Consider the following 87,621-nt stretch of genomic DNA (forward strand, 5'->3'; position numbering starts at 1 on the left):
CGCTCAAACGCCCCCCCCCCCCGGGGCCGCGTTTGCCGACCGGGGGGGGGGGGGGGGGGGGGGGGGGGGGCCCCCCCCCGGCCCCCCCCCACCCCCGCAGCCCCCGCCGCGCGGCGCAGCGGACCGACCGGTCGACGAAGCAGGGAAAGGCGCTCGACATTCGTGGACTAACTCTGATACAGTTCTCTCATTGGAGGCCGGGCGGATCGCCCCCGACTCCGCCGAACCGAAACGAGGACGCCATGGACAACCCCGCAGAGCCTGACGCCGCCTTCGAGCCGGACGTCGACCTGGACGAACTCGGCACCACGCAACTGCACGCCGTCATGGTGGAAGCCGTGCGGACCCTGCCCGAGGACCACCCGGTCACCCAGGTGTGGCAGCGCCTGGACGACATCCTCACGGCGGGCGGCATCGAGTGCCTTCCCGACGCCTGGGACAACCTCCCCTTCTGCCAGCACGCCACCCAGGAGGAGGCCGATCGCTGCTGCCTGGCGCTGCCCGACCCGGCGGCGCACTGATGCGCGGGGCCGTCGGCGCGAACCGGCGCCGGCGGCCCCGGACGGCAACTGCGGCGGCGGTCGCGCCTGGCAGCGCGGTCTCCGCCGATCCCTTCGGACCATCCGGCGGCACCACGGCCTGTCGGGCCTGCGGTGCCGCCCGCACGGGAGGACCATCCGCATGACGAACCAACTCGCCCTGTTCGAGGCGCCGGCGCCGGTGGCGGCCGGGCGCCCGTGCCTGGGCGCGGCGCTCCCGCAGGCCAAGCGGGCGCCCCGGACCCGCCTGGCCCGGATCGGGGAGGCCCTGGAATGGGCCTCCCGGCTGATCGCCGAACACGGGCTCTCGCCGGACAGCTGCGCCGAACCGCCGCCCGCGCCCACCGGCACCGGTGCCCGCTCCCGGCTGCCGGAACACGGGGCCCTGCACCCGGTGGGGGCGATCTTCCTGGCCGCGCACGCGGCCGAGACGCCCCGGCGGCCGGTGGAGGACCCGGTGCGGGCGGGTGCTGTGGCGGACCGGGTATGGGCGCGCTGCGACGAGGCGCTGCGCTTCCTGGCCGACCGCCTTGACCCGGCGCTGGGCCGCGGGGCGGTCGAGCGGATCGCCGGGTGGGTGGCGCAGCCGGGGGTCGGGCTGCGGGAGGTGCTGGCGGAGCTGGCGCGGGCGGCGCGCAAGGCCCGGCCGCTGCCGAAGGTGCCGGTCGGGTACGTCGAGTTCAACCCGGCGCGCCACGGGCCGGAGGGGTACGACTGGATCGTGGTCGCGTCGAGCGGGGGCAAGGACTCGCAGGCGATGCTGGACGAGGTGGTGCGCAGCACCGACGCGGCCGGGGTGCCGCGCGACCGGATCGTGGTGGTGCACAACGACCTGGACGTGACCGACTCCGGGGAGAGCATCGAGTGGCCGGGCACGATGGAGCTGGCCAGGGAGCAGGCCGAGCACTACGGGCTGCGGTTCGTGACGCTGCGCCGGCCGCAGGGCGGGCTGTGGCGGCAGTTGCTCCAGCGGCGCATGTGGCCGTCGAGTTCGGCCAGGTGGTGCACAAGTGATCAGAAGTCGGCGCAGGCCCTGAAGCTGCTGACCGCGCTGGTGAAGGAGTCGCGGCGGGCGGGGGTGCGGGGCCGGCCGGTGCGCATCCTGTACTGCCTGGGGCTGCGGGCGCAGGAGTCGGCGGGCCGGGCCGGGAAGGCGCCGATCGCGGTCGACCGCTCCGCCTCCAACGGGCAGCGGACCGTGGTGCGGTGGCACCCGATCCACGACTGGAGCGAGCGGCAGGTGTGGGAGCGGATCGCCGAGACCGGGGTCCGGTACCACTGGGCCTACGACGCGGGCATGGAGCGCCTGTCCTGCTCGCTGTGCGTGCTGTCGAGCGGGAAGGACCTGGTGTGCGCGGCGCGGCTACGCCGGCCGCTGGCGGTCGAGTACGCCGGGGCGGAGGCGGAGATCGGGCACCGCTTCCAGGACAAGCGGTCGATGGCCGACGTCCTGGCGGAGGCCGACCGGCTGAACGCGGCCGAGGGCGAGCTGCACTGGGAGCGCGGGGACGCGCTACGCCGCCATGTCGGGGAGGCAGCAGCCGCCGCGTACCTAGCCCTGGCCGCGTAAATCACCCCACGAAATGAGCAAGGTGTGATATAGTTCTCTTGTTGGCGGGCGGAGGGGGCGGCTCCCCCTCCGCCCGCCGACACCCCTTCGAACCAGCAGCGGCCCCAGCCGCAGAACGGAGCCCCCGTGAACCAGCCCACCCCTAAGAGCCCTGCCGACGCACCGGCCGGGTCCCAGGATGCCGAGACGGCGGAGGTCGCCGCGCTTCGCGCCCTGGCCGCTTGGGGCATCACCGCCTACACCGACGACGAGAGCATGATCGGCGGCTCCAGGAACTCATGGGTGGTGGTCGACTACGACCAGACCCGCCCGGACTCACCGTGCGAGCCGGACGGCCCTTACGCCGTGCTCTACCTCTACAGCGACGCCGACGGGGAGGAGATCACCGTCGAACGGGCTCCGCGCCCCGGCGACGCTTGGCACGCGCACAGGGGAGACGGAACCGGCGCCGAGTACGACCTGCTGGCGCGCCCCGCCGACCGACTCGGCGAGTGCATCGACGCCATCGCCGAGTGGATCACTGCGCCGCCAATCGTGACTCAAGCATGATGCAGTTCTCTCATTGAGAGGCTGGGGTGACTCCCGCCCGCGCCCATTCGAACCAGCAGCAGCCCAGACCACAGAACGGAGCCCCCGTGAACCAGCCCACCCCCGCCGACGCCTCCACTTACCCGAACGTCACCCCTCCGAGGAAGATCAACGGTTGCGACGTCATCGCCGTCGTCGACGGGGCCAGCATCATCGAGCACCCGCGAGGGTTCATGGTGTACCGCGTCGTCCGGATCGGAACCCGCGCAACCCACGAGGGCGCCGCCGCGCTGGCGCGGAAGACGAAGCCGGCGGCGGAGCAGGCGACCACCGGCACCGAGACCGCGGCATGGTGCCAGCACCGCGAGCACGCGCTCGTCACCTACAACCCCGAGCTGGACATGTCGCTCTGCCGCTGCGGCGAGCGCCAGGAGTCCGGCGAGCAGCCGATGGACTGGGGGGCGAAGCGGGAGATCTTCCATTCCTGCCAGCAGGACGGGCCGTGCCGCTGCTACCTGCCGTGAGACCGGGGCGGCGGCACCGCCGCCCCGCAACACCTCCTCCAGACTTTCGTCGACGAAACCAGCCGAGGCGGCACCGCGGCTCCGCACCATCCCCCTTCGAACCCACCGGCGGCCGAGCAGCCCCGGAGAGGAGCACCCATGTCCGGATTCCCGCGCGCCCGGATCGCGGAACTCGTCGCCCTGCTGGGCGCACCGTGGCGACTGGACAACTGCCCGTACAAGCGGGACGACGAGTGGCAGTTCGTGACGGACGGTCGCGGCCGGGGCTTCTGGCTGCGCATCGACCGCCGCCAGCTGGACCGGGAGCCGGCGAATCCTCACGGCTACCGGGTGACCGTCCGGGGTCGGTACCCGAAGATCCCGGGCCACTTCTTCAGCGACAAGGGTCGCCCCGAGATCGGGTTCGACCTGTCACGCCCGCTGGGAACGCTGGCCAAGGACATGCGGCGGCGGTTCCTGCCTCAGTTCGAGGCGGCCTACTCCCGGGCCGTGGACGAGCTCCACGCCCGGACCTCCGCCGCAGAGAAGCGCGCGGCGGTGGCCAGGGCGCTGCTGGACCGCTTCCCGCAGCGGGGCTGGGAGGGGGAGGTGCGCGCCGGGGTGCACCGGGTGTGCGTCGACCTGGAGCCGCACCCGGGGGCGAGCGCCGAGCTGGAGATCAGGCAGGCCGGCGAACTGGTGGACGTCCAGCTGCGCAACGTCGACCCGAGGGATCTCGACGTGCTGTGGGCGCTGTTCGAGCACCGGCAGGCCGAGCGGATCGCGGCGGCGTACGGCACGCCCGCCTCCGTGGACCTGACCACGCTCGACACCGTGGCTTCCGCATGATATAGTTCTCTTGTTGGCAGGCGGTGGGGGTGGCTCCCCACCGCCGGGCCGACACCCCTTCGAACCAGTCCGATCCGAGGAGCTGACCATGCCGCGCAGCACCGCCCCCGCCGCCGAACCTCAGACCACCCCCGCCGAGAAGGCGTCCGAGCCGCCCCGGCCGACGTACGCGGTGCTGAACGCGGTGATCTCCGACGGCCGGGGCGGGGAGGAGGTGCTGCGCCTGGCGATGCCGTCCGAGCCGTTCGGCACCGCCGCCTGGCAGATGTGGACGGTCGGCCTGTACCTCGCCCGCCTGCACCGCCACCAGGTCCAGCCCAGCGCGGCGACTCTGCACGCCCACCTGACGTCCGGCGTGGTGCCGTTCCCCACGCCGACGATCGGGTTCCCGTACGGGCCGCTGCACGACTCCCGCCCGACCCTGATCCTCGACCTGGAGCTCGGCCCGCTGGACGCCAGCGGCTGGCCGAAGACCTCCCTGGTCGTGGTCGAGCAGGACACCAAGCCCTACGGCGGCTTCACCCGCCCCCGACGCTTCCGCACCCTGCGGGCCACCGTGAAGGCCGTCCGGGAGGAACTCGACGACGAGTGCTCGCGCCTGGCCGGACAGAAGGAGCAGCGGGAGCTGTTCGCGTTGGCGGTCAAGCTCTGCGAGCAGGCCGGCACGATCCAGCAGCGGGCGCTGGAGAGCGCGTCCCCGCTGCTCGGTGGGGCCGTCCGGGAGGGCATGCAGGCCGAAGGGGAGGAGCGGGAGCGGCTGCTGCTGGAGCTGGAGGAGTTCTGCGGTCAGGACGCGCCACTGCCCGACGACGCGGCCTCGGAATCCCCGGTGCAGACCGTCACCGGGCACCTTGAGCGGGCTTCGGAGGCGCTGGCGGACGGTACCGCCCGGCTGTACATCCGGCTGGCCGGGGCTTGTGGCACGGCATCCTGGCGCGCGGACCGGCCCTCCGTGGTGATCTGCACCGCCCGGGGCGCGGCGGCGCGGGCGGTGCTGGCACTGAAGCCCGAGGCGGCCGTGGTCGTGGTCGGCCGGGCAAGCACGGCCGTCTACCAGCACGCGGGGGACATCCGGCGCCGGACCGACACCTTCGAGGTGCTCCACATCGGCGTGGACCTCGCGGCCGAGGCTCCCGCGGCGGCCTGACGACCACCGCTCCACCCGGCCGGTGCGGCACCCGCCCGCACCGGCCCCTCTCCGCACCCCCGGGCGGCGTCCGGCCCGGCCGTTCGGCGCGCCTTCGACGCCCCCGCGAACCCGCCCCCTCCCGAAGGAGGACGCCATGAGCCCGTCCGCCCCCGCCATTGCCGACCGCACCACGTTCTTCCTCGGCGCCCCGCCTTCTTGGGCCAAGGACTCCCCGGTCCCGCTGATGCTCTCGGTGAACGCCCTGGCCAGGTACCGCAGCCGGGGCGAGCGGTTCCCGTCGGCCCGGTGCCTGTGGGCGCTGGACAGCGCCGGGTTCTCGCAGATCGGCGAGCACGGGGAGTTCCTGCTGGACCCCGACGAGTACGGCGGCATGGTCTACCGGCTGATGGACGACTTCGGCGCCCCGCCGGTGTTCGCGTCGGTGCAGGACTGGATGACCGAGCCGCAGATCCTCGCGCGCAGCGGGTTCGGGCTGCGCCGGCACCAGGAGTTCACGGTCGACTCGTACCTGTACCTCACGGAGCAGTTCGACCGGGCCCCGTGGATTCCCATCCTGCAGGGCCAAAGCGTGGAGGACTACGTCGAGCACTGCCGGATGTACGAGCGGGCCGGGGTCGACCTGGCCCAGGCGTTCCGGGTCGGGGTGGGATCGGTCTGCCGCCGCCAGGGCACCCGGGCCACCGGCCACATCCTGGCCACCCTGGCCGGCCGCGGGTACGCCCTTCACGGCTTCGGCATCAAATCGGATGGTTTGGACCGTTACGGTCACCACCTCGCCAGCGCGGACAGCTATGCCTGGTCATTCGGGGCGCGGCGGCGCAACATCCGGCTGGCCGGCTGCACGCACCGGGGCGTCGACTGCCGCAACTGCCGGACCTACGCCATGGCGTGGCGCAGCGAGGTGGTCGACAAGCTGAGGACTCCGAAGCAGTTGACCCTGGCCGTGTGACGGCACCACCAGGGCGGAGCGGAATTGCGCTCGCATTCATGGCTTAGACATGATATAGTTCTCTAGTTGGCCAAGGGTGGCACCACCTCCGCCCGACCCCTTCGACCGATCCGACCCACCCCCGGAGAAGCCGTGAAGACAAGACCGATCACCTGCGATTCCTACGCCTACACCCGCCGGCGGGGCGCTTGCGGCTCGCTCGCCGTCAGGCTGCTCACCGTCACGTTCGAGGAGCGCCGCACCCAGCGGCTTCGCCCGTGCGACCGCCACGCCGACGGCGCGTACGAGGACTTGGCGGACCGCCTGTTCGCCTACCTGCGCCACACCGGCGTGACCGAGAGCAAGATCCACCAGAAGACCGAGGCCGTACCGCCCGCAACGGGGGCGGCCGACGCCGCACACAAGAGCCACCGACCCGGAACGGGAGCACCGTGAACACCACCGACACCGCCGACCTCGACGGCCGCGACACCGAGTACCTCGCCGCCTTCTGCTCCGGCGCCCTGATGGAGGCCGTGTGGTGGGAAGCGCGGCCCACCCCCGGCGACCTGGACACCACCCCGGGCCGGGAGTGGGAGGACGTCGAAGTCCTCGACCTCACCCTGGAGAGCCTGCCCGCCGAGCAGGGCCGGCAGCTGCTCGCCGCCGCCGTCCGGTTCGTCGACGCCCACCCCGAACTCGCCGCCTTCGACCTCGACCCCGTGGACGTCGGCAGCGCATGGTGGATGGCCCACCGCGGACCTGACGGCATGCCCGGGCTCGACTTCCGGACCTTCAAGGCCGCCATCCCCCCGGAACTCCGGGACCGCATGAACGACCACGCCCGGCAGGACCCCTGCCAGTTCGGCTCCGTGGAGCTGGACGAGGCCACCGGCAAGGTGCGCTTCACCTGATCAACACGCTTGCGTGCGTGAATGAGAGCTGATATAGTTCTCTCATTGGGCGGATGGCTCCGCCCGAACCCTTCGAACCGCTACGACCTCCACAGGAGCACTGACCATGTCCGACCAGACCGTCGAGGCCACCCGCGCCTTCATCGCCACCGCCACCGCCGAGCAGGTGGAGCTCATCGCGGCGGCGCTCCGCTCGCGGCGCCTCACCCTGCGCCCCGCCCCCGCCGACGCGGCGGCCACTCGAACGTCGTCCCTGGTGCAGATCGCCCGCCCCGGCGACCGGGTGAAGATCGACCGGATCCGGCCGCAGTACCTCAAGGGCCTGACCGGCACGGTGATCCACGTCCGCGTGAGCCGCGTGAACATCGAGCTCGACGCCGAGTCCACCCGGAAGCTGGCCGCCACGAAGCAGACGCGCTTCGAGATCCCGGCGGGGGCGACCTCCTACGTGATCGAGGGCGTCCACCCGAGCTCCTACGACATCCTCTGACGGCGCATCGGGAGGCCCGGCCGGATTCCCCGCCCGGGCCCCCTCGCGGGGCGGCGGCCCACGCCGCCGCCCCGGCACCCCGCCGGACCCACCGAGAGGAAGCGCTACGCCATGACCATCTCACCGCCGCCCAACCCGCACGACGAGCCAGCCCGCCACCTCTACGCCCGGCGCCGGCTCTACGAGCTGGACCCCAGCCCCGCCACCCAGACCGATCTCGCCGACGCCCTGGCCTTCGACGCCGCGTACGTGGTGCGCTCCGCCTGGAGCGACGCCCGCCAGATCGACGTCGTCCTGCGCGACGGCAGCCGGTTCGGCCCGCAGCCCGCCTTCGCCGAGCTCCGCTCCCAGAGCGCTGTGCTGGTCGCCCCGACCCAGCTCCGCTACCTGTGGCCGGAGGACGGGCGGGCGCTCGCGGACGCCCTGCAGTCGCTGTACGCCGCCGTCGAGCTGGCCGGCCGCAACGAAGGCGACCCGGAGTCGTGGGCCGCCCGGTTCGCCGCCGCCAGCACGGCACCGGCCGCCGCCGACAGGCCGTGGAACATCGCCGGGGTGGCCGACCACCCGGGCCGGTACACCCTGACGCTCCCCCCGCCGCAACGCCCCGCTGCGCCCAGCCAGACATCCGGGGGCACGTCGTGAACACCCTCACCAGGGACCTCCCCTGGCGCGGCGCCCGAGCGATCATTTCGGTGCCGCCCGCCGCCGAGCAGCTGGACCGGATCACCGCCTGGTCGACGGTCCACGTGGAGTACCGCATCCCCCTGGTGCTGGAGTTCTCGCACGAGCGGTCGCCGACGGGCGGCGCCTGGCCCCTGGCGTGGGCCCGGAGTCGGGATGGCGCCCGGGCCGACAGTGCCTCGGCCCGCAAGGCGCTCCAGGTGCTGCCGCCACTGATCGCGGACGCGCTCGCCAACCCCGAGCTTGAGGACGACCTGACGCGGATGCGGGAGGAGTCGCTGCGCATCCAGGCCGGCCACGCCTACGGGCGGGTGATGCAGGCCAGGCGGGAGAGCACCGAGGCGGCCCGGAAGCTACGCAAGGCCGACGCGGAATACCGCGCATTCGGCCGGACGGAGCTGGAGGGCATCGAACTGCACCGCTCGGCCGAAGCACGCCTGCGGGCGGTATGGGGCCGTTGACCGGCGGCCCCAGGACGGCAAACCCGCTTCCATTCGGGCATGAAGCCTGATATAGTTCTCTTGTTGGCAGGCGGTGGGGGTGGCTCCCCGCCGCCGGGCCGACACCCCTTCGAACCTTCCGACAGGAGACACAGCCCATGACGCTCAAGGTGTTCGACGAGTTCGCCGGCGCTGGCGGTACGAGCCAAGGCGTGCACGCCGTCCCCGGGACGGAGCTGATCCTCGCGGCCAACCACAACCCGCAGGCGGTCGCCACACACGCGGCGAACTTCCCGCACGTGGAGCACTTCGTCGAGGACATCGCCCGCACCGACATCACCAAGTTCCCCTCCGCCGACGTCTTCTGCTCCTCCCCCAGCTGCCCGCCGTGGGCCGACGCCCGCGGCCAGCGCCGGGACTTCGACAAGTCGACCCAGGGCGTGCTGTTCGGGGAGAAGGAGCCGGACCCCATGATCAAGCGGGCCCGGGCTCTGATGGAGGAGGTCCCCCGGTACCTGCGGGCGATGAACCTGCGCGGCACCCCGGTCCTGGTCGGCATGGTCGAGAACGTGATCGAGGTCCGCAAGTGGGCCGAGTGGGACCGCTGGATCAGGGAGATCAAGGCGGAGGGCTACGAGGTGAAGGTGATCGCCTTCAACTCCTCGCACGCCCGGCCGGTGCGCTGCCTGCCCGCTCCGCAGTCCCGCGATCGGGCTTACGTGGCCTACTGGCACAAGAAGCTCGGCCGCCGGCCCGACTGGGACAAGTGGCTGCGCCCCCGCGCTTACTGCCGCGCCTGCGACAAGATGGTCGACGCTCTGCAGGTCTTCAAGAAGCCCGGCGACGACATGGGCAGCTACGGCCGCCACGGCCAGTACTACTACCGCTGCCCCAGCTCGGCCTGCCGTCACAGCATCGTCGAGCCGGAGGTCCTGGGCGCCGACAGCATCATCGACTGGAGCACCCCCGGCACCCGGGTCGGTGACCGCTCCGAGCCCCTGGCCGACGCGACCCTGGCCCGCATCCTGGCCGGGCTGCGCAAGTACCGGCCCCAGCCGGTCGCCGAGGCCGAGGACGCGCTGCTCGCCGCTCCGACCGGCCCCGCGCAGCCGGAGCTGGGCTGGGAGCCGTTCATCGTGCCGCTGCGCGGCGGGGGCGACAAGGGGCGCTTCCGGCCGGTGACGGTGCCGCTGACCACGGTGACCGCGAGCGGCAACCACCATGGCCTGGTCACCGCACCGAACGAGCAGATCCAGCGGCTGCTGGTGCCGTACTACACCAACGGCCGGGCCCGGCCCGTCACCGACCCGGTGGGCACCATCACCACCAAGGACCGGTGGTCGCTGATCACCCACCAGCTCCTGGACGGCTGCGAGATCGACCTCGACGACGTCCTGTTCAGGATGCTGACGCCCCGGGAGATCGGCCGGGCCATGGCGTTCGGCCACGACTACGTCGTGCTGGGCTCCGCCAAGGACCAGGTCCGCCAGTACGGCAACGCGGTCACCCCGCCCGTCGCCGAGCTCATCATCTCGGCCCTGGTCGAAGCCGTCACCGGCGAGCCGCTCCGGCGCGACCTCGCGCTCGCGGCCTGACCCGCACCGCCCCGGCCGGGGGCGAAGGCTGCAACCAGCCCTTCGCCCCCGGGCCCACCGGCCTGCGGCGCCGATCCCCGCAGCACCGACCACCCACTTCCGCCGGGGGCGGCCCGCACCGCCGCCCCCGGCCCAGCCCGACAGAACGGAGCACCATGACCCAGCAAGCCCCCGAGGCGGCCGATCTGACCGCCGCCGTCGCCCTGCTCCACTCCCGACTCTCCGGCATGCAGGCCGCGGAGGGATACCTCAACGGCGGCGACACCGCAGGCATCGTCGACGAGTGGTTCACCGAGATCGGGATGCCCCTGCCCGACGTCCCCGAGGACGGCGGGGACAACGACGACCAGGAGGAGCGGTGACCCGGCGCCGGGCCGCCGCCCGGCGAAAGGCGGCGCCCGGCCCACCCCCGGCCACCGAGCGGGCGGTCGCCGATGTCCTGGCCGCCAAGGGATGGCAGCCGGCACCGGCGCCCGAGGACTGCGGCCCGGACGACGAAGGCGACTTCGCGCTGCGCGAAGAGCCGGCAACCGAGGAGCGCCCGTACGACAGCGTCGTGCTGTGGTGCCTCACCGACAACTTCGTCAGCACCCTGGCCGCGATGATCGGGGTGCTGGAGGAGTCCGGCTACACCGCCGAGGACGCCCCGGACGTCGACAGCGTCCGCGTCCGGCCCGCCACCGCCAGTGAGACGAGCGAACGCGAGGCGCTGGCCCGCGAGCGGCTCGCCCCGCTGGCCGCGCTGCTGCTCCCCGAGCCGTCCGCCGGCCCCGACACCCTGTTCTGAGCCGCACCACACCCGTGCCGTGCCGACGGCTGGCCCCGTCGGCACGGTCCCCCTTCGAACCGAGATCCCACCAAGGAGACAAAGTCATGCGCCTGACAACTCAGTTCCGCGCCGCCGAGGAACTCGCCGCCGCCACCGCCAGCCACCTGCCCACCCGGGCAGGCAGGTCCTGGCACCCGGCGCCGGGCGCCGAGCTGGACGGCCTGGCCGCGGCAGGGCTGACCGACGGCACCCGCACCCTGCTGCTCACCACCAGCCCCTGCGGCACGGTCAAGATGGCGGCCTGGCCCGCCGGCTGCGCCCCGCTGAAGGCCGCCGCCGTCCCCGGCCGCCGCGTCCACCCGCGCCATCTCGCCGCAGCCGCGGCCCGCCACCACCTGCCCGCCGCCGACCGGGCGACCCTCGCCGCCGGACCGGGCACCGACGGCTTCGCCCGCCGGCGGGAGCTCCGGTACGAGCTGTGCTCCAGCCCCCTCGCCCCCGAGCGCCGCGCCGTCACCGACACCGAGGCCGGCGACTTCAAGGTCTGCTGGAACCTGGACGGCACCCGGATCACCGCGGCCCCCTCCGGCGACCACGCCGTCGTCGTCCGGGCCGAGCGCCTCCGACTCCCCTACGCCGAGCGCCTGCTGCGCCTGGCCCTGGACGGCCGGTCCGCCGACGACCCCACCGCCGGAGTCTGCGGGGCAGCCGCCCGGCGCCTGGCCGCGGCCTGGCCGCTGCTCCCCACCAACACCCAGGCCGCGGGCACCACCCGGCTCACCTCCCGCACCGGCCTGCCGCACGCGCCGCACGCGGAGATCACGCTCGCCCCGGGCCTGGGCGGCGCCGACAGCGCACGAGTCGACCTGCGCCTGCGCGGCGGCACCGACCTTGCCCTGCTCGCGCTGGCCGCGCTGCGCTGAACACCCCGGGGCGGCGGCCAGCCGGCGCCACCGCCCCGCACCCCCCGCACCAGCGGAACAGCTGGAATCCATGCAGGTCAGGAGGCAAATCCCGCACCCATCATGCCCATGAGCTGATATACTTCTCTAGTTGGTCCGGTTGGCGCCGGACCTCCCCCTTCGAACCGGCCGGGCACCTCGGCGGCAGCCGCCGCCCGGAGTCCCCTCACCATGTGGAGCGCCGATGTCCATCAGTCAGCTCACGCTGTTCGCCCCCGAGAACGCCTTCCCCGAACCTGCGCCCTGCGACACGACCGTCCTGTGCTGGGGGCTCGGCGCGGACTCCACCGCGATCCTGGTCCGCATGCTGGAGGACCCGGTGGCCTTCGGGCTCCGCCCCGACCTCTCGGACTTGATCGTGATCAACGCCGTCACGGGAATGGAGTGGTCCGACAGTGTCGAGCTGGCCGAGCGGTACATCCTCCCGCTGCTGCGCGCCAAGCGCGTCCGGCTGGTCCAGATCGCCCGCGGCGGCCACTCGATCGCCAAGGACGGCATCGAGATCCTGACCGACACCCGCACCCCGACCACGATCCGCACGAGCGGGGAGTGGAGCCTGCTGCTCGACCTGCAGCTGTCCGGCACCATCCCGATGCGCGGGGGCGCCAGGCTGTGCTCCGTGCACAGCAAGGGAGAGCCGCTGGACCTGTGGTTCGAGCTGTACCTCACCGGTAGCTACCGCCACATCATCGGTTTCGAGGCCGGCGAGACCGGGCGGGCCCGCGTCGACACGTCCTACGGCAAGACCGGCCGCAACCCCTGGTATCCGTTGATCAACTGGGGTTGGGATCGACCGAAGCTGCTGTCCTACCTGCGGGAACGCTTCGGTGTGACATGGCCCAAGAGCTACTGCTGGGCCTGTCCGTACCCGACGTCCGCCGGATCGCTGCCGGACCACATGGCCCGCGCCGCACTCTTCCCCGAGCAGATCGTGGAGGCCGCGCTGCTGGAGTACACCGCCCAGGCCCTGAACCCCCTTTTCACGCTCTACGCCAACTCCTCGCTGCGCCAGCAGCTTCACCTGGCCGGCAACACCCGGGCGCTCGACCTCCTGGCCGCCCGCCTGGACGCCGAGCCGTGGAGCGTCTATGAGGTGCGGCGCGTGCTCACCCCGGGCCGCTCCGCATGGTGCCGGAGCTGGCACGGGCCGCGCTGCGCGGCCTGCCTCGCCTACGAGCTGCAGCACGGCGAGCCGCGCCCGCGGTGCAAGGCGTGCCGCGGCCTGCCCAAGCAGTCGTGCACCCGGCGGGTTCCCGGCTGCTACGACCCGCAGCGCAAGGGGACGGTGTGGCGCTCGGTCCGCCGGGTCGGGATGCTCCCCCGGCACCTGGCGAAGGCCTCGCTCGACCGCTTCGCCTCCGTCCCAGGCCGGGAGCTGGCGCACACCGCGAGCGTCGTCGACGGCTACGCCTTCGGTTTCGACCGGGTGGTCACCCTTCAGCGAGGTGAGCACTTCCCCGCGGTCGAGCAGCAGTTCGTCACCGCCCCGGCCAGCGTGCCCAGCAAGGCACGCGATGGCTTCGAGACGGCGTGGAGGTCGGCGCGGGCCGCTGCGCCGTCGGCCCCCGCGCCGGGTGCGGCGCTGCTGCCGGTCGCCTGAAGCGGCGTCGGGCCGGACGGCTCCTCCAGCCGTCCGGCCCGACGCCGTTCGTCAGCTCTCACCCAGGTCGGCGGCCACCGCCTGCTGCACGAGGCTCCCGGTCAGCGTGGCCACGGTCGCGGTGCCGCGCTTGCTCGCGGTGGTCTCCGGCGGGAGGGCGCGCACCACCACGACGTGCACGCGCACGTCGGCGATCTCGAAGTAGGGCGGCCAGAAGCCGGCAGGGCCGTCGCCGTCGACCTTCAGGACGCGGTCGGTGAGGTTGAAGACGACCAGGTAGCCGGTGTGCTTGCCGTGGTCGACCGCGTATTCGTAGACCTGGCGGACGCCCTTCGCGAGGTACTTCAGGTCGTTCTTGAACAGCTTGCCGTCCAGGACGATCGGGTCCCAGGTGTCGAGCTCGCCGACCAGGTCCGGTTCCCCCGAGGCGGAGCGGACCTTCGCGTAGGTGACGTACTCGCCGTCCAGGAACAGGAACTTCTGCAGGTGGTCGTTGTAGAGCTCCTCGCCGGTGGTGGTGCGGGTCAGGTACTCGACATGGAGTGCGTCCCGCTCGAAGGTCTCGGTGACGTAGAGGTAGCGGCGCAGAGCGTGGGTCACGCTGCTGCGGCGCTGCAGCTGCTCCAGGAGCCAGACGAACAGGGGGGTGAAGGCGTCGTTGGCCATCTGCCGGATCCAGGTGTCGATGTCTCCGCCCGTGCGGCCGAAGATGTCGACGGCCTTGTTCTCGGCCTCGTCGGCGCGCAGGCTGCTCAGCAGCTCCCAGCCGAGCAGCGCCCGGCCCTCTTCCGTGGCCGTCGGCCAGACGACGCCGAGTTCGTCCTCGCACTCCCGGAGCCACTGGTCCACCGGCGGCGGTTCCTCGATCCGGCGGGCTTCGTCGAGGATGCCGACCAGGGCCGGCTGCTTGCGAATCCAGGCTGCCGCGTACTGCACCTCCTGGCCGAAGTTCTGGCGCCTGGCCTGGGTGACCAGGTTGTGACGCTGGATGAGGCCGTTCTGGAGGTTCTCGTTGAGGCGCATCGCGTTGTCCTTCCACCGACTTCGACCCGACGAGAATGGCAGAAGTCCGAGCCGTTCGATCACGGCAGGTCAGAGCCCTGACGGGAGGCGCGAAGGGGGTGGCGGGCGCGGTTCCGGCGACGGTGTGCAGAAACAACGAGTACCGATCATGGTTTTAGTGCGATACCGTTGTCTTGTTGCCACCTGATCGGGCCGGCCCCACCCGCTACTTCACCGAGGACTTCGACATGATCCCCGCCAACCGCACCACCGCCGACACCCCCCGGGCCGCATCCCTCATGGGCGTCAGCACGGGTACCTTCACCAACACCCGCCGCTGGGAGAAGCTCCGCGCCCAGCCGATCAGCCGGCCCGGCGCCAAGACCCGCTTCTGGGACGAGGAGCAGCTGCTCGCCGCGGTCGAGGAGCGCGAGATCCCGCTGATCACGCCGGCGAACCCCGACGAGGTGTACAACCTGGCAGTCGAGGACGAGTCGGTACTGGAGCTGCTGCGCGACTTCCTCACCGGCTACCTCACCGGCTCGGGCAGCTCGGCCCCGGTGGCCGACGGCGCCCGGATCGCGCCGGCCGCGGACACGGGCTTCGACCGGGTCGAGGTGTTCAGCGTCTTCGCCGCCGACGAGGTGCCCGAAGCCGCGGAGGACGCGGTCGTCGACGTGAACGTCAAGCTGGTCGCGTACAACGAGAAGGGCGCCTGGCCGTTGAACGCCCAGCTGCGCCTGGAGTTCACCGGCGGCCGTTGGGTCGTCGCCGCCCTGGCGCGCGAGGACGAGGACGACCTGTTCGACCTCGAGGAGGCCTACCTCCTGGTGCCGGAGGACCGCCGGCCCACCATCTCGACCTGGCGGACCTACGCCACCTCCACCAACCGGAAGAGCGCGAGGCTCACCTCCATCCCGGAGGCCGACACGGTGGTCCACGGCGTGAAGCACTGGAAGCGCTCGACCATCACCAATTGGGACCAGCACGAGCGGTTCCTCCTCGGAGAGGCAAAGGCCGGAGGCCGGCCCGTGGGTGTCGTCGAGACCGCGCCCCGCCCCCGAACCGCGCCCCGGCACGTGCTGGCGGCCGAGCGCCGGGCCAAGGTGCAGAAGATGTTGGCCGAGGACCCGAATGTGTCGCCCGCAGCGGTCGGTGAGGCGCTCGGCGTCAGTGCCGAGCGGGGCCGGCAGCTGCTCAACGAGGTCAAGGGCGGCTCGGGCCAGTGATTCCTTGATGCCCCGTCAAGGGTGGGCATCAAGGAATCCGCCGTCGCCGACAGGCCGTCAAGGCACCGCCGACTACGCCTTGACGTGCGACGTTATCGAATCGTGCCCTACGCCCGTACCTCCATCAAGGGGTGCGTCAAGGAGTCCGGGGTTGTCTGTGCCGACCGCACACGCGCCTGAGATTCGAGAAGGGGCCCGGCGTGATCGCCACCACCGAGAGCCACAACGGACACAACTTCGACCGGCAGGCTCTGGCCCTGCTCTTCCAGCACCGCCTGGTCACATCGGAGCAGCTGCGGGAGTTGCTCGGCCCGTTCAAGAACCCGAACTGGGCCAACAAGCGCCTGGCCGGCCTGCACAGGAAGGGCCTGACCGACTACGTCACCAAGCCGGTCTTCGGGGGCGGCCGACTGCGGACCTGGTTCCTGACCGATGCCGGCCGGGAGGTTGCGGGCGAGTTCAAGGAGCTGAGGAACATGAGCAGTCCGCCGCCGAAGCTCGACGCGGACCGGGCGCTGCTCAACTCCGACCACACGCTGGACGTCGTCAGGACGCACGTGGAGTTCGTCCGGGACGCCCGTCGCCGCGGCGACGAGTACGGACCGCGCGACTGGGTGCCGGAGATCTACCACCGGCTCTCCGAGGCACGGCGGGACGCCCTGATGCCGGATGCCGTGATGCGCTACACCGCCACCACGGTCGAGGGCCGGGTGCACCTGCGCGCGTTCGTCGAGCTGGACCGGTGCACGGAGGTGAGCGAGCAGCTGACCTCGAAGCTCACCGCCTACGCCCGCTTCTACGAGCTCACCCCGATCCCGCTGCGCCTGCGCGGCACTACCGAGGCCCAGGGCGCCCCGCCGGCCTGGCAGGACTTCTACCCTCTCTTCCCCCGGCTGCTGTTCGTCCTGACCAACGGCTCGGAGACCACGATGCGCAACCGGATCGAGGACCTGCAGCTGGCCGCCGGGGACAACGCCCGGGTGGTCAACCTGCTGCGCAACGTCCCGGCCGGGGCGGCGACGCTCCGGGACATCGAGGAGCACGGTCCGTCGGCGCCCGTGTGGAGCCCGCTGGCCGACGCCGAGCGCCCCCGGTGCGGTTGGGCCGACCTGTAACGACTGCCGAAGGAGGCTTGTATGCCACGGTTCACCAGCATCGGCTACGCCACCGCGGCATTGTCCGACGGCGGTATCCGGTACTACCTCGTCCACGGAGAGTGCGCCGACGTCGTCTTCGTGACCCCGGGCGAGGCCGACAGCGTTCAGCTCTTCGGCTCCCCGTGGCCGATCCGCCGGACCGAGTTCACCACCATCACCGTACGTCCGGGCGAAGCCGGACCGACCGAAGGAGACCCCGATGCTCGCGCTGCAGATTGACCCGGCCGGTCCGGTTGTCGAGATCGAGCTGCCCGACGATCCGGCTCTGCGCCAGCGGGTCCTGGCCACCCGCCTCGGCGGGAGCCCGGATCGGGGTGTCTACCACCGGCAGGCGCTGATGTGGCTGCACGGCAACGCGATCGGCGAGGGCCTGCCGCCGAACGTGGTGGCCACCGCGCTGGCCAGCGCTTGGCGCGGGATGGACATCGGGGCCAGCTACTTCCTCCACGGCCGGGTCATCGTCACCGGCGCCGTGGACGGCCACGCCGACTGGCTGGAGGAGGACCTGGCCGGCCAGGTCCGGGAGGTGGACCAGGTGGTCGCCGAATGTGCGCGGGCCTGGGCCACCACGCCCCCGGCGTCCAACGAGGCGGCCTGGGCGGAGATCGTCCGCGCCGTTCTGGCGCCCCAGCCGCTCTGACTGCGGACCAGGCCGGAACCGGCGGCCGGTAGAAACGGAACGACAGAGGCCTGGGTGGACTCCCCAATTGGGGAGTCCACCCAGTTGGGCTGGCGGTCTCAGCGGGGCGGCTCGGCCAGCCCGGTGGTCGAGGGATCGAGGTGGGACGGTTCTTCGCTGGCGAAAAGGGCCGCGCGCAGCCACTGGGCCGAGGTGAGCGTGCCGTTCACCTTCGGCCAGTGGGCCCAGTGGACGGGTGAGCTGCGCGACTCGCATGCGGGTTCGGGGTCGGGGACGTCGAGGGGGTGCCCGTCCCGCAGGAGCTCGGCCAGCGGGTGGAGGGGGACCCAATCCGCTTCCTGGTCGGGCGGTATGAGCCAGACGGTCTGTGCGACGCGGGTGTCGTGGAGCACCGGCCCGATCCGGTGGGCGCTCGGTCCGTGGAGCGCGGACTCGAGCAGGGGGAGCCCAATTCCGGAGGGCAGGGAGATCGCGTTCCAGCGCACGCCGGTGGGCATCGGGACCAGGTGGTCCGGTTCGGCCAGCCACCGAAGGAAAGTACGGTCTCGCCGCGGCGTGCCTAGGACGCTGGCCAGCCAGATACCGGGTGGCATGGCGGCGGCCTGGGCGTGGTCGGGGTGCCGGCGCGGGCGGGGAAGGTCCACCGGGCTACCGCCGGGCGGGGGTGGTGAGCACGGTGTACTTGTCGACCGTCTCGAAGGACTGCACGGGGATGACGACGGTGGTCCCCTGCGCGTTCAGGTGCAGTATCCGTCCTCCGCCTGGCCGCCAGAGCATGTTGGTGACCTCGCACGGCCAGCCGTCGACGCTGATCCAGGACCCGATGGTGACTTCCTGCTGGCCGACGGGGCGGGGGGTGAGCAGGGTCCGGCCGTCGGAGAGTCGGAAGCCACTGGGCAGCTTCTCGGCGACGTTGGCCATGGTGGGTCTGGGCGGGGCCATCACGATTCCGTTCGGTTCGGTTCGGCGCGAGCGACGGGGAGCGGGCACTGCGCCCAGACGGCCTTGCCGACGGGCAGGGGGTGCCAGCCCCAGCGGTCTTGGGTGATGCTGTGGACGAGGCCGAGTCCGAGTCCGCCTTCCTCCTGGCCGGGCTCGGTGGTGTCGAGCATCGGTCCGTCCGGGCTGGGGTCGGTGACGACGATCAGGACGTCGTCACCGTCCAGCATCAGCAGCAGGCCCATGTCCACCGGCTGGCCGGGGGGCGTGGCGTGCTTGAGGACGTTGGTGACCATCTCGGTGACCACCACGGCGACGTCGGCGAGGGCGCGCGGGTCGGCCGGCCGCCCCTGGGAGGCCCGGGCCTTGCGGCAGTAGTCGACGGTGCGCCTGCGCAGCTGGGGGACGTGCTCGTGGGACAGCTTCTCCACCTGGTGCTTCCAGGGGGCGGGGGCGCAGTCGGTCTGTTCCTTGAGCGGGGCGGGCGACGTCACGGCGCCTCCTTGTGGTGCGGCCACCCGGCGAAGGCGGCGAAGTGGTCGGCTGTGGCGGGCGGCCGGGGGGAACGTGGCGGGCGGGGGGCCAGCTCCGCGGGGGCTTCCGCGAACAGGGCGCGGAAGGAGTGGTGGAGGGCAGTGGCCAGGGTTCCGGCGTAGGTGAGATCGCCGCTTCCGTCGGGCGCGTGGTGCCAGCGGGACTTGCGGGCGTCGCTGCCGGGGGCGGGGCACGGCAGGACCGTGTCGTTGTCGGCGGTCAGGTGCGCGGTCAGCGTCGTGCCCCAGGGCCACGGTCCGCGGGGGGTGTCGAAGACTCCGGACAGGAGGCGCTCCCAGCTGACCGTCAGGCGCGGCACCCAGAAGAGGATGTTGGTCTCGGTGAGCAGGGTGGGGCCGGGCGCGGCGTTGGCGGCGCCGAGCGCCTGGAGGGCTCCGTCGCCGAGGCGGATGTCGGTGCTGATGACGTGCCAGGAGCTGCCCGGCGCGATGCGCAAGGGTGCCAGGCGGTGCGGGAGGCGCCAGGCGGCCAGGCAGGCGGCCGGGTCGGCGCTGGTGCGGGCCAGCCAGTCCCGGCCCTTGGCCTCCGAGGCGGGGGTGGCGGGCAGTATCGGGAGGGGGTCGGCTTCGTGGTGGGAGCGGTCGGCCGGTGCGCGCGGCGCGGTGGGCGGTTCCAACAGAGCGGTGATGTCGTTCATCGGGCTCCAGCCACGTCGTGTGGGCTGCCGGGAGGGCAGGTCGGCGCAGGCGGACATCGCCTAAAGCGATCATCCGGTCACCTTGAGCTAGCACCCTCCACTGTGCTCGCTAATTAGCGAGTCGTCAATATCGCGATTCGCTAATTAGCGCCCTATGGTTGGCTCACAGGCCGCCCAGCGGCAGAATGTGACTCACCGTCACCCTGAATGTCGTCACTGCCGGTTGACACGTCACACTGATCGGGCACCGCGACCAGGAGGAGCAGCAGAGACCGTGGCCACCACCAGCAGCGAGCAGGACTACCGGCGGATGCGCGTCGGCGGAATCCTCCGCCGACTTCGCGAGCAGAGCGGCATGACCCTGGACGTCGCCTCCGCAGCGGCCGGCATCAAGATCGACCGCCTCAGCCGCCTGGAACGGGGAGCGGTGAGGATCGACGTCCCCGTAGTCCGGGCACTGCTCGACGTGTACGGCGTTGACGACCGCAAGGCCCGCGCGGCGCTGGAGGAGACCGTCCGCAGCCTGACCGCGCCGACCTGGTGGCAGTCCTACACCCGGTCGCTGCACATCGCCCTGAAGAATCTGCTGGGGCTGGAGGAGACCGCCGGCTCCGTGTGGACGTGGCAGCCGCTGCTGATCCCCGGGCGCCTCCAGGCCGAGGAGTACTCGCGGGCCCTTCTTCACGCCGGGATCGGTATCGTCCACGACGGCCTCGAGCAGGCCGAGACGCTGGTGCAGGTCCGCCAGGAGCGCCAGCGCCGGGTCACCACCCCGCTGACCGCGGTGATCGGGGAGGCCGCGCTGCGCACTCCGATTGGGGGCGCCGAGGTGATGCGCACGCAGATCCGGCACCTGCTCGCCCAGGACCCCCACCTTGTCACCCTGCTCGTCCTGCCGTCGGAGCGCGGTGCGCACGTCGGTCTCGACAGCGCCTTCTCCGTACTCGACTTCCCGGACGGGGCCCGGGTGGCCACCGTCGAGACGCTCGCCACGACCCTCTACCTGGACGACGAGGCGTCCTTGGACACCTACGCCAAGGCGATGGTCCAAATCACCGATCTCGCGCTCGACCCGAGCACGTCGCGGAAGTTCCTCGAACAGCTCGTACACGCTGCCTGAACCGCCCGGCTCCACTTCGAAAGGACCGCCATGTCCAGCACCACCCCTCGTCAGGTTCCGGACGAGTGGACCAAGAGCTCCTACAGCGGCCAGACCGGAGACTGCGTCCGCTGGCGTCGGGCGCGCACCAAGCCCGGCCACGTCGAGGTCGGTGACTGGAAGGACCCCGACGGGCCGACGCTGACGCTGCCCGGAGAGCAGTGGCAGGCCTTCGTGGACTTCGCGAAGACATTCGAGGTGTAGCCGCGGCAGCAAGAGACGGACAACAGGGCGGGGCCGAGTCGATGCGACCCGGCCCCGCCTTCCGTTTCCCACGACGCGCCTTGAGCCCGGCGGCGTCCGGGGGCCGGTGGCGGTACGCGCCGAAGGCCTCCCGCGGCCAGCCGTGGGCATGAGCATCCGTCATCTCCTTGCTGCGCATGTACCCGCCCAGACAACCGCCCCTCGGAAGGCCGAGTCGAGGTCAGATCACCGGACACATCGGGACCGGCGGCGGAATACTGGTGCGCTGTCGAAGCGGCATCAGAGGAACAGGGAGGTTCGGTGACCGGGGCCCAAGCGGAGGTGGGCAACCCCGCGTTCGTCGCGGCCAGGATCGCGCTCGAGCTCAAGACCCAGCAGGACTTCGTCGACGCCTTCGAGGCCCACGCCCGGGAGAAGGGCATCCGGGTCGGCATCTCGATCCGGCAGGTGCGGCGGTGGGAGTCGCCGACGCCCGGCTGGCCGAACCGGGACGCCCGCAAAGTCCTGGAGTCGATGTTCGACTCCCCACTGGAGGACCTCGGCTTCGTCCCCCTTGGCCGCCCGCCGGGGCGCCGGCCCGACACGAGCAGAAGCGTGACGCCCTCCCTCTACTGCCCGCCCGACATCGGCCTCGTACCTCCGGACCGGCCGGACCGCCTGCTGCCGCACCTTCGAGCCGCGCTGGACGACGCGGGCCGCACCGACAGCGTCCTCGGCCCCCGCGTGGCTCTCCCCCAGGCCCTGGCCATCGTCGGCTCCGTCGAGCGAGCCGCCCGCGAGGCTTCCGGGAGTGCGCGCCGGGACCTCCTGGTGCTGGGCGCCCGGGCGGCCGAGTTCACTGCCTGGCTGCACCGCGACTCCGGAGCCGGCCCGGTGCCCACCGCGTACTGGCACGACCGGGCGATCGAGCTGGCCACCATGGCCGGCGAAGGGCCGCTCCACGGCTACGTCCTGCTGCGCAAAGCCCAGGCCGCCGACGGCGACCCCGCCCGGATGCGGGATCTCGCCCACGCCGCCCACGCCGGGCCGTGGTCCCTGCCGCCGCGGCCCCGGGCGGAGGCTCTCCAGCACGAGGCCCGCGCGCTGGCCCTCACCGGAGTTCGGGGAAAGGCGATCGACCGGCTCCTCGACCAGGCCCTCGAAGCCGTCGAAGCGGCACCTCCGCCCACCGGCCCGGCCACCTGCACCGGTCCCTTGGGCGAGGGCTACACCCTGGAACGGCTGATGGTGCAGAGCGCGCTCTGCTACCGGGAGGCCGAACAACCGGCCCGCTCCGTCGACCTGTTCCGCCGCCACCTGGCCACCGGCCGGTTCGCCCCTCGGGACCGTGCCTTCTTCACCGCCGCCATGTCCGGCGCCCTGGCGGCCACCGGCGAGCCGGACCAAGCTGCAGACGCCGCACTGGCCGCGCTCGGAATCGCCTCCGGTGCGGGCTTCGGACAGGCCCTCGCCGAACTGCAGCGCACCAAGGCCGCGCTCACCCCCCACGCCCGGCGCCCGACCGTACGCCAGCTGCTCCACGCTCTGCGCGAAGCCCAGCTCCCGGCTCCGGCTCGCACGTAGCGGTGCTCAATGGATCCATCAGCTCCTGCAGACGCAAAACTGCTGTCAGCGCCCAGGGAGGCGCTCTGACCAACCCCCAGCAGGGAACCCCCCAAGGCCAGCCGTTCGGAGTAGCACGGCGTGACGTGAGCACGCGCGTCGCGTTTGCACCCCGTCCAGCCACTGAGCCGAAAGGGTGCCCCATGCGCCGCTCCGCCGTTGCCCTGCTCACAGCAGCCCTGCTCGCAGCCACGCCCACCGCGACCGCGGCCCCCCGCGGCCAGATCCAGGAGCAGCAGATCTCCCTCTCCGCCAGCGCCCCGGACGGCTCGGTGCACGGCATCGCCCGGCTGTACGTCCAGAAGGAGCGCAGCGGCTACCGCGTGAAGGGCTACGTCGAGGCGATCTCGGGCTGCGTCGAACTCAAGGCGGTCAACATGCACTTGGGCTCGTACCTGGGCGGGGACCAGATCACGAAGACGTGCAAGCCCGACGTCGAGGAACCAGTCAATGCCTGGACCGGCCACACCGACATCGTGCTGTCGGCGATCGTGGACGGTGGCCCGGACTGGGACTCCTCGATCGTGACCCTCACCGGGAAGTGAGCGCAGTGCCCCCGGGCACTTCCAAGGGATGCCTGCGGAGGGAGTGAGTTGGGCAGCCGCCGAAGCCACCACAAGACGGTCGGGCGGCGGGCTGCCGGCCCTGGTTGTCGAGGTGGCCGCGGGCGGTCAGGCGTCGGGGTCGACTTCGGGGTGCGTGAACCGCACGGGCTTGCCCAGCGACCGGGCGTAGGCGATTTCGGCTCGGGTGCTGTCTCCGATGTAGTCGCCGACCACGAGCACCTCGTCAGCGAGCCGGATCTTCGCTCGGTGGAGATCGTCGAGTCGAACCTTCAGCGCCTCGGCCTCGACAGGATCGGACCACGGTTCGTGCGGCGACTTCATGTCACAGCCAGGCTTGACGACGATCTTTCCGGCTTTGGTCTCCCGCAGATCGGCCTCGGTCATCTCGGTCATGAAGCGGGTGGAGCCGCAGATCACGACGATACGCGGGAGGCTCAACAGCTTCTTCGCGTCGGCGAGCTTCTCCTCGGGGGTGAGCAGTTGCGGGTCTGACACTGGTTCCTCCCGTTGGTGTGGTCCAAGGGGTGCCTGCGGAGACGAGAACGAGGCGTCCCGCAGATCGGGCCGTCCGGTCACGGCGCAGTGAGGAATGCCCTGACCTTCTCGATCACCTCCCCCTGCCACGCCTGCGTCTGCGGGTCGAGGTACTGCGGGTCGTCATGGACCGCGAAGCCGTGCTGCGCGCCGTCCAGCTCGATCAACTCGGCGCCCCCACCGAACGCGGAGAGGTAGTGGCGGGAGGACTCCACCGGCACGAACGTGTCCTTGGTACCGTGCACCAGCAATGTGGGGGCGAGGATGTGCGGGAGGATCGCCGCCGGGTCGAGGTAGTGGACTTCGTTGAGGAGGGCCCGGCCGAGCCCGAAGGGGCTGCGCTCGGTGAAGCCCCGGCCCTCGAGCTCCCAGGCGGAGCCCTCGTCCAGGTAGTCGGCGTCGTCGATGTACGGCCGGCTGGTGATGTAGCGCTGCCGGTAGTCCAGCCTCGGGTTGAGCAGGACCAGCTTGTCCACCGTCGCCGGGTAGTTGGCGGCGACCAGGGCGGCGGCCCCGCCGGAGAAGGACGCGGCGATGACATGGACCGGCCGGTCCACCGGTGACCCGGATTCGACGCGCAGGTGGTCGGCGGCAGCGCGGATGTCGTTGGCGACGCCCGCCATGGTGATGTCCTGCTCGCGGCCGTCGCTGCTGCCGTGGGCCCGCAAGTCGAAGCGCAGGCTCTCGACCCGGGAGGCAGCCAGGGCGGCGGCGAGCCGGGTGAAGAAGCTGCCTTCCTCGCGGGTGACGCCCGCCCCGTGGACCAGGACCGCCAGTGCCTGGGGGCGTTCGGCGGTGGCGACGGTGCCGCTCAGCCGCGTGCCATCGAAGGACCGGAACTCCGTATCGCGATCAGCCATGCACTGATGGTAGCCACGGCTGGGCAAGCGGATGCCCGCCTCGGAGAGATGCGGTCTCTCCGGGGCGGGCCGCAGGGTGGCAAGCGCTGGTAGCGGGCGTTCGCGGCGCGCGGCCGGCCCGGTTCGCACTCACCCGGCGAGGGACTGGCGGAGGCTCTCCAGGCAGTCCGGGCACATCGTCGGTTCCGGCGCGGTGCCGGTTCCCGGCCTGCCGCACGGTCCGCCGCCCAGGCCGTCCGGGCCGGGCGCCTGGCAGCGCCAAGTGGTCGGGGCGGGCTGCGGTGCGGTGCGGCGCTGGCGAGCGGGCCGGACGACCTGGTCGAGGGCGGCAGTCTCCTTCTCCAAGTGCTCCTGGGCGCGGCGGGCCTGGCGCTCGGCTGCTCGCAGCCCGCAAGCGCGGCACTCCTCACCGGAGCCGAGGAGCAGCCCGCGTTCGCAGTCCGGCCGCTCGCACTCGCGGCTGGAGAGGATCGTGGCGAGGTATCCGACCGGCCCTCGGATCTCCCCGGCCTGGATCCTCTCGGGAACCCCGGCCCGCCACCAGCCGGCGTTGATCCGGGCAAGGGCGTGTTCGGGGGTGCGGCCCGCAGAGAGCAGGTCCCGGACGGCCCGGCGCAGCGGCGGGACCTTGATGGCCGGGTGCTTGCTGACGCCGAGGGCGTCGACCATCGCGAAGACTTCCTCTTCCCGGGGGACGGGCTTGGAGGCGGTGGTGCGGATCGTCTTGGTGCGGGGCTTGGTGGTCTTGGTCGCGGCTGTGCCGCTGCTCGGGTTCGGCTGGGGGCGCGAGCGTGCGCCGCGGGCCGCGCGCGGCAAACCACCTGTACCTGCCCTACGGGCGTCCGGAAGGGGCTCGCTGCGACTGTTCTCACTACTGCTCTTAATGATGTCCGCGTGGTGTCCCCACCCAAGTCCGTCTGGTGACGCCACCCCTGTCCGCGTGGTGTCCCCACCCATGTCCGCCTGGTGACGCCACCCCCCGGTGAAGGCGGCGAGCTCGCGGTCGTCGCGGGCAGCGGCACGGGCCCGCCAGAGCCGGGCGTCGAGGAGGAAGTAGGAGGAGGCGACGCGACCGCCGCCCTCCTGTGCGGGGAGGAAGTTGTCCTGCATGACGAGGAGTCCGTCGGCCCGCATCTGGGCCAGGACGTCGGTGACGGCGGTCCGGGAAAGGCCGGTGCAGGCCATCAGCTCCTTCACGGTGGGCGGCCGGTCGGTGATCGCACGGTTGTGGATGTTCACGAAGGTGGCGATCGCGGCGTAGACGGACTTGTAGTTCGGCGAACGCTCGCCGGTGCGGGCGATGCGGGCGTCGAGCCGGACGTAGTCGATGCCCGGTGCGCGCTGGACGCGGGGCACCGGCCGGCCGTCGGGGCCGAGAACGGGAGTGGACGTCGGAGCGGCGGCCCGCTGCAGGAGTTGCTGGGCCCAGCGCTCGCGGTCGAGGAGCTGGTACAGGTTGGCGTCGGCCACTGCCTCGTTGCCGGGAGCGGTCTGGGGGTGGACTGCCAGGATCTGGCGGTCCACCAGGTCGGCGGTGGCCCGGTCGAGGGTCTTGACCGAGCGGCCCATGCAGGCGGCGACGGTCTTGCGGTACGGGAGGAGGGCGTAGCGGGCTTCCGCGGACCAGGCCGCCACGGACTCGGTAGTGAGGGTGATGCGTTCTTCGATCCCGGCGAAGGAGGACAGTGCCATGTACGCCGCCTTGGTGGTGGGCGCGCAGTCGCCGTCCCGGGCGAGACGGGCGTCGAACTCGATCCAGTCGAGGCCCTCGCAGACGAGGCAGCCGTCCGGGCCGGTGGAGAGCCCGGTGAAGAAGGTGGTCACCGGGTCACCGCCTGCTGGCCGCGGGCGGAGGTGTAGACGCTGTCACGGTCGGGGTCCCAGGCGCCCCGGTGGGCTTGAGGGAAGAGGAAGTAGCCGTACGGGTCGTCGATCGGCTGGGCGTCGTCGGCCGGCTGCCCGGACCGGATGTCGGTGAGAGCGGCATGGACAGTGCGGGCGACGAGCAGCCACGCCTCCTGGGTGAACGGGTGGGCAGGGCCGAACTCGATGGTGGCGTCATCGGCGAGGAAGCCCGCCCAGGTCCGGGCGATCGCGGTGCGGCCCTCGGCGAGGGCGACGCTGACGGCCGCGTAGTCCTGCCGGTACCAGCGCGGTGGTACCGGCGGCTCGGAGGGCTTCGGCGGGAGCGGCGCCGGTGTGGCAGGTCCCGGGGTCGGTGTGGCGAGGCGGAGCGGGCCGGTGGCCGCGGTTCGGCGGCGGTGCAGCGCGCGGATCACTCGGGTGGCGAGGAGCAGCGGCCAGGAGACGGTCAGCGCCACCGCGGCGGCGACGGCCGCCAGGACGGCGGCGGGTCCCGCGGGGCGCCAGGTGCCGCCGATTCCGGTGAGCGCGATGTAGAAGGCGCCGGCCGGGAGGTAGGCGGTTGCAGCGACTGCGGCCAGGCAGCCGGGGTCGCCGGGCAGCAGGGTCGGCAGCAGGTCCATCGGGGGCTCCTCGGGCTGTGGTGAATCAGTGCCCGAGGTAACCCCGCACTCCTGGACGGACCCCTTGACGATCAAGGTGCAGCAGATAACGACTGCGCAACGCCGCCGATCAACAGGTGGATCACTCCTGTATGGCATGCACCCGACGCATGGCTGCGGAGTTGGACCGGTTCGCCGGAGCGGCTTCCGCAAAGCGGTTGTGCGCGCTTGCGTATGCGGGAGAGGGGCCTTTGCGGGTGACCGGCCCTTTGCGGGTGCGGGTGACCGGCCCTTTGCGGGTGCGGGCACCGTCCCGCAACCGCAACCGCAAAGAGAGGGAGCCGGACGGCGCGCCCGCACTAGGTGCGTGCGTACTGCGGGGCGTCGCAACTCCGAACGCCACACCCGCGTCGCGGGCGGACTACCGGGCCAGCGGAGCGGGAACCGCGACGGGGAACGCCGATGAGCCGACACCCGGCGGCGGGCTACCGACCCCGCCCGTGCTTGCGCTGCGCAGCGGCTCCGCGACTCCCGAGTGGAGCGGATCAGCCGTGCCGGGTGCCGGGGACGGCATCAAGGAATCCGTGCGGTCCCGGGGCGGGTGTCAAGGAATCCGGACCCGCCTGGACGCCCCATCAAGGTGCCCGCCCGGGGGTCGGGGTGGCCGTCAAGGAATCCCCGCCCTCACAGGTGCGGGGCCGGCGGCTCACCTTGATACCGCCCGCCGCCAGACTCCGGGGCTCCTTGATGGGTCATCAAGGAGCCGCTGCCATTCCTTGACGCCCCACCAAATCAGCAGGTCAGAGCTTTGATCGGGCCCGTTGCGCAGTCGTTACCGGGCGGGCTTCGATCATCAAGGAGTCCGTCAAGGAGTGCGGGGTTTCCTCCGTCGACAGCAATCGCTGACGACCTAGGAGCCCTGAGTGAATCGCCTTTCCGCCCGGCGCAACCGCGCACCCGATACCCCCTCGCCGATCGCCTCCGGCACCGACCTGCACCGCTCCCGCGCCCGGACCGTCCTCGTACGCGGCGGCATCTGGGCCGCGCTCGCCGCCGGACCCCTGGCCCTCGCCCTCGCGATCGCCGTCCCGCAGACGGCCCGGAGCAACACCTCGGAGCAGGCCACCGCCCCGATCGTGATCGCCCCACCGGTCGGCTACGCCGAGAACTTCGTCGACCTGTGGCTGCGCTCCACCGATGCGGACACCGACGCCGCGGCGCTGCGCGCGATGGCCCCCGGGGTCGACCTGCCGAAGTCGACCTCCGCCTTGCGGTCCTCCGTCGTCAAGACGGTCGCGGTGCGCAGCACACCGATGGGCGGGCGGACGTGGCAGGTGACGGTTGCGGCCACGGTGGTCATGCCGCCCGCTTCCACGCAAGGCGCGAAGTCCCCGCAAGGCACGACGCAAAGCTCCACGCAAGCGCCCGCGGCGGGCTCTGACGTCCCGCAAGCCGGCGGAGCGGGCGGTGTGCGGGTGGTGCGGTACTTCGCGGTCCAGGTGTCGATGGTCCGCTCGGACGCCTCCGGCGGTGCGCCCGACTCTCTGGTGGTGACGGGCGCGCCGGCTCAGGTGGCGGCGCCGGACTCGCTGACCGAGACGGACCCGGCGACGCGGACCTACGGATCACAGGTCATGGACGGGCCGCTGCGCGAGACGGTGACCGGCTACCTGACGGCCTACCTGAGCGGGGTGGGGGACAGCTCCCGCTACCTCGCACCCACGGCGAAGATCCCAACCCCCGGCGCGGCCTACTCGAAGGTCTCGCTGAAGACGCTGACGGCTTCCACCACGGTGCCGACCGCACCGGCGGACGGGGCGGTGCTGGAGGTGCTGGCCGACGTCGTCGCGTCGGACACCGCCGGTGAGTGGCCGCTGTCCTACCCGCTGCGGCTGACCGCCCGGGCCGGGCGGTGGGAGATCGCCGCGCTCGCCCCCGCCGGCACCGCCTCTTCTTCCTCCGGCGCCGCGGCGCCGACCTCCACCACCACGAACGGGGCGTCCCGATGAACACCACCACCCTCGCAGGGCCGATCCAGAACTTCGGTAACTCCTGGGCGAACACGCTGCTCGACTGGACGGCAGCCGGCCTGATGATCGCCCTGACCGGCATCGTGATCATCTACGCGATCCGGAAGATGAGCGTCAAGGCGGCGATCGGCGGGGCCATCGGCCTGGTCATCTGCTGGAGCCTGTTCACCGGCCGGTACACGATCTCGAACATCTTCCAGACCGAGTACAGCGAGAACAAGGCGCCGAGCGTGCCGAAGGTCCAGGGCGCAGGCCAGCTGCCGCGTGAGCTCCCGGTCGCCTTCACCGGCCAGCTGGGCCAGTCGTGAGCAGCGCCGCGCGTCCCAGGATCGGCCGCTCCTACACCAAGGCCCGCAGGCACCCGTGGGTTTTGGGCAAGATCGGCGACTGGCGCATCCCGATGGGGCCCTACACACCACCCCAGCTGGTGGTGGCCGCCGTCGGCGCCTTCCTGCTGATCCGCACCGTCACCTGGTGGGCGCCAGTTCTCGGCCCCCTGCCGGTGGTGGTGTGGGCGGTGGCGATCTGGGCCGCGCGGCACTCACGGATCGCCGGCCGCTCGCCGTTCCTGGTCGCGGCGGACGCCGCCTCCCTGCTCATCACTCCTCGCGGCGGCCGGATCGCCGGCCGCGCGGTACGGCCGATGCGGCCGGTGGTGATGACCGGCTGCTTCACCGTCGAGGACGCCCCGGGCGACGAGCCAGCCGCAGAGGCCCCCGCCGTGCGCGAGGACCTGCGGCCCGAGCCGGAGTTCCGCTCCCTGAGCATCTTCGAGCCCCGCACCCAGGACCCGCTCCCCGCTCCGCCCCCCGCCGCCCCGGCTACGGGGCCGGCCCTCACCCCCCTGCAGCAGATGCTCGCCGCGGCCTCGGCCGCGCACTCCCAGAAAGGGGAGCCGTCGTGAAGGCGTCGATCCGTCACATCTCCGGGAACCTCCTGTTCTCCACCACCGGCACCGTCTGGGCCTTCTGGCGGGTCACCCCGATCGGCTCGCGCTACGCGAGCGACCTCGAGCGCCAGGACGTCCTGCGCCGGGTCACCTCCCTGGTCCGCTCCCTTTCCGGCACCGCCCGCCTGTACAGCCTGTGCGCCCGGGTGGAGGCGAGCGAGGTCGCCGCCCGGATCGCCGAAGGCATCGACCTGGACACCAACCCCGGCGCGCTGGAGAGCGCCCGCGCCGCCGAGTACCTGCTGGCCGACCGCGAGATGCACCGCCGGACGGTCTGGCTGGCGGTGCCGCTTCAGGCGCCCGGCCGGGCGGCGCAGCTCGCCCAGGCCCGCGGGTCGGCGTGGGCGATGTTCGGCGAGCAGGCCGGTCTGCCCGCCTCCCCGGTTCCGGTCGCCGATGTGCAGCTATATAGGGGACTGGCCCGGCAGACCGAGACCGGGTTCGGCGGCGGCCTGCAGATGCGCCCCGCCCGGCCGGCGGAGATCGTGTGGATCCACCAGCACGCGGTCCACCGCGGCATGACGGAGCCGCTGCTCGCGGAGGCCGAGACCAGCACGCGCTACGGCGGACGGATCGTCGGTGCCCAACTGCGCAGCCCCGGCTACGCGAGCCTGGGCCAGGTGCGGCTACTGGAGGGTGGCCAAGACGCCGCCGCCCGGAGGGAGCGCGAGGAAGGCGGCCTCCGCGGCTGGTTCGGCCGCCGGATCGACGGCAGCGCCCTGTCGAAGCTCTGGCTGCAGGTCGAGACGGAGGAGCAGACCGGCTGGCAGGCGCACCTCGCGCTGGAGGAGATCCCGGAGGCGGTGTACGAGGGTTCGGCCGACCTGCTGGCGCGGCTGGACGTGCTGCCGTGGCCGGTCGATGCGGTGGTGGACCTGACGCTGGTGGAGGGGCAGCGGGCGAAGCGGGCCATCGCCAAGAAGAAGGCCGAGCTTTCGGATCAGGCCGATCAGTGGTCGGCGCACCCGACCGGCACCCCGGACTCGCTGCACGGCGCGGCCGAGGTGCTCGGCGAGCAGGAGGCCCGGCTGGGGCGCACCAGCGTGGAGCTGGAGGTGCAGTCCCGCACCGTGTTCACGGTGTGGGGGCCGACCGCGCAGGTGGCGGATGAGCGGGCACGGGAGCTGAAGGCGCGGCTGTCCGGTGCGGACTACGGGGTGATCCGGCCGCGCGGTGGGCAGGAGCGCCTGTTCCAGCTCGGCCTGCCCGGCGCGCCGTCGGTGCTGCGTCAGCGCGAGTGCACCCAGTTCCAGCTGTCGGAGGACTGGGCGATGAGCGGGGCCTTCACCGTCGCGGAGATCGGTGACGAGAGCGGTCCGATGATTGGTCAGAGCCTGGACGCCGGCACGACGAAGCCGGTCTACCTGGACCTGGCCGCCGCTCCGCTGAGCAACACGGCGGCGAGCCTCGCGGTGCTGGGGGACCTGGGGTCGGGCAAGTCGGTGTTCCTCAAGCTGATCATCGGCACGCTGCTCGACCGGGGCCACCGGGCGATCGTGATCGACCGGACGAGCCAGCGCGAGTACGTGAGCTTTGCGTCCACCGCCGCCCCGGGCCGCCACCAGGTCATCGACGCCGCCAACGCGAAGGTCTCGATCGACCCGCTGCGCGTCCTCCCCCCTGCAGAGGGTGAGGCCGCGGCGCTCAGCTACCTGCTGCTGCAGACCCAGCTGGACCTGATGTCGCCGGGTGGTGCGCTGCTCTCCCGGGCGGTGAAGGCCGCCTCCTCCTCCCGCAATCCGCACATGGGCGCGGTACTGGAAGAGCTGCAGGCCATCTCCGAGGAGGGCGGCACCCGGGGCGCGACGGCCGCTGACGTGCTGGACCTGCTGGCCACGGTCAGCGACCAGAAGCTGGCCCGGATGGTCTTCGACCCGTCGCTGCCCGCGCTGTCACTGATCGACCTTCAGGCCGACCTGATCGTCTTCGCGACGAACGGGCTGACGCTGCCTCCGAAGGAGAGCCTTGGCCGGCCGGAGGTGCTGCGCACCCAGCCGCTGGAGGCTCTGATCGGCCGTGCGGTTTTGTATCTGATCGCGGCGATCTCCCGCCACATCGCTTTCACGGACCGCAGCCGCTTCGCCGCGCTGATCCTGGACGAGATCTACTGGCTGACCTCCTCCGCCGAGGGATCGGCATTGATCTCCGAGATCGCGCACGACGGCCGCAAGCACAACGCGGGGTTCGTCGCCGGCGCCCACGACGCCCCGGAGCTCGGGAACGAGACGATCCGCGGGTTGATCACGCAGCGGGTGCTGGCCCGCACCACTGACGAGGCGATGGCCAAGCGCGGCCTGGAGTTCCTCGGTCTGCCCCCGGACGACGAGGGCCTGGTGCAGATGGTCAAGGGCCTGTCGCCGCACGGCCAGCAGAACCGGGCCGGCGAGATGTTCCTGCAGGACACCCGCAACCGCGTCGGCCTCATCCAGGTCGTGGTCCCCGACCTGCCCAAGCACAAGAACATCTTCACCACCCCGGTCACCCGCCCGACCACCGCCAACTCGCTCCGGAAGGAGGCTCTGCGATGAACACCCCCACCCTGCCCGCTCCCCTGCAGCGCGCCGCGCGGCAGACTCGAGCCGCTGGTCGCCGGGCGCTGCGGATCGCGCGGGCGGTCCACCAGTTCGCCGCGGCCTACTGGCCCGGGCGCCGCACCGTGCTGATGACGGCGGGGATGACGTTCCTGTTCCTGCTGGCGGGGGCATCGGCTGCCGATGCCGCCGACGGCAGCGAGCGCGGCGGCATCCTGGCCCCCCTCAATGTGCTGTCGTCCGAGGGGGTCCCGCTCGACAACTACGACCTGAAGAGCGAGAACGGCGGCACAACCGACATCCGGTCGCATGTGTGCAACCTGCTGCTCGGCGCCGGATTCGCGCTGGTGCGGATGGCGGTGGGCCTCATGTGCTGGGTCTGCCAGTGGATCTGGAACTTCCCCGTCGTCTCGACGCTGGTGGAAACCGCGCACAAGCTCAACGGTGAGTTCTTCCAGGTCACCGCGAACGACCTGGGGCTCTACCCCCTCTTCTTGGCGATGGGGAGCGCCTTCGGCTGCATCCTGATGATGAAGGGGAAGGTCGGCCGCGGTGCCGGCGAGATGGTCATCACCCTGCTGCTGTCGACGCTGGTGCTGATGCCCGCGCTCACTCCGCGCAGCGTCCTGGGCGAGCAGGGTCCGCTGGTGCAGACCCAGCAGGCCGCGCACGATGTCGGCCAGCTGGCCGCCGGGGTCAACGGGCCGGACCCGGGCTGCACCAGCGAGAAGGACAAGAAGGACCCCAGCTGCCCGATGCGGATGACGTTGACCCGCGTCCTGGTCGTGCAGCCGTACCAGTTGCTGCAGTACGGGATCATCCCGAACCCGAAGTCCGAGAACGCCCACGAGCGGGAGCTCGCGGAGGTGCACCGGCGGTGGATCCACGGCGAGATCAAGGGCAAGGACGCCGGCGACGGCTGCATCTCCTGGCTGCCCGGCTCCGACCAGCTGTGCCCCAAGAGCACGGCCTGGGACCAGCTGAAGGAGGAGCTGAAGAAGCACGGCGACGAGGGGATGGCCGCCTACAACTTCTCGGTCAACAGCAACTGGGACCGGGTCGGCGGCACCGTCTTGGTGCTGTTCGCGACGCTGCTGATCGCGATCGTCGTGCTCGGCATGGCGCTCGTCCACCTGGGCACGCAGTTCGCGGACGTGGTGGCCGCCTCACTGACGGCCCCGTCGCTGGTGTGGGCGATGCTGCCCGGCGGCAACAGGAGTGCGCTCTGGAAGTGGCTCGGGATCTACATGACGAGCGTGGTCACCGAGTTCGCGATCAGCATCATGCTGCCGCTCTTCTCGCTGGGTGCCGACCAGATCCTGACGAACTCCAAGGACACCGTCATGATCCAGCGGCTGCTGATCTTGGACGGATTCGCGCTGGTGATCCTTTTCTTCCACAAGAGGATCTTCGCCGCCGCCGGGCAGGTCGGTGAGCGGTTCGCGTCCCGGATGCGGTACGCGAAGATCGGCGGCAGCCTCTTCCTGGGCGAGAACCAGGGCTTGGCGCTGGCGATGTCCCAGGCCATGGGCACCATGTCGCCCTCCGGCGGCGGGATGCTGGGCGGTGGCCGGGCCAGTGGCGGCGCCTTGTTCGGCGGCGCCCTGTTCGGCGGCGGCTCCCCCGCCCACGGCGCGCTGATGCGCAAGGCGCGCATCGCCGAGGGCTTGGCGGCGATCGCCGACCCCGGTCTCGGCCGCATGAACGGCGGGGCGATGGCCGTCGGCGCGTACGGGGAAATCCGCCGCGGGTTGTCCGCGCTGGCACTGCCCTTCCACGCCGCGCACCAGCTGGTGGCCGGCAACCCGCTGCCGCCGCACAAGCTCGCCGCCCGCATGAAGCCGGTCGGCTCCCGAGGGCCGCTCGGCGGCCACCCTGTCCAGCACGGCCCCGGCGGTGCCAGTGGTCCCGGTACTCACGGTGGCCCGGGCGGCGGGCGCGGACCGGCTGGCGGCGGGGGCAGGCCGCCCTTCGGGCGCCAGCAGCAGATGCCCGCTCACGGCCTCACCCCCGCGGGGCACGCTCTGCACAACGCTCTGCTGGGCACCCGGGCCGGGCGACTCGCGATCCGCGCGGGCCAGGTCGGCAAGCTGGGCTTCAACGCGACTCTCGGCGCTCCGGCCACTTGGACCCGGCTGAACCGTGCCAACGACGCCATGTGGGAGAACGTCAACCGCCAGTGGGAGCACTACTCGAACGTCCGCAAGGAGTGGACCGGCGACTGGGTGGAGGGCGCAAAGGACCTGACGAAGGAGATTCCGACCGGCTACCGCATGGCCAAGCAGGGCGTCCAGGGCACGGTCAACACCGTCAGCGGTGCAGCCCGGCATCAGTACTACCAGGCTGCCGCGTTCGGCCAGACCTACGGACCGACGCTGGTCAACGGCGTCCGCGCCGCCTACGAGGCCGCGCACACCGGCTACGACCTGACGCTGGGCGACCCGTTCGAGGGGGCGAGCAACCGAGCCGGCCACTTCGACCCGGCCGACCGGGGCGAGGTCTGGGAACACGCCAGGGACCGCGGCCCGGAATACCCCTTCCACGAGGTGCAGCCGAGCGAGTCCGTCATCCAGCCGGACCGCGCCGCTCACCCCGGCGCCAGCCAGACGGTGGTGTACGGCGGCGAGGGCGACAGCGGCCCGTCCGAGGTGCGTTCCGCGCTGGGCCCGGGAGCCCTTCCGCCGACCGAGCCGATCCGGATCATCGACGGAGAGGTCGTCAACGAGCACACGGGGGAGATCCTGGCGTCGCGGCCGGTCACGGACGTACCGCCCGCGCCCGCTATGGAGGGCATGGACCCGGCGGTGCTGCGGCGGGTCAGCCCGGAGGTGCTGCGCGAGCCGAGCAGCACCCCGCTCGAAGCGCTGCGGATGCGCCGTCACATCGGCTACCAGGCACCGCAGGACGCCGCCGGCACATCCGACGGCGCCCGTGACGGCCTGGACGGGGAGCTCGGGCTGTGAAGCTGTTCAGGGCCTACCGGAAGATCGGCTGCCTGGGCCTGCTGCTGGTGTGCTCGGCGGCGGCGCTGTGCGGTCTCGCCATCATCAGCATGATCGACGGCGCCGACCCGGGCGCCACCGCGCCGGTGGGCTCGGTCGGCGGCATCCCGCCGCGGCTGATGGAGGCGTACGTGCGGGCCGCCGCCGCGATGCCGCAGCTCGACCCCGAGTGCAAGGGCATGTCGTGGCAGCTCCTGGCCGGCATCGGCAAAGTCGAGTCCGGCCAGGCCGAGGGCCACCAGATCGACGCCGACGGGCTGGTGACACCGCCGATCATCGGCCCGATCCTCAACGGCAGCGGGGCCGGAGGCAACATCACTCCCGTCTACGACACGGACCAGGGCCGATGGGACGGCAACAGCCAGTTCGACGCCGCGGTGGGCGTCGTCCAGTTCCTCCCCTCCACCTTCGCCTCGTACGCGGACAAGGTCCGCCCCGAGGGCGGCGCCAGTCCGCAGAACGTCGACGACGAGACGCTCGCCGCCGCGCTGTACCTCTGCCAGGGCAAAGACCTGACCGACCCTCAAACCCTGCACAACGCGATCCTCCGCTACAACTACTCCAGCGCCTACGTCGACGAAGTTCTGCGCTGGATGAAGCAGTACACCGAGCTCGGCGACCCCACCACGACCGTGCCGACCGGGGACGCCTCCGAGCAGGCGCAGCAGGTGATCGCGGCTGCGGCGAGCCAGTTCGGCGTCCCCTACTCCTGGGGCGGCGGAGATGCGACGGGCAAGACGACGGGCATCTGCTGCTCCGAAGGCGGACAGGACGGCCGGACGGTCACCGGGTTCGACTGCTCCGGGCTGATGGTCTATGCGTTCGCGAAGGTCGGCGTCAGGCTGCCGCGAGTGGCTGCCGACCAGGCCGGGGTCGGGCAGCGCATCCCCGCCTCGGCCGGCGTGAGCGCGCTGCGACCAGGCGACATGGTCTTCTTCGGCAACGCGAAGGGGATCTACCACGTCGGCCTGTACATCGGCGGCGGCCAGATGATCAACGCCCCGAAGCCCGGAGATGTCGTCAAGCAAGCCGCTGTCTGGAACTACGACTACGCGGGCGGCGCCCGCGTGATCGGCTGAGAGGCCACGATGATGATCAAGATTCCCCGCCGTCTGCCCGAGCTCGCGGCCTCCGCCGTGCTCGCCACGGGACTCGTCCTTCTGCTGGTTCCGGGCGCCGCGGACAACCGGCCGGGTTCGACCACCACCAGCCCCCGGGCGGCGTCTTCGGCGAGCCCGCCGGGCTCCCCCGCACCCTCCCTGCCCTCCACGCCCCCGGCAACGGCCGCCGCTTCGCCGTCGGGCACCCCGAAGGCCGGGGCGCCGTCGCCGAGTCCGGCCGCCGTACAGAAGGTGATGCCGTCCGGTGTACCCGCTGCCGGTGACGGCCCGGCCGGTGACCCCTCACTGCAGGAAGCGTTCTCCCGGCAGAAGCCGAGCGACCTCGCCCCGGCCGACGCCGAGCAGCTCACCTCCCTGGCCCGCGCGGTCTGGATGGCCGAGACAACCGGCACCGGCCGTGAGCGGTGGCCGCTGTACTTCCCCGCGACCACCGGCGCGGGCCGCCTCTACCTCTACACCGGCGTGCGGGTGCAGGCCGCCGCCACGCACACGGTCGACGGCAGCACCGACAAGGCCCGGGTCGACCTGCTGTGGGCGGGCACCTCCCCAACCGGCTCGTACGGGGACAGCCGGCCGGCCACCGTGACCTTCACCCGCACCTCGACCGGCTGGGAGCCCGTGCGATGAACGACCAGAGCAACAACAGCATGCTGAAGGGTGCGCTGGGCGCGGCCTGGGCCGTCATGAGCTGGCTGGCCGACGTGGCCGCCTGGTGCGGCGACAACGCCGGGACGCTCCTGGTCGTCATCACCCCCGTGGCCGTGGCCGCCGGTTTGCTCCACCAGTTCCTGACCCGCCGCGCCCTCGCGCTGCGCACCCGCTACATCCTGACTCCCAGCCGCCGGTTCGACCCGAGCACCGAGGACATCTGGCGCCAGACCGCCCTGCTGATGCGGGCGGCCGGCAAGGGCCCGTGGTGGGCACCTCGAGGAGCCCGCCGAGTGCGGGTACGACTGCGTGCGGACGGCAGCGTGCCGCTGGAGTACAGCGTGGAGGGGCCCAAGGCAGCCGCCACCCTGCTCACCGACAGCCGCTTCCAGGAGGTCAGCGTCGCCGAGGCCGAGGAGGCGGCCGACCCGGTGGCCGCCCAGGCCGCGCAGGACCGGCTCGACAAGAAGGACAAGGAGCTGCAGCGGCGTCTGAAGGCCGAGGCGAAGGACGCCCGGGCCAAGGCGAAGGCCTCCGGCAAGAACGGCAAGGTGGCGCTGGAGAAGCAGAAGAAGGAGAAGGAGAAGGACGGCCGCCTGGTCGCGGTGCGCGCCGAGTTCGTCCTCAAGGGGCGTCCCTCCGCCGCGCTGCGCGACGTGCCGATGACCCCCGACCCGCTCCAGCCGCTGATCGACGCCGTCAGCGACATCCGCGCCGAGCAGGGGGACCTGGCCGAGGTCGTCCTCGACGTCCAGTCCATCCCGTTGTGGCAGGTCAAGCTGCGCCGCTGGAAGCTGATGCACGAAGCCCAGGAGGACAGCCGCAAGGCCGCCCGCAGGAACGCCCGCAACGCGGCGCTCGTGGCGGCGGACGCGGAGGACTCGCTGCGCTACCAGCTGCTCAGCCTCCTCGACCCGTCGTCGAAGTCCTCCGCGGGTTCCCGGATGCCGACCCCCCGGCCGCGGGCGGTCGAGCCGGAGGAGGCGCTGGGGCGCCTGCACAGCAACACCGGACTGGTGCGGATCCAGCTCCTGGTGCGCTGCGCCTCCCAGAGCGAGGGGCGTGCCCGGCAGCTGCTGGAGCGGGTGAGTGCCGGTCTCGACGTCTTCGGGCAGGACAGCCGGCTCGGCGTGGACGGCGGCCGGTTCCTGAAGTGGTCGTGGGGTGCGGACAGCTGGCACCGCCGGGACTCCTTCGACCGGCGCTGGAGCAGCGGGCAGGTCGGCCCCCGCGAGCAGAACTGGCTGCACGTCAGCGAGCTCGCCGGGTTGTTCAAGCCTCCGACGATGCACGCGGTGCTACCGGTCCTCGCGTCGGAGCTGCCCGACTACGTCGCCGGCGAGGCCCTGGTCCCGCACGGGCGGCTCGTCCACGCAGACGGCACCAGCCGGGTCATCGCGACGAGGGAGGAGGAGTTCCTGTTCAGCGTCAACGTGGGCAAGTCGAACTACGGCAAGACCGAGACCGCGCTCACCAGGGCCATTGCGGTCGCTGCGGCCGGTTCCGGGGCGATGTTCGTCGATCCGCACGGTGACTCCTGGACCACGGCCTCGCCGTACCTGGCCCACCCTGTCTTCGCCTCCCGGGTGCGCCGGATCGACCTGGCCCGCGCGGACCAGCCGGAGGCGAAACTGCCGAACTGGAACATGCTGGAGATGAAGCCGGGACGCAAGGCCAACCGGTTGACCACGGCGACGGTCGATGCCCTCGCGACGGGCCTGAACTGGACGGACGCGGCGGCACCACGCGCGTTGACGATCTTCACGAAGTCCATCGAGGCGCTGGTGGCGCACAACGCCCGGGCGGTGGCCGCCGACCGGCCGGACGCACAGGCGACGCTGCTGCAGATCCGCACCCTGCTGACGGACAAGCCGTGGCGGGACGCCCTGATCAAGCACCTGAGCCCGGAGCAGCGCCGGTGGTGGACCACGACGTTCGCGGCTTACCAGGTGGCCGAGGTGCTGGGACCGGTGCTGAACCCGATCGACCGGCTCGCGTCGAACGAGGTGACGCGGGCGTTCCTGGGCTCGCCGCAGGGGACGTACGACATCCGGGAGGCGATGGACGAGGGGTACATCGTGTGGCTGTGCCTGGAAGGCACGGGTCCGTCGGATCGGCTGCTGTTCAGCATGGTCTTGCAGAACCTGCTGCAAGCCGGCCTCTCCCGCAGGGACCTGGCGTCGGAGGCGAGGAAGTGGTTCCACACCTTCGCTGACGAGTTGATCGCCTTGGACCCGGCGGGTGGTCCGTCGTTCGCGGCCATCAGCGAGCAGTTGCGGAAGTTCGGCGGTCGGCTGCATGTGATGACACAGTCGCTCGGGCGGATCAGCCCAGCCACGAAGGAGGCGCTGATGCAGAACTCGTCCGTGGTGAGCACGACGTCCGGGTCGATGACCGCGGCCAGGGCGATGGCGGAGGAGTGGCACGGGGCGGTGTCCGCCGGGCAGATCGCGGACCTGCCGCGTTTCTCGCACTACGTGCAGGTCACCGCTGACGGGAACCGGGTGGGGCCGCTGCGGGTGCAGGGTGTGCAGGTCTCCGAGCTGTTCGGCATGTACCACCGCCCGAAGCTGGTGGGAGAGATGGTCGAGAAGGCGGACGAGCAGATGGGGTCGCGGACGCTCCCGGAGTTGCTGTCCGTCGCGGACGCGCAGGACGCCGTCCTGCTGGAGTTCAACGGCCCCGAGCCGGACCCGTCGGGCGGGACCGGCAAGCAGTCGGACGCCTCCCCTGGGGACGGCGGCGCGACGGCGGCGCAGCAGCAGCCGGTCGAGGACGGGGCGACGGTGACGGTTGTCCATCACCAGGCGGGGGCGAGGCACGGTCGGCGGGGACCGGGGCGCCCGAAGAGGCGGTAGCTGCCACAGGCGGGCCGAACAGGTGATTCCGGGTGTGGCCCTCGGCTGCGGGCCGCATCCGGAATGACCGCTATGCCCCGTCATATCCATTTCATTGCATTTGCTACGAATTTGCGTGTGAATATGCCGACGGCAGGATCGCCACGGCCGAATTGGTGTGGGCATCTGGCTGAAACTTTCGTATTGTGACTGCTCGGACGCTCTGTGACGCAACGACACCAGAGTGGTTTGGTCATACCTGCACACCGGATGACCAGAACATTTACGGTTTCGCGGGCCCAGGGCGTGGGTAACGGGGGGCGATCATGTCGCGTTAGGCATTCGTGGGCCCGAAGCGGCCGATCCAACGGCTGCTCAGGGCCCTGGCGGACGAGGTCCGCTCCGGTGGGGGGTGCCGGTAGTAAAGCCCCCGGAATTTGACTTGTTGACGTCAAATCAGAAATCACGCCAGCACGATGCGGTTGGGGCAGGAATGGCTCTGAGGGATTCCACGAAGTCGAAGCCGGAGGCGGCTAATCCTCCGGCACCGCGCACCGCGCCGGAGCAGCGGCAGCCCTCGGGGGGCGGCCGGCTTCCGGCCGTCGGACGCGAGCGCCGCCCGGGTCTGGCCGTCCTGGCCGCCCTGCTGATTCTCGCGGGCGGCCTCGGTGCGACGGTGCTCGTCCAGAAGGCCGGCGAGAAGGTGTCCGCCGTGAAGATCACCGAGCGGGTCGCCCCCGGCCAGCACATCCCGGAGACGGCGATCGAGGAGATCCAGGTGGCCGCCGACACCCCGGTCAACTTCGTGCGCTGGGACCAGCGCCAGCAGCTCGGGCAGCTCTTCACCGCCTCGGAGGTAGCCAAGGGCACCCTGCTCACCGGCGACATGCTGACCCAGAAGACCGGTGTCTCCACCGACCAGGCCGTGGTCGGACTCGCCCTGAAGGCGGGTCAGTTCCCGCCAGGGCTTCGCGACGGCGACAAGGTCCGCGTGATGTGGGTCGGGAGGGACGCCGCGAAGCTGCCGACCGGCACCGCCACCGCCACCCCCGGCACGCCCGGCCCGGGTGCCGAACTCGCCTCCGGCACCGTGCGGCAGGTGTTCAAGAACGACAGCGCCGCCAGCACCAGCCTGTCGCTGTCCGTCCTGGTGCCCACCGACAAGTCCGGGGCCATCGCCCAGGCGTCCTCCGCCGGCGAGGTCGCATTGGTGCTGCTCTCCGCCCCCCAGTAAGAGGACGACACCCATGGCCCTGATCGCCATCGCGTCCCCCAAGAACGCACCCGGCACCAGCACTACCGCGCTCGCCCTCGCCGCGGTCTGGCCGCGCCGCAGCCTGTACGCCGAGGCCGGGGAGTGGGGAGGCGACCTCGTCTACCGCCGCCCGATCGCGGAGTCCGGAGAAACCCTGGACCCCGGCACCGGCATGAGCTCGCTCGGCCTGGCCGCCCGTCGCGGCCTCAGCCCCTCCACCGTCTGGGAGCACACCCAGCGACTCCAGGGAGGGCAGGAAGTCCTGCTCGGCCTGGCCACCGCCGAACAGGCAACGGCCTGGACGGGCCTGTGGCCGCAGCTCGGCCGCACCCTCGCCGCCCTGTCGGACATCGACGTCGTCGCCGACCTCGGCCGCATCGGGCCCAACTCCCCCACGCTGGAGCTGCTCCCCGCGGCATCCGTCGTCCTGCTGATCGCCCGCACCGAGGCGGAGGACCTGGCCGCCGTCCGCGACCGCGCCGCCGCCGTCACCGCACGGCTGAGCCCCAACGGCACCGTCGGGCCGCCGGTCGGCGTCGTGCTCGTCGCCCCTCGCAAGGAGCAGGTCCCCGCCGCGGGGGGGCTGCGCCAACTGCTGGCCAACGCGCGGATCCCCGCCGACGTCCTCGGTCTGATCGACGAAGACCCATCCGGCGCCGCCCAGGTGGCCGGCCGCAAGGGCGGCAACGTCGCACGTTCCCACTTGCTGCGCTCCACCCGGGTCCTCGCCGCCACCCTCGGCGACCGGTACGGCCTCGGCCGCCAGTCCACCGCCTCGCCCGACGCCGCGCCCGCCACCACCGTCCGACAGGAGATCCGCTGATGGAGCAGCAGTTGGACCACCAACTGGTACGGGAGCTGCACACCCGCTTCGGCAAGCGGCTCAGTGAGCAGCGCCGGAGCGGTGTGATCGCCGCGACGATGCCGCTGGAAGACGAGCGCCAGTACGCGCACTCCGTGATCGCCGACGTGATGAGGGAGTACCTCGAGGAGGCGATGGCCCAGGGCAGGGAGCTGCCGTCCCGGGAGGAGGAGGAGCGCCTGGTGCGCGCGGTGCACGCCGCCCAGTACAGCGCCGGTCCTCTGCAGCCCCTGCTGGACAACCCGGATGTGGAGAACATCAACATCCAGGGCGGGCGGGTCTTCGTCAAGTACACCGGGGGCAAGAAGGACGAGGTCCCGCCGCTGGTGGGCAGCAGCGCCGAGCTGGTGCAGCTGGTGGAGCAGCTCGCGGTCTACGCGGGCGTCAACTCGCGTTCCTGGAGCCAGACCGATCCGCTGCTGGACATCCGCATGCCCGGCGGCGAGCGGCTGGCCGCTATTCATCCCACGATGACCGGCGACCGGCAGCCCGCGCTCAGCATCCGCCGCTCGAGCCTCGGCAAGGTCTTCCTCCACGAGCTCCAGGCGAACGGCACTGTGCCCGAGGACGCTGCCCAGTTCTTGCGCGCGGCGGTCAAGGCCCGCAAGAACATCGTCGTCGCGGGCGCCACCGACGCGGGCAAGACCACGCTCTTGCGGGCCCTGGCGAACGAGATCCCGCGGGAGGAGCGGATCATCACGATCGAGCGCTCGCTCGAACTCGGTCTGGACGAGTACGAGGACCTCCACCCCGACATCCTCGTGCTGGAGGAGCGGCTGGCCAACACCGAGGGCGAAGGCGCCATCTCCCAGGGCAAGCTGCTGGAGCGCTCGCTGCGCCACGACGCCGACCGTGTGATCGTCGGCGAGGTGCTGGGCGGCGAGGCCATCCAGATGCTGAAGGCGATGAGCCAGGGCACCGACGGCTCGCTGTCGACGATCCACGCCAACAGCTCTGCCGAGGTCTTCAACCGCATCGCCACCTACGCGCTGGAAGCCGCGGAGCGCCTGCCGATCGAGGCGACCCACATGCTGATGGCGTCGGCGCTGCACTTCGTGGTCTTCATCGCCAAGGTCCGCGACCCCTACACCGGGGAGAAGCGCCGCCGGATCGCCTCCATCCGGGAGGTGAACGGGTTCGACGGCGGCCGGGTGTCCTCCAGCGAGGTCTTCAAGCTGGGCCCGGACGGACAGCTGACGGCCGCAGCCCCGATCAGCTGCCTGGACGACCTGGCCGAGTTCGACTACGTCCCCGGGCCGGTGTGGGTGTGAACGTGACCGCCTTCTCCCCGCTGCAGCTGGCCGCCCTGGGCTGCGGCCTGCTCGCCGGCGGCGGCCTCGCCCTGCTCATCGCCTCCATCGTCGGCATGCCCCGCCGTCCGGCCTCGGGCCCCAGCCGCCTGGAGCGGCTGTCGGCCTTCGCGCGCCGCCGCGGCGCGGCAGCCGGGGCGGCGGCCGTCGCCACCCTCGTCATCACCCAGTGGCCGGTGGCCGCCGTGGGGGCCGCGCTCATCGTGGCGTTCAGCGGGAAGCTGTTCGGCGGTGCCCGCGCGGAGCGCCAAGGCGTGGAGCAGATGGAAGCCCTGGCCGGGTGGATCGAGTCCCTGCGCGACACCATGGCCGGCTCAGTCGGCCTGGAGCAGGCCATCCAGTCGAGCACCGAGGCAGCCGCGGCCAGCCTCAAGCCCCACCTGAACATGCTCGTTGACCTGCTGCGCGCCAGGCGGCCCATGGCGGAGTCACTGGACGCCTTCGCCGAGAGCCTCGGCGACGGCAGCGCCGACATGGTCATCATCGCGCTCAAGGACAACGCCCGGCAGCGCGGCCCCGGCTTCCGCGACGTCCTGACCGCGCTGGCGGAGACCGCCCGCGACGAGGCGGACATGCGCCGCAAGGTCATGGCCGAACGGGCCGGGACCCGGCGCAGCATCCAGATCGTGACCGGCATCATCATCGTCTTCCCGCTCGGGATGGCCCTGTTCAACCCCGGGTTCGTGGCTCCGTACCGGACCCTGCAGGGCCAGGCGGTGCTCGCGGTGGTGGCGGTGTTCTTCGGCGGGGCGATGCTCTGGCTTCGCAAGCTCTCGGTGCTCCCGCCGCCAGCCCGGCTGCTCGTCCGAGGGGAGAACCGATGATCCTGACCATGCTCACCGGCGCGGCGTGCGGGCTGGGCCTGTACCTGCTGGTGCGGGCGCTGCTGCCCGGCCGTCCCCGCGCGGCGACGGTGGTGGCACGGATCGACGCCCTGCGCAGCACAGCGCCCGCCCCGGTCGCGGGCCCGCTCTCCCCGCGGGCGTCGGTGGTATCCGTGCACGGCCGGCTCACGAAGCTGGCCGGACCCCGGATGAGCGCCTTCTTCGCCTCCCAGGGCTGGACCCCCGCGAGCCAGCGGGCCAACCTGGCGCTGCTCGAGCGCAGCACGGACGCCTTCATGGCACAGAAGCTGCTGTTCTCGGCGGCCGGGCTGGTCGTCGGCCCGCTGCTTGCGGCGGCGCTGTGGCTGCTCGGCGTGACCGACAGCGCGTTGTCGCCGCTGTGGCTGACCCTGCTGGCCGTCCTGGGCTGCTTCTTCCTGCCGGACGCAGAGATCGCGACCGAGGCGGCGAAGGCGCGGCTGGAGTTCCAGCGGATCATCAGCGTCTACCTGACGCTGGTGCACCTGAACCTGGCCGGTGGCGCCGGTCTGCCGGAGGCCTTGAAGTCATCGTCCGAGGTGTCCGATGCCCCGCCGATGCTGCGGATCCGCCGGGCCCTGGACGAGGCGCGGCTGCAGCGCGTGGCGTACTGGGCGGCCCCGGGGCGGCTCGGCGAGGAGGTCAACCTGCCGGACCTGGTCGACCTGACGTCCACCTTGAGGCTGGTGGCCGCCGACGGGGCGCGGGTGCGGGACTCGCTGAAGGCGCGTGCCGACACCCTGCGCAAGCGGGAGCTGGCCCGGCTGCACAGCAAGGCCGGGGCGGCCGGTCAGTCGATGACGGTCGCCCAGATGCTGCTCTGCTTCGGCTTTTTGATCTTCCTTGGCTACCCGGCGTACTCACGCCTGGTCTCTCTCTGACCATCCGCCACATCTAGACCCAGCTTCACCGAACGAGGGGAACCGCAATGTCGAACACCACCGTCGCAACCGTCGCCGCCGAGAAGCCGTCGACCTGGCTCGGCCGCCGCCTGGCCGCCGCCCAGGGCCGCGGCGCCGAGCGGGGCGCCAGCTCCCTGGAGTTCCTGGGCTACATGGTCCTGGGCCTCCTGCTGGTCGTCGCGGTGTCCGTGGGTGTCCTGGCCGCCGTCAACACCAAGACGACCCAGACCACCACCTGCATCACCACCTCCGACACCACCCAGGCCGGCGGCTGCAAGTAGCACCGGCGCGACACCGGACTGGACCAGGACGAAGACGAGAAGGGGGACACCAGTGCCACGGCCAACGGCCCGGCTCAGCACCCGTCTGCGGGAGCGCCTGCGGGACGACCGGGGGGCTTCCACGATGGAGTTCCTCGGCCTGACACCGCTGCTGGTCATCCTCATCTTCGCCCTGGTCCAGTACGGCATGTACTTCTTCGCGCTCCAGGTCACCGACGCCGCAGCCCAGGCTGGCGCCCGCAAGGCCCGGGCCACGGCCGACGGCGACCCGGCCGGGTGGCAGGGACAGGCCCGGGCCACCACCGAGCAGCGCATCCGTGACCTCGGGCCCGCGATGGTCGACGGCCCGGACGTGCACGTGGTCGACGAGGGCAACCAGGTGGGCGTCGTCGTCAACGCCGACGTCGTCTCCGTGGTGCCGTTCCTGCACCTGAAGATCACGAGCCGATCCGTCGGCCCGGTGGAGAGGTTCATCCCCGATGGCGGCTGACCAAGAGCCTGCTCCCCCACTCTGCGAGCCTGCGGCCTCCCCGGCCACCGCGGCGAGGCGCGGCCTGCTGCGGTGGCGCGGCGATGCCGGGATCTCCGCTCTCGAGCTGGTGATCATCGCTCCCGTTCTGATGCTGCTGATCCTCTTCCTGATCACCTTCGGGCAGATCACCCACGCCCGCTCCACCCTGGACGGCACCGCCAGGGACGCGGCCCGCGCCGGAGCGCTGCAGCGGGACTACCAGTCGGCCGTGAGCGCCGCGACCCACAGCGCCGAAGCCGACGCCGGCCGTACCTGTGTGGACGGCCGGATCAAGGTCAACGCCGGCGGCAACTTCGAACCGGGAGGGCTGTTCACCATCACCGTGAGCTGCGAGGTCAGGGGCCTGGCGATGCTGGGCTCCACAGTCCGCGACATCAGTGCCACGGCCGCCGCGCCGCTGGACGTCTACCGCAGGGTGGCGCAGTGACCGGCCGCACCCGCCTCGCCGAGCGCCTGCGCCGACTGCGCGAACACAGCGATCGGGGCTCCGGCGCGCTCGCCCTGCTGATGGCCGCCGTCCTGTTCGTGGTCATCGCCGGGTTCATCGTGGACACCGGCCGGGCCATCCACCAGCGGGAACTGGCGGCCGACGCCGCCGAGCAGGCCGCCCGCTACGCCGCCAACCACATCTCCACCGACGCCCTGCGCAACCAGGGAACCGTCACCGTGGACGCCACCACCTGCACCTCCAACGTTCGGGCCTACGTCCGCGCCACCGGCTTCAGCGGCGCCGACGCGGACAGCTCCGGGTGCACCCAGGTCAGCGGCAACACCGTCAGCGTCAGGGTCCGGCTCACCTACACGCCGTTGCTGCTCGCCATGGGCAACGGCGACGTCACCGTGTGGGGCAACGCCACCGCCCAAGCCGTACAGGAACAATGACCCCTAGTCACAAGGACCACAGGGGACGGGAGATCACCATGACCACCACCAACCGCACGCACCGCCAGCCGCTGCGCACCATCTCGGGCGCAGCGGCAGCCGCGCTGTCCGTCGCCGTCCTGGCCGGCTGTACCTCTGGCGGGTCGAAGTCCGCCGGTGACATCTCCGGCGTGCAGAGCGCCGCCCCGACCACCTCGTCGCCGAGCCCGAGCCCGACGCTCACGCAGGCCGCCGGTGCTCCGGAGATCAAGCTGCCCGCCGACCTCACAGTCGACACTCAGTTCAAGCCCAGCGGTGACGCCACCAAGGACAAGGTCGCCGCCGACCTCGCCTACGCCCTCAAGGCGTTCAACGAGGCCCAGGCGGTCGGCGACATCAACACCCCCGGGATGGTCTACGCCTTCACCGGCACGGCCGGTGGCTACATGAAGCAGGCCATCGACCAGCTCACCTCTCGCGGGCAGACCGTGACCGGCAACGACCGGTACTACGCGCTGACCGTGGAGGTGAAGGAGACGGGCAAGGCCGTGGTGGCGTACTGCGAGGACCAGTCCAAGAGCTACGCGAAGGAGAAGGCCAGCGGGAAGGTCCTGACCACCACGCCGTCCGTCAACGACTTCACCGACTGGACGATGGGGATGGAGCTGGCGGCCGACAAGGGCGTGTGGCGGGTGGCCTCCCCGGTCGCCGAGAAGGGATCGACGCGGTGCCAGAGCGCAGCCTGATCAAGTCCGTCGGAGCCGTCGCCGTCGCGCTCGTCGTGACGGCGGCTGCCGCAGGAACCGCGCATGCCGACCGCGGCACCGGCTGGGGCAGCACCCCGTCGGTCGGCGCGATCGAGTCGCACGTCGAGGTCGAGATCAGCGCCTCCGGCCAGGAGGGCAAGCACCTCACCTCGGTCGGGGCGAACTACGACCCCCCGGCCTGCTGGTACGAGCCGCAGTACACCCCGGATGAGTTCGACGCCGCCTTCCAGCAGCTGCTGGCCGGCCTGTCCGGCGCGATGGGCGCCGAGGCGAAGAAGCAGTACGACCAGTTGAAGGCGGATCAGGACTTCCACCGCGGCCAGGACGGCCGCTGGTGGGGGATGGTCAAGACCAAGAAGGTGTGGGAACTGCCGAACACCACGGCATGTGACCAGCCGCCGGGCATCGTGTGGGTGCCCACCGGCAACCCGCCAGCGGGGATGCTCGCCGTCACTCCGCTGATGCTGTCGAGGATCGCATACGGGGCGACGAAGCTGCCCCCGCCGCAGGTCGAGCTGTCCCCGAAGCCCGACATGCAGACCGTCAACCTGCCGACGTACATCAAGTTCGATTCACCGATCCAGCCGGTGACGGTCACCGCCTCCCTGAACTACTCCGGGGTCCGCGTCGCAGCGTCCACCCTGGCGGTCCCGGTCAGCCTGCGGATCGACGCCGGCACCAACGACGCCAGCCCCGCCTCCTGCACGTACGAGTTCCAGAAGGTCGGCGGCGGTTACCAGGTCGACTCCGCCGGGGCGGCGTGCAACGTCACCTACCAGCGCTCCAGCAGGGGTTCGACCTACCCGCTCACCGCTCAGGTGACCTGGCGGGTGACGTGGACTCCGTCCACCAACCCGTACGGGGCGCCGGCGAACCCGTTGCCGAACGGGGTGACGGGCGGTGCTCCCCAGAACGTGACCGTGCGGGAGATCCAGACGATCGTCACCGGGTAGAGCCCGGCGACGGCAGCAGTACCGAACTAGGAAGGCCAGATGGCGAAGACAAGGATCGACGCGCCGACGGGTGTCCGCTCGCGCACGGTGGGGGACGTGGCCCGGGCGCTGCTCGCGGGTGTGCTGCTCGCCGCCATCCTGGCCGGCATCCCCTACGCCCTGGTCGTCGGGGTCGGGTGGCCGCTGCCCACGAAGGTGCCGGACTTGGAGGTGCTCACCTCGTCGGTGAGCACCAGCACGATGATCTGCACCCTGGCGGTCATCGTGTGGCTGCTCTGGCTCCAGTTCGCGGTCTGCGTGGTGGTGGAGGTCCGCTCGGCCCTGTCGGGGGTCGACCTCCACGTCCGGCTCCCGGCGGCCGGCGGCAGCCAGGCCCTGGCCCGGAAGTTGGTCACCACCATGCTGCTCGTCAGCGCCGGCGCGCTCACCGTCGGGCAGGCCTCCGCCGCGACCGTGCCCGCGCAGCAGGGCGTCCACCAGAACGCGGTGGTCGCCGCGGCGGTCCCGGCTTCGGCCCCCGCCGCCCAGCAGGCCGCGCCAAGCGCCGCCCCGGGCCAGTCCGGACCGGTGTACACGGTGCAGGCCTCAGGCGGCAGCCACCACGAGACGCTGTGGGACATCGCCGAGAAGCACCTGGGCAGCGGCAGCCGGTACAGCGAGATCTTCGAGCTCAACAAGGGCCGTCTGCAGCCCGACGGCGGCCGGATGACGGAAGCGGGGATCGTCCGGGCCGGTTGGGAGCTGCTGATGCCCGCCGACGCCACCGGCCTGCCCGGCTCCGCCCCGGCTGCGGCCGGTTCCGGAACCGGCGCGAGCGGGCAGCACACGGTGACCGTCGCGGAGGGCGACACCCTCTCCGCGATCGCGGAGAGGGAACTCGGCGATGCCGACGACTACCCCCAGCTGCTGGAGGCCACCAAGGACACGGTCCAGCCCGGCGGACGCACCCTGACCAACCCCGACAAGCTCTTCCCGGGCGACGTCATCGTGATTCCCGGGCCCGCCGCGACCGCACCCGCACCGGTGGCCCCGGCTCCGGCCGAGGCGACCCCCGCTCCGACACCGGCCGCACCGGCGCCGACCGAGACGGCCCCATCCCCCGCCCCGGCGCAGCCCTCCCCCGCCCCCAGCAGCGCCGCCCCGACAGTCACCGAAGCTCCGGCGACCAAAGCCCCGGCCAGTCAGCCCGCCGCACCGCCGCAGAGCGCCCCGGCCGCCGCGGCCACCACCCAGGCCCCTGCCGCCACCCCCGCGGAGCACGGCGAGAGCCAGGCACCGATCTCCGTCCAGCAGGGCATCGGCGGAATCGCCGCACTGCTTGGCGCGGGAGCCCTTGGCGTCCTCGCACTGCGACGCCGCGCGCAGCAACGCGAACGGCGTCCGGGTGAGCAGATCGCGATGCCCGAGGAGACCAGCCAGGCCGAGGTCGTGCTGGACCGCACTTCCTCCCCCGTCCTGGTCGACCTGCTCGACCGCTCGCTGCGCACCCTGGCCCACCAGCACCCGCAGGAGCTGCCGCAGATCATCGGCGCGAGGGTGCAGCAGGACCGCGTGGAGATCCTCGTCGAGGACGCCGATGCCGAGGCGCTGGCCCCGTTCGGTGACCGGCCCGGCGGCTGGTGGGGCGTGCGCGGCGACCGCGCCGTACTGCTGGACGCCGACCAGGCCCGTACCGTCCCGGCTCCCTACCCGTGCCTCGCCACGATCGGCACCGCCGAGGACGGCGCGCTACTGCTCTCCAACCTGACCCACAGCCGGGTGCTGCTCCTGGACGGCGACGAGCGGAACGTCCGCGAGGTCGCCCGCGGCATCGCGATGGAGGCCGGCACCGCGCTGTGGGCCGACCACATCGAGATCATGACCGTGGGCTTCGGGCAGGAGCTGCAGCAGCTCCTGCCCCAGTGCCGGATCATGTCGGTGCCTCAGCTGGCCACCGCCACCGCCGACCTGGCCCGCGTACTCATCGAGGTGCACCAGGCCGAACACGAGGACGGGGACGACCCGCAGCCCTGGATGGTGGTCTGCCCCACCGCCCCGGCCGCCGACGAGCTGTACGCCTTCGCCGACGTGCTGGGCAAGGTACCCGCTGGTGTGCAGGTCGCGGTCGTGATGGCCGCCGCCGGTGGCGCCCGCGAGCTGTTCCCGGACGCCGAGGTCCTGGACACCGACCTGGTGGCCGAGACGCAGATGCTGGAGTCCCTCGACGCCGAGGTCGTACTCCAGCGCGTCACCGACGACGCCTACCGGCAGCTGACTGGCGCCATGGCCACCACCACCGAGCCCGCCGTCCCGGCCGAAGGCGCCTGGGCCCAGGTGCCCGACCCCGACCGCAAGGTGTTCGGACCCTCCGCCTTGTCCCTGCAGAAGAACCGCGGCAGCGCGAAGGGCCACCTGTCCCTCCTCGCCGCCCCCAGCGAAGCCGGGCAGACGGACGGCTTGGCCGGGGCCGACGACGAGGAAGAGGAGAAGACGCTGCCTGTCGAGTCCACCGAAGCCCCGGCGCGTGCTGACGCCGAGAACCACGAGGAGAACGCGGAGGAGCAGGAGCAGCCGCCCGCCGAGAACATCACCGAGCCCCCCGCACTCCAGGCCCAGGAGGCTCCGCAGGAGCTGCGCCCCACGAAGCCGCAGCCGCGGGTCAGCGTGGTCCGCGAAGGCGAGGTCCCCACCGCGGCCGACGGTGCGGCACCCCAGGTGCAGGTCCTCGGGCCGCTGCGCATCACCGGGATCGGCGATGCCCCAATCCCGCCGACCCTGGTCCTGCTCGCAGCCCTGCTGATCTTCAAGTCGGACCGCGACTACGGGTCGATCGCCAACCACATGGACCCGGTGTCGCCGTGGACGACATCGACGATGGACACCTACATGTCGCGCCTCCGCCGCCGGCTCGGAGTCGACTCCGCCGGAGAGCCGTACCTGCGGCCCAAGCCGAAGGGGGTCGACCAGTACGCCCTGTCGGAGGAGGTGTCCTGCGACTACGCCAACTTCCTGCACTTGGCGCAGCGCGGCCTGCCGCACGGCCCGGCCGGGGTCCTCGACCTGGAGGCCGCGCTCTCCTTGGTCCGCGGCCGGCCGTTCGGCGGCGCCGGGGCCCACACCTGGGCAGCACCGCTCGTGCAGACGATGATCGGCAAGATCGTCGACGTCGCGCACACCGTCGCCACGCTCCGCATCCAGGACGAGGTCCTGGACATCGACGCCGCCCGCAACGCCGTCGCGGTCGGCCTGGACGTCGAGCCGACCGCCGAAGTCCTCTACCGGGACTGGATGCGCGTCGAGCACCGGGCGGGCAACCCAGCCGGGGTGCGGGAGGTCGTCGCCCAGGTCCGCCAGATGACCACCGACTGGGGCTTCGACGGCATGCTCCAGGATGAGACCGAACAGCTGATCCAGCGGCTCACTGCCAGCCGCGGCGCGAGCGCCCAGCTGCGCTGAACCCCGTGAAGGCCCGGCCGGACCCCACCGGCCGGGCCTTCACGTTCCCGCACCAGAGCGAACGAAGGCCCTTCCGATGCCCCACTCCCCCGCCCTCCTGGCCGTCGCCGCCCTACTGGGTCTTGCGGTCGGCGCCCTCGTGGTGAGGCCGCTCGTCTTCGCCTTCTGCGTCGAGGACGCCTGGCGCCGTTCCTGCCCGCACTGCGGGAGCCCGGTGCTCGGCGCCGGCTGGGGCGCCTTCGCCGACCTGGTGATGCGCCGCTGCCGCACCTGCTCCCCCGCCACCGCAGCGCCGGAGGTAGCGGTCGCGGTGGCACCGGGCCCGGGCGGGAGCAGCGAGCCTGTGCGGATCGGCCCCGCCGCGCTGCTCCCGGAGGTGCTCACCGCCGCCGCAGTCTGGGGCATCGTCGCGGCCGGAGCGGGCGGCTGGCTGCTCGCCGCGCAGCTGTGGGTGGCCGTACTCGGCAGCGCGATGCTGCTGATCGACCTGCAGGTGCAGCGGCTGCCGAACCTCCTCACCGGCGCGACCGGCGCGGGCGTCGCGCTGCTCCTCGCCGGGCAGGCGCTGACTGGCTCCGGGTGGCAGGTACTGCTGCGTCCCGCCGTCGCCGTCGTGCTGGTCGGCGGGTTGCTGTTCCTGGCCGCGTTGTTCGGCCTGCTGGGGCTGGGCGATGTGAAGCTCGCGCCCGGCCTGGTGGCCCTGCTGGCGGCGCAGGGCTGGGCGACGCTGTACTGGGGCGTTTTGGCACAGTTCGTGTTCGGCTTCCTGCAGGCCCTGGTGCAGGCGGCCCGTGCCGGTGGCCGCCGGGCGGAGGTCGCCTTCGGGCCGGGGCTCATCGTCGGCACGCTCGTGGTCTCGGCGCTGGCGGGCTGACACTCCGCCCAGTCAGACCGACCGGACCTGGGCGGACGGCGTTCGACGGCGGGACTGCCGTTGCCGGTCAGCAAGGAGGCCCGGCACCTCGGGTGCCGGGCCTTCGCCGTGTCGCTGTCGGATCAGCGCCCGGCGCCTTCCAGTTCCAGCTGCGGCTGGTCCGCGAGCGGAAACATCTTCTTCAGGTCGCCGTAGTACCGCTCGACGCTGCGCTTGCTGACAGGGCGGTCCGCTCCCCGGGCCCGTACGCGCTCCTTCTCCGGCAGGTTGTAGAGGTAGTCGGCCAGCTCTTCCTCCGACGGGTATCGCTCGTACTGCTCCACCCAGGCACTGAAGGCTGTGACCCAGACCTCCGGGATCACGACCTTCGGCGTGTCGTCGCCCTGCGCGGGCGAGGTGCCCCCGCCCGGCACGACGCCGTTCAGCAGGTCGGCCGAGCCGCGGGCGGTCCGCTGGGGCGCAGCTACTGCTCGCACCGGCTCCGGGGTGCGCTGCCCCGCAAACGCCATGCGGGTGTCCAGCTCGTCCGAAGCCGCGTACGCAAAGGCGGATGCCGGCCGCTCACTGGCGCCCGCACGGCCACCGGCCTCACCGCCGGATCCCGCAAAAGTCCCCGCAAGGCTGCTGACCTGCGAATACGCATAGGCATCTTGCGGTTCGGCCACCGGCTCCGGCTCGCTCGCGTCCGCACCCGCAAGGGCCGCAAGGCGGGCTTCCGCATACGCAAGATGATCGTTTGCGGGTCGAGCCGGGGGCTCCGGGTCGGCAGGCGCTTCCGCAAGGGCGGGCGTCTCAGTGGCCGTCGGCATCAGCTCGGCCGCGCCGCCGGGCGGTATCTCTCCCTCCGCTCCGGTCAGCTCCCGGCGCTGCGCAGCGTTCGCGGATCGCGTTCGCGGGACGGGTGTCACCGTGAGCTCCGGCTGGTCGGTGTCGAGGGCCGGGCGGCGAGAGAAGATCAGGTCCAACGGCGTGCTGTCGACTCCGGCCGCCTTGAGTCCGATCGCGTAGGTCAGCTCGATCGGCACTCCCGTCGCGGCAAGCTCGAGAGGCAGGGTGGCAGCTGCGGGGAGGCGCCCGTCCGGGCCGACCGGGGCGTCCCTCAGCAGGACCTTGTAGGCGAGGATCGCCTGCTTGCGCAGCAGTGCGTCCTCCACCCGGGTCACCTCCCAGAGGTACATGTCCCGCCAGATCGTCCAGGTCTGCCGCGGTGCCAGGAACCAGCGCAGTGTGCGCAGCTTCTCCATGGCGCGGTTCGAGTCGAGCTTCGCAATCCGGGCGACCGCGTGTCTGCCGGCTTCGCTGATGACGATGAAGGTGACCGGGATGACCGCGTGCATCCCGACACCGATCGGGTCGGGCCAGGAAGCGGAGGCGTTGAAAGCAATCGTCGCGGCGGTGAAGAGCCACGCGGTCGGCCGCAGGGGGGCGAACGGGATACGCAGCCAGGCCAGGACTAGGTCCAGGGTGAGCAGGATGATGATGCCGACGTCCACGCCGATGGGGAAGACCTTGGAGAAGTCGCCCATCCCCTTCTGAAAGGCGACGTCGCGGACGGCGAGGTAGCTGCCGCCGAGGCCGATCAGGGCGATGAGGATGGCGCCGATCGCCACGATGACGATCAGCATCCAGTGAATTCTGGTCAGGACCGGTCGCGCCACGGCTCCCCCTTGCTCTTGTTACTCAAGAGGTCACTGTGTCACGGGCCTCGGACCCTGTGCGAGGGACATAACCGCTGGCCAGCCGGACAGCCGCTCGCGCGGGCCATTCGAGTACTTAATGCCACCGCTCTGGTACAGAACGTGGTGGATATTCGGCTGAAGCCGTTATGCGGGAACCATCGAAACCCGAGTGATCACCTGCCGGGAAAGGCGGGCGCCCTTGTCGAGTTCCTCCCGGCACGCCGAAGGCCCGACCGGCCGGTCGGGCCTTCGGCTCGGGCACGTCAGCTGTTGAGCTGCTTGGCGGCCTGCGCGATGAGGGAAGCTCGCCCCTCGATCTCGGCGATCAGCTGGTTGGCCTTGTCGCTTCGGCTGACCGGGTCCTGCTCCTGCACGCCGACCAGCTCGGTTTCAGCGGCCTGGAGGAGGTTGAGGACGGCTCCGAGGGTCTTCTCGATGCTGTTGTCCGCGGGGGCACTCTCCTCGGCAGCCGGAAATCGGCGGTCCGACGCTGCCCCGTCCGCAGTGGGGACTTCACCGGAGTGCCCGCTGGGCCCGGTACCGGTCGCGCCGCCGCTGGCCACCTCAGCCTCCGGGAGACCGGCGGTGGTGGCGCCGACGTCGTCTGCTGGACGCTGCGACTCCCCAATTGGGGAGCTGGCGGGTGAAGCCGTGGTGATGACCTCGATCTTCGGTTCGCTGTCCTGCCGGGTCTTCTCCTCCCGCACGAACTGGGCTACCCGCGGGGAGGGCATCGGGCCCTCGGGCAAGGCAGTCACCAGGTCCTTCAGGATCTGCGCGGTTACCTTGCCGTAGGTCTCTACGGCAGCGTCGTAGAGGGCGACGGCTGTCTCCATGCCCTTGTCCTTGGAGACGGCGACGATCTCGCGGACCTGCGACTCGCGCGGCTTGAGACCGAGTTTGGCAATCCGCTCCCCAAGCCTCCAGGCGTCGACCAGCCGGTGGGCTTGGGACTCGGAGATGTCCCACCGGTCCACGACGTAGGCGGCGAAGCTGGTGTGCTTCTCGCGGTGAAGCTCGGCTTCCTTGATTGTGTCCAGGGACTTGCCCGCGATCCAGAAGGCGTTCTGCAGGTTCTGGATTCCCGCTTCGCAGGCCTCCAGATCGGCTGCCTCCTTGGGTGTGAGCTCACCGGTGCCCAGCGGCTTGTATGGGGCCGGGATCTGGTCGATCGCGGTGCCCGGGAGCGGCTGGACGACTACCTGCCCGGCGGTGGCCTGGTGAGGCAGCACGGGGTCGAGCAGCCCTCGGGAGGTCTCCTGGTCCGGCTGCTTGTCGAACAGGCCCATCAGCCGTCCGCCTTCCGTGCTGCTTCGAAGATCTCGGTGGTCAGGTTCTTCATGTCCTTGGCGAGCTTCTCGATCGCTTCCGGGACGACGTCCTCTTCCTTCGCGCGGCCCGCGGCAACGTCGTAGCTCTTGGGGCTGCTGGGCAGCAGCTCGGCATACTCGTCGAACAGCAGCCCCTTCTTGCGGGCGAGGACGGCCGGCTTCTCGCGGTAGCCGACAACCGTGCTGAGGACGGGGGTGTCCTGTCCGAGGATCTCCCGGACCTCGTTGCGGACCATGGTGTGCAGGCTGGTGGCGCTCGGGTTCGACCCGTAGAGGAAGGCTGCGCCGACCTCCAGATGGGGGTTGACGCCCCGGCTGCGTACCGCGTGGAAGTTCGCGGCGATGCGCTTGATGCCCTTTATTGACGAATCGTCAGAACGGGTGGGGATCCAGAGGCGGCGCACCGCTGCCAGGGCCAGCTGCTCGAGGATGTCGTTCTCGGGTGCGCTGTCGAGGTAGACCGCTCCATAGCGGTGCCCGACGAGGGAGAGGCTGTAGGCGAGGGACTGCATGACGCCGATCCCTTCCTGCATCTGCCGCATCGTCAGGAGCGACTGGATCCGGCCGACGGCCTCGCCACCAGGGACCACGTCGAGGTTCGGGCGCACGTTCCGGATCGGGCGCAGCGGGGCCTTGTCGTGGATCGCCCGGTAGAGTCCCTCGCCTTCGAGGACGGACTCTCCGTCGGGGTGGTCGCCCCGGCCGTGCTTGACGATGCCGAGGTCGTCGTCCTCCTGGCCAGTCACACAGACCAGCAAGGTGGGGATGCCCTGGGCCGCCGAGTGACCAGCCAGGTGTGCCGTGACGGTCGACTTGCCGACGCCGCCCTTGCCGGTCGCGGCGATGTGGGAATTCGGGTGCGGTGGGATGTCCTGTACGTCGGTGAGCAGCACCGGAAACGGCCTCCTGACAGCTGGGACCGCACCCCTCTGCCCTGGCACGGCTGTCGCATCCTCCCATAACGGACAGCGATGGGGGGAAAGGCCCCGAAGAGCTCCCCAATTGGGGAGCTCTTGCCCGCTCCCCAATTGGGGAGCTGCTCCGGGTGGATACCCTCCGGGCCCGCTCGTACCGCCAGCGCGAGCCGGGCCCGGCAGCCCGGCCTGGGAAGGGAACATGCGCGTTCCCTCCGCCCCCGCTGAACGGGGACGGCAAGATCGGGGGATGGCTGATGACGATCTCTCTCTCGCCCGGCTGGGGGCGAGCGGCTCGGAGCCGGCGGCGTTCTCGCTCGGGGCTCAGCGGGAGCGCACCGTGGACGAGCACATGTTCCGCCCCTTCGCGGACCGGCCCGGGTGGTCCTTCCGGCTGCAGCTGTTCACCGCCGCGGGCCGGCGGCCGGTGGTGGTGGTGACGCAGACCCTCACCGAGGGGATGACGCTGACGACCGGTGCGGAGCAGTACGCCGAGGCGGTGTGGGAGCAGCTGTGCCCGGGCGAGGTGCTGCCGCCGCTGTGGGTGCAGCGGCAGCTGCTCGGTGATGAGCTCGACTGGGGGCAGTCGGAGTTCGAGCTGGTGGAGTTCGCCGAAACCGAGCAGTACCGGCTGCGCCAGCCGCAGTGGTGGCCGGTCACCTTCGAGCAGATGGCACGGCTGGTCGGGGGACTGGTCGACGGGGAGCGAGGCGAGGGGTACATCCCACGCGAGCCAGAGCCGGAGCCTGAGCTGCGCTTCGAGGTGCTGGAGGTCTCCCGGCTCGGTGAGCCGCACCCGTTCCGCGCACCGGAGTGCATGCCGGACGGGTCCTCGCCGCCGGTCCCGTGGTGGCGCCGACTCGCGCGGTCGCTCGCTGGCCGGGGCTGCTGCTGGTACCACCAGGGGGACTGGCGGGTGGTCAGCGAGTTCGCGGTCGCGGTCCTCGCCGAGGGCGTCGCGGCCGGTGTCGAGGCCAGGGACATGGCGGGTTTCGCAGTTCGGCGAGCTGTCGACGCCGGTATGGATCGCTGGCAGCGTCAGGCACTGGACTCGCTGTTCGGGTTGGACTCGGCGATCACGCCGGACGGTGTCGGCGGCTTCGTCAACGGCCAGCACCGAACCCGGGCCATGCTCGACGCGGGGGTGCACCAGACGGTCGTGTTGAAGAGCGTGTGGCCGGAGAAGTAGTCGCCCGGACGACCGGGTGGATCGGACCCGGCCGCCGGGGCACGGCGCCCCGCGTACGAGCGAGGCCTTGCCGCCGCGGCTGCCAGGGGCGATTCGGACCGGTCAGAGTTCGGGGCGGGGCGGGTCTTCGGGAACGATGGCGGCGATGCGTACCGTCGGCGGCCACGGCGGGGCGGGGGAGTAGGCGTGCACGACGTTGACGGCCGGGCGGCCGGACGCCGGGTCGGCCTCGATCCGGGTGGAGTACAGCTCGACCTGGTGGCCGCCTTCGGTAACCGTGCGGATCAGCCGGCCCAGGCGCGGCTGGTGCTCCAGCTCGCGGCGCAGGAGTTCCAGGACCCCGTCAGCACCGAGTTCTTTGGCGCGCTGGGCGGCTCGGTCGGTGATGGCGGCGATCACCTCGCCACCGGGCTGATCGGGGTGGCTCACTCTGCGCCCTGCCGGGCCAGCAGCTCGGCGACGACCTCATCGGCGGCAGCGGTGGCCTCGGGGTCGGCGGCCAGGTGCACCCGGCCCCGGTATGCGGCGAGGATCTCCGCGACGGTGACCAGGTCGACGACGGTGCCCAGCTCGTGGACCTCGGCGACCTGGTCGACCGGCACCCGGCGCAGCAGCTGTTCGGCGAGCTCGGCGTCGAGCCTCTCGGCGTCGCCGGGGAAGCCGTGGCCGGCCCGGAGCGCGGCGCGCAGTTCCTGGACGGTGTCCATCGGCGGCAGCCCGAAGCGGCCACCCCCGTGGTGTTCGGCGTGCTGGGCGCTCATCCCCACCACTCCCTCGCTGTCGGCGTGCCCGGCACCGGGCCGGGCCTGTCCTCTTGACGGTATCCGCTCCGAGTGAGGCGGCGGGAGCGGACCGGGGATCTGGGGTGCCGCCTGCCGGGTAGTCGTCCTACGGGCGGAAGCTCTGGGGGAGTGGCCTGGCCGCCCGCGCGATGGTGCATCAACGGCCCCGGCGAGGTCAGAGCTGCGGTGCTTGCGAGACTGGCTCGGCCTCGGCGATGCCGCCGGGACCGAGTCGACGCCGGGCGCTACTGGCCTGGCTCAGCTCGGGGGAGTCCTGGACGAAGGTCGGTTCCAGGAACGGAGTCCGCTCGGCGGCGAGCATCCTGGCCCGGCCGTCCGGCGAGGGGGTGTGGGCGGCCGGCTCGGAGAAGGGATGCCAGAGAGGCCGTCGGGTGGGTTGATTCATGATCGCCAGTGTGCCAGTTCCTGGGCACCCGCCGGTTCGGGAGACGGGCGTGAACCTCGCGCACAGCGACCGAAGTGACTGGCGGTCAGACAATCGGGCACGGTCGGCCGGTGCTGGTGTTCCGGGTCGGCGGCCCGGCCCGGATCTGCGTCTGCCGTCTCGTTCTGGCTGGCCGCCGCGGGCCGGTCGGCGTCGTCCGTAACCGGCGCGGATGTCGGTCGTTCTAGCGGTGCCGCGTCGATCCGTCGCGGTGTCGAGCACGGTCTCCGCGAGGGTGCCGTGCAGTGGACCCCTGGGGGGAACATGGCGAAGAAGAAGGCGGGGACCGACGGGGCCCGGACCGGCTGGCGCAAGGCTCTGCATCAGGCAGGGGAGTGCTGGACGGCCGTAGCGGACGTGCTGGGGCTGGCCAACAGGATCGCCGTCAAGGTGAACGCCGTTCTGCGGGAGCTCCGAAGGATCGCTGACGACGTGAGCAAGATCAAGGAGCACTTCACCGACGGCTTCGGCTTCGGTACGGCCTGACTGCCGCTGCTCACGCGAACGGCCAGGTGCCCCACTCTCACGTGGGGCACCCGGCCGTTTCGTCGTGCGGCTGCCTGGCCGGTCGGGCTCAGTGCCTGATGGTGGTGTGCACCGCGTACGCGCCGTCGGGTCGGCAGAGCGTCCACTCCGTACCGCCGGGAGCGGCGACCAGGAACGGGTCGCGCAGGTCGCCGCACACCCAGAGGGAGCCGACCCCGTCGGTCATCGAATCCCACAGGTCGGTGGGGATGTTGACCCGGCCCGAGCGGACGGGAGCGCCGCCGGGCGCCAGCAGGCGAACCCTGCAGGCGGTCGTACCGGGGCGCGCGGTGTGCCGCAGCGATCGGGCTTCGTCTGCGGTCAGGGCCTGCAGGTAGCACGGCCAGACCTGCCAGGGGTGCTGGCTTAGGAGGGTGCGCTCGGCCTGGACTCGGGAGCGCCGGTACCAGATCCAGCCGAGGAAGACCGCCAGCGTGCCGAGGCAGATCAGCGCGGCCGAGGCGACCTGGCTGGCCCACTGCCCGAGCAGCACGAGGATTCCGGACACCGCGGCCAGGCCGCCGGCGGCGTACAGCTGCCTGCGGTCGAACGCTTCCTCCGCGCGGACCCGGGACGCCTTCGCGGTGGCCGGAAGGTCCAGGGCCACGCCGGGCAGTACCTGGTAGCCGAACAACTGAGCCTCCACCGCTGCTCCTCTCCGTGGTGCGGTTGGTTGACGTGGTGCTCGGTCACCGCCCCGCGGTCTCGGGGCGGTGGTGGCCGGTCAGGACCGGGCGATGGTCTTCAGCTGATCGAGGGACAGCTCCTGTTGGCGTGCGGCGGCTTCGCTCGCGGTGAACTCGAGGAGGCCCGGGCCGGGGTTTCCGCCGCCCGGGCGCAGCGCCGCGGTGTCCTTGCCGTCGGAGTCCGCCAGCTGCTGGATGTAGGCGGCGAGCGCCCGGGGGCCTCCGCCGCTGTAGCCGACGTTGTACTCGTTAGCACGGTGCTGGGGGAGGAGGGACAGGACGTCGCGGCTGGTCCTGGCCCAGAAGGTGCCGCGGTCGATGACCAGTGCGGTGACGCTCTCGCCGTCGCGCAGGCTGACGGGGGAGAGGGTTTGGTAGGTCCACCGGTCGGTGCTGCCGCTGACGGTGCGGTAGTGCTCGGCGACCACGGGCGTGCCGAACTCCGGGTCGGTGAGGGTGCGCCGGCAGGTGCAGCCGGTCCCGCCGACGGCGGAGGAGCTGTCCGGGTTCTCCGCCACACAGGCGTCGAACAGCCTCGGCATCTCCTGGTTGGTGACCAGGAGGGCGTGCAGGGCGTTGGGGGTGGAGCGGCGCAGGCGGTGCACCCACTCCTGCGCGTACGGGCTGGTGTGTTCGATCCTGGTCTCGGGGTGCAGGCCGGTGGTGACGATGTCCGAGCCGGGCTCCGTGTAAGGACGAAGTTGGCCCAGGAACGTCCGTCCTCCGGGTCGTAGGTGGCTTTGAGGTCGTGCTGGGTGAGGCTCAACTGCGCTCGCTCCCTTGGAGGTTCCCCCGCCGCACAGGCGATGTCACGCTCAGTGTTGCAGGTGCTACCGGGGCGCGTGAGGCCTTCACCGGCTGCGGCCGGATCGCGTCCTGTCGGCCGATTCCCTGCGCGCCGACCAGCGCTTTCATCGCGCTGGCCCGCGGCCGGCCGCCCAACGCAGGAGCCGGGCGTGGGCGAGGCGACGGTCCAGCAGGGTCTCGCCGTCGGCGCGGCGGGCGAGGAGCTGGTCCAGGTAGTCGCTGGCTCCCCGGCTGGCGCGCGGCGGCGGGTTGTCGTCGGAGTGCCGCCGGGCCCGTTGCGGACGCCCGGTGAGCTGGGTGAAGTGTTGCTCGGCGAGGGCCTCCGCCCGGTCGCGCAGGACTTCGACGGTGAGCCGGTCGGAGAAGGCGGCCATCTCCCGGTCCTGCCCGGGGTTGCGGGCCGCATTCATCGCCTCGCCCAGCTCGGCGTTGACCCGGGCGACGACGGCCCGCACGTCCTCCCAGGTCTCCAGGTCCGCCATAGCGAGGTGGTAGTCGACGACATCGGCCATGACCTCGCGGGCGGTCCGGCGGCCGGCGCACGCGGCGCAGCGGTCGGCCGGTGCTGGTGAGCCGCAGTCCTTGCAGGGCATGGCCGGAGCCTGCGGGCTTCCCGGCGCCGGGCAGGCCTCAAAGCTGTTCAGCCGTTCGGTGAACGTGGTGGCCGTTGCCGCCGCCGGCCCGGCCGGGGCGTCGTTGCTGGTCATGAGCACTCCTGGAAGTCTCGGCGGTAGGCGCGCACGGAGGGCGTGGCGGGGTTCGGGCGAGGCCGGCGCAGCGAGCGGACGAACCGCAGCTGCTGCTCGAGCAGTTCACGGGCGGCGGCCAGCCGGGCGCGCTCCCCGGCTTCGAACGCGGCCTTCTCGGCGTCCGAGCGGGTCTCGTACCGGTGGGCGCGGCGCAGCTCGGCCGCGCTCGCCAGCTCGGCTTCCTCGCAGGCGGCGGCGGAGCGGGCCCAGTGCTGCAGCGCGCGGTGGTGGGCTCGGTCGCGGTAGGTCTCGGCGTTGACCCGGTCGGAGGCCGCGATCATGTCGCGGTCCGCCTCGGGGTTGCGGGCGGCGACCAGCTCCCCGGTGATCTCCGCGTTGACCCGGTCGACCACGGCCCGCACGTCGTCCCAGCAGGTCAGGGTGGTCATCGCGAGATTGAAGTTGACCGTCTCCACCATGGCCACGCGAGTGCCCCGGCGGCTGCTGCAGCGCAGGCACAGCCCCGCCGACTGCGGGGCCTGGCAGTCCTCGCACGCCACGGCCAGGCGGGCCGCCTCGGCAGCTGCCTCCCGGGCCTCTCGCTCGTCGCGCTCGGCTTCGTAGCGCAGGCGGCGTTGCTCGGCCTCGCGCTCGGCGGAGGCCAGGGCCTCGGACCGGCGCATCGCCAGGTCGTGCAGGCGCCGCTCGCGCTCGGCCTGAAGCTCGCAGTCGGTGGCGTCGGGCATCTCGGCCAGGACCTGGCCGGCCACGGCGGCCCGGGTCGTACGCCGGTCCTCCACCCGCAGCTCGCAGGTCACACAGTCCGCCCCGGAGTCAAGGCGGATGCCGTCGTCGCACGCCTGGTTCGAGCAGGACTGGCCCTGGGGCAGGCCGCGGCGCAGCATCCAGCCGATCGGGTCGTCGACCAGGGCGCTGCCGCCCTGGCGCTTGAGCCGCCAGGTCAGGCGCTCTGCCAGCGCGGTGGGTGCGTGGGCGGCACCGGTCCAACGGGAGATGTTCCCCAGGGCGGCGCGGACGTGGCCGGCGAGGAACTCCCGGGTGGAGGTGCTGGTCACCCGCCGCAGCAGATCCTCAGCTGGCTGGAGAGCAACCCGCAGGTCAACATCCAGACCGATGTCCCAGCGCAGCAGCCGGACCCCGGACTGCTGGCCGGACCGGTTGCCTGCCTTCGTTCCCGTGCCGACTCGAGATGCTTGCTTGTCCCCGCGAAGCGGGCGGCCGAAGGCATCCACCGGGCCGCGTCCGGCGGGCACGTCCTCGCGCGCATGTGCGTCGCGCGTCACCAACGTGTCCGCTACGCGGGAGAAGCAACCATCTACGGCGCTCGGCTTGTTGAAGTGAGCTTGTTGTAGGTGGCCTGTTTGTGGAGCCGCGACGAGGGGGGCCTGCGGAAGCGAGAGCAGGGGGGTCACGGGAGCCGGAACGAGGGGGGTCAGCAGCTCCTCGGAGCCCTCCCCGAACAGCGCCAGCTGGCCCTCGCAGACCACGTCGGCCGGGTCGGCGACGTCGCCCTCGAGCCCGGGCACGCCTTCGGGCCGGGCCGACTGCCTGGGCTGCGCGAACAGGGCGAGCTGCGCCGCCGCACCGGCCACTGGGGCCGGGTGCACGTCGTACTTCGGGGCCCGGCCCACCGGGGCGTCCCGGGACACCCAGCCGTCAGCCACCAGGTCCCGGGCGATCGTCCGGCACGCCTCCGCGCTCATCCCGCAGGCCTGCGCCAGCGCGGACGCCGAGGCGCTCAGCCCCAGGTCAGAGCGCAGCGAGATCGCGCAGTAGACCTTGAACCGGTGGCCGGACAGGGCGTTGCGGGCGAGCGAGGAGATGGTCACCGCGAGCTCGTCCTCGCCGACCGGCCGGGCCCGCCGGCCGAGCGTGCCGTTGGGGGAGGGCTGGTCGGCCAGCACCAGGATGCCCTCGACCTCCCGCAGCGTTGCCGCCACGGTCTTCTCGTGCAGCCCCAGGGCGCTGGCGAGGGTAGCGTTCGATGCCCAGCACGAGCCGCTGCGCCGGGCGTAGTCGGCGACGGTGGTGACGGTGCGGATCGTGTCTCCGGTGTACCTGGTCAGCCAGGCGGCCGGGAACCGGCACCAGAACGCCCGCTCGGCGCCCATCGGCGCGCCGTCCGGCGCGGGGAAGGTGGAGGCGGACGGCTTCGGGCGCTGGCGCGGCAACACCCCAGACCTGCTGGTCCGGGCCCCCGGGATCGCGGTCACCGGCCACTCCCGGAGCCAACTGGGCGGCGCACAAGCCGGATTGACGGTCCGTCGCAGAGACGGCGTTCGTCTGAAATTGGGCGGTTTCGACGGCGCGCGGGTACGGCGAAGTGGAAAACGGCAGCACGATGCTGCATCATGACCTCGTCTTCGCGAAGTTGGCGAGGGCACGCAGAAGGCCCCCGCTGGGGTCGGCTGTGGTTCTTGGGGAACCGATGAAATCGAGTCGACAGGCCCGGCAAGGCGGTCACTCGCGAGGAAGATCTGGGTGCTTCACCGGGCGGCAATCCCGGTCGACACCCGGGCGGCCCTTACCGCACAACCCTCCCGGCAAGGAGAGTCAGCGGGACGAGGCGCCGCCCCCGACGGCCTAGGTCATCTCCACCCCCACACCGGGCCGGCTGCATTCGGCAGCCGCGGCGAGACCCGCGTTCCTGACGACTCGGAGCGCGAGCGGTTCCACGCGGGCCCAGCCCGATCGGGCGTAGCGCGCGGAGATGAACCCCACCAGCTGCAGGGCAGCGTTCAGCAGGGAAGTCTTGAGGTGGAAGGCCGGGAGCGGCGATGTGCCGCACGACATCGGCCGGGTGCTGTTGCACCTGGAGCCCGTGATCCGGGTACGCTGATTCACAGCGCTACACCATCCTCGATTAGGTGTTCCGCTACGAGTCACTCGGAGCCGTCTGATCCACGGCCCCAGACTCGGGCCCCCGGCCGCCGATCCAGTGGGACTTCCAATCCCGCTCGGCGACCCCAGGGGCCTATTCTTTTTGTCCGACTTGTCTCGCCTGTCGGGGATTCCAACTCCCAATGGCGATTACAGTCAGCACCTGATCCTAAACCCAATGCTGGGCCTAGCCGCCACGCCTTTGCCTCAAGGCGTCTGGTGTGTCGGTCCAGCGCTTCCGGCTCGCTCCTCCCGGTAGTAATGGAAGAGAGCGGCGGTCCCTCCGCCTCCCCCTGCGATCAACACGCGCTGGTTCTGTTTCGCGCACAGATCGCCGGCGATGGTGATCCGCGGGTGCTGATCCGCGGGCGGGCAGTATCCGTCCGCGGTCGACACCAGGCCGGGCAACGAGGCCGGCACCGACCCCAGGTTGGCGAACACGGAGTCGACGCCGATGGCCTTCTGCCCAGCGGTGCCGGCGGGCCTGAACTCGATCTCGAACGGTCCGGCTCCCCGAACGGCTACGTGCGCCACGCGCACCAGCTCCACGCGAGGGTCATCGCGCACCTCGTGGGCCTTGTAGTCGTCCGCTGCGGGATGAAGGACCGTCAGTTTCTGGCCGAAGTCGGGGTGCGTGCGCAGCCAGGTTCCGAGAGGCCGGTCTGCTCCGACCACCACCATGTGCTGACCGGGCGCCGGGACGGGAGCTGACCACAACGCCGACAGCTCCGTCTCCGCGCTGATCCAAGCGACGTCGCTGGCCTTCGCGGCCCGCACGCCGGTAGCGACGATGAGGTGGCGGCCCGTCAGCACACCGCCGTCCGCGAGCGTGACTGCGACCTGGTCCTCGCTGGCGTTCACCGCGATGACCTCCGCCTCCTGGAACCGACAGGCGTCGCCGAGACGGGCCAGGTCGCCGATGAGAGACCTGGCGTAGCTGGGGCCGTCCGTCCAACCGCCGGGGAGGTTCTCCAGGTGGCCGATCTGCCAGAGCTTTCCGCCGGGTCGAGGCTCCGCGTCGATGAGCACGGAGGTCATCCCGATGCTGGCGGCCATGATGGCCGCGGCGCATCCGGCCGGGCCGGCACCGACGATGAGCAGCTCGGCGTCCTGCGGCGTCGCCTTCACTGGTGGTCCCCCGTGGAGTTGAGCCAGGTCATGACCCGGGAACTGGTGACGATCAAGCGCCGTCCGAGGTTGCGGCCGGCGAGTTCGAGTCCGATGTCGTGGTAGCGCGTACCGCCGGAGGAGGCGCACGCGTCGGCGACCACCCATGGGGTGATGCCGTGGTGGTAGGCCCCGACGGCGGTGTCGTACACGCAGGAGTCGGTGTCGATTCCGCAGACGACGAGGTCCGTCCATCCGGAGGTCCGGAACAGGTCGAGGACGCCGTCCGCCAGGAACAGGTTCGAGGTGGTCTTGGTGACCGCCGCTGTCGCTCGATCGGCGAGGCGCTGCAGGCCGGGTGCGAGAGCCTGCTCGGCGTCCGTGCGCAGCTTGGTCCAGCTGCTGATCTTCTCGTACGGCGAGTTCGGAGGGTTGTGGAAGGACGCCACGATCGACGCCCCGCCGGCGTCCTGCCACGCCTCCAGAAGGCCGGTGGCCACCGGGACCGCGGGCGCACTGGCCTCGTTGACGAAGCCAACCTGGACGTCGACTACGACCAGGACGGTCGAGGTCAGCGCCGCGGGGGAAGTCTGGCTACTCACGGGGCGATCTCCTTCAGGGCTTCCAGCGCGGTGGACAGCTGCTTGGGAAGGTCGCTGGTCCCCACGATCGCCTCCCGCATAGCGCGGTGCTGCGCCGTCTCCGTCGGTCCGGCCGAGGTCAGCTTGGTGAGGACGCCGCGCAGCCAGCGCCAGCCGACGGAGGGCAGCGTCTCGGGGTCCTGACCGTTCTTCACCGGGTGGAGCATGCGCAGGGAGAGCGCCCACAAGGCCTGGAGGTCGAGCTCCAAGGCGACGATGGCGCCGATCGGCAGGGCGCGCTCTGCGGGGTCCGGGTGGTAGGCGACGCCCGACCACCCGGCCACCCCGTGTGAGACACCGCCGGCGAAACGGATTGCGTCGCGGTGGCTCCACCCCTGTTCGAAGCGGTCTGCTTCGATGCCCAGCGAGACCGGCCTGAGCTCGTCCGACCGGTCGACCAGCACGGACGGCGTGGCCATCAACTGCAGCCCGGTGTCGAGGTCGCCACTGCTCCAGGGGTGGGTGCGCACCTCGTAGACCGACAGCACGTACTCCGGCTGGTCGATCGTCACCTCGCGCCCTACCAGGGTCGTTGCCAGCTCCATGACGGCCTGCTGCGTCCAGCGACGGTTTCCCGGGTACGAGGGGTAGCGCCACAGTGCCAGCTCCGTCACGGAGTTCGGCCGGAGGTTCTGCTCCAGGTGCAGGACGCCGATCCCGAAGCCGTAGACGTGCAGTCGCGCACGCCGGTCGTCCGTGTTCCCGCGAAGAGCGTGGGTGCGCTGGTCCAGCTCGGCCGGGCCGTGCGGGTGCTCGGTGCCTGCGCGGAACAGGATCTCTGCCGACGTTCCGAGCTGGACCGGGATGAACTGGTGCGACACCAGGGAGAGTTGGGGGCCGGCGCTGGGGCCCGCTTCCGACGGCAAATTCACTTCGCCGTTCTGCTGGAGTCGACGCTGGAATTCCGCGCGATCAGCAGGGGAGAGCAGGGCGACGGCGCTGTCGAGCAGCTGGGCAGTATTTGAGTTGCACATGACGCTTGCCCCCTTCTGGCGCCAGGTGACGACAGTGTTCCGCGAGATGTCGAGATGCTCGGCGAACGCGCGGTCCGACATCCTCAGCACCTGCTGGAGAGCTGATGCCTCCCGACCCGTCCACCGTTCGACGCGGGTGACCACGATTCCACTCCCTCCCCGATCTTTGTCGCTGAGTCTGCCGAAACTGATCCAGAAGTGGGCCAGAACTGGGCCACCACTGGTCCGGAGGGATCTCCCCCTCCGGTTGTGATCTCCCCATGCTTGATCCCCGGCGGCCGTTGTGGCCGGAAATAGCAGAGGGGAGGGCAAGTGCGTAGAGCTCGGTGCGTGGACTCCGGCAGCGGCCGGAGTCCGGCGTCAGCGGAGTCCGTTGAGCTCCAGGCCGTCGTAGACGAGCTCGGTCCGGCTCGGGTCGGCCGCGATCTGCAGCAGCTCGACGGGTCTGTCGTCCCCGTCGAACAGCAGGCGCTCGATCTGGACGACCAGGCTTCCGGGCGGAAGGTCGAGAAGTCCGCTTTCGGCCTTCGTCGCTTCGCGGAGGAACACGCGCTCGGAGGCGGAACCGACCAGGCCGGCTGCGGCCAGGCGGGCCAACGTGCCTCCGACGACCTTGTCGTCACCGTCGAGTCCGGCCGCGCGCGCCACGTCCACGGGGTACCAGGCCTGCTGGAGCTGCACCACCTCGTCCCCTGCCGCGGTTTCCAGAACCGCATGACGAGTACGCCCCACGACGGTGTAGCCGCGCGCCTCCGTGAGGCGCAGCTTCGCGGCCACGCTGGCCGGCGCCTCACCCTCGGACGTGGCCACCAGAAGCATCCGGCCCTCGAGGCCCTGCGCCGCGAGGGCACTTTCCCAAGGTCCGAAGCTGCCTCCCGGCTCCACGGTGCTGCCGTACCGATTGAGCCGGATCTTGATGGGACGACGGTCCCGCACGAGGTACCCGCTGCCGCGCACACCTTTCACCAGGCCCTTGCGCTTCAGCTCGCGGTAGGCGGCGCTGATCGTGGTGGTGGAGCCACGTCCAGCATCGAGCAACTGCTTCATGCTCGGAGCGGCGCTGCCCGGTTCCAACTGGGCGATCTCCGCTTCCAGCTCCTCGGCGAGTTGCTCCCACCTGGCGGCCACTCGGATACCCCCTTCGTCCACGAGCGCGTGATGTCTGTGCACAGTAGTGAACCACATCAGCAACTACTGCGCATCAGCGAAAGTTTTTACGGGCAGATGCGCATTAGCCTTGACGGGCCGATCGGCACCATGCCATGGTTGTCACGTCGCCAAGCAAGCCGGGAGTCGCAACCCGGGCAGGCTGGCGCAACGTCAGATCGCTGTGCTGGAACCGGGAGTCGCAACCCGGGGAACGCACTGCGGGCCCGGGATGTCGCACTCCCGGGCCCGCAGCCGGCGCGGGTCGCAATCCGCACCGCGGCGATCGCCATCATCCTCAACTTCACTGAGGGAGTCACTCGCCGTGAGCAACATGATGTCGCAGGTCGGCACCGCCGACCACACCGCCCCCGAGTTCGAGCCGACGGCCGCCGAACGGGCCTGGCTGGACGACCGGATCGCCGGCTGGGGCCAGAGCCAGGCCGAAATCCAGGACATCCAGGACCAGGCCGCCCAGCTCCAGGAGCAGCTGGTGGGGGGTGCGGTCTGATGGGCCTGCTCGACAGCGCGAAGTCCTACCTGGGACTCGGCTCCAGCCGGCCCTCCACCACCAGCTCGGGGACGACCACCCACACCGGCGGATCGTCGTCCGGCGGCTGGCACCGCTACGACCCGGCGGCGGCAACGGGCCAGCCGCGCGAGGTCCACCCCGCGTCCGCCGCGACCGACAAGGACGGCCAGCGCGAGTACAGCCCGGACCCGTACGGCCAGCCTGGCGCCGAGCAGCACACGGTGCGCAACTTCGGCCGCCCGTACACGGCCGAGGCCGGGGGTGCCCGATGACGCTCACCCCCGAGCCCCTGGCCAACCAAGCCGACGAAGCACTGCGCAGGGTCCGCAAGGACCCCGCCAAGGAGAACGGCGGCGGCTCCGACACCGGCTCCGGCCAGTAACTCCCCGCCAGTCCCACCTGGCAGTTCGGCTTCGCCTTCCCGCCGCCTGTCCCTCGGAACCGCCCTGGCATGTCCATGCCTCCCAGGGCGGCGCCGGGGGTGGTGCGGCGGGCCCCACGGGGCCCCGCACCTACCTCGCACCACCCCCGCACCCGGAGGGTCGGCCTGAAAACCACCCGAAGGAAGTGCCCGTTGCTTTCCCCCAACTCCATAGAGCGCCAACACAGTTAGGCCCCGACGGCCGCGAGCGTGACGCCGCCCCGGGGTGCACCACCACTCACCTTGTGACGCACGGACATTCGGCTCGGGGCCCCGCCTCCCCGTCATCCAGGCGAGCCCCACCCGGCTTCCGGCCGGGCGGGAAGCGGCCATCCCGACTCCCTGGCACGGAGGCGCGGCCGTCACGCACCCAAGCACCACCGAAGCATCGGCTGCCGCCCGGGCCCCGGTCCGGGCGGCAGCCAACTTCTCTCCAGGAAACCGGAGTTGCCCCGATCTGCCGCGAGCGGCGGGTGGGGGGAGTTCCGGAACCAACCACCGGTCTCCACCAAGCGTGACCCACCCCGCGGTCTCGGACCGCCCTGGGCCGCGCACCACGACGACTGATCTCCCGCACCGCCCCGGGCCGCTTCGGCCGCCGGGGGCAGCGGGCGCCGTCCCGCCCGGCCCGAGGCGGGAGCACATCCCGAACCCGAAGACGAAGGAGAAGTTGCCATGGACTGGCGCCACCGCGCGGTGTGCCGCGAGGAGGACCCGGAGCTGTTCTTCCCGATCGGGAACAGCGGCCCGGCCCTGCTGCAGATCGAGGAGGCCAAGGCGGCCTGCCGCCGCTGCCCGGTCATGGAGCAGTGCCTGCAGTGGGCGCTGGAGACCGGCCAGGACCACGGGGTCTGGGGCGGCATGAGCGAGGACGAGCGGCGTGCGATGAAGCGCCGCGCCGCCCGGAACCGGGCCCGGACGGCCGGCTGATGGCCGCCGCGACGAACACCGTCAGCGCCCGGATCGACCGGTTGACGGAGCGGGGGGCGAAGGCCGCCGCGCACTTCGGGCTGACCCAGCCCGACTGGGCCAAGGTCGGCCGGGAGATGCGGCGCCCGGGCCTGCGGGCCCTGACGCTGGTCGGCGCGGTCCGGCTTGTGGCCGCGGCGGCCGAGCTCGACCGCACCACCAGGAGCCAACTCGAGCGCCGGATGCTCGCCGTCGACCGGGCGGAGACCCGCCTGGTCCTGTACCTGCGCCTGTACACGCTGCCCGTCCCGGGCCGCCGCTCCGGCGGGCTGGCACCGCGGTCCGAGGTGCGCCGCTTCAAGGCCCGGCTCGACAGCCACCTGTGCGACCTGGACACCGACCGGCGGGACGAGGGCGTGGCCGCACTCGCCCGGCTGGGCCTGGGCCTGGTCAACCACCTCGTCCACGCCACCAACCTGCCCGTCTGATCTCGGCCCGGGTGCCCCGGCCCCCGGGCGCTGACCGCCCTGACCGCTTGGAGGGTGCACCGTGCTCGAGAACTCCCAGCTGTTCTGGCTCCTGCTGTCCTGCGGAGTCCCGCCGGCCCTGTGGGGCGCGGCGATAGTGCTCGACCGCCTCTACTTCACCCCCTACCTGGACCGGCTCGACCCGGAGGAGGACTGCCATGAGTGACAAGCCGATCAACCCCACCCGAGTCGAGAAGGCCGACGAGTGGGGCTCGGGGGACCAGCCGCCGCCGGGCGGCGGGGGAACGCCCCCGCCCCCGCCGCCAAGCGCCCCGCCGCCCCCGCCGCCGTCGGGGTCCGACGACCCGAACGGGTCGGAGCACCGGTGGTACGGCTCCGGCGGCGGGGGCGGCCTGGCCGCCGCCACGATCCCGAGGCAGGCCGCGCCCGCCGCCGTCCCGCCGGTTGTCCCCTCGATCAACGTCGTCCACCAGCACTTCTACGGCGCCCCGGCCGTTCCGGTCCAGGCGCCGCGGTTCTCGCTGCGGCGGGTGGTCACATCAGGCACCGAGGCTCTCCGTGCGACGGGCGGCCTGGTTCTGGTCGCCGTCGTCTACAAGGCCGACGCCGGCTACTACGAGGGTGTCTGGCTGGCGGCCGGGCTGGCCGCCGTCGGCGAACTGGTCGCGCGGCTGAAGAACCAGTACGTCGGCTGGTTGGTGCGGGTCCTGACCTACGCCGTCGTCGAGGCAAGCGTCCTGACGCCCGTCGGCCGGCACGCCGTCAGCTACCTGTTCACGGGGGTCTGACCATGGACCTGGCCGTCAGCCCCGCGCAGCTGTCCATCGGCGGACTCGCCGTTTCCGCGGGCGCCCTGCTGTTCGTCTCGATCCGCACCGTCCTGCGCTGGCGCCGCGAGGGTTTCCACTGGCGGAGCGACTGGGCAAGCCTGATCGTCTTCGCCTCCGGCCTGCTGATGGGCCTGGTGTCCGCCCTGTGCGCTGGCGGCCTGCTGGCCCTCGCCGCGCACAACGTCGCCAAGGCCACCAACAAGGTCGGCAACACCGTCACCGGCCACGGCGCCGAACACCTTCTCGCCCCGGCGCAGCCCGCCGGGCTCCAGGCCGGCGGCGGCTTCGCCGTCTTCCTCCTGCTGCTTCTGCTGGTCGTGCTGTGGCGCTGCAGCGACTCCGCGCTGCGTCGCCGGATCGTGCTCGGCGGCGTGATCGGCAGCTCCCTCGGCCTGGCCGGCGGTGTCGTCGGTGCGGCCTCGGTGACGGTGATCCCGTGGCTCAACGCCATCGGCGCGCCGTACCTCCAGAGCTGACCGTCCTTCCACCAGCTCCGCCCGGCGTCGCCCAACGGCGCTCCGGGCGGCAAAAGCCCTGCTCACTCACCCCCTGATGGGAGATCAACATGTGGAACATCCCGGCGACCGGCCTCACGATGGGTGGCCTGCTCACCGGACTGGCCATCCCGGTCATCTACCTCAGCCGTTTCGGCGCGACCCACGTCAAGAACCGCAAGGCGGCTCTGAGGAACTCCACGGAGCTCGTCCCCGTGGTGCTCGGCATGGCCTACGGCACGTTCACCACCGCCACGACCGCGGGCCTGATCGGTGCCTTCACCGGCATCGTGACCTGGCTCGGCAACGGGGCGGGGAGCCTGGCGATGTGGGGGCTGGTCGGCGGGCACACGACGCTCAACGTCCGCTCCAACCCGCTGGAGCTCGACGGCGCGGGCGGTCTCGTCCTGCTCCTGGTGAGCATCGCGATCATCGCCGCGTGGAAGCCGGTCCCTGAGCAGGCCAAGAAGCGCATGAAGTGGGGCGTGGTCTCCGGCATCCTGCTCGGCCTGTCCGCGACGCTCGGCGGCGCGGTGGCCGCGACCATCATCCCCGCCGCGAACAGCGCAGGTGCCGCGATCGTCGGCGCCATCAACTAGCAGCATCCGGCCCGGATGCCACCGGTCGCCCACGCCCCGCACCCGTTCCGACGGGACACGGGGCGTGGACGGCCGCGACCACCCGGACCAGGCCAACCCACCGCACCCCCCTTTGGAGGAGGACCGTGAGCAGCACGCCCGCGCGGATCGTGTACGACGCCGAGTTCATCGACGACGACACCGACGACCCGCAGCAGCAGAGCACCGACAACGAACAGCAGCAGCCGAGCCGGGCCACCGGGGTGCTGGCCTACCTCAACGACGGGCTGCGCCGCCAGGCGGCCACCACCCGCGCGGGCCTGCGCGTCATCCGGGAGGAGCGCGGCACCTGGCTGAAGGCCGGCAACCTGACCGACGACCACCTCCACTCCCTCTACCTCAACAGCCGCCACAAGAAGTGGAAGGACGAGCAGACGGCCGAGGTCAACCGGCTCACGGCGAAGGCCAAGGAGCTGGAGGAACAGGCCGGGAAGGTCGTCGCCGCGGTCAAGGGCGACGGCACCAACCCCAAGGAGTACCTGGAAGCCCAGAACACCGCCGGTGCGCTCCTGACCGAGGCCGCGGCGTGGCGGGCCGCCGCCCAGGAGATGGAGGAGCGTCCTTACACCGGCCACCGGCAGCCGACGGCCGCCGACCTCGCCAACCACCGGCGCCGGGTGAGTAACCGGCGCCGGTGGGCGACGGCGGCGCTCGGCCTGGTCGTCGGCTTCGCCGAGCTCGAGATCGGCGGCCTGGTGATGCCGTCGCTGACCGCCGTGGGTGTCCTGGTCGCCGCGTGGGCCAAGGGCCGACTCGACTGGCGCTCCTCCGACCCCGAGGTCAAGCCCCTCAACTACGAGCCCGATGCGCCCGCCGCCGACCAGCCCTCCGCGCAGCACGCAGCGGGTGCGGCGCGCGGCCCGCAGGCCCAGGCCGGTGCGGCATCGCCCGGACCGGGCCCGCAAGACACGGCGGCGACCGGCCCCCGGCCCGGTGCCCAGGGGCAGGCCGGGTCCGTGCCCCCGAACTTCACCAAGCCGCCCGCTCCGGAGCAGCCGGACGAATTGCCCGAGGAGGTCGTCCTGCTGAATGCGGCGCTCACCGCGGCTGGCCTGCTGCCCCCGCCGAAGCGGGGTCGGGAGCCGCTGAGCGTGCAGGTCGTCACCAGGCCCGACTACGGGATCGGCAACGGCTTCACGATGACCGTGGACCTGCCGCCCGGCGGCGGCAAGCTGGTCAAGCACGTCCTGAAGAAGCAGGACGTCGTCGCAGCCGAGCTGTCGATCCCCATCACCCAGCTCGCCATCCGCGAGGTCCCGGCCGCCGAGGGCGGCCACGGGCGCCGCATGGACGTCTGGGTGGCCGAGGAGGACCCGTACCTGGCCGTCGGCCACGCCCAGAGCGTGCTCGCCGACGCCGACTTCTGGGACTTCTGGGGCGGCGTGCCGTTCGGCCAGACGATCCTGGCCGAACGCCGCGACCTGCCGACCCAGTTCGCTGGCGGATTCACGAGCATGTTCTTCAGCGGCATGATGAGGTTCGGCAAGACGTTCGCCATGAGGATCGCCGTCGCCGCCGCGCTGCTCGACCCGGGCGTGCGGCTCTACCTGGCCAACGCCAAGCGCGGTGCGGACTGGCGCAGCGCCCGCAAGGTCGCGCACCGCTTCACCGAAGGCCTGGGCGAGCAGGAGCTGCTGCAGTTCGAGGACATGCTCGACGAGCTGACCGAGGACATGGAGCAGCGCTACGCCCATCTGGGGCAGCTGGACATCTCCCTGGTACCCGAGGGCCGCCTCACCCCGGAGCTGGCGCGCGAGCACGGCTACCCGATCCTGCTGGGCGTGATCGACGAGCTGCAGATGTACCTGCTCGCGATGACGCCCAAGCGCCGGGAGCGGGTCCTCGCCAAGCTGAAGAACCTGCTGCGCGGCGGCCCGGCGGCCGGCGTCTTCCTCATCTGCGGCACCCAGCGGCCCGACGGCGAGGAAGTGCCGACGGGATTCCGCGACATGTTCGGGGTGCGGGTCTCGGTGCGCTGCCCGGACAAGCGGAGCAGCCGGATGTGCCTGGGCGACCTGGCAAGCGACGCCGGTGCGGACGCCTCCGTGCTGACGGAGGATCACGTCGCCATCGCTGTCATCGCCGTCGGCCACCAGTGGCAGATCGTCTCCATCGACTACCTGACCAGCGTCGCGTTCGACGACGTGTGCGAGCGCGCCCGCGCGCAGCGGGAGCGGGCCGGGACGCTGTCCGGCGACGCGGCCGGCGACTTCCGGCAGCTGGAGTCCGAAGCCGTCCGCGCGGTGCGGGCCTGCCTGACCGCGCTCGACGAGCTGGACACCGACCGGGCCACGCTCGCCCTGCTCGCCCGGCACATCGGCGGCCGGGACGAGGGCGACTTCGACGAGGACCACCCCGACGCCAGCCCCGGCGAGTTCGCCGGCATCGAGGCGGACGAGCTGCGCCAGCTGCTGAAGGACGCTGGGTGCGGCAACACGACCTCGATCGGTGCGGTCGAGGGCCAGAAGAACGCCTCCGGCTACAAGCGCGAGGCCCTGGAGAAGGCGCTGGAGAAGGCCAAGGCCGCCCGCGAGAAGTAACGACGTTCGATCACATCGCTGCGGGGCCGCCCGGCCGGGCTATCGGCCGGGCGGCCCCGCCCCGTTCCCGCACCGCCCACTTCCCCGACATCCCCGAAGGGAGCGCTCCACCATGACCCCCCGCAAGTCCAACTCGCGGGCCCGCCGCGGCGGCGGGCCCACCACGCGCAGCACCCAGACCGGCGTGCAGCCGCCGGACACCGCTCCGCAGCCGACCGCGCAGCCGGACCAGGACCGGCTCGCCGCTGCTCTGGCCGAGGTCGGCCGCCAGGCCGACACCGCGGCGCAGTGGACGGCCGAGGCCGAGGCGCTGCGCGCGACGGCCGTTGACGAGGCCGAGACGCTCACCTCCCGTGCAGAGAAGGCCGCGGAGAAGCTGATCGCCGACGCGGAGGAGCACCTGGCCCGGGTCCGCGCCGACGGTGCGGCGAAGCTGGCCGAGGCCGAGCAGAGCGCCACCGCGGTGGTCACGGCGGCGGCGCAGCAGGCCGACCGGATCACCGCCGAGGCGAAGGCCGCCGGCGAGCAGATCACCGCGGAGGCCGAGCAGCAGGCGACGCAGATCCGCGCCGACGCCTCCAAGGCGGCGACCCGCGACCGCACCCACGCCCAGGAGGCGGTCAGCACCGCCGAGAACAGGGCGGAGTGGATCACCACCGGCGCCGAGAACCGGGCCGCCCAGGTGCGAGAGGCGGCAGACAAGGAAGCTGGCAAGGTCCGGGCCGACGCCCAGGAGCAGGCGGCGGCGCTGCTGGCCGACGCCCGCCGCCGCGCCGAGGAGGACCGGCAGGCGGCGCAGAAGGACGCGGACGCGATCCGCGCCCAGGCGCATGCCCTGCGGGAGGAGGCCCAGCAGGAGGTCGAGAAGGCGTCGGCCGCTGCCCGGGCCAGCCGGTCCGCGGCGGCCGACGAGGCTGACCGGATCGTCTCCGAGGCCCGACAGGACGTCCAGCAGCGGAGGGAGGTTGCCGACAAGGAGGCCGGCACCCTGCGCGAGAGGGCCGAGGACGACGCGGAGAACATCCGCGAGCAGGCCCGCAAGCAGGCCGAGCAGATCCGCGACGAAGCCGCGCGTCTGCTCGCCCAGGACAAGAAGGACACCGCCGAGGCGCTGGAGAAGGCCAGGGCGTTGGAGAAGCAGGCGCAGAAGGCGAACGACCGAGCGCACCTGGCCGAGGTCGCCGCCAAGCGGTACCTGCAGCAGGCGACCAGCCGCACCGCACGCAAGCTGGAGAACCAGCGCCTCAAGCGGGAGGCCCGCGAGGCCGAGCGCGCCGGGAAGCCCACCGTGGCCGGCCGGGTGAAGGCGTTCATCCGGGCCAACGCCGAGCGGCTGCTGGTCGTGGTGCCGATCACCGCGCCGATGGCCGTCGCCTGGACCGGCCAGGCCGGTTTCGCCCGCGACATCCTCGGGTGGATCGCGCCGTTCACGATCCTGTTCGCCGCCGCGTGGGAGCTGTCCACCGCCTTCACGGCCTGGATGTACCACCAGGCCCGCAAGAGCGGCGACGCCGGGACGCTCTACCGGGTCAGCACCTGGATCTTCGCCTCCGGCGCCGCCCTGATGAACTACTGGCACGCCAGCGCCCAGGTCGTCGGCCGCCAGTATGACTACGCCACCGGCAAGTGGGTCGACCAGATCACCTACTGGCACTTCACCCCGAAGGCGGTCTCGTTCGCCGCGATGTCGATCGTCGGCATCGTGCTGTGGGAGCTGTACGCGAGCCTGATCCACCGCAAGGCCCTGCGGGCCGCCGGCCTGGTGACCCGGGTCCGGCCCCGGATCGGTCTGATCCGCTGGCTCCGGTATCCGGCACACAGCTTCGCGGCATGGTCGCTGGCGATCACCGACGAGGCGCTGTCCACGGTCGAGCTGGCCTGGACTGCGGCGGCGAACCGGAGGGCGATGGTTCGGCGAACCGACCTCGGCGTGGTTCGCCGGTTCGTCGCGGGCGCGATCGGCGTCGGCGACTGGATGCCGGTTCGCGCGCTCGCGCCGATCCCGAACTCCACCTTGGTGCTCGCCGTCACCGGTTCGCCGAACCCGGCGAACCTGCCGCAGTTCGCGGTCCGGCTCACCCGGGCGGGTTCGCCGAACCAGTCCGCGAACCGGGCCGTCACGGCCGCGAACCGCGAACTGCCGGGGCCGCGAACCGGCGCGAACCCGAACCGGCGCGAACTCGAACCCGCGAACCGGACCGTCGGCGAACCGGCCCCGGCCGAACCGCGAACCGGACCGCAGCAGGACGAACCCGAGGCGCGAACCACTGTCGACGAAGCCGCTGCTGCTGGTTCGAACCGTCGAACCAGCGCGGCCCAGCAGATCGCTGAGCAGGAGGTTTTGCAGGTCCTCGAGCTCATCCGCGCTCACGGGCGCGACACGGTGGACCTCGCGTTCGTGATGAAGCAACTCGGCATGAAGAAGACCACGGCGCACCACCGCCTCGCCGAGGCCCGCCGCCAGTTCGACAGCGGCCAGGTCCAGCAGACGGCCGCGAACCAGTCCCCGGCGAACCGCGAACCGGCTTTGGCGAACCGCTGACCGTCCGAACCGGCCTCCCGCGAACCGCGAACCGGCCCTGGCGAACCGCGCTGGCGAACTGAACCGGCCTCCGGCGAACCGCGAACCGGCTTTGGCGAACCGCTGACCGTCCGAACCGGCCTCCGGAGAACCGCGAACCGGTCCCCGGCGAACCGCGCTGACGAAGTGAACCGCGAACCACGCGGTCCGGCCCCGGGATGAACGAAGCACCCCGGGGCCGGTGGGCAGCAACTGCCCAGCGGGCCGGTCTCGTCCCCGGCCCGCCCCAATCGTCCCGCACGGCGAACCGCGCGGGCACCACCCCGAACCGATGAAGGAGCGCCACCGCATGTCCGGCGACAACCTGCAGAGAATGACCAACGCAGCCGAACTGTCCCTCGTCACCGTCGAGGGCATCATCACCGAGTTCAGCGGGCGCTACCCCCGCGAACTCGTCCTGACCGACGCCTCCGGCAGCCTGACCATCGTCGTCAACGGCAGCTGCCAGGGCGGCACGGCGGCCAACGACCGCACCGACCTCGTCGGCACCTACGCCGTCGTCGCCGGCCGGCGAGAGGACCGCGGTCAGGTCCTCGCCTCCATCATCGAGATCCCCGCGGCCTCCGTGGCGCGCGAGCTGCTCATCCCGGCGACCCTCCCCGAAGGGGCCCTTTCCGTCCTCGCGGCGACCGTCAAGGCCCCGTTGGCCCTCCCGAGCGGCAACAACAATCCGTAGCGATCGGCCCTCGCCGTAGGGCACGGAGTCATGGCGGTGCTTCCGCCCCGGAGGTGTTCGGGGCGGGAGCACCGCCACGCTCGGGCTCCACCCGGCCGACCCCGCCCTCCAGCCCGATTCCTCGACAACCGGGTCTCCCGGCAGGTGGCTTCGAAGATCCACCATCCCGAAGACAGAATCACGGAAAGTCACCCATCTTCCTCGAGTTCCCCCGTCGGCCGATCAGGCGTCGACCGCCTCATGCCTGCGGCCGGCGGCACCGCACCGGAACTTCGCCCGAGCCGGGGACGAGCCGACTGTGGCCGGCGCGAGAGCCACCCCAGGTATCCCGCCTCCCCATACCTGCTCCGCCTGCTAACCCGCAGGTCAAAGGACATGCAGATCTGCTCTTGGGCTGCTCGGCACCTGCTCGGCGAACCCGGCCGGCCAGTGCCCGCGAGCAGGCGCTGAGCAGCCCCAGAGCAGGCCGTGAGCAGCCTCCGGCCAGGCTCCGGCACCGCTCCACGCGGGACACGGGGCACCCGGGGGAGATCTGCCAGCACCTCCTGGAATGTCACTGAACGTCACCAGATTCCCAGGCCCCGGGGCCACCCTCCGAGCCCGGGTACGAGGCGCCGCAAGGACCCTCGACCACTCGCCCATCCGATCCCGAAGGACCACTGCCGCCGCCATGACCGACCCGCCGCCCGCCCGGACCGCCGTACTCGACCAGGTCGAAGCCGCACTGCGCGACATCACAAACAGTTACCGAAACACCCAGCGCCCGCTGTGGAACGCGACCCGCACCACCGTCCGCAACGGGTCGGTCTTCTGGCGCTGGGCCCTGTTCGAGTTCGGCACGCGCCAGCAGCGCCGGACCGCCGAGCGGACGCGCTGGCGCGACCGCCCCACCTGGCTGGCCGGCCGCCTCGCCGCGCTCACCGCCTACACCGCCTTCGCCCTCGCGTACTTCGACCTCAACACCCGCGGCAGCCGAGCCGACATCGGCACGGCCATCACCGTCGCCGCCGGCTGGCTGCTCGCCCACCACCTGCTGCGTACGGCAGCCGCCCGGCACTCCGTAGCGCTGCGCTGGGTCCGCCTCACCGGCAGGACCTGGCCGCTCGCCGCCGTCCTCACCGCCGTCGTCGAAGCCCGCCTGTGGCCCGACGGCTTCCTCGCCGGAGTGCTCGGCACCTGAGCAGTCCGGCACCCGAACCACCCTCAACCACCACCACCGTGAACGGAACCGTCATGTCCATTGCCCTCACCGTCGCCACCGCCCTTGCCACCCGCGCCGCCGACCTCGCCCAGCGCCAATCGCCCAGCGCCTTCACCATCGGCATCGACTTCGACCAGGTCATCCACGACGACTTCGACGGATGGCGCGAAGGCGCCATCTACGGGCCGCCGATCCACGGCGCGATCGAGGCCCTCGACCGGCTCCTCCGGGCCGGTTGGAGCCTGTTCGTGATGACGGCCCGCCACCCCCGGCAGCATGAGGCCATCGCCCAGTGGCTGCGCCAGCGCCTCGACTGGGAGGTGATCGTCGACGACCAGGACCCCGAGCGCGCCTACTGGCACGGCCCCGAACTGCTCGTCAGCTCCCGGAAGTTCGGCGCCCTGGCCTACATCGACGACAAGGGCCTGACGTTCCACAGCTGGGAGACGGTGCTGGACGGCCTGCCCGACCGACCCGACACCTCCGCCTGGGCGTCCGGCACCGAGGCCGCCCCCGCCGCCGCGGACACCACCGTGCCCGACTGGTTCGCCGACGCGGACGCGGCCTACTGCCAGCAGCGCGTGGACCAGGACGTCGACACCTACACCGCCCTTCGGCACCAGGCCGACCAGATCAACGCCCTGCTCGACAAGCTCGGCGTCACCCCCGTCCGGCGCGCCGAGGTCGGCCGGGGCCTGTTCCTGGTGCCCGCCCTGCTGCTCGAAGCCGCGGAAGACGGCGACGGAAACGAGGTCCAGGCCACCTGGGACAGCGGCTTCGAGCACGTCGCGCTCGCCGTCCGGGAAGCCGAGGACCTGCCCAACGGCACCGCGCGGATCGTCGGAGCCCTCTGCGACCTGGCGGACATCGCCAAGGCCCGCTACGCCCCCGCCCCGCCGGCCCGCCCCGACGCCGGGATGGACCCGCTCGCCATCGCGCTCGCGGCGCTCGCCCGCCGCGTCGACCCCGACTGCCTCTCGGCGGACGCCCACGCCGTCACCACCGCCCTTCACGGGCTGACCGCCGCGATCGTCCTGGCCACTGGCAGCGCCGGCACCCGGGTCTGATTCGGCCGGGCGATCACGCTGCCCGTCACCTCCCCGGCCCAGCAGATCGGGTCGGCCGGTGGACGTGACGGGCGGCGCGGCCGTCCGGCCGGATCAGACCCGCTGCCCGTCAGGGGAGCGGCATCAGGAAGGAAGAACAACATGGGTCTCCACTGGGGCACCATGACCGGCCACGTGAGCTGTAGCGGCAGCCAGGCCTTCGCCGAGGCGCTGCGCTCGGCCGGAGTCGGCGACAGCGTCACCGTCGAGAGGTTCCTGACCGCCCTCGGAAGCGACTGGAAGGGCGACCACTTCTTCTTCAGCGCCGGCGAGGCGGGGGAGATCCGGGACGTGGTCCGCGAGGTCCGGCTCGGCACCGAGTGGAGCGGCCTGCTCGAATCGCTGGCGATGGACGCCCAGCAGGCCGTCGACTCCGGCGGCTGGAGGATCGAGTGACCCCCGCCGACCGGGGCGCAGCAGGAGACGAGCCCGCCGCCGACCCGCTCGCGGCCCGGGCCGAAGAAGCGGAGGAGCGGGGCCAGTTCAGGGAGGCTGCCCGCCTCTACGACGAACTCGCCCAGCGCCGCCGGGCCGAGTACGGCCCGTACGATCCGCGGACCCTGGACGCCTTCGAGGCGCTGGCCCGTGTGATCGCCGGTGACTAGCAGACCGAACGGACGCCCCGCTCGTCACCTCGCCGGCGCCGGCAGCGGGCTCGAGCGGCGCATCGCGGCGGGCGCGGGGCCTCACCACCGATGACGGCTGGGCCGCCGCCGCGTCTTGACGGAGTTCGGTCGCCGCGCCGACTCGCAGCCCGCCACGCGGCGCCGCCGTTCGGTCGTCCAGTCGGCCGGGCGGCGGTGCCGCGCCCTTCGACACCAGCCCGGAGATGTTGATGACTGCCGCTACCGAACCGTCCCAGCGCGCTGACCTGGTCGGCGACGAGAGCACCGAGTGGGCGCTGTGGATGAGCGCCACCGGCCAGCACCGGCCGATGCCCGACCAGGGCACCGCCCTGATCACCGCCGCCCAGCACGCCGCGCTCGCCGCGTTCACCGTTGCCGGGGACGGCGGCGGCCCGGTGGGGCACGCCGTCGTCCTGCATCACGGCCGCGTGTGGGTGCCCGAGTACCGGATCTCCATTGGCGCGGTGAGGCCGCGGTTGTCCTGGTCGGCTCACTGCACCGTGTGCGGGCGGGAGTTCGAGGACGAGGACTACTGCGGCTGGACCAGCGTCGACACGAGCATCCAGGTTGCCGTCGCGGGCGGCTGGAGCGAGCCCGTGCCCGGCCGGCCGGTCTGCGGTGCGGAGGACCGCGCGCACGCCGCCGCCCGCACTGGCGGGTCCGGTCTGCCCCCGGTCCCGCCGGTCCCCGGCCAGGTCCCGCTTCCCGGCCTGCCCCCCGCCACTCCCGCTCGCCTGCTGCAGCCGCAGCCCTGACCCACCGCATCGCCCCGCCGCCGCCTTACCGCTCCGCCCGGGCGCCGTCGGAGGACCCGACAGCTCACCACCCGACACCCGGCACTCAGCGCCGGACTACCCGAGGAACCCCATGAACCCCAACCACCGCGCCGCCCCGCAGCACCCGCTGCCGCCTGGCGACGACGTCCACACCTACTTCCACCTGTCCTACGCCGACTCCCTGGTCCTGCGCAGGGCGTTCCTGGAGGCCATGCCGCCCGGCTGGCAGGCGCTGTTCGTGCAGCTCCTGCGCGAGTACGACGAGGCGTTCGCGCACCTGCCCCAGCCCGAGGCCTACAAGGTCACCGCCGCGACCGAGCACATCGTCGGCGAGCTCGGCGACACCCAGCTGGCCGCCGCCGGAATCACCTGCGACCGCTACGGCGGTCTGACCCCGCCCACGGACCTGGACCCGGAGGAACGGGACGCCTGGGAGGACGAACACCGACTCCCCGAGGCGGTCTACCACCAGGACGGCGTTGATCTCGACCCGCACAGCCGGGTCCTGCTCCCCGCCCCCGACCCGGTCCCCCACTACCGCACCGGCCCCCGACCCACCCCCCAGGCTCCGGAGTCCGACCTGCTCCTGCTGGACGAGGCGCACCGACTCCTCGCCTACGAGGGCCTCGCCCGGGCCAACAGCGCCCTCACCGCCGCCAGCAGCGCCCTCGGCGCCCACCTCATCCAGGGCGTGCCTCCGGGGACGGTACGGAACCTGCTCGACCTCGCCCGCGCCACGGCCGCCGTCGGCCTTCGACTGGAGGGCACCGACTACCCGCGCGCCCACGTCCTCGCCCAGCTGGCCACCGGTACGGAGGCGCAGCGGTGATCGGGACGAAGGAGGCACTGGCCGCGTTCGGCCTGCCTGACCCCAGCCTGGTGCTGATCATCGGCTGCGCCGGCTCCGGCAAGTCGGCCCTGGCCGGAGCGTTCGACGGCGACGACGTGCTCGGCTCCGACCGGCTGCGCGGCCTGGTCTCCGGAGACCGCGGTAACCAGCTGGCCGACCTGCCCGCGTGGACCCACCTGCACTCCCTGCTGGAGGAGCGGATGCTGCGTTCCCTCAGCACGGTGGTGGACGCCACCAACGCGGTCAGGGAGCACCGGGCCGAGCTGATCTGCCGGGCGCAGCAGCGCGGTGTGCCGGTGGCCGCGATCGTGGCGGACACGCCGCTGGTGGTGGCGCTGGCGCGCAATGCGCGTCGGCCGCCCGGGCCGAGGGTGCCCGAGGCCGTTGTCGTCCAGCAGCACGAGCAGATCACCGCCGCGCTGACGGACCTGAAGACCGAGGGGATCGACCACGTCCGTACCCTCTCCTCGCTCCCGCTGCTGACCGTCCTGCTGCGCCGCAATGCGGCGGGGGAGGGGAATCCGGCGGAGGTGGACGTTGAGGCCCGGCACGTGTTCGGGGCGGATCTCGCCCGCCTGTTCGTCTGGGAGGAGCGGAACCGCGACGGCATCACCCTGGGCCGCCTGTCCCTGGGGAGCGAGGGGCTGGAGCTGCGGCACCGGGCGGGCGGCGAGCCGGGCGACGGCGGGTTCGAGGCGCTGGCGAACTGCGAAGCGGGGTGCCCCGATCCGGCCTGGGTGCCCGTACGGGGTGCGGGCGACCTGCTTGCCGTACACGAGGGCGCGCCCCGCGACGAGCCGCGCTGCGAAGTGTGCCACCCCTTCTGACCAGCAGTGGGACCGCCATCAAGGTGTGCGAGCCCATCACCTTGACGGCCTGTTGGGCTCCCCGACTGGGGAGCCCAACAGGCCGTTGCCCAGTCGTTATTCCGCGCGCTCCCGGCATCAAGCGATCCGTCAAGGAGTGCGGGGTTCACTGCGTCGCCCGCTCGCACCCGAGGCCGGCCGCGAGCACAACCAGAACGTGAGGAGCACCCACCGATGAGCACCGAGGCCTTCGCTGCACCCGAGGCCACCCTCCCGATCGACGCCACCGACGGCGACCCGCAGGACATCGCTGACACCCTCGCCGTCATGGCCGCCTGCTGCGCGCCGTTCGACGTCGTCGTCGCCGGGCAGCGCATTCGCTACCGGCCCGAGACGAACCTGCTGGCCGAGGCCCTCGCCCAGGCCGCCGCCCGCGAGGCCTACCCGGACAACCCGTCCGTGCCCCGCCTGTCCAAGCAGGCGGCCATCGCCTACCACCTGTGGATGCAGAGCGACCTCGCCGACCGCCGCCACCCCGGCATCGTCGCCGCGGAGACCCTGCACGACCGGCAGTTCGAGGCGGCACTGTTCGAGGCGGTGATGCTCGACATCGTCGCCCTGCAGTCCGGGACGGACATCCACAGCCCGACCGAGTGCGCCCGCATTGCCAACCAGCTGCGCAGGTTGCTGAACCTGCCCCTGCTCGACCACTTTGAGGTCCGCGCGTGGCTGCGGGGCGCCTACGCGGACTGGCTCCGCAACGGCCCTCACCGAGTCGACTGCCCCGGCGGCTGCTTCGGCTCCGGACAGGTGATGGCGGTCATGGTCTGGCAGGAGGAGGGCCTGGTCCCGCTGCACGAAGAGCCGGTGGACTGCCGGCGCGGCGTCCCGACGCCCGGCCACGGCCCGGACTGCATCTGCCTGGGCTCCGGCTTCATCCGCGAGCGAGGCGAGCGGGTCCTGTGCCTCGGGCCCGTCGACGACACCGCCACCGCGCCGATCTCCCCGCAGCACGCCACCGAGCACCCCCTCGGTGGCGAGCTGCCCCGCTGAACCGGGCCTGCTCGACACCGAACCGCGGCGTCGTCTTTCGGCGCCGACGCCCACCCCAGCCGTGACTCATCGTCAGGAGTGATCTACAGATGGAAATCAAAATTGTCGTTCCGCAGGTCCAGCAGGCCCGTTACGCGGCGCCGCGGGTCGCCGTCACGCCGGTGGTCGAGGTGATCTCGTCGGTCTCGGTCAGCTACCCGAGCTTTGCCCCCGGTCACTACCAGCAGATCCTGCTGGACACCCGGACCGGCGAGCTGCGCTTCTTCGAAAGCACCGAGCACCTGGAGCCCTGGAACCCGGCCTGGACGGCCGCCAACGACGTCCCCCGCGAGACGTGGCGGCGGTGGCACCCCGGCACGCTCTTCTCCGGCCGGGGGCCGCACATGTGGTTCCAGCCGGTGCCGGACCTGCTGGCCTGGGTCATCGACTCCGGCGTCAAGGAGCTGCCCTACCTCGGCGTCCAGGACGCGAACCGGCTGCTGGAGGAACTCGCCCCGCACGCCCAGGCCCTCCTGGACGGCCTCTTCCAGGCCGGCGGGGAACTGGACTGGTCGGCTACGGCTGCCCGGGCCGGGCGCACCATCGGCCGCCTGTGCGACCGGCACCACCGGGCCCAGCCCGCGACAGCGGACGCGGACGCCGATCTGGTCGACTACGCCGAGATCGTGGCCCGCTTCCCCGAGGTCTACCGCCCGGGAGTACTCGGAGCCGGACGGAAGCGGCTGGCCGACGGGTGCGAGGGCATCACGCGCTTCCTGGGCTGCAACGAGCACTGGCACCCGGAGATCAAGAAGGTCTTCGGCCGCACGGCCGATGACGGGACCTACGTCTACCTCGACGTCCTGGGGGTGCGGTCCTGGTACCGGACGGTGCTTCTGGGAGGCGACCCGCGCCCCGCCGTGGAGTTCGCGGACTGGGACTCCGAGCACAGCGCCCTCGCCGACAGCGGCATCACCTCGATGACCACCGACGCCGGGCTCGCATCCTGGTCCGAGCGCGTGACCACCCGCGCCGGGAGCGCCGGCATCAACCTCCTCGGTGCGCTGGAAGCCGCCCACGCTCACCGGACCGTCCTGCGGGAACAGGAATGGAACCGCCTGGCGGTGACCGGAGCCGACATCGCCGAGATGAAGGCCGAAGCGGTGCACGGCGCCGACATCAAGGCGTTGGAGGCCGAGCAGGCGGTGCTCATCGGTCGCGCGATCTCGTGGGGCCGTACCGACAGCTCGATCGCCCGCCGGGCCCGGACCAGCGAGCAGACCGTCACCAGCCTCCGCAGCAAGGCCGCCGGGAGCCCCGAGGCGGTCTGACTACCTGTGTCGTGCCTCCGAACAACTTGGGCATGCTCAACGAGCGAACGCGGGCGGCGAGATCCGCCGCGCTCGCCGAGAGCGAGCCCCGTCACCTTGACGGCCTGGGGGGCTCCCCAATTGGGGAGCCCCCCAGGCCGTTGCCAGTCGTCCGCGTCCGGTGGCGGTGGGTCAGATCAGCCCTGCGGGGAGGGCGAGTGCCAGGAGCACCAGCGAGACGACGGTGATATCCACTGCGCGGCGCAGCAGGACGTACTTCGCGCGGGCGATGCCCGCCAGGGCGAGGATGCGGCCCGCGGGGTCGGGTGTCGCGAGGTCCGCGTCGAGGCTGGCGCGGTCGCATCCGGCCCAGTGGACCCAGGTGCCGGGCGCGGCGGGTGCCAGGCGGGGGCGGACGACGGTGAGGGCGAGGGTCATGGCGAGGACCAAGCCTCCACCGCCGGCGACCACGAGGGCGGTGGCGAGCGGCGAGAGGTCGTGTCCGGGCACGACGGCAACGAGGACAGCGAAGGGCAGGGCCAGGGCCGTCAACAGGGCACCGGCCTTCCCGTCCGTCCTGGCCACTTCGGCGGTGACGGCCTTGTCGGCGGCGGCGTACTGGGCGGCGGTGGCGCCCGGCGCCGACGGCTGCCCGAGGTTGTCGGCCGCGTCGGGGGCGGCCTGCGTACAAGTCGTGGGCTGCATGGTTCCCTCCCTAGGTGCCCGCCGCCAGAGCGGCGGGGCAAGGGCGCGCCGACGGTCGGCCCGCCCGGTTCGCCTCCGGCCAGCCACCGACCGAAGGGTGTGCGCCTGACAGATGTTCAGGCGGTATCTGGTGGCGATCCCTTGCGGGTCCGCCGACAGGGGGTGTGACGATGGGCGGTGGCTCCGGGGCCGATTCGAGCGGCC

At 71.9% G+C, this 87,621-nt stretch carries 92 protein-coding genes; 68 read left to right on the forward strand and 24 right to left on the reverse strand.

Going from position 1 to position 87,621, the window contains the following annotated elements; translation table 11 throughout:
* Positions 1-242: 242 nt before the first annotated feature.
* The 17 genes from AB0K51_RS18770 to AB0K51_RS18850 all read left to right on the forward strand — a co-directional run bounded on the left by AB0K51_RS18770 (position 243) and on the right by AB0K51_RS18850 (position 13,518).
* Entirely contained in the window at positions 243-521 is a 279-nt protein-coding gene (locus AB0K51_RS18770) for a hypothetical protein (protein ID WP_363456344.1), read from the forward strand.
* A 160-nt stretch (positions 522-681) separates the two neighbouring features.
* The gene (locus tag AB0K51_RS18775; RefSeq protein ID WP_363456347.1) at positions 682-2,109 is read left to right on the forward strand and encodes a phosphoadenosine phosphosulfate reductase family protein; all 1,428 of its coding nucleotides are present in this window, start codon (positions 682-684) and stop codon (positions 2,107-2,109) included.
* Positions 2,110-2,235: 126 nt separating this feature from the next.
* Positions 2,236-2,658, forward strand: a complete 423-nt coding sequence (locus AB0K51_RS18780; protein WP_363456350.1) for a hypothetical protein — start codon at positions 2,236-2,238, stop codon at positions 2,656-2,658.
* An 86-nt stretch (positions 2,659-2,744) separates the two neighbouring features.
* Positions 2,745-3,161 (forward strand): hypothetical protein, encoded by a 417-nt coding sequence (locus tag AB0K51_RS18785; protein ID WP_363456353.1) that lies wholly within the window; start codon positions 2,745-2,747, stop codon positions 3,159-3,161.
* Positions 3,162-3,299: 138 nt separating this feature from the next.
* On the forward strand, positions 3,300-3,989 hold the full coding sequence (locus AB0K51_RS18790; RefSeq protein WP_363456356.1) for a hypothetical protein: 690 nt from the start codon (positions 3,300-3,302) through the stop codon (positions 3,987-3,989).
* Positions 3,990-4,077: 88 nt separating this feature from the next.
* On the forward strand, positions 4,078-5,136 hold the full coding sequence (locus AB0K51_RS18795; protein ID WP_363456358.1) for a hypothetical protein: 1,059 nt from the start codon (positions 4,078-4,080) through the stop codon (positions 5,134-5,136).
* Between the two features lie 136 nt (positions 5,137-5,272).
* Positions 5,273-6,088 carry a hypothetical protein gene (locus AB0K51_RS18800; protein WP_363456360.1) on the forward strand — a complete coding sequence of 272 codons (816 nt, stop codon included), beginning with the start codon at positions 5,273-5,275 and terminating at the stop codon, positions 6,086-6,088.
* A 132-nt stretch (positions 6,089-6,220) separates the two neighbouring features.
* Positions 6,221-6,523 (forward strand): hypothetical protein, encoded by a 303-nt coding sequence (locus AB0K51_RS18805; RefSeq protein WP_363456362.1) that lies wholly within the window; start codon positions 6,221-6,223, stop codon positions 6,521-6,523.
* Positions 6,520-6,981: a hypothetical protein gene (locus AB0K51_RS18810; protein WP_363456364.1), complete on the forward strand. Its 462-nt coding sequence runs from the start codon at positions 6,520-6,522 to the stop codon at positions 6,979-6,981. The genes AB0K51_RS18805 and AB0K51_RS18810 overlap by 4 nt, the downstream gene beginning before the upstream one ends.
* 106 nt (positions 6,982-7,087) lie before the next feature.
* On the forward strand, positions 7,088-7,471 hold the full coding sequence (locus AB0K51_RS18815) for a hypothetical protein (protein ID WP_363456366.1): 384 nt from the start codon (positions 7,088-7,090) through the stop codon (positions 7,469-7,471).
* Between the two features lie 111 nt (positions 7,472-7,582).
* Positions 7,583-8,113: a hypothetical protein gene (locus tag AB0K51_RS18820; RefSeq protein WP_363456369.1), complete on the forward strand. Its 531-nt coding sequence runs from the start codon at positions 7,583-7,585 to the stop codon at positions 8,111-8,113.
* Positions 8,110-8,613 (forward strand): hypothetical protein, encoded by a 504-nt coding sequence (locus tag AB0K51_RS18825; protein ID WP_363456372.1) that lies wholly within the window; start codon positions 8,110-8,112, stop codon positions 8,611-8,613. The genes AB0K51_RS18820 and AB0K51_RS18825 overlap by 4 nt, the downstream gene beginning before the upstream one ends.
* A 137-nt stretch (positions 8,614-8,750) precedes the next feature.
* Positions 8,751-10,187 (forward strand): DNA cytosine methyltransferase, encoded by a 1,437-nt coding sequence (locus AB0K51_RS18830; RefSeq protein ID WP_363456374.1) that lies wholly within the window; start codon positions 8,751-8,753, stop codon positions 10,185-10,187.
* A gap of 155 nt (positions 10,188-10,342) precedes the next feature.
* Positions 10,343-10,549, forward strand: a complete 207-nt coding sequence (locus tag AB0K51_RS18835) for a hypothetical protein (protein ID WP_363456377.1) — start codon at positions 10,343-10,345, stop codon at positions 10,547-10,549.
* Positions 10,546-10,974, forward strand: coding sequence for a hypothetical protein (locus tag AB0K51_RS18840; protein WP_363456380.1), 429 nt, complete (start codon positions 10,546-10,548; stop codon positions 10,972-10,974). Before AB0K51_RS18835 ends, AB0K51_RS18840 begins: the two co-directional genes overlap by 4 nt.
* An 86-nt stretch (positions 10,975-11,060) precedes the next feature.
* Positions 11,061-11,879 (forward strand): hypothetical protein, encoded by an 819-nt coding sequence (locus AB0K51_RS18845; protein ID WP_363456383.1) that lies wholly within the window; start codon positions 11,061-11,063, stop codon positions 11,877-11,879.
* A gap of 223 nt (positions 11,880-12,102) precedes the next feature.
* Positions 12,103-13,518 (forward strand): hypothetical protein, encoded by a 1,416-nt coding sequence (locus AB0K51_RS18850; protein WP_363456385.1) that lies wholly within the window; start codon positions 12,103-12,105, stop codon positions 13,516-13,518.
* A 51-nt stretch (positions 13,519-13,569) separates the two neighbouring features.
* Here AB0K51_RS18850 and AB0K51_RS18855 read toward each other — a convergent pair whose 3' ends face one another.
* Positions 13,570-14,541, reverse strand: a complete 972-nt coding sequence (locus AB0K51_RS18855; RefSeq protein WP_363456388.1) for a hypothetical protein — start codon at positions 14,539-14,541, stop codon at positions 13,570-13,572.
* A 176-nt stretch (positions 14,542-14,717) separates the two neighbouring features.
* Between AB0K51_RS18855 and AB0K51_RS18860 the strand changes: the two genes are divergently transcribed.
* From AB0K51_RS18860 to AB0K51_RS18875, 4 genes are all read left to right on the forward strand, one after another.
* The gene (locus AB0K51_RS18860) at positions 14,718-15,749 is read left to right on the forward strand and encodes a hypothetical protein (RefSeq protein ID WP_363456391.1); all 1,032 of its coding nucleotides are present in this window, start codon (positions 14,718-14,720) and stop codon (positions 15,747-15,749) included.
* A gap of 200 nt (positions 15,750-15,949) precedes the next feature.
* Positions 15,950-16,864: a replication-relaxation family protein gene (locus AB0K51_RS18865; protein WP_363456394.1), complete on the forward strand. Its 915-nt coding sequence runs from the start codon at positions 15,950-15,952 to the stop codon at positions 16,862-16,864.
* A gap of 21 nt (positions 16,865-16,885) precedes the next feature.
* Complete coding sequence (locus AB0K51_RS18870) at positions 16,886-17,125, forward strand: hypothetical protein (protein ID WP_363456397.1); 240 nt, start codon at positions 16,886-16,888, stop codon at positions 17,123-17,125.
* Positions 17,106-17,546, forward strand: coding sequence for a hypothetical protein (locus AB0K51_RS18875; protein ID WP_363456400.1), 441 nt, complete (start codon positions 17,106-17,108; stop codon positions 17,544-17,546). The genes AB0K51_RS18870 and AB0K51_RS18875 overlap by 20 nt, the downstream gene beginning before the upstream one ends.
* Before the next feature lie 98 nt (positions 17,547-17,644).
* Here the strand turns inward: AB0K51_RS18875 and AB0K51_RS18880 are convergent, their stop codons facing one another.
* From AB0K51_RS18880 to AB0K51_RS18895, 4 genes are all read right to left on the reverse strand, one after another.
* Positions 17,645-18,043 (reverse strand): hypothetical protein, encoded by a 399-nt coding sequence (locus tag AB0K51_RS18880; RefSeq protein WP_363456403.1) that lies wholly within the window; start codon positions 18,041-18,043, stop codon positions 17,645-17,647.
* A 151-nt stretch (positions 18,044-18,194) separates the two neighbouring features.
* Positions 18,195-18,488, reverse strand: coding sequence for a hypothetical protein (locus AB0K51_RS18885; RefSeq protein ID WP_363456406.1), 294 nt, complete (start codon positions 18,486-18,488; stop codon positions 18,195-18,197).
* Positions 18,488-18,979: an ATP-binding protein gene (locus AB0K51_RS18890; RefSeq protein ID WP_363456408.1), complete on the reverse strand. Its 492-nt coding sequence runs from the start codon at positions 18,977-18,979 to the stop codon at positions 18,488-18,490. The genes AB0K51_RS18885 and AB0K51_RS18890 overlap by 1 nt, the downstream gene beginning before the upstream one ends.
* Complete coding sequence (locus AB0K51_RS18895; RefSeq protein ID WP_363456411.1) at positions 18,976-19,677, reverse strand: hypothetical protein; 702 nt, start codon at positions 19,675-19,677, stop codon at positions 18,976-18,978. Before AB0K51_RS18895 ends, AB0K51_RS18890 begins: the two co-directional genes overlap by 4 nt.
* A gap of 274 nt (positions 19,678-19,951) precedes the next feature.
* On the opposite strand from AB0K51_RS18895, the gene AB0K51_RS18900 reads away from it, so the two are divergent.
* The 4 genes from AB0K51_RS18900 to AB0K51_RS18915 all read left to right on the forward strand — a co-directional run bounded on the left by AB0K51_RS18900 (position 19,952) and on the right by AB0K51_RS18915 (position 23,187).
* The gene (locus AB0K51_RS18900) at positions 19,952-20,797 is read left to right on the forward strand and encodes a helix-turn-helix transcriptional regulator (RefSeq protein ID WP_363456414.1); all 846 of its coding nucleotides are present in this window, start codon (positions 19,952-19,954) and stop codon (positions 20,795-20,797) included.
* Between the two features lie 30 nt (positions 20,798-20,827).
* Positions 20,828-21,040, forward strand: a complete 213-nt coding sequence (locus AB0K51_RS18905) for a DUF397 domain-containing protein (RefSeq protein WP_363456417.1) — start codon at positions 20,828-20,830, stop codon at positions 21,038-21,040.
* A 300-nt stretch (positions 21,041-21,340) separates the two neighbouring features.
* Positions 21,341-22,603 carry an XRE family transcriptional regulator gene (locus AB0K51_RS18910; protein ID WP_363456419.1) on the forward strand — a complete coding sequence of 421 codons (1,263 nt, stop codon included), beginning with the start codon at positions 21,341-21,343 and terminating at the stop codon, positions 22,601-22,603.
* 182 nt (positions 22,604-22,785) lie between these two features.
* Positions 22,786-23,187 (forward strand): hypothetical protein, encoded by a 402-nt coding sequence (locus AB0K51_RS18915; protein ID WP_363456422.1) that lies wholly within the window; start codon positions 22,786-22,788, stop codon positions 23,185-23,187.
* A gap of 126 nt (positions 23,188-23,313) precedes the next feature.
* Here AB0K51_RS18915 and AB0K51_RS18920 read toward each other — a convergent pair whose 3' ends face one another.
* From AB0K51_RS18920 to AB0K51_RS18935, 4 genes are all read right to left on the reverse strand, one after another.
* Positions 23,314-23,703, reverse strand: a complete 390-nt coding sequence (locus AB0K51_RS18920) for a hypothetical protein (RefSeq protein ID WP_363456425.1) — start codon at positions 23,701-23,703, stop codon at positions 23,314-23,316.
* Between the two features lie 77 nt (positions 23,704-23,780).
* A complete protein-coding gene (locus AB0K51_RS18925) occupies positions 23,781-24,602 on the reverse strand; it encodes an alpha/beta hydrolase (RefSeq protein ID WP_363456428.1) in 822 nt (273 codons plus the stop codon).
* 129 nt (positions 24,603-24,731) lie between these two features.
* Positions 24,732-26,426: a helix-turn-helix domain-containing protein gene (locus tag AB0K51_RS18930; RefSeq protein WP_363456431.1), complete on the reverse strand. Its 1,695-nt coding sequence runs from the start codon at positions 26,424-26,426 to the stop codon at positions 24,732-24,734.
* Positions 26,423-27,088 carry a hypothetical protein gene (locus AB0K51_RS18935; protein WP_363456434.1) on the reverse strand — a complete coding sequence of 222 codons (666 nt, stop codon included), beginning with the start codon at positions 27,086-27,088 and terminating at the stop codon, positions 26,423-26,425. The genes AB0K51_RS18930 and AB0K51_RS18935 overlap by 4 nt, the downstream gene beginning before the upstream one ends.
* A 902-nt stretch (positions 27,089-27,990) precedes the next feature.
* Here AB0K51_RS18935 and AB0K51_RS18940 point away from each other — a divergent pair.
* The 21 genes from AB0K51_RS18940 to AB0K51_RS19040 all read left to right on the forward strand — a co-directional run bounded on the left by AB0K51_RS18940 (position 27,991) and on the right by AB0K51_RS19040 (position 53,080).
* The gene (locus AB0K51_RS18940) at positions 27,991-29,076 is read left to right on the forward strand and encodes a conjugal transfer protein (RefSeq protein WP_363456437.1); all 1,086 of its coding nucleotides are present in this window, start codon (positions 27,991-27,993) and stop codon (positions 29,074-29,076) included.
* A complete protein-coding gene (locus AB0K51_RS18945) occupies positions 29,073-29,405 on the forward strand; it encodes a hypothetical protein (RefSeq protein ID WP_363456439.1) in 333 nt (110 codons plus the stop codon). Before AB0K51_RS18940 ends, AB0K51_RS18945 begins: the two co-directional genes overlap by 4 nt.
* Positions 29,402-30,001: a hypothetical protein gene (locus tag AB0K51_RS18950; RefSeq protein ID WP_363456442.1), complete on the forward strand. Its 600-nt coding sequence runs from the start codon at positions 29,402-29,404 to the stop codon at positions 29,999-30,001. The genes AB0K51_RS18945 and AB0K51_RS18950 overlap by 4 nt, the downstream gene beginning before the upstream one ends.
* Positions 29,998-32,574, forward strand: coding sequence for an ATP-binding protein (locus AB0K51_RS18955; RefSeq protein ID WP_363456445.1), 2,577 nt, complete (start codon positions 29,998-30,000; stop codon positions 32,572-32,574). The genes AB0K51_RS18950 and AB0K51_RS18955 overlap by 4 nt, the downstream gene beginning before the upstream one ends.
* Positions 32,571-35,540: a hypothetical protein gene (locus tag AB0K51_RS18960; RefSeq protein WP_363456448.1), complete on the forward strand. Its 2,970-nt coding sequence runs from the start codon at positions 32,571-32,573 to the stop codon at positions 35,538-35,540. Before AB0K51_RS18955 ends, AB0K51_RS18960 begins: the two co-directional genes overlap by 4 nt.
* Complete coding sequence (locus AB0K51_RS18965) at positions 35,537-36,658, forward strand: C40 family peptidase (RefSeq protein ID WP_363456451.1); 1,122 nt, start codon at positions 35,537-35,539, stop codon at positions 36,656-36,658. Before AB0K51_RS18960 ends, AB0K51_RS18965 begins: the two co-directional genes overlap by 4 nt.
* A 276-nt stretch (positions 36,659-36,934) precedes the next feature.
* Positions 36,935-37,327 (forward strand): hypothetical protein, encoded by a 393-nt coding sequence (locus AB0K51_RS18970; protein WP_363456453.1) that lies wholly within the window; start codon positions 36,935-36,937, stop codon positions 37,325-37,327.
* Positions 37,324-40,206, forward strand: coding sequence for an ATP/GTP-binding protein (locus AB0K51_RS18975; RefSeq protein ID WP_363456456.1), 2,883 nt, complete (start codon positions 37,324-37,326; stop codon positions 40,204-40,206). The genes AB0K51_RS18970 and AB0K51_RS18975 overlap by 4 nt, the downstream gene beginning before the upstream one ends.
* Positions 40,207-40,678: 472 nt before the next feature.
* The gene (locus tag AB0K51_RS18980; RefSeq protein WP_363456459.1) at positions 40,679-41,419 is read left to right on the forward strand and encodes a hypothetical protein; all 741 of its coding nucleotides are present in this window, start codon (positions 40,679-40,681) and stop codon (positions 41,417-41,419) included.
* A 13-nt stretch (positions 41,420-41,432) separates the two neighbouring features.
* Positions 41,433-42,263, forward strand: coding sequence for a hypothetical protein (locus AB0K51_RS18985; protein ID WP_363456462.1), 831 nt, complete (start codon positions 41,433-41,435; stop codon positions 42,261-42,263).
* Entirely contained in the window at positions 42,263-43,573 is a 1,311-nt protein-coding gene (locus AB0K51_RS18990) for an ATPase, T2SS/T4P/T4SS family (protein WP_363456465.1), read from the forward strand. Before AB0K51_RS18985 ends, AB0K51_RS18990 begins: the two co-directional genes overlap by 1 nt.
* Positions 43,574-43,575: 2 nt before the next feature.
* Positions 43,576-44,436: a type II secretion system F family protein gene (locus tag AB0K51_RS18995; protein ID WP_363456468.1), complete on the forward strand. Its 861-nt coding sequence runs from the start codon at positions 43,576-43,578 to the stop codon at positions 44,434-44,436.
* Positions 44,433-45,356 (forward strand): type II secretion system F family protein, encoded by a 924-nt coding sequence (locus AB0K51_RS19000; RefSeq protein ID WP_363456470.1) that lies wholly within the window; start codon positions 44,433-44,435, stop codon positions 45,354-45,356. Before AB0K51_RS18995 ends, AB0K51_RS19000 begins: the two co-directional genes overlap by 4 nt.
* Positions 45,357-45,403: 47 nt before the next feature.
* The gene (locus AB0K51_RS19005; protein WP_363456473.1) at positions 45,404-45,658 is read left to right on the forward strand and encodes a hypothetical protein; all 255 of its coding nucleotides are present in this window, start codon (positions 45,404-45,406) and stop codon (positions 45,656-45,658) included.
* Between the two features lie 124 nt (positions 45,659-45,782).
* Entirely contained in the window at positions 45,783-46,148 is a 366-nt protein-coding gene (locus AB0K51_RS19010; RefSeq protein ID WP_363456476.1) for a TadE family protein, read from the forward strand.
* Positions 46,138-46,617: a TadE family protein gene (locus AB0K51_RS19015; protein ID WP_363456479.1), complete on the forward strand. Its 480-nt coding sequence runs from the start codon at positions 46,138-46,140 to the stop codon at positions 46,615-46,617. Before AB0K51_RS19010 ends, AB0K51_RS19015 begins: the two co-directional genes overlap by 11 nt.
* Entirely contained in the window at positions 46,614-47,072 is a 459-nt protein-coding gene (locus tag AB0K51_RS19020; RefSeq protein ID WP_363456482.1) for a pilus assembly protein TadG-related protein, read from the forward strand. The genes AB0K51_RS19015 and AB0K51_RS19020 overlap by 4 nt, the downstream gene beginning before the upstream one ends.
* A 38-nt stretch (positions 47,073-47,110) precedes the next feature.
* Positions 47,111-47,797 (forward strand): hypothetical protein, encoded by a 687-nt coding sequence (locus AB0K51_RS19025; RefSeq protein ID WP_363456484.1) that lies wholly within the window; start codon positions 47,111-47,113, stop codon positions 47,795-47,797.
* The gene (locus AB0K51_RS19030) at positions 47,779-48,771 is read left to right on the forward strand and encodes a hypothetical protein (RefSeq protein WP_363456487.1); all 993 of its coding nucleotides are present in this window, start codon (positions 47,779-47,781) and stop codon (positions 48,769-48,771) included. Before AB0K51_RS19025 ends, AB0K51_RS19030 begins: the two co-directional genes overlap by 19 nt.
* Positions 48,772-48,810: 39 nt before the next feature.
* The gene (locus tag AB0K51_RS19035) at positions 48,811-52,206 is read left to right on the forward strand and encodes a hypothetical protein (protein ID WP_363456490.1); all 3,396 of its coding nucleotides are present in this window, start codon (positions 48,811-48,813) and stop codon (positions 52,204-52,206) included.
* Positions 52,207-52,282: 76 nt separating this feature from the next.
* Positions 52,283-53,080 carry a prepilin peptidase gene (locus AB0K51_RS19040; RefSeq protein WP_363456493.1) on the forward strand — a complete coding sequence of 266 codons (798 nt, stop codon included), beginning with the start codon at positions 52,283-52,285 and terminating at the stop codon, positions 53,078-53,080.
* A 122-nt stretch (positions 53,081-53,202) separates the two neighbouring features.
* Here the strand turns inward: AB0K51_RS19040 and AB0K51_RS19045 are convergent, their stop codons facing one another.
* From AB0K51_RS19045 to AB0K51_RS19055, 3 genes are all read right to left on the reverse strand, one after another.
* A complete protein-coding gene (locus AB0K51_RS19045; RefSeq protein WP_363456496.1) occupies positions 53,203-54,705 on the reverse strand; it encodes a DUF2637 domain-containing protein in 1,503 nt (500 codons plus the stop codon).
* 317 nt (positions 54,706-55,022) lie between these two features.
* Entirely contained in the window at positions 55,023-56,048 is a 1,026-nt protein-coding gene (locus AB0K51_RS19050) for a hypothetical protein (protein WP_363456498.1), read from the reverse strand.
* On the reverse strand, positions 56,048-56,983 hold the full coding sequence (locus tag AB0K51_RS19055; protein ID WP_363456501.1) for a ParA family protein: 936 nt from the start codon (positions 56,981-56,983) through the stop codon (positions 56,048-56,050). The genes AB0K51_RS19050 and AB0K51_RS19055 overlap by 1 nt, the downstream gene beginning before the upstream one ends.
* 271 nt (positions 56,984-57,254) lie before the next feature.
* Between AB0K51_RS19055 and AB0K51_RS19060 the strand changes: the two genes are divergently transcribed.
* Entirely contained in the window at positions 57,255-58,193 is a 939-nt protein-coding gene (locus AB0K51_RS19060; protein ID WP_363456504.1) for a hypothetical protein, read from the forward strand.
* A gap of 102 nt (positions 58,194-58,295) precedes the next feature.
* Here AB0K51_RS19060 and AB0K51_RS19065 read toward each other — a convergent pair whose 3' ends face one another.
* The 3 genes from AB0K51_RS19065 to AB0K51_RS19075 all read right to left on the reverse strand — a co-directional run bounded on the left by AB0K51_RS19065 (position 58,296) and on the right by AB0K51_RS19075 (position 59,381).
* Entirely contained in the window at positions 58,296-58,622 is a 327-nt protein-coding gene (locus tag AB0K51_RS19065; RefSeq protein WP_363456507.1) for a hypothetical protein, read from the reverse strand.
* Complete coding sequence (locus tag AB0K51_RS19070; RefSeq protein WP_363456510.1) at positions 58,619-58,954, reverse strand: hypothetical protein; 336 nt, start codon at positions 58,952-58,954, stop codon at positions 58,619-58,621. The genes AB0K51_RS19065 and AB0K51_RS19070 overlap by 4 nt, the downstream gene beginning before the upstream one ends.
* 196 nt (positions 58,955-59,150) lie before the next feature.
* Positions 59,151-59,381, reverse strand: coding sequence for a hypothetical protein (locus tag AB0K51_RS19075; protein ID WP_363456513.1), 231 nt, complete (start codon positions 59,379-59,381; stop codon positions 59,151-59,153).
* Between the two features lie 303 nt (positions 59,382-59,684).
* On the opposite strand from AB0K51_RS19075, the gene AB0K51_RS19080 reads away from it, so the two are divergent.
* Positions 59,685-59,906, forward strand: a complete 222-nt coding sequence (locus tag AB0K51_RS19080) for a hypothetical protein (protein ID WP_363456516.1) — start codon at positions 59,685-59,687, stop codon at positions 59,904-59,906.
* Positions 59,907-59,994: 88 nt separating this feature from the next.
* On the opposite strand, the gene AB0K51_RS19085 is transcribed toward AB0K51_RS19080, so the two are convergent.
* From AB0K51_RS19085 to AB0K51_RS19120, 8 genes are all read right to left on the reverse strand, one after another.
* Entirely contained in the window at positions 59,995-60,591 is a 597-nt protein-coding gene (locus tag AB0K51_RS19085; protein ID WP_363456519.1) for a hypothetical protein, read from the reverse strand.
* 78 nt (positions 60,592-60,669) lie between these two features.
* On the reverse strand, positions 60,670-61,236 hold the full coding sequence (locus AB0K51_RS19090; protein WP_363456521.1) for a hypothetical protein: 567 nt from the start codon (positions 61,234-61,236) through the stop codon (positions 60,670-60,672).
* Positions 61,237-61,542: 306 nt separating this feature from the next.
* Complete coding sequence (locus tag AB0K51_RS19095; RefSeq protein ID WP_363456524.1) at positions 61,543-62,145, reverse strand: hypothetical protein; 603 nt, start codon at positions 62,143-62,145, stop codon at positions 61,543-61,545.
* Entirely contained in the window at positions 62,142-64,361 is a 2,220-nt protein-coding gene (locus AB0K51_RS19100; protein WP_363456527.1) for a helix-turn-helix domain-containing protein, read from the reverse strand. The genes AB0K51_RS19095 and AB0K51_RS19100 overlap by 4 nt, the downstream gene beginning before the upstream one ends.
* 874 nt (positions 64,362-65,235) lie before the next feature.
* A complete protein-coding gene (locus AB0K51_RS19105; protein WP_363456530.1) occupies positions 65,236-66,156 on the reverse strand; it encodes an FAD-dependent oxidoreductase in 921 nt (306 codons plus the stop codon).
* Complete coding sequence (locus AB0K51_RS19110; RefSeq protein WP_363456533.1) at positions 66,153-66,737, reverse strand: isochorismatase family cysteine hydrolase; 585 nt, start codon at positions 66,735-66,737, stop codon at positions 66,153-66,155. The genes AB0K51_RS19105 and AB0K51_RS19110 overlap by 4 nt, the downstream gene beginning before the upstream one ends.
* Complete coding sequence (locus tag AB0K51_RS19115) at positions 66,734-67,894, reverse strand: XRE family transcriptional regulator (protein ID WP_363456536.1); 1,161 nt, start codon at positions 67,892-67,894, stop codon at positions 66,734-66,736. Before AB0K51_RS19115 ends, AB0K51_RS19110 begins: the two co-directional genes overlap by 4 nt.
* Positions 67,895-68,110: 216 nt before the next feature.
* Positions 68,111-68,878, reverse strand: coding sequence for a GntR family transcriptional regulator (locus AB0K51_RS19120; RefSeq protein WP_363456538.1), 768 nt, complete (start codon positions 68,876-68,878; stop codon positions 68,111-68,113).
* 343 nt (positions 68,879-69,221) lie between these two features.
* Between AB0K51_RS19120 and AB0K51_RS19125 the strand changes: the two genes are divergently transcribed.
* The 20 genes from AB0K51_RS19125 (at position 69,222) to AB0K51_RS19220 (ending at position 86,733) form a co-directional block, all read left to right on the forward strand.
* Positions 69,222-69,407: a hypothetical protein gene (locus AB0K51_RS19125; protein WP_363456541.1), complete on the forward strand. Its 186-nt coding sequence runs from the start codon at positions 69,222-69,224 to the stop codon at positions 69,405-69,407.
* Positions 69,407-69,700: a hypothetical protein gene (locus tag AB0K51_RS19130; protein WP_363456544.1), complete on the forward strand. Its 294-nt coding sequence runs from the start codon at positions 69,407-69,409 to the stop codon at positions 69,698-69,700. The genes AB0K51_RS19125 and AB0K51_RS19130 overlap by 1 nt, the downstream gene beginning before the upstream one ends.
* Before the next feature lie 824 nt (positions 69,701-70,524).
* Entirely contained in the window at positions 70,525-70,779 is a 255-nt protein-coding gene (locus tag AB0K51_RS19135; RefSeq protein WP_363456547.1) for a WhiB family transcriptional regulator, read from the forward strand.
* A complete protein-coding gene (locus tag AB0K51_RS19140; protein WP_363456550.1) occupies positions 70,779-71,246 on the forward strand; it encodes a hypothetical protein in 468 nt (155 codons plus the stop codon). The genes AB0K51_RS19135 and AB0K51_RS19140 overlap by 1 nt, the downstream gene beginning before the upstream one ends.
* A 61-nt stretch (positions 71,247-71,307) precedes the next feature.
* A complete protein-coding gene (locus AB0K51_RS19145; protein ID WP_363456553.1) occupies positions 71,308-71,451 on the forward strand; it encodes a hypothetical protein in 144 nt (47 codons plus the stop codon).
* The gene (locus AB0K51_RS19150; protein WP_363456556.1) at positions 71,444-72,034 is read left to right on the forward strand and encodes a hypothetical protein; all 591 of its coding nucleotides are present in this window, start codon (positions 71,444-71,446) and stop codon (positions 72,032-72,034) included. The genes AB0K51_RS19145 and AB0K51_RS19150 overlap by 8 nt, the downstream gene beginning before the upstream one ends.
* 2 nt (positions 72,035-72,036) lie before the next feature.
* Positions 72,037-72,552 (forward strand): hypothetical protein, encoded by a 516-nt coding sequence (locus AB0K51_RS19155; RefSeq protein WP_363456558.1) that lies wholly within the window; start codon positions 72,037-72,039, stop codon positions 72,550-72,552.
* A gap of 89 nt (positions 72,553-72,641) precedes the next feature.
* A complete protein-coding gene (locus AB0K51_RS19160) occupies positions 72,642-73,169 on the forward strand; it encodes a hypothetical protein (protein WP_030237361.1) in 528 nt (175 codons plus the stop codon).
* A gap of 125 nt (positions 73,170-73,294) precedes the next feature.
* The gene (locus AB0K51_RS19165; RefSeq protein ID WP_363456561.1) at positions 73,295-75,748 is read left to right on the forward strand and encodes a hypothetical protein; all 2,454 of its coding nucleotides are present in this window, start codon (positions 73,295-73,297) and stop codon (positions 75,746-75,748) included.
* Positions 75,749-75,860: 112 nt separating this feature from the next.
* Positions 75,861-78,290: a hypothetical protein gene (locus AB0K51_RS19170; protein ID WP_363456564.1), complete on the forward strand. Its 2,430-nt coding sequence runs from the start codon at positions 75,861-75,863 to the stop codon at positions 78,288-78,290.
* Between the two features lie 328 nt (positions 78,291-78,618).
* Positions 78,619-79,005 (forward strand): hypothetical protein, encoded by a 387-nt coding sequence (locus AB0K51_RS19175; protein WP_363456567.1) that lies wholly within the window; start codon positions 78,619-78,621, stop codon positions 79,003-79,005.
* Positions 79,006-79,675: 670 nt separating this feature from the next.
* The gene (locus tag AB0K51_RS19180; protein WP_363456570.1) at positions 79,676-80,185 is read left to right on the forward strand and encodes a hypothetical protein; all 510 of its coding nucleotides are present in this window, start codon (positions 79,676-79,678) and stop codon (positions 80,183-80,185) included.
* Positions 80,186-80,238: 53 nt separating this feature from the next.
* Positions 80,239-81,273, forward strand: a complete 1,035-nt coding sequence (locus AB0K51_RS19185; RefSeq protein WP_363456573.1) for a hypothetical protein — start codon at positions 80,239-80,241, stop codon at positions 81,271-81,273.
* 141 nt (positions 81,274-81,414) lie between these two features.
* Positions 81,415-81,708 (forward strand): hypothetical protein, encoded by a 294-nt coding sequence (locus AB0K51_RS19190; protein WP_363456576.1) that lies wholly within the window; start codon positions 81,415-81,417, stop codon positions 81,706-81,708.
* Positions 81,705-81,917 (forward strand): hypothetical protein, encoded by a 213-nt coding sequence (locus tag AB0K51_RS19195; protein ID WP_363456579.1) that lies wholly within the window; start codon positions 81,705-81,707, stop codon positions 81,915-81,917. Before AB0K51_RS19190 ends, AB0K51_RS19195 begins: the two co-directional genes overlap by 4 nt.
* 230 nt (positions 81,918-82,147) lie before the next feature.
* The gene (locus tag AB0K51_RS19200) at positions 82,148-82,693 is read left to right on the forward strand and encodes a hypothetical protein (protein WP_363456582.1); all 546 of its coding nucleotides are present in this window, start codon (positions 82,148-82,150) and stop codon (positions 82,691-82,693) included.
* Positions 82,694-82,805: 112 nt separating this feature from the next.
* Positions 82,806-83,543: a hypothetical protein gene (locus AB0K51_RS19205; RefSeq protein WP_363456584.1), complete on the forward strand. Its 738-nt coding sequence runs from the start codon at positions 82,806-82,808 to the stop codon at positions 83,541-83,543.
* The gene (locus AB0K51_RS19210; RefSeq protein ID WP_363456586.1) at positions 83,540-84,391 is read left to right on the forward strand and encodes an AAA family ATPase; all 852 of its coding nucleotides are present in this window, start codon (positions 83,540-83,542) and stop codon (positions 84,389-84,391) included. The genes AB0K51_RS19205 and AB0K51_RS19210 overlap by 4 nt, the downstream gene beginning before the upstream one ends.
* A 213-nt stretch (positions 84,392-84,604) precedes the next feature.
* The gene (locus tag AB0K51_RS19215) at positions 84,605-85,423 is read left to right on the forward strand and encodes a hypothetical protein (protein ID WP_363456589.1); all 819 of its coding nucleotides are present in this window, start codon (positions 84,605-84,607) and stop codon (positions 85,421-85,423) included.
* Positions 85,424-85,512: 89 nt separating this feature from the next.
* A complete protein-coding gene (locus AB0K51_RS19220; protein ID WP_363456592.1) occupies positions 85,513-86,733 on the forward strand; it encodes a hypothetical protein in 1,221 nt (406 codons plus the stop codon).
* A gap of 171 nt (positions 86,734-86,904) precedes the next feature.
* Here the strand turns inward: AB0K51_RS19220 and AB0K51_RS19225 are convergent, their stop codons facing one another.
* Positions 86,905-87,417: a Pycsar system effector family protein gene (locus tag AB0K51_RS19225; RefSeq protein ID WP_363456594.1), complete on the reverse strand. Its 513-nt coding sequence runs from the start codon at positions 87,415-87,417 to the stop codon at positions 86,905-86,907.
* Between the last annotated feature and the right edge of the window lie 204 nt (positions 87,418-87,621).

Origin of the sequence: Kitasatospora sp. NPDC049285 (assembly GCF_040678815.1) — a bacterium.
Lineage (GTDB): Bacteria > Actinomycetota > Actinomycetes > Streptomycetales > Streptomycetaceae > Kitasatospora.

Coding starts and splice junctions, on each gene's coding strand:
- AB0K51_RS18770 (WP_363456344.1), top strand. CDS start 243: ATGGACAACCCCGCAGAGCCTGACGCCGCCTTCGAGCCGGACGTCGAC.
- AB0K51_RS18775 (WP_363456347.1), top strand. CDS start 682: ATGACGAACCAACTCGCCCTGTTCGAGGCGCCGGCGCCGGTGGCGGCC.
- AB0K51_RS18790 (WP_363456356.1), top strand. CDS start 3,300: ATGTCCGGATTCCCGCGCGCCCGGATCGCGGAACTCGTCGCCCTGCTG.
- AB0K51_RS18795 (WP_363456358.1), top strand. CDS start 4,078: ATGCCGCGCAGCACCGCCCCCGCCGCCGAACCTCAGACCACCCCCGCC.
- AB0K51_RS18800 (WP_363456360.1), top strand. CDS start 5,273: ATGAGCCCGTCCGCCCCCGCCATTGCCGACCGCACCACGTTCTTCCTC.
- AB0K51_RS18815 (WP_363456366.1), top strand. CDS start 7,088: ATGTCCGACCAGACCGTCGAGGCCACCCGCGCCTTCATCGCCACCGCC.
- AB0K51_RS18820 (WP_363456369.1), top strand. CDS start 7,583: ATGACCATCTCACCGCCGCCCAACCCGCACGACGAGCCAGCCCGCCAC.
- AB0K51_RS18830 (WP_363456374.1), top strand. CDS start 8,751: ATGACGCTCAAGGTGTTCGACGAGTTCGCCGGCGCTGGCGGTACGAGC.
- AB0K51_RS18835 (WP_363456377.1), top strand. CDS start 10,343: ATGACCCAGCAAGCCCCCGAGGCGGCCGATCTGACCGCCGCCGTCGCC.
- AB0K51_RS18845 (WP_363456383.1), top strand. CDS start 11,061: ATGCGCCTGACAACTCAGTTCCGCGCCGCCGAGGAACTCGCCGCCGCC.
- AB0K51_RS18850 (WP_363456385.1), top strand. CDS start 12,103: ATGTCCATCAGTCAGCTCACGCTGTTCGCCCCCGAGAACGCCTTCCCC.
- AB0K51_RS18855 (WP_363456388.1), bottom strand. CDS start 14,541: ATGCGCCTCAACGAGAACCTCCAGAACGGCCTCATCCAGCGTCACAAC.
- AB0K51_RS18870 (WP_363456397.1), top strand. CDS start 16,886: ATGCCACGGTTCACCAGCATCGGCTACGCCACCGCGGCATTGTCCGAC.
- AB0K51_RS18875 (WP_363456400.1), top strand. CDS start 17,106: ATGCTCGCGCTGCAGATTGACCCGGCCGGTCCGGTTGTCGAGATCGAG.
- AB0K51_RS18880 (WP_363456403.1), bottom strand. CDS start 18,043: ATGCCCACCGGCGTGCGCTGGAACGCGATCTCCCTGCCCTCCGGAATT.
- AB0K51_RS18885 (WP_363456406.1), bottom strand. CDS start 18,488: ATGGCCCCGCCCAGACCCACCATGGCCAACGTCGCCGAGAAGCTGCCC.
- AB0K51_RS18895 (WP_363456411.1), bottom strand. CDS start 19,677: ATGAACGACATCACCGCTCTGTTGGAACCGCCCACCGCGCCGCGCGCA.
- AB0K51_RS18905 (WP_363456417.1), top strand. CDS start 20,828: ATGTCCAGCACCACCCCTCGTCAGGTTCCGGACGAGTGGACCAAGAGC.
- AB0K51_RS18915 (WP_363456422.1), top strand. CDS start 22,786: ATGCGCCGCTCCGCCGTTGCCCTGCTCACAGCAGCCCTGCTCGCAGCC.
- AB0K51_RS18925 (WP_363456428.1), bottom strand. CDS start 24,602: ATGGCTGATCGCGATACGGAGTTCCGGTCCTTCGATGGCACGCGGCTG.
- AB0K51_RS18935 (WP_363456434.1), bottom strand. CDS start 27,088: ATGGACCTGCTGCCGACCCTGCTGCCCGGCGACCCCGGCTGCCTGGCC.
- AB0K51_RS18945 (WP_363456439.1), top strand. CDS start 29,073: ATGAACACCACCACCCTCGCAGGGCCGATCCAGAACTTCGGTAACTCC.
- AB0K51_RS18960 (WP_363456448.1), top strand. CDS start 32,571: ATGAACACCCCCACCCTGCCCGCTCCCCTGCAGCGCGCCGCGCGGCAG.
- AB0K51_RS18970 (WP_363456453.1), top strand. CDS start 36,935: ATGCCGTCCGGTGTACCCGCTGCCGGTGACGGCCCGGCCGGTGACCCC.
- AB0K51_RS18975 (WP_363456456.1), top strand. CDS start 37,324: ATGAACGACCAGAGCAACAACAGCATGCTGAAGGGTGCGCTGGGCGCG.
- AB0K51_RS18980 (WP_363456459.1), top strand. CDS start 40,679: ATGGCTCTGAGGGATTCCACGAAGTCGAAGCCGGAGGCGGCTAATCCT.
- AB0K51_RS18985 (WP_363456462.1), top strand. CDS start 41,433: ATGGCCCTGATCGCCATCGCGTCCCCCAAGAACGCACCCGGCACCAGC.
- AB0K51_RS18990 (WP_363456465.1), top strand. CDS start 42,263: ATGGAGCAGCAGTTGGACCACCAACTGGTACGGGAGCTGCACACCCGC.
- AB0K51_RS19000 (WP_363456470.1), top strand. CDS start 44,433: ATGATCCTGACCATGCTCACCGGCGCGGCGTGCGGGCTGGGCCTGTAC.
- AB0K51_RS19005 (WP_363456473.1), top strand. CDS start 45,404: ATGTCGAACACCACCGTCGCAACCGTCGCCGCCGAGAAGCCGTCGACC.
- AB0K51_RS19010 (WP_363456476.1), top strand. CDS start 45,783: ATGGAGTTCCTCGGCCTGACACCGCTGCTGGTCATCCTCATCTTCGCC.
- AB0K51_RS19015 (WP_363456479.1), top strand. CDS start 46,138: ATGGCGGCTGACCAAGAGCCTGCTCCCCCACTCTGCGAGCCTGCGGCC.
- AB0K51_RS19025 (WP_363456484.1), top strand. CDS start 47,111: ATGACCACCACCAACCGCACGCACCGCCAGCCGCTGCGCACCATCTCG.
- AB0K51_RS19035 (WP_363456490.1), top strand. CDS start 48,811: ATGGCGAAGACAAGGATCGACGCGCCGACGGGTGTCCGCTCGCGCACG.
- AB0K51_RS19040 (WP_363456493.1), top strand. CDS start 52,283: ATGCCCCACTCCCCCGCCCTCCTGGCCGTCGCCGCCCTACTGGGTCTT.
- AB0K51_RS19045 (WP_363456496.1), bottom strand. CDS start 54,705: ATGCTGATCGTCATCGTGGCGATCGGCGCCATCCTCATCGCCCTGATC.
- AB0K51_RS19050 (WP_363456498.1), bottom strand. CDS start 56,048: ATGGGCCTGTTCGACAAGCAGCCGGACCAGGAGACCTCCCGAGGGCTG.
- AB0K51_RS19060 (WP_363456504.1), top strand. CDS start 57,255: ATGGCTGATGACGATCTCTCTCTCGCCCGGCTGGGGGCGAGCGGCTCG.
- AB0K51_RS19070 (WP_363456510.1), bottom strand. CDS start 58,954: ATGAGCGCCCAGCACGCCGAACACCACGGGGGTGGCCGCTTCGGGCTG.
- AB0K51_RS19075 (WP_363456513.1), bottom strand. CDS start 59,381: ATGAATCAACCCACCCGACGGCCTCTCTGGCATCCCTTCTCCGAGCCG.
- AB0K51_RS19080 (WP_363456516.1), top strand. CDS start 59,685: ATGGCGAAGAAGAAGGCGGGGACCGACGGGGCCCGGACCGGCTGGCGC.
- AB0K51_RS19095 (WP_363456524.1), bottom strand. CDS start 62,145: ATGACCAGCAACGACGCCCCGGCCGGGCCGGCGGCGGCAACGGCCACC.
- AB0K51_RS19130 (WP_363456544.1), top strand. CDS start 69,407: ATGGGCCTGCTCGACAGCGCGAAGTCCTACCTGGGACTCGGCTCCAGC.
- AB0K51_RS19135 (WP_363456547.1), top strand. CDS start 70,525: ATGGACTGGCGCCACCGCGCGGTGTGCCGCGAGGAGGACCCGGAGCTG.
- AB0K51_RS19140 (WP_363456550.1), top strand. CDS start 70,779: ATGGCCGCCGCGACGAACACCGTCAGCGCCCGGATCGACCGGTTGACG.
- AB0K51_RS19150 (WP_363456556.1), top strand. CDS start 71,444: ATGAGTGACAAGCCGATCAACCCCACCCGAGTCGAGAAGGCCGACGAG.
- AB0K51_RS19155 (WP_363456558.1), top strand. CDS start 72,037: ATGGACCTGGCCGTCAGCCCCGCGCAGCTGTCCATCGGCGGACTCGCC.
- AB0K51_RS19160 (WP_030237361.1), top strand. CDS start 72,642: ATGTGGAACATCCCGGCGACCGGCCTCACGATGGGTGGCCTGCTCACC.
- AB0K51_RS19170 (WP_363456564.1), top strand. CDS start 75,861: ATGACCCCCCGCAAGTCCAACTCGCGGGCCCGCCGCGGCGGCGGGCCC.
- AB0K51_RS19175 (WP_363456567.1), top strand. CDS start 78,619: ATGTCCGGCGACAACCTGCAGAGAATGACCAACGCAGCCGAACTGTCC.
- AB0K51_RS19180 (WP_363456570.1), top strand. CDS start 79,676: ATGACCGACCCGCCGCCCGCCCGGACCGCCGTACTCGACCAGGTCGAA.
- AB0K51_RS19185 (WP_363456573.1), top strand. CDS start 80,239: ATGTCCATTGCCCTCACCGTCGCCACCGCCCTTGCCACCCGCGCCGCC.
- AB0K51_RS19190 (WP_363456576.1), top strand. CDS start 81,415: ATGGGTCTCCACTGGGGCACCATGACCGGCCACGTGAGCTGTAGCGGC.
- AB0K51_RS19200 (WP_363456582.1), top strand. CDS start 82,148: ATGACTGCCGCTACCGAACCGTCCCAGCGCGCTGACCTGGTCGGCGAC.
- AB0K51_RS19205 (WP_363456584.1), top strand. CDS start 82,806: ATGAACCCCAACCACCGCGCCGCCCCGCAGCACCCGCTGCCGCCTGGC.
- AB0K51_RS19215 (WP_363456589.1), top strand. CDS start 84,605: ATGAGCACCGAGGCCTTCGCTGCACCCGAGGCCACCCTCCCGATCGAC.
- AB0K51_RS19220 (WP_363456592.1), top strand. CDS start 85,513: ATGGAAATCAAAATTGTCGTTCCGCAGGTCCAGCAGGCCCGTTACGCG.
- AB0K51_RS19225 (WP_363456594.1), bottom strand. CDS start 87,417: ATGCAGCCCACGACTTGTACGCAGGCCGCCCCCGACGCGGCCGACAAC.